Annotated in this window: 92 protein-coding genes, 6 rRNA genes and 14 pseudogenes (2 of these 112 only partly in view); 75 read left to right on the forward strand and 37 right to left on the reverse strand. The window is 62.4% G+C overall.

The window, feature by feature from the left end; genetic code table 11:
• The 3 genes in view from LDP01_RS18740 to LDP01_RS18750 are tightly spaced (at most 54 nt apart) and all read left to right on the forward strand, a layout consistent with a single transcriptional unit that may run on beyond the window.
• On the forward strand, positions 1–799 hold the 3' portion of the coding sequence (locus LDP01_RS18740) for a carbohydrate kinase family protein (RefSeq protein ID WP_224094544.1). Its footprint begins 143 nt before the window's first position; the window shows 799 of its 942 coding nt (coding positions 144–942); its start codon lies beyond the left edge, outside the window; it ends in the stop codon at positions 797–799.
• A gap of 54 nt (positions 800–853) precedes the next feature.
• A complete protein-coding gene (locus tag LDP01_RS18745; protein WP_224094546.1) occupies positions 854–1,354 on the forward strand; it encodes a YbhB/YbcL family Raf kinase inhibitor-like protein in 501 nt (166 codons plus the stop codon).
• 41 nt (positions 1,355–1,395) lie between these two features.
• On the forward strand, positions 1,396–2,205 hold the full coding sequence (locus tag LDP01_RS18750) for an HAD family hydrolase (RefSeq protein WP_224095161.1): 810 nt from the start codon (positions 1,396–1,398) through the stop codon (positions 2,203–2,205).
• A gap of 5 nt (positions 2,206–2,210) precedes the next feature.
• Here the strand turns inward: LDP01_RS18750 and LDP01_RS18755 are convergent, their stop codons facing one another.
• Both LDP01_RS18755 and LDP01_RS18760 read right to left on the reverse strand, forming a co-directional pair.
• Positions 2,211–3,068 carry a methyltransferase family protein gene (locus tag LDP01_RS18755; RefSeq protein ID WP_224094548.1) on the reverse strand — a complete coding sequence of 286 codons (858 nt, stop codon included), beginning with the start codon at positions 3,066–3,068 and terminating at the stop codon, positions 2,211–2,213.
• A 59-nt stretch (positions 3,069–3,127) separates the two neighbouring features.
• Positions 3,128–3,988 (reverse strand): SDR family oxidoreductase, encoded by an 861-nt coding sequence (locus LDP01_RS18760; protein WP_224094549.1) that lies wholly within the window; start codon positions 3,986–3,988, stop codon positions 3,128–3,130.
• A gap of 132 nt (positions 3,989–4,120) precedes the next feature.
• On the opposite strand from LDP01_RS18760, the gene LDP01_RS18765 reads away from it, so the two are divergent.
• Both LDP01_RS18765 and LDP01_RS18770 read left to right on the forward strand, forming a co-directional pair.
• A complete protein-coding gene (locus LDP01_RS18765; RefSeq protein WP_224094550.1) occupies positions 4,121–4,390 on the forward strand; it encodes a hypothetical protein in 270 nt (89 codons plus the stop codon).
• Between the two features lie 13 nt (positions 4,391–4,403).
• A complete protein-coding gene (locus tag LDP01_RS18770) occupies positions 4,404–5,201 on the forward strand; it encodes a glycerophosphodiester phosphodiesterase family protein (protein WP_224094551.1) in 798 nt (265 codons plus the stop codon).
• 57 nt (positions 5,202–5,258) lie between these two features.
• On the opposite strand, the gene LDP01_RS18775 is transcribed toward LDP01_RS18770, so the two are convergent.
• Positions 5,259–7,097 carry a glycoside hydrolase family 2 protein gene (locus tag LDP01_RS18775; RefSeq protein ID WP_224095162.1) on the reverse strand — a complete coding sequence of 613 codons (1,839 nt, stop codon included), beginning with the start codon at positions 7,095–7,097 and terminating at the stop codon, positions 5,259–5,261.
• Between the two features lie 140 nt (positions 7,098–7,237).
• Here LDP01_RS18775 and LDP01_RS18780 point away from each other — a divergent pair, with 140 nt between their 5' ends.
• Positions 7,238–8,200: a D-2-hydroxyacid dehydrogenase family protein gene (locus tag LDP01_RS18780; protein ID WP_224094552.1), complete on the forward strand. Its 963-nt coding sequence runs from the start codon at positions 7,238–7,240 to the stop codon at positions 8,198–8,200.
• A 54-nt stretch (positions 8,201–8,254) separates the two neighbouring features.
• Positions 8,255–9,397 (forward strand): glycerate kinase, encoded by a 1,143-nt coding sequence (locus LDP01_RS18785; protein ID WP_224094553.1) that lies wholly within the window; start codon positions 8,255–8,257, stop codon positions 9,395–9,397.
• A 21-nt stretch (positions 9,398–9,418) separates the two neighbouring features.
• Here LDP01_RS18785 and LDP01_RS18790 read toward each other — a convergent pair whose 3' ends face one another.
• A complete protein-coding gene (locus LDP01_RS18790) occupies positions 9,419–9,676 on the reverse strand; it encodes a DUF2630 family protein (protein WP_224094554.1) in 258 nt (85 codons plus the stop codon).
• Between the two features lie 95 nt (positions 9,677–9,771).
• On the opposite strand from LDP01_RS18790, the gene LDP01_RS18795 reads away from it, so the two are divergent.
• The 4 genes and pseudogenes from LDP01_RS18795 to LDP01_RS18810 all read left to right on the forward strand — a co-directional run.
• Entirely contained in the window at positions 9,772–10,215 is a 444-nt protein-coding gene (locus LDP01_RS18795; protein WP_224094555.1) for a YdeI/OmpD-associated family protein, read from the forward strand.
• 22 nt (positions 10,216–10,237) lie between these two features.
• Positions 10,238–11,734, forward strand: coding sequence for a MocR-like pyridoxine biosynthesis transcription factor PdxR (gene pdxR, locus LDP01_RS18800; RefSeq protein ID WP_224094556.1), 1,497 nt, complete (start codon positions 10,238–10,240; stop codon positions 11,732–11,734).
• Between the two features lie 111 nt (positions 11,735–11,845).
• A complete protein-coding gene (locus LDP01_RS18805; protein WP_224094557.1) occupies positions 11,846–12,931 on the forward strand; it encodes a sugar phosphate isomerase/epimerase family protein in 1,086 nt (361 codons plus the stop codon).
• Positions 12,928–14,181, forward strand: a pseudogene (locus tag LDP01_RS18810) (MFS transporter); the annotation flags it as partial. The gene LDP01_RS18805 and the pseudogene LDP01_RS18810, both read left to right, overlap by 4 nt.
• Before the next feature lie 123 nt (positions 14,182–14,304).
• Here LDP01_RS18810 and LDP01_RS18815 read toward each other — a convergent pair.
• On the reverse strand, positions 14,305–14,856 hold the full coding sequence (locus tag LDP01_RS18815) for a dihydrofolate reductase family protein (protein ID WP_224095163.1): 552 nt from the start codon (positions 14,854–14,856) through the stop codon (positions 14,305–14,307).
• Positions 14,857–14,931: 75 nt separating this feature from the next.
• Positions 14,932–15,498 carry a type 1 glutamine amidotransferase domain-containing protein gene (locus LDP01_RS18820; RefSeq protein ID WP_224094558.1) on the reverse strand — a complete coding sequence of 189 codons (567 nt, stop codon included), beginning with the start codon at positions 15,496–15,498 and terminating at the stop codon, positions 14,932–14,934.
• Between the two features lie 191 nt (positions 15,499–15,689).
• On the opposite strand from LDP01_RS18820, the gene LDP01_RS18825 reads away from it, so the two are divergent.
• A complete protein-coding gene (locus LDP01_RS18825; protein WP_224094559.1) occupies positions 15,690–16,181 on the forward strand; it encodes a DUF2975 domain-containing protein in 492 nt (163 codons plus the stop codon).
• Complete coding sequence (locus LDP01_RS18830) at positions 16,181–16,465, forward strand: helix-turn-helix domain-containing protein (RefSeq protein ID WP_224094560.1); 285 nt, start codon at positions 16,181–16,183, stop codon at positions 16,463–16,465. The genes LDP01_RS18825 and LDP01_RS18830 overlap by 1 nt, the downstream gene beginning before the upstream one ends.
• A gap of 25 nt (positions 16,466–16,490) precedes the next feature.
• Here LDP01_RS18830 and LDP01_RS18835 read toward each other — a convergent pair whose 3' ends face one another.
• Entirely contained in the window at positions 16,491–17,846 is a 1,356-nt protein-coding gene (locus tag LDP01_RS18835; RefSeq protein WP_224094561.1) for a uracil-xanthine permease family protein, read from the reverse strand.
• 259 nt (positions 17,847–18,105) lie between these two features.
• Between LDP01_RS18835 and LDP01_RS18840 the strand changes: the two genes are divergently transcribed.
• Positions 18,106–18,711: a malonic semialdehyde reductase gene (locus LDP01_RS18840; protein ID WP_224094562.1), complete on the forward strand. Its 606-nt coding sequence runs from the start codon at positions 18,106–18,108 to the stop codon at positions 18,709–18,711.
• A 181-nt stretch (positions 18,712–18,892) separates the two neighbouring features.
• Positions 18,893–19,411: a 2'-5' RNA ligase family protein gene (locus LDP01_RS18845; protein ID WP_224094564.1), complete on the forward strand. Its 519-nt coding sequence runs from the start codon at positions 18,893–18,895 to the stop codon at positions 19,409–19,411.
• A 16-nt stretch (positions 19,412–19,427) separates the two neighbouring features.
• Here the strand turns inward: LDP01_RS18845 and pgm are convergent, their stop codons facing one another.
• Positions 19,428–21,089 (reverse strand): phosphoglucomutase (alpha-D-glucose-1,6-bisphosphate-dependent), encoded by a 1,662-nt coding sequence (gene pgm, locus LDP01_RS18850; protein ID WP_224094566.1) that lies wholly within the window; start codon positions 21,087–21,089, stop codon positions 19,428–19,430.
• 277 nt (positions 21,090–21,366) lie between these two features.
• Between pgm and LDP01_RS18855 the strand changes: the two genes are divergently transcribed.
• Positions 21,367–22,065 (forward strand): DUF4190 domain-containing protein, encoded by a 699-nt coding sequence (locus tag LDP01_RS18855; RefSeq protein WP_224094567.1) that lies wholly within the window; start codon positions 21,367–21,369, stop codon positions 22,063–22,065.
• A gap of 139 nt (positions 22,066–22,204) precedes the next feature.
• Here LDP01_RS18855 and LDP01_RS18860 read toward each other — a convergent pair.
• From LDP01_RS18860 to LDP01_RS18870, 3 genes and pseudogenes are all read right to left on the reverse strand, one after another.
• Positions 22,205–23,705, reverse strand: a pseudogene (locus tag LDP01_RS18860) (peptide MFS transporter).
• Between the two features lie 63 nt (positions 23,706–23,768).
• A pseudogene (locus LDP01_RS18865) lies at positions 23,769–25,200 on the reverse strand (amidase).
• On the reverse strand, positions 25,193–25,936 hold the full coding sequence (locus tag LDP01_RS18870) for a Type 1 glutamine amidotransferase-like domain-containing protein (protein ID WP_224094569.1): 744 nt from the start codon (positions 25,934–25,936) through the stop codon (positions 25,193–25,195). Before LDP01_RS18870 ends, LDP01_RS18865 begins: the two are co-directional and overlap by 8 nt.
• 141 nt (positions 25,937–26,077) lie before the next feature.
• On the opposite strand from LDP01_RS18870, the gene LDP01_RS18875 reads away from it, so the two are divergent.
• From LDP01_RS18875 to LDP01_RS18885, 3 genes and pseudogenes are all read left to right on the forward strand, one after another.
• Positions 26,078–26,404, forward strand: a complete 327-nt coding sequence (locus tag LDP01_RS18875; RefSeq protein ID WP_224094571.1) for a rhodanese-like domain-containing protein — start codon at positions 26,078–26,080, stop codon at positions 26,402–26,404.
• A gap of 45 nt (positions 26,405–26,449) precedes the next feature.
• A pseudogene (gene pheA / locus LDP01_RS18880) lies at positions 26,450–27,380 on the forward strand (prephenate dehydratase).
• A 119-nt stretch (positions 27,381–27,499) separates the two neighbouring features.
• A complete protein-coding gene (locus tag LDP01_RS18885) occupies positions 27,500–27,730 on the forward strand; it encodes a hypothetical protein (RefSeq protein ID WP_216924263.1) in 231 nt (76 codons plus the stop codon).
• On the opposite strand, the gene LDP01_RS18890 is transcribed toward LDP01_RS18885, so the two are convergent.
• On the reverse strand, positions 27,727–28,788 hold the full coding sequence (locus LDP01_RS18890; RefSeq protein WP_224094573.1) for a diacylglycerol/lipid kinase family protein: 1,062 nt from the start codon (positions 28,786–28,788) through the stop codon (positions 27,727–27,729). The genes LDP01_RS18885 and LDP01_RS18890 overlap by 4 nt on opposite strands.
• 55 nt (positions 28,789–28,843) lie before the next feature.
• Here LDP01_RS18890 and serS point away from each other — a divergent pair, with 55 nt between their 5' ends.
• Positions 28,844–30,124 (forward strand): serine--tRNA ligase, encoded by a 1,281-nt coding sequence (gene serS / locus LDP01_RS18895; protein ID WP_224094574.1) that lies wholly within the window; start codon positions 28,844–28,846, stop codon positions 30,122–30,124.
• A gap of 108 nt (positions 30,125–30,232) precedes the next feature.
• Positions 30,233–31,078, forward strand: coding sequence for an HAD family hydrolase (locus LDP01_RS18900; RefSeq protein WP_224094575.1), 846 nt, complete (start codon positions 30,233–30,235; stop codon positions 31,076–31,078).
• Positions 31,079–31,111: 33 nt separating this feature from the next.
• Here LDP01_RS18900 and LDP01_RS18905 read toward each other — a convergent pair whose 3' ends face one another.
• Entirely contained in the window at positions 31,112–31,561 is a 450-nt protein-coding gene (locus tag LDP01_RS18905) for an SRPBCC family protein (RefSeq protein WP_224094576.1), read from the reverse strand.
• 145 nt (positions 31,562–31,706) lie between these two features.
• Positions 31,707–32,228 (reverse strand): annotated as a pseudogene (locus tag LDP01_RS18910) (GAF and ANTAR domain-containing protein); the annotation flags it as partial.
• A gap of 259 nt (positions 32,229–32,487) precedes the next feature.
• Here LDP01_RS18910 and LDP01_RS18915 point away from each other — a divergent pair.
• Entirely contained in the window at positions 32,488–33,258 is a 771-nt protein-coding gene (locus tag LDP01_RS18915; RefSeq protein ID WP_224094577.1) for a sigma-70 family RNA polymerase sigma factor, read from the forward strand.
• A gap of 40 nt (positions 33,259–33,298) precedes the next feature.
• On the opposite strand, the gene LDP01_RS18920 is transcribed toward LDP01_RS18915, so the two are convergent.
• Positions 33,299–34,249, reverse strand: a complete 951-nt coding sequence (locus tag LDP01_RS18920) for a glycosyltransferase family 9 protein (RefSeq protein WP_224094578.1) — start codon at positions 34,247–34,249, stop codon at positions 33,299–33,301.
• A 108-nt stretch (positions 34,250–34,357) separates the two neighbouring features.
• Here LDP01_RS18920 and LDP01_RS18925 point away from each other — a divergent pair, with 108 nt between their 5' ends.
• The 7 genes and pseudogenes from LDP01_RS18925 (at position 34,358) to LDP01_RS18955 (ending at position 41,304) form a co-directional block, all read left to right on the forward strand.
• Positions 34,358–34,945, forward strand: a complete 588-nt coding sequence (locus LDP01_RS18925; RefSeq protein ID WP_224094579.1) for a D-glycero-alpha-D-manno-heptose-1,7-bisphosphate 7-phosphatase — start codon at positions 34,358–34,360, stop codon at positions 34,943–34,945.
• Complete coding sequence (locus LDP01_RS18930; RefSeq protein WP_224094580.1) at positions 34,942–36,030, forward strand: glycosyltransferase family 9 protein; 1,089 nt, start codon at positions 34,942–34,944, stop codon at positions 36,028–36,030. Before LDP01_RS18925 ends, LDP01_RS18930 begins: the two co-directional genes overlap by 4 nt.
• Positions 36,027–37,148, forward strand: coding sequence for a glycosyltransferase (locus tag LDP01_RS18935; protein WP_224094582.1), 1,122 nt, complete (start codon positions 36,027–36,029; stop codon positions 37,146–37,148). Before LDP01_RS18930 ends, LDP01_RS18935 begins: the two co-directional genes overlap by 4 nt.
• A complete protein-coding gene (locus LDP01_RS18940; protein WP_224094584.1) occupies positions 37,145–38,413 on the forward strand; it encodes a glycosyltransferase in 1,269 nt (422 codons plus the stop codon). Before LDP01_RS18935 ends, LDP01_RS18940 begins: the two co-directional genes overlap by 4 nt.
• Positions 38,410–39,129: a D-sedoheptulose-7-phosphate isomerase gene (locus LDP01_RS18945; protein ID WP_527249104.1), complete on the forward strand. Its 720-nt coding sequence runs from the start codon at positions 38,410–38,412 to the stop codon at positions 39,127–39,129. Before LDP01_RS18940 ends, LDP01_RS18945 begins: the two co-directional genes overlap by 4 nt.
• Positions 39,126–40,569 (forward strand): annotated as a pseudogene (locus LDP01_RS18950) (PfkB family carbohydrate kinase). The gene LDP01_RS18945 and the pseudogene LDP01_RS18950 overlap by 4 nt, the downstream one beginning before the upstream one ends.
• Before the next feature lie 39 nt (positions 40,570–40,608).
• On the forward strand, positions 40,609–41,304 hold the full coding sequence (locus LDP01_RS18955) for an SDR family oxidoreductase (RefSeq protein ID WP_223947500.1): 696 nt from the start codon (positions 40,609–40,611) through the stop codon (positions 41,302–41,304).
• Here LDP01_RS18955 and LDP01_RS18960 read toward each other — a convergent pair.
• Positions 41,270–42,358: a glycosyltransferase family 9 protein gene (locus LDP01_RS18960; protein WP_346658946.1), complete on the reverse strand. Its 1,089-nt coding sequence runs from the start codon at positions 42,356–42,358 to the stop codon at positions 41,270–41,272. The genes LDP01_RS18955 and LDP01_RS18960 overlap by 35 nt on opposite strands.
• Before the next feature lie 193 nt (positions 42,359–42,551).
• Here LDP01_RS18960 and rfaE2 point away from each other — a divergent pair, with 193 nt between their 5' ends.
• Complete coding sequence (gene rfaE2, locus LDP01_RS18965; RefSeq protein ID WP_224094586.1) at positions 42,552–44,129, forward strand: D-glycero-beta-D-manno-heptose 1-phosphate adenylyltransferase; 1,578 nt, start codon at positions 42,552–42,554, stop codon at positions 44,127–44,129.
• A gap of 33 nt (positions 44,130–44,162) precedes the next feature.
• Positions 44,163–45,197, forward strand: a complete 1,035-nt coding sequence (locus tag LDP01_RS18970; RefSeq protein WP_224094588.1) for an NAD-dependent epimerase/dehydratase family protein — start codon at positions 44,163–44,165, stop codon at positions 45,195–45,197.
• An 18-nt stretch (positions 45,198–45,215) separates the two neighbouring features.
• On the opposite strand, the gene LDP01_RS18975 is transcribed toward LDP01_RS18970, so the two are convergent.
• Positions 45,216–46,298, reverse strand: a complete 1,083-nt coding sequence (locus LDP01_RS18975; protein WP_224094590.1) for an FUSC family protein — start codon at positions 46,296–46,298, stop codon at positions 45,216–45,218.
• Positions 46,299–46,460: 162 nt separating this feature from the next.
• On the opposite strand from LDP01_RS18975, the gene LDP01_RS18980 reads away from it, so the two are divergent.
• The 4 genes from LDP01_RS18980 (at position 46,461) to LDP01_RS18995 (ending at position 50,029) form a co-directional block, all read left to right on the forward strand.
• On the forward strand, positions 46,461–47,492 hold the full coding sequence (locus LDP01_RS18980) for a hypothetical protein (protein ID WP_224094592.1): 1,032 nt from the start codon (positions 46,461–46,463) through the stop codon (positions 47,490–47,492).
• Positions 47,489–47,920 carry a phage holin family protein gene (locus tag LDP01_RS18985; protein ID WP_224094594.1) on the forward strand — a complete coding sequence of 144 codons (432 nt, stop codon included), beginning with the start codon at positions 47,489–47,491 and terminating at the stop codon, positions 47,918–47,920. The genes LDP01_RS18980 and LDP01_RS18985 overlap by 4 nt, the downstream gene beginning before the upstream one ends.
• Positions 47,917–48,492 (forward strand): DUF3618 domain-containing protein, encoded by a 576-nt coding sequence (locus tag LDP01_RS18990; RefSeq protein ID WP_224094596.1) that lies wholly within the window; start codon positions 47,917–47,919, stop codon positions 48,490–48,492. Before LDP01_RS18985 ends, LDP01_RS18990 begins: the two co-directional genes overlap by 4 nt.
• Positions 48,493–49,624: 1,132 nt before the next feature.
• Positions 49,625–50,029: a hypothetical protein gene (locus LDP01_RS18995; protein ID WP_224094598.1), complete on the forward strand. Its 405-nt coding sequence runs from the start codon at positions 49,625–49,627 to the stop codon at positions 50,027–50,029.
• 4 nt (positions 50,030–50,033) lie between these two features.
• Here LDP01_RS18995 and LDP01_RS19000 read toward each other — a convergent pair whose 3' ends face one another.
• The 5 genes from LDP01_RS19000 to LDP01_RS19020 form a co-directional block, all read right to left on the reverse strand.
• A complete protein-coding gene (locus tag LDP01_RS19000) occupies positions 50,034–50,633 on the reverse strand; it encodes a hypothetical protein (protein ID WP_224094599.1) in 600 nt (199 codons plus the stop codon).
• A 51-nt stretch (positions 50,634–50,684) separates the two neighbouring features.
• Positions 50,685–51,278 (reverse strand): RDD family protein, encoded by a 594-nt coding sequence (locus tag LDP01_RS19005; RefSeq protein ID WP_224094600.1) that lies wholly within the window; start codon positions 51,276–51,278, stop codon positions 50,685–50,687.
• A gap of 3 nt (positions 51,279–51,281) precedes the next feature.
• Positions 51,282–52,058 (reverse strand): hypothetical protein, encoded by a 777-nt coding sequence (locus tag LDP01_RS19010; RefSeq protein ID WP_224094601.1) that lies wholly within the window; start codon positions 52,056–52,058, stop codon positions 51,282–51,284.
• Entirely contained in the window at positions 52,055–53,035 is a 981-nt protein-coding gene (locus LDP01_RS19015; protein WP_224094602.1) for a hypothetical protein, read from the reverse strand. The genes LDP01_RS19010 and LDP01_RS19015 overlap by 4 nt, the downstream gene beginning before the upstream one ends.
• 218 nt (positions 53,036–53,253) lie before the next feature.
• Complete coding sequence (locus tag LDP01_RS19020; RefSeq protein WP_144663396.1) at positions 53,254–53,742, reverse strand: inorganic diphosphatase; 489 nt, start codon at positions 53,740–53,742, stop codon at positions 53,254–53,256.
• Positions 53,743–53,890: 148 nt separating this feature from the next.
• Here LDP01_RS19020 and dacB point away from each other — a divergent pair, with 148 nt between their 5' ends.
• The 19 genes and pseudogenes from dacB (at position 53,891) to rrf (LDP01_RS19115) (ending at position 76,443) form a co-directional block, all read left to right on the forward strand.
• Positions 53,891–55,339, forward strand: a complete 1,449-nt coding sequence (dacB, locus tag LDP01_RS19025; protein WP_224095167.1) for a D-alanyl-D-alanine carboxypeptidase/D-alanyl-D-alanine endopeptidase — start codon at positions 53,891–53,893, stop codon at positions 55,337–55,339.
• Between the two features lie 87 nt (positions 55,340–55,426).
• Positions 55,427–56,548 carry an Rv3626c family coenzyme F420 biosynthesis-associated protein gene (locus tag LDP01_RS19030; protein ID WP_224094603.1) on the forward strand — a complete coding sequence of 374 codons (1,122 nt, stop codon included), beginning with the start codon at positions 55,427–55,429 and terminating at the stop codon, positions 56,546–56,548.
• A gap of 92 nt (positions 56,549–56,640) precedes the next feature.
• Positions 56,641–57,711, forward strand: a complete 1,071-nt coding sequence (gene tilS, locus LDP01_RS19035) for a tRNA lysidine(34) synthetase TilS (protein ID WP_224095169.1) — start codon at positions 56,641–56,643, stop codon at positions 57,709–57,711.
• Between the two features lie 31 nt (positions 57,712–57,742).
• Positions 57,743–58,294, forward strand: a complete 552-nt coding sequence (gene hpt, locus LDP01_RS19040; RefSeq protein ID WP_216924216.1) for a hypoxanthine phosphoribosyltransferase — start codon at positions 57,743–57,745, stop codon at positions 58,292–58,294.
• A gap of 48 nt (positions 58,295–58,342) precedes the next feature.
• A complete protein-coding gene (locus tag LDP01_RS19045; RefSeq protein WP_224094604.1) occupies positions 58,343–59,395 on the forward strand; it encodes a LacI family DNA-binding transcriptional regulator in 1,053 nt (350 codons plus the stop codon).
• A 166-nt stretch (positions 59,396–59,561) separates the two neighbouring features.
• On the forward strand, positions 59,562–61,631 hold the full coding sequence (gene ftsH / locus LDP01_RS19050) for an ATP-dependent zinc metalloprotease FtsH (RefSeq protein ID WP_224094605.1): 2,070 nt from the start codon (positions 59,562–59,564) through the stop codon (positions 61,629–61,631).
• Between the two features lie 10 nt (positions 61,632–61,641).
• Entirely contained in the window at positions 61,642–62,274 is a 633-nt protein-coding gene (gene folE / locus LDP01_RS19055; RefSeq protein WP_224094607.1) for a GTP cyclohydrolase I FolE, read from the forward strand.
• A gap of 7 nt (positions 62,275–62,281) precedes the next feature.
• The gene (gene folP / locus LDP01_RS19060) at positions 62,282–63,187 is read left to right on the forward strand and encodes a dihydropteroate synthase (RefSeq protein ID WP_224094609.1); all 906 of its coding nucleotides are present in this window, start codon (positions 62,282–62,284) and stop codon (positions 63,185–63,187) included.
• A gap of 12 nt (positions 63,188–63,199) precedes the next feature.
• A complete protein-coding gene (folB, locus tag LDP01_RS19065) occupies positions 63,200–63,559 on the forward strand; it encodes a dihydroneopterin aldolase (protein WP_224094611.1) in 360 nt (119 codons plus the stop codon).
• Positions 63,556–64,095, forward strand: coding sequence for a 2-amino-4-hydroxy-6-hydroxymethyldihydropteridine diphosphokinase (folK, locus tag LDP01_RS19070; protein WP_224094613.1), 540 nt, complete (start codon positions 63,556–63,558; stop codon positions 64,093–64,095). Before folB ends, folK begins: the two co-directional genes overlap by 4 nt.
• A 2-nt stretch (positions 64,096–64,097) precedes the next feature.
• The gene (locus LDP01_RS19075) at positions 64,098–64,619 is read left to right on the forward strand and encodes a DUF3180 domain-containing protein (RefSeq protein ID WP_224094615.1); all 522 of its coding nucleotides are present in this window, start codon (positions 64,098–64,100) and stop codon (positions 64,617–64,619) included.
• Positions 64,600–65,112 (forward strand): PH domain-containing protein, encoded by a 513-nt coding sequence (locus tag LDP01_RS19080; RefSeq protein WP_224094617.1) that lies wholly within the window; start codon positions 64,600–64,602, stop codon positions 65,110–65,112. The genes LDP01_RS19075 and LDP01_RS19080 overlap by 20 nt, the downstream gene beginning before the upstream one ends.
• Positions 65,109–66,635 (forward strand): PH domain-containing protein, encoded by a 1,527-nt coding sequence (locus tag LDP01_RS19085; RefSeq protein ID WP_224094618.1) that lies wholly within the window; start codon positions 65,109–65,111, stop codon positions 66,633–66,635. Before LDP01_RS19080 ends, LDP01_RS19085 begins: the two co-directional genes overlap by 4 nt.
• Positions 66,628–67,503 (forward strand): annotated as a pseudogene (locus LDP01_RS19090) (Rossmann-like and DUF2520 domain-containing protein); the annotation flags it as partial. The gene LDP01_RS19085 and the pseudogene LDP01_RS19090, both read left to right, overlap by 8 nt.
• A 39-nt stretch (positions 67,504–67,542) precedes the next feature.
• Entirely contained in the window at positions 67,543–68,445 is a 903-nt protein-coding gene (panC, locus tag LDP01_RS19095; protein WP_224095171.1) for a pantoate--beta-alanine ligase, read from the forward strand.
• A gap of 116 nt (positions 68,446–68,561) precedes the next feature.
• Positions 68,562–70,047: pseudogene (locus LDP01_RS19100) on the forward strand (MDR family MFS transporter).
• Positions 70,048–70,962: 915 nt separating this feature from the next.
• Positions 70,963–72,485 (forward strand): 16S ribosomal RNA (locus LDP01_RS19105).
• Positions 72,486–73,021: 536 nt separating this feature from the next.
• Positions 73,022–76,177, forward strand: a 23S ribosomal RNA gene (locus LDP01_RS19110).
• A 149-nt stretch (positions 76,178–76,326) separates the two neighbouring features.
• A 5S ribosomal RNA gene (rrf, locus tag LDP01_RS19115) occupies positions 76,327–76,443 on the forward strand.
• The 16S, 23S and 5S rRNA genes sit together here, the layout of an rRNA operon.
• A gap of 460 nt (positions 76,444–76,903) precedes the next feature.
• Here the strand turns inward: rrf (LDP01_RS19115) and LDP01_RS19120 are convergent.
• Together LDP01_RS19120 and LDP01_RS19125 are read right to left on the reverse strand one after the other, a co-directional pair.
• Positions 76,904–77,371: pseudogene (locus LDP01_RS19120) on the reverse strand (HNH endonuclease); the annotation flags it as partial.
• A gap of 123 nt (positions 77,372–77,494) precedes the next feature.
• Positions 77,495–78,089 (reverse strand): annotated as a pseudogene (locus LDP01_RS19125) (HhH-GPD-type base excision DNA repair protein).
• Positions 78,090–78,584: 495 nt separating this feature from the next.
• Between LDP01_RS19125 and LDP01_RS19130 the strand changes: the two are divergent.
• The 3 genes from LDP01_RS19130 to rrf (LDP01_RS19140) all read left to right on the forward strand — a co-directional run bounded on the left by LDP01_RS19130 (position 78,585) and on the right by rrf (LDP01_RS19140) (position 84,066).
• Positions 78,585–80,109: ribosomal RNA gene (locus tag LDP01_RS19130) — 16S ribosomal RNA — on the forward strand.
• Between the two features lie 536 nt (positions 80,110–80,645).
• Positions 80,646–83,802: ribosomal RNA gene (locus tag LDP01_RS19135) — 23S ribosomal RNA — on the forward strand.
• 147 nt (positions 83,803–83,949) lie between these two features.
• A 5S ribosomal RNA gene (rrf, locus tag LDP01_RS19140) occupies positions 83,950–84,066 on the forward strand.
• Between the two features lie 101 nt (positions 84,067–84,167).
• Here rrf (LDP01_RS19140) and LDP01_RS19145 read toward each other — a convergent pair.
• From LDP01_RS19145 to LDP01_RS19155, 3 genes are all read right to left on the reverse strand, one after another.
• The gene (locus LDP01_RS19145; RefSeq protein ID WP_224094620.1) at positions 84,168–85,001 is read right to left on the reverse strand and encodes an alpha/beta fold hydrolase; all 834 of its coding nucleotides are present in this window, start codon (positions 84,999–85,001) and stop codon (positions 84,168–84,170) included.
• Between the two features lie 62 nt (positions 85,002–85,063).
• Positions 85,064–85,918 (reverse strand): alpha/beta fold hydrolase, encoded by an 855-nt coding sequence (locus tag LDP01_RS19150; protein WP_224094621.1) that lies wholly within the window; start codon positions 85,916–85,918, stop codon positions 85,064–85,066.
• Complete coding sequence (locus LDP01_RS19155; protein WP_224094622.1) at positions 85,915–86,817, reverse strand: alpha/beta fold hydrolase; 903 nt, start codon at positions 86,815–86,817, stop codon at positions 85,915–85,917. The genes LDP01_RS19150 and LDP01_RS19155 overlap by 4 nt, the downstream gene beginning before the upstream one ends.
• Before the next feature lie 57 nt (positions 86,818–86,874).
• Between LDP01_RS19155 and lysS the strand changes: the two are divergent.
• The 7 genes and pseudogenes from lysS (at position 86,875) to LDP01_RS19190 (ending at position 95,666) form a co-directional block, all read left to right on the forward strand.
• Positions 86,875–88,405 (forward strand): annotated as a pseudogene (gene lysS / locus LDP01_RS19160) (lysine--tRNA ligase).
• Positions 88,406–88,407: 2 nt separating this feature from the next.
• Positions 88,408–88,581 (forward strand): hypothetical protein, encoded by a 174-nt coding sequence (locus LDP01_RS19165; RefSeq protein WP_216922753.1) that lies wholly within the window; start codon positions 88,408–88,410, stop codon positions 88,579–88,581.
• Between the two features lie 129 nt (positions 88,582–88,710).
• The gene (locus LDP01_RS19170) at positions 88,711–89,037 is read left to right on the forward strand and encodes a histone-like nucleoid-structuring protein Lsr2 (RefSeq protein ID WP_223947524.1); all 327 of its coding nucleotides are present in this window, start codon (positions 88,711–88,713) and stop codon (positions 89,035–89,037) included.
• 515 nt (positions 89,038–89,552) lie between these two features.
• Positions 89,553–92,045, forward strand: a complete 2,493-nt coding sequence (locus LDP01_RS19175; protein ID WP_224094623.1) for an ATP-dependent Clp protease ATP-binding subunit — start codon at positions 89,553–89,555, stop codon at positions 92,043–92,045.
• A 155-nt stretch (positions 92,046–92,200) separates the two neighbouring features.
• The gene (locus LDP01_RS19180) at positions 92,201–93,001 is read left to right on the forward strand and encodes a glycosyltransferase (RefSeq protein ID WP_224094624.1); all 801 of its coding nucleotides are present in this window, start codon (positions 92,201–92,203) and stop codon (positions 92,999–93,001) included.
• A 28-nt stretch (positions 93,002–93,029) separates the two neighbouring features.
• On the forward strand, positions 93,030–93,437 hold the full coding sequence (locus tag LDP01_RS19185; protein WP_224094625.1) for a glycosyltransferase: 408 nt from the start codon (positions 93,030–93,032) through the stop codon (positions 93,435–93,437).
• 120 nt (positions 93,438–93,557) lie between these two features.
• Positions 93,558–95,666: a S9 family peptidase gene (locus tag LDP01_RS19190; protein WP_224094626.1), complete on the forward strand. Its 2,109-nt coding sequence runs from the start codon at positions 93,558–93,560 to the stop codon at positions 95,664–95,666.
• A gap of 23 nt (positions 95,667–95,689) precedes the next feature.
• Here the strand turns inward: LDP01_RS19190 and LDP01_RS19195 are convergent, their stop codons facing one another.
• Complete coding sequence (locus tag LDP01_RS19195) at positions 95,690–96,928, reverse strand: Fic family protein (protein ID WP_224094627.1); 1,239 nt, start codon at positions 96,926–96,928, stop codon at positions 95,690–95,692.
• A 181-nt stretch (positions 96,929–97,109) separates the two neighbouring features.
• On the opposite strand from LDP01_RS19195, the gene LDP01_RS19200 reads away from it, so the two are divergent.
• From LDP01_RS19200 to LDP01_RS19235, 8 genes are all read left to right on the forward strand, one after another.
• On the forward strand, positions 97,110–97,619 hold the full coding sequence (locus LDP01_RS19200) for an amino-acid N-acetyltransferase (RefSeq protein WP_223947527.1): 510 nt from the start codon (positions 97,110–97,112) through the stop codon (positions 97,617–97,619).
• A gap of 147 nt (positions 97,620–97,766) precedes the next feature.
• On the forward strand, positions 97,767–99,242 hold the full coding sequence (locus tag LDP01_RS19205; protein ID WP_224094628.1) for an FAD-binding oxidoreductase: 1,476 nt from the start codon (positions 97,767–97,769) through the stop codon (positions 99,240–99,242).
• A 382-nt stretch (positions 99,243–99,624) separates the two neighbouring features.
• A complete protein-coding gene (gene dhaK / locus LDP01_RS19210) occupies positions 99,625–100,626 on the forward strand; it encodes a dihydroxyacetone kinase subunit DhaK (RefSeq protein WP_224094629.1) in 1,002 nt (333 codons plus the stop codon).
• A gap of 2 nt (positions 100,627–100,628) precedes the next feature.
• A complete protein-coding gene (gene dhaL, locus LDP01_RS19215) occupies positions 100,629–101,291 on the forward strand; it encodes a dihydroxyacetone kinase subunit DhaL (RefSeq protein ID WP_224094630.1) in 663 nt (220 codons plus the stop codon).
• Positions 101,288–101,977, forward strand: a complete 690-nt coding sequence (gene dhaM / locus LDP01_RS19220) for a dihydroxyacetone kinase phosphoryl donor subunit DhaM (RefSeq protein ID WP_224094632.1) — start codon at positions 101,288–101,290, stop codon at positions 101,975–101,977. Before dhaL ends, dhaM begins: the two co-directional genes overlap by 4 nt.
• Positions 101,978–102,065: 88 nt before the next feature.
• Positions 102,066–102,242 carry a CsbD family protein gene (locus tag LDP01_RS19225; protein ID WP_224094634.1) on the forward strand — a complete coding sequence of 59 codons (177 nt, stop codon included), beginning with the start codon at positions 102,066–102,068 and terminating at the stop codon, positions 102,240–102,242.
• 92 nt (positions 102,243–102,334) lie between these two features.
• Positions 102,335–102,595: a DUF4235 domain-containing protein gene (locus tag LDP01_RS19230; protein ID WP_224094636.1), complete on the forward strand. Its 261-nt coding sequence runs from the start codon at positions 102,335–102,337 to the stop codon at positions 102,593–102,595.
• A gap of 4 nt (positions 102,596–102,599) precedes the next feature.
• Positions 102,600–102,959: a VOC family protein gene (locus tag LDP01_RS19235; RefSeq protein ID WP_224094638.1), complete on the forward strand. Its 360-nt coding sequence runs from the start codon at positions 102,600–102,602 to the stop codon at positions 102,957–102,959.
• A gap of 15 nt (positions 102,960–102,974) precedes the next feature.
• Here the strand turns inward: LDP01_RS19235 and LDP01_RS19240 are convergent, their stop codons facing one another.
• Entirely contained in the window at positions 102,975–103,487 is a 513-nt protein-coding gene (locus tag LDP01_RS19240) for a VOC family protein (RefSeq protein ID WP_224094640.1), read from the reverse strand.
• 73 nt (positions 103,488–103,560) lie between these two features.
• On the opposite strand from LDP01_RS19240, the pseudogene LDP01_RS19245 reads away from it, so the two are divergent.
• Positions 103,561–104,345 (forward strand): annotated as a pseudogene (locus LDP01_RS19245) (helix-turn-helix transcriptional regulator).
• On the opposite strand, the gene LDP01_RS19250 reads toward LDP01_RS19245, so the two are convergent.
• The 4 genes and pseudogenes from LDP01_RS19250 to LDP01_RS19265 all read right to left on the reverse strand — a co-directional run bounded on the left by LDP01_RS19250 (position 104,342) and on the right by LDP01_RS19265 (position 109,004).
• On the reverse strand, positions 104,342–105,139 hold the full coding sequence (locus tag LDP01_RS19250; protein ID WP_224094642.1) for an SDR family NAD(P)-dependent oxidoreductase: 798 nt from the start codon (positions 105,137–105,139) through the stop codon (positions 104,342–104,344). The pseudogene LDP01_RS19245 and the gene LDP01_RS19250 sit on opposite strands and share 4 nt — an antisense overlap.
• A gap of 118 nt (positions 105,140–105,257) precedes the next feature.
• A pseudogene (locus LDP01_RS19255) lies at positions 105,258–106,611 on the reverse strand (dicarboxylate/amino acid:cation symporter).
• An 806-nt stretch (positions 106,612–107,417) separates the two neighbouring features.
• Positions 107,418–107,903: a hypothetical protein gene (locus LDP01_RS19260; protein ID WP_224094645.1), complete on the reverse strand. Its 486-nt coding sequence runs from the start codon at positions 107,901–107,903 to the stop codon at positions 107,418–107,420.
• A gap of 114 nt (positions 107,904–108,017) precedes the next feature.
• Positions 108,018–109,004 carry an iron-sulfur binding domain-containing protein gene (locus LDP01_RS19265; RefSeq protein WP_527249105.1) on the reverse strand — a complete coding sequence of 329 codons (987 nt, stop codon included), beginning with the start codon at positions 109,002–109,004 and terminating at the stop codon, positions 108,018–108,020.
• A 179-nt stretch (positions 109,005–109,183) separates the two neighbouring features.
• Between LDP01_RS19265 and LDP01_RS19270 the strand changes: the two genes are divergently transcribed.
• Positions 109,184–109,903: a hypothetical protein gene (locus LDP01_RS19270; RefSeq protein WP_224094647.1), complete on the forward strand. Its 720-nt coding sequence runs from the start codon at positions 109,184–109,186 to the stop codon at positions 109,901–109,903.
• Between the two features lie 48 nt (positions 109,904–109,951).
• Here the strand turns inward: LDP01_RS19270 and disA are convergent, their stop codons facing one another.
• The 4 genes and pseudogenes from disA to LDP01_RS19290 all read right to left on the reverse strand — a co-directional run bounded on the left by disA (position 109,952) and on the right by LDP01_RS19290 (position 114,580).
• Positions 109,952–111,028, reverse strand: coding sequence for a DNA integrity scanning diadenylate cyclase DisA (disA, locus tag LDP01_RS19275; protein ID WP_216922711.1), 1,077 nt, complete (start codon positions 111,026–111,028; stop codon positions 109,952–109,954).
• Between the two features lie 264 nt (positions 111,029–111,292).
• Positions 111,293–111,760: a Pr6Pr family membrane protein gene (locus LDP01_RS19280; protein ID WP_263433805.1), complete on the reverse strand. Its 468-nt coding sequence runs from the start codon at positions 111,758–111,760 to the stop codon at positions 111,293–111,295.
• Between the two features lie 210 nt (positions 111,761–111,970).
• Positions 111,971–113,345: pseudogene (gene radA / locus LDP01_RS19285) on the reverse strand (DNA repair protein RadA).
• A gap of 107 nt (positions 113,346–113,452) precedes the next feature.
• Entirely contained in the window at positions 113,453–114,580 is a 1,128-nt protein-coding gene (locus tag LDP01_RS19290; protein ID WP_224095090.1) for an FUSC family protein, read from the reverse strand.
• Positions 114,581–114,816: 236 nt separating this feature from the next.
• Here LDP01_RS19290 and pstS point away from each other — a divergent pair, with 236 nt between their 5' ends.
• Positions 114,817–114,988: the 5' end (the start) of a phosphate ABC transporter substrate-binding protein PstS gene (gene pstS / locus LDP01_RS19295; RefSeq protein WP_224094649.1), read on the forward strand. The gene runs 950 nt beyond the window's last position; the window shows 172 of its 1,122 coding nt (coding positions 1–172); its start codon is at positions 114,817–114,819; its stop codon lies beyond the right edge, outside the window.

A 114,988-nucleotide genomic window follows, 5' to 3' on the forward strand; every position in this document is an offset into this window, starting at 1 on the left:
CCAGGACGCGTACGGCGATTCCGTTGCGGCGCACCTGCGGTCCAGTTCCGTGATGGTCCCCCTTCCGCCCGACGGCAAACCCACGAGCATAGCCACGGCAGTGATCGACGACGACGGCGCCGCCACCTACACCTTCGATCTCACCTGGGATTTGCCGGGCCTCGGCGAGCGGTTGCCGCTCATGCTGCAGGGAGCCACCTTGCTGCATACGGGTTCAATAGCCACGGCCTTGGAGCCCGGTGCCGCGGACGTGCTTGCCGCCGTCGAGCATGCCCACCCGAGCAGCACCATCAGCTTCGATCCCAACTGCCGCCCCAGCATCATTACCGATCGCGATTACGCGCGGAGGCAGGCCGAACGCTTTGTGGTGCTCTCCGACGTCGTGAAGGCTTCCGACGAAGATCTTGAATGGCTCTATCCGGGCGTTGATCCGCTGGAATCGGCGCGCCGCTGGTTGTCGCTGGGAGGTACGGAAGGACCCGCGCTGGTGGTGGTGACGCGGGGTGCGCGTGGTCCGTGGGGAATCACGGCCATCGGCGAGACCCAGGTCCCGGCGCCTAACGTGACGGTGGTGGATACGGTTGGTGCCGGCGATTCGTTCATGGCGGGGCTGCTGTCAGCAATAGTGGACCGCGGGCTGGACGGTGCGCAAAACCGTGGGGCACTCAGAGCCATGCCGGCTGAAACCCTCGCCGCCATCATGGATCATGCGACCCGTGCCGCCGCGGTCACGGTGTCCCGCGCCGGCGCCAATCCGCCCACACGGGCTGAGCTCAACCACCGGGCTGTTGCCAGCTAAAACTGTTGCCGGCCAGAACATTTGCCGGTGTAGTCCGGTTAAGAGGAGGTGCGAATGCAAGACCATGAATTGCAGGTCACCAGCGAGTCGTTCAGCGACGGTGAAACCCTGGGTCCCGATCAGCGGAGCGGAATTCTTGGTGCGGGTGGCAAGGACATCTCTCCACAGCTGAGCTGGAGCGGAGCTCCGGAGGGCACAAGGAGTTTCGCTGTCACAATGTGGGATCCCGATGCTCCCGGTCCTGGGGGCTACTGGCATTGGGCTGTGCTCAATATTCCCCCCGAGGTATCAAGTCTTCCCGCAGGTTCCGGTAGCCAGGACGGTCACGCGCTGCCTGGCGGTGCCTTCCAGTTAAAGAACGACGGCGGCCGCACCGGCTATCTCGGGGCGGCTCCACCGAAGGGGCATGGACCGCATCGTTACGTAGTGGCTGTACATGCGCTGGACGTGGAGGACCTGGGCATCGAAAAGGATTCCGAGGCGCGCATACTTGCCTCAGTCCTTCCTGCGCATACGTTGGCGCGCGGAACCATCACTGGCATGTTCGAGCGTTAGCTGCGGCATTTGGGTTCTCAACAGCCACGTAGACTGACATGATGCGCCTCGTAGCAAGTGATATTGACGGCACCATCCTCGGTCATGACGGCAAGATCAGTGATCGGACCGTCAAGGCATTCAAAGCATGCCGGGACGCCGGGGTGGAGCTTGTGTTCGTCACGGGCCGCCCCCCGCGGTGGTTGTACCCGCTCCAGGAACAACTGGGGCACAGCGGTATCGTGATCTGCTCCAACGGCGCGGTGGTCTGGGATCTGGAAACCGAAAAGCCCATTTCTTCCTGCACATTGGATATCACCTCCATTTTTGAAGCGCGACGCATCATCAAGTCCCTCCGGCCGGATGCTTTGTTCGCCGTGGAAACGCTGACTGGTTTCCAACTGGAGCCGGGCTTCCTCGAGAACGAAACAAGCGAGCTGCTTGCGGAGTTCACCCCCGCACCGCTGGACCAGACGCTGACGGCGGATGACGCCGTCGTGAAGTTCCTCGCCATAACCCGCAAAGGCACCCCGGACGAATTCCTTGCCGAAGTTCAGCCTGCCGTGGCCCATCTGGTCAGCACGACGCACTCGGCACCGCGCACCGCAATGCTCGAGATGTCAGTGCCCGGCATCAACAAGGCCGTCACCCTCGCGAAGTACGCCGAGTCTCTGGGGATCGACGCCGCCGACGTCGTTGCATTCGGGGATATGCCCAACGACATCGAAATGCTCCGCTGGGCCGGTCACGGCTACGCAATGGCCAGCGGCCACCCGGAAGCGATCCTCGCTGCGGGGCAGCAGGCGCCCCACTTCGACGACGACGGAGTGGCGCAGATCCTCGAGGCGAAACTAACGGAGCAAACGGTCTAGCTACTTCAAACACGAGGGATCCAGCACCGCACCGACTCGCGGTATCTGATGAACTCTGCACCAAACCGCTCTTCGAGATCGGCTTCCTCCAGCGGCCGGACGGCATAGTTCCACAGCAGTGAGCCGAGAACGGCGTAGGCGACTACCAGCCAGGACCCGAGGATGAGGCCAACCGCGGCACCTTGGGTAATGCCCGCAACAGCCATGGGATTGCGAATCCAGCGATACGGTCCGGCGATGACCAAGCGGTTGGGCATGGCTGAGGGCAACGGGGTGCCAGCTCCGAGCCAGGACATGGTCAGGGCGGAGGCCACGCCGAGCGCACTTGCGAACGTCAGAAGCAGCGCTCCGACGGGCGCGGCCATCTGCGGAAATGGCAGGGACACTTCCCATCGCTCTTCGAGGAACGTCAGGGCCAAGGGGATCACAGCCAGGAAAAATCCCCAGAAGAGGATCATTTGGCCGATCGTTGCTCCCACGTTTGTTGTGGTGCGACGGCCAGCGGCTGAACGGAAAGCGAAGGGCCCTTGGATGATCCAAGCCGTGGGAATCCCGCCCAGGAAGAGGATGCTGAGGGCGGCCAGGGAACAAGCGGCAGCGGCAATCATGATCAGAACGCCCGATCCTGCTTCAGTTGTCACCGTGGCGTAGACACCGAGGGCAATGGCGACGATTCCCGTCCAAGCAGTGGCCACCGCTGCGGCGGCCTTCAATCCAATTGCCGCAAGGGCGGAGGCGATGACGAAAAGTGGAATGTCAAAGGCCGCGACAACGACGGGATCGAGGCTACCGAGGGTTGCTTCCCGCACCTCGGGCGACAGGAAGACGGCGATCCACCACGAAAGACCGGCGGCTGCCTGCACGGCAAAATAGCTTCGGCACAACAGCTGCAAGCCCGCTCTTCTACCCTGGAGTGGCTGCGTCACGGGTGGCGTACACCCTGACCTGCCAGCACGGCGCGGTAGCCCTCAACGTAAGTGGGGAAGGCGAACTCGAAGCCAGTTCCGCGCAGCCTCTGGTTGGAGCAGCGCTTGTCCCCGGGCCCGCCGTGTTGGTCTTCCGACGCCATTGGTGGTTCCGGGTTTCCCATTTCCAAAGCAAGAAACCGCATGACGTCACCCATCTCGGCCGCGTGGTCGTCCACGCCTACGTAGACCGGATCCGGGTCCCGGTCCATCGTGGTGAGGTGCACGATCATGGCCGCGGCGTCGTCCCTGTGAACACGGTTGGTGTGCCGGGGGCTCGCCGGAATCACGGCTTGCCCTGAGCGGACTTGTTCGATCAGTCGAGTCCGCCCGGGACCGTAAATGCCGCCGAGCCGAAGGACGATGGGTTGAGTTTCCGTTTCCCGGCTGCGGGCAAGGAGCATATTTTCGGCCTCCACCAGGACTTTGCCACTGAAGCGCGTGGGCTCGGTGGGTGTGGTCTCGTCCACCACCGCTCCGTCGGAGTCCTTATAGACGGCTGTGGAGGAGACGAACAAGATGCGTTCCGGTTCAACAGAATCACGATCCAAGGCGTCCAGAATATTTCGGAGGCCGTCTATGTACGCGGCCCGGTATGCTTCCTCGGTGGAAGAATCGGCGGCGATTGCGACCACAACGATGTTCACATCTCCGGGGATGACCGGGACTCCGTGTGCGAGGTCCGCGCGCATGCCTCGTATCCCCGCCGGGAGCTTTTCCGGGGAACGGCGAAGCCCGATCACGTCATGGCCCAGCTCTGCGAAACGCAGTCCTGCTTCGGTTCCAAGGTCGCCGCACCCGGCAATCAATACAGTCATGCCACTAGTTTGGCAGCCCTGATGCTCCGCAAAGCTGTCACCAACTTCCCAGTCTCCATACAACCCGCGTTCAACTTGCGCCCGTAGGCTCTCAGCCACAGACACGTTTTGCTTGTTGGATGTAGGGGAATCATGGCCAAGCGTAGGATCAACGATTTCAACACCGCTCCGTTGCGGCGGATCGAACCGGACCACCACTGGAGGTCACTCCGCCAAGGCGACCGCGTCAGCGTCACGCTGACGCCCGGGTACGAATCGGCCGGCATCGTGGACGCCGTTACCGGCGACGCAACAGCAGTTTGGGTGGAGCTCGACGGCGGTCGCGGCCGTACGCTGGTGCACGTCAGCGATGGGGTGGCCGTGGTCCCACTGGAGAAGGTCACGGTCACCGGGGAAGCGTAGGCGCCTATGCGCAATGGGCTACGCTTCGGGTGTGACGCTGCCATATTTCCTCCGCAAGGATGGCACTGTGGGCCCGGTGGCCTTTGCCCACCGGGGATTCTCCCTGCATGGGATGGAGAACTCCTTGACTGCGTTTAGAGCCGCGGTTGAGCTGGGCACTTTGCACCTTGAAACCGACGTACACACCACTTCAGACGGCGTCCTGCTCGTTTTCCACGATTCTTCCCTGGACCGGGTCACGGATTCATCCGGGCGGATCGCCGAATTAACGGCAGACGAGGTAGCCAAGGCCCGCATCGGCGGAGTGGAACCTGTGCCGACTTTTGACGAGCTCGTAACTGCTTTTCCCGATGCCCGCCTGAACCTGGACGTGAAGGACTGGAATTCCGTTAAATCGATGGCCGAAGCTATCGAGAAGCACGGCATCCATGACCGGGTGTTGGTAACGAGCTTCTCCGACAGGCGTCGACGTGCAGTGCTGAAACTCCTCAGCCAGCGGACCGCTTCTTCGGCTGGAAGCACCCTGACGGCGCTTTTCGTACTTCTTGGATCCGTGCTGCCGGCGGGCCTGGCCCGCAAGGTGCTCACCGGCGTCGACGCTTTCCAGGTGCCGGTCCGGTACGGCCGGTTTCCGGTGGTAACTGCCGGTTTTGTTCGTCGCGCGCACCGCGTGGGCGTGCAGGTTCACGTCTGGACCATCAACGATTCCGCCGAGATGGAACGACTTCTGGACCTTGGCGTTGACGGAATAGTGTCCGACCGGCTGGACCTGCTGAAGGACGTCATGGTGCGCCGGGGGCAGTGGGTTTAGGGCGACGCTTCGCGTCGAAGTGGCACTTGATGACAGTCCCAGGCTGCAACATTGTCATCAAATGCCATCTCGGCGGGCTTCGATGGCTGCCTTACGGACCTGGCTGGCCCGGATCCGCTCGAGATCGAACTTGGCTCCGCGATCGAAAGTGAAGATGCCATTCTTTTCCTGGAAGACATCCGTCAGCTGCGTATAGCAGTAACCAAACATGTCCGGGTTATCCAGGAGCACGCCACATAGTCCGTCGAAACGGGCGTAGAACTCCTCCTCGCTGCTGACGCGCTGGCCGTAACCCCACGACGTCGAAACATCCGTTCCGAGGCCCGCTTCTGGCGCTGCTTGGCGAGCCTCCGTTTCATTCCACCAAATGCCGCCGAATTCGGACACGAAGTACGGCTGGCCAGCGTAAGGCACGGAGTATTCCTCACCCTGCGGATTCCGGTTTACAAACGGCTTCCCGTCCGAAAGGCCCTGCTGCTCAATCCGGAGCCGCTCCGGATTCTGCTCATAGCAGTGGGAATCGTAAATGTCGGTTTCGCGGATGCGGTGGGAGTATCCGGATGCGTCGATGACAGGCCGTGTGGGGTCGGCCAATTTCGTGGCAAGGAACATGGCCTGCGTGACGTCATCCAATACCGTGAGCCGATCGTGCAGGATCTGGTGCGTTTCGTTGAGCGGGCACCATCCGATGATCGAGGGATGGTTGAAGTCGCGTTGAAGCACCTCAAGCCACTGGGCTACGAAACTCGCTGTTGGCTTCTGGTTCTGGCCAATGGTTCCTCCTCCGGAAACGCCCCAGTCGCCGAACTCGCCCCAGACCAGGTAACCGAGCCGGTCTGCGTGGTAGAGGAAGCGCTCTTCGAACACTTTCTGGTGGAGTCGTGCACCGTTGAATCCTGCCGCCATGGACAACTCGATGTCCTTGACCAACGCAGCGTCATCCGGCGAGGTCATGAGCGACTCCGGCCAATATCCCTGGTCCAGCACCAATCGCTGGAACACGGACTTGCCATTTAGACGAACCACTTTGCCGTCAAGGGCAACTGAACGAACGGCCGCGTAGCTGCTGACGCGGTCAACGACTGTTCCGGCAGCATCCCGGACTGTCACCTCAAGGTCGTAAAGGAAGGGGTCCTCAATGCACCAAGGGCGCAGGGATCCAGCGGGAATGCCCAGGCGCAATGTTGGCGTGAGATCCAAGTCGGCTCTGGCCGTAGATTCCACATTTGTACCGCCCTCATCGCTGAGGACAGCAGTCACCGTGTGCCCTGCGCGGTTCTGGCTGATCGGAACCTCAATCGTGATGCTGGAACCGGCCAGGTTCGGAGTCATACGGAGGCGTTTGATGTGGACCTCCGGGACAGCTTCCATCCACACCGTCTGCCAGATTCCCGTGGTGCGGGTGTACTGGCAATGAGTGTTGTTGTACCAGGTTGCCTGCTTGCCCCGTGCCTGCATTTCGTGCCGCGAGTCACGTGCACGGACAACGATGACCGCTTCCGTGCCGGGCTCGGCCACTCCACCAAGATCGGCGGTGAAGGGGGTGAAACCACCCCTGTGGCGGGCCACTTCAATGCCGTTTACCCAGACAGTCGCGTCGTGGTCCACGGCGCCGAAGTGCAGGAGGACGTTCTGGCCGGCCCACTCCTGGGGGATGGTCACCGTACGCCGGTACCAAACAGCTTCCATGAAATCCACGTGCTCAATTCCGGAAAGGACCGATTCCGGGGCAAACGGCACCAGGATCTCACTGGTGAGCTCGCGCCTGGCGAGCCCACGCTCCAAACCCGAGTCGCCGGCGTCGATCTCAAAACCCCAGGTTCCGTTGAGGTTCATCCAGTTCTCGCGGACAAGCTGGGGACGGGGATGCTCGGGCTTGGGAAGGGCTTGCATCATCTTGGGCTCTGTCAACGCATCTCCTTCGGAAGGGGAAGGGTTCAATTTCCAGTCAAGCGCATCACCGGAAAATGCGCACCCACCCGCCGGTGCACGTGAGATGGTGTTTCTACCACCAGCCGCCGCGCGAGGAGAATGACGTGACGAGTTACCGCTTGGCCATCATTGATGACTATCAGCAGGTTGCCAGTGACTACGCCCCTTGGGATTCGCTGCTCGACGACGGCGTGAAGGTCAGCGTTTTCAGCGCACCTTTTGTTTCCGAAGAGCAGGCTGTGGCAGCTTTGGCGCCGTTCGACATGATTGTGGCGATGCGCGAACGGACGCGTTTCCCGCGCCGGGTGCTCGAGTCATTGACCAACCTGAAACTGCTCGTGACCACAGGCATGGCCAATGCTGCGATCGACCTTGAGGCAGCGTCGGAGCGTGGCATCCTGGTGTGCGGAACGGGCGGTTCACCGGCAGCGGCACCGGAGATGACATGGGCGTTGCTGCTCGCTTTTGCCCGCAACCTGGTTGTGGAGGAAAACTCGCTGAGGGCAGGCGACTGGCAGACCGCCGTCGGGTTTGAACTCGAAGGAAAGACGCTGGGAATCGTCGGCCTCGGCAAGATCGGGAAGCGGATTGCAGGCTACGCGAGAGCCTTTGGCATGGATGTTTTGGCGTGGAGCCAGAACCTGACGGCGGAGGCGGCCGAGGCTGCCGGTGCCCGAAGGGTGGGCAAAGAGGAGCTGTTCCGGGAGTCCGACGTCGTCACCTTGCATCTGCGTTTGTCTGAGCGGACGGAAGGCATTGTTGGCGAGGAGGAATTGCGGCTGCTTGGACCTGAGGGCGTTCTGGTCAACACCGCACGGGGGCCGCTGGTGGACGAGGCAGCGCTGATCCGGGCGCTGGAAGAGGGCTGGATTCGTGGCGCTGCCATGGATGTCTTTGACGAGGAGCCCCTGCCCGCCGGACATGCCTTGCTTCATTCGTCGCGAACTGTGCTCTCGCCGCACATCGGATATGTGACGCACGAGAGCTACCGGCAGTTTTATGGCGGTGCATTCGAGGACGTCAAGGGGTGGCTCGAGGGTTCCCCCGTTCGCGCGCTGAACGAGTGACGCAATCTTCGTAACCGGCAACCGCTTTCCGGGCAAAGCTGGCAAGATGGACCCATGCGTATCCTCATCGCCCCGGATAAGTTCAAGGGATCCCTCACCGCCGCGGAAGCCGCATCAGCCATGGCCGAGGGCGCACTGCGCGTCTATCCGGACGCCGTAACCACCCAATTTCCCGTAGCTGACGGTGGTGAAGGCACACTCGATGCCGCTATCGCCGCCGGTTACGATGAGCGGAACCACGCCGTTGTGGGTCCAATTCTCAAGCCGGTCGGAGCTTCCTGGGCCATCCGCAAAGATTCTTTCGGCGGAGCCACAGCCGTCATCGAAACCGCCCAGGCTTCCGGCCTTGCCTTCATGGAGCCCACCCCCGAGAATTCTTTGCGGGCCCACAGCTACGGCTGCGGACAGCTCATCGCTGCGGCGCTCGACGCCGGGGCCACCGAGATTGTGCTGGGACTTGGCGGTTCGGCAATGTCCGACGCCGGTAGTGGCGCCTTGCGTGCGCTGGGGCTTAAGCCCTTGGACGCTGCCGGGAATGTGGTGCCTCTTGGCGGAGGTTCGCTCGCCGACGTCGTTGCCCTGGATGTCTCCGGACTGGACCCGCGGCTTTCACAAGCAAAGTTCCGGATCGCCGTCGACGTCCAAAACCCGCTGTTCGGGCCGGAAGGTGCCGCTCATGTTTTCGGCCCCCAGAAGGGAGCCGACGAAGATGCTGTTGAAAGGCTCGACGCCGGCCTCCGTAATTGGGCATCGCTCCTTCGGGAAGCCACGGGCCGGGACGTCAACGTTCCGGGAGCCGGAGCGGCCGGCGGGTTCCCGGCGTCGTTCCTTGCCTTTACGGACTCGGCGCTTGAAGGCGGCTTCGCGCTGGTGGCCGGGCTGACCGGCTTGGCTTCGCACCTTAGCGAGGCGGACCTGGTGATTACGGGCGAGGGTTCCATGGATGAGCAGTCGCTCACCGGCAAGGCCCCAATCGCCTTGGCCGACGCCGCAAGCGTCCACGGAATACCCGTGGTGGCTGTGGCAGGCCGAATCACGGTGACGCCGGAGGATCTCGCCAAACACGGGATAGTGGCTGCGGCCCAGTTGTTGGACGTCGCACAGCGCAAGGATGGCGTTCCGGATGTCGCAGATGCCGTTGCCAACGCGGCCAAGTACGTTGCGTGGGCTACCAGCCAGGTGCTTGAGGGGGCGTAGCTCCTTTGTCGTCGGGCGGGACTACTGCCTGTAGCCTTCGACTTCGCTGATGGGACGCGGTTCGGCGTCGTCGGGATTCTCACCAGCACGCTTCTTGGCCCGGCGCTGGCGGAGCAGGTCCCAGCACTGGTCGAGTTGAGCCTCAAGCTGGGCCAGGCGGGCGCGGCTGCCGTCGCCGTCCACGTCGTCCTCAGTTCCCCCGCCCACCGCTGCATCACGCAGCCGGTGCTCCTCTTCCACGAGTGACTGAATCCGTTCCAGAAGATCCTGCTCGTCCATGGTTCGCGCTCCTCGGTTCACTTGGTAGTTGCTTATACCGAACGTAGCCCGGCTGGCGGGGTGCGTCTACGGGTGGCCGACGGCATACTTGGGACATGAAATTCACCACGACCATCGTCGGCGATGGCAACAAGGCCGGCATTGAGGTTCCCGAGGACGTAGTTAGTGCGCTTGATGCCGGCAAACGGCCCCCAGTGGTTGTGACCATCAACGGCCAGAGCTATCGCAGCAGCATCGCGGTGATGGGTGGGAAATACATGGTGGGTGTCAGTTCCGCGAACAGGGACCTGACCGGCGCGTCCGCTGGCGACACCGTGGACGTGGACCTGGAAGTGGACACGCAGCCACGTGTGATCGAGGTTCCGGACGATCTTGCTGCGGCCCTTGAGGCTGAGCCCGAGGCCAAGGCCTTCTATGGAACGCTGAACTACAGTGCCCAACGCCGGTACGTGGAACCAATTGGAGACGCCAAGACGGAGGAGACCCGGGCTCGGCGGATCGCGAAGGTTGTTGCGGACTTGAAGGCCGGGAAGAAGTGAAATCAGCTTTGCGGTCCGCGGGATGAAGAGCGCCGGCGGCCGTCTCCTTGCCGGACTCGAGCTCCACCGCGACGCGGCCCAGCCCCTGCATCGGCAACTCTACGGGCAATTGCGCACCCAGATCCTGACAGGATCGCTGCCAAGCGGAACCCGCCTGCCCTCCACCCGCACGCTGGTGGCTGAACTGGGAGTTTCCAGGATCACGGTGGTCTCGGCGTTCGAGCAACTCACCGCCGAGGGCTTCCTGCGCTCGCGCGCGGGTGACGGCACGTACGTCGACACCTTATGGAGTGACCACGCTCCGCGGCAGCCGTTGTCCCGGCCACCGCTCTCCGAACGCGGAGCGGCCACCTCTTCACGTGGCGCCGGTCTGTCCGGGGAGGCGCCGCACACCTGGGCACCCACCGAATCGGAATCATTCGTCGCCAGCCAGGTAGCGGCCTCGGCCTTCCCCGCGGCTACATGGAAGCGCCTCCTGGGGCGCCATGCCGGCAGCACAGAGCAGTTCATGAACGGGTACGGCGATCCGCATGGCCACCGTCCCTTGCGGGAAGCGATCGCGGACTACGTCAACGATGTCAGGGGTCTGGGGTGCACGCCGGAACAGGTCATCGTCACCTCTGGTGCCCAGCAGGCGTTCAATGTGCTCGCGGCGCTCCTCCTGGACGCCGGCGACACCGTCGTCGTCGAGGACCCAGGCCATATTTCCGGACGGCTCGCCTTCCAGTCCCAAGGCTGCCCGGTCCAGGGCGTCCCCATTGACGCGGAGGGGGCGGTCCTTCCGGACGAGTTCGACGGCGGGTCCCCGGCTCGTCTTGCCTGCCTGACTCCAGCGCGGCAGCATCCGCTCGGCACAGCAATGAGTCCCGCACGGCGGGCGGAGTGGATCGTCTGGGCGGAACGATACCGAAGCTGGATCGTGGAGGATGACTGCGACAGCGAACTTCGCTACCGCGGTAAGGCTCTTCCGACGCTGTTCGGACTGGATCTGAGCAGGCAGGTCATCACTGTGGGCTCGTTCAGCAAGGTACTCGCGCCATCCATCCGGCTCGGTTACTGCGTGTTGCCGGAGGATCTGGTAGAGCCGTTCGCGTCCGTATCATCCATCATTGGCCGGCCGCCCGCGACGGTCCTCCAGGCGGCCCTTACGGACTTCCTCTCAGAAGGGCATTTGCATGCGCATCTGCGCCGGACCCGGCGTCTGTATGCGGCTCGCCAGGACGCCCTGCTCGAAGCGATCGATCAGCGATTAAGCCACCGGATCCAAGCAGAACGCGTGGATGCGGGCCTTCACGTCATGGGCTGGCTTCGGGAACCTTCGGACGATATCGAGGTGGCTCGAGGGCTCGCAGCGGGTGGCGTGTACACCTACCCCCTCGGCGAATACCGGGTAACCCGGCGCCTGCCACCGGCGCTGCTGATCGGGTTCGCGGGGACCGCTGAAGATCATATGGCTGAGGCGGTGGGCAGGATGGCCGCAGCGTGGGATCGATGGGAGAAGCTCGGCGCAACGCCCTGAATGGACTTAACGGCAGTGTCCATAATGGATCTTTTTCGGCGTCCATTACCCACGTACAAATGGTGTGTGACAATCCCCACCGCCCCTCGCACGCCCCCCAAGGAGCCAACCATGCCCCCTGCCGACACTCGATTTCAGGCGCTCCTGAAACCTCGCCTCAATGAAGAGGAGATCGACTCCCTGCCGCGACTGACCGACGAGCTCGCCCGAACCCTGATCGACCGAATCGACGGTGCCCGACTGTTCGGCCATGCGTACGCTCTCCTGGGCAACCTGACTTATGGAAACTTTTCGCCCGACGACGTGCTCGATTTCGCGCATCGCCATGGCCTGGCTGGTGTGTGTATACACGTCCTCGATGGCGAGGAGCGGAGCCTGGGCCGGATGAGCGATGACCGGTTGCGCCAGTTTGCGGACCGCGCCCGCAGCCTGCGTCTCAGTACCCACCTGGAGATCAGCACCACCGCGCGAGCGGACGTCGAGGAAGCAGTCCGCATTGCCGGGATCCTCGGCGTCGAGAATATCCGCGTCTACTCGCGTTTCGAAGGCGCACTTTCCGATGTCCTGACCCGGATAGAGGAGGACCTGCGTTGGCTCGCTGAGCTGGCTGACGAGTACGGCCTGCATTTCTCCTTTGAGCAGCACGAGGAGCTGCGATCTACCGAAATTGCCGGGCTGTTGCGCCGCATTTCGCACCCGCGACTTCACGCAATGTTCGATTTCGGGAACATGATCAACGCCTGTGAGAGGCCGATGGACGCCCTGTCAACCCTCGCACCGCACATTCTTCAGGCACACTTGAAGGGTGTTCACATTCTCCCCGAGGGGGACGGGTATGGCCACCGTGGTGTGCTCCAGGGAAGTCCGGACGACGACCTGCCCGGCGCGCGGATGCTCTTCGAGCTCTTGATGCTTGGCGAAGACGAGCCGCAGGTCATCGCCCTGGCTTTGGAGCAGGAGAACCTGTACTACGCGCCTGCATTCCGGCACGCGGGTGAGGGAGAGGACCCCTTCATCCCATATCGCGATTTCAGTACCACCGGAATCCCTGCCGGGTGGACCAAGGAGGAACTGCTCGCTGCCGAACCCGGCTGGGCCGATGACCAGGTGAAGTATGTGAAAGGCCTGCTCGCCTCATTGCGCGATATTGCTGTGTCGCAGCTGGAATCAAACAAGTCCTTGGAAGGTGCACGATGAGCGCAATAGCCCCCGGGAAGACCACGAAAAGCACCGACTGGAGCAAGTGGGTCCGCTTTGCCTTGCTCGTCATGGCCGGCGGCACGATCTATAAGCTCTCCAACCTCAAGGACGCGTTCTACGTTCCCATGCAGGAAGCCATGGGCCTCAGCCATACTGAGATCGGGACGCTGCTGAGCGTTAATTCGATCGTCGCAACAGCCCTTTTCGTCGTGGGCGGGTACCTCGCTGACCGCTTCTCCACGCGAGTCCTCATCCCCCTCGGACTCGTTGGCTGCGGGGCGCTGGGTCTGTTCCTCAGCACCTTCCCCGGATTCAGCACGCTCCTGGTGGTCTTCGCGCTGCTCGCCGTGTGTTCCGACTGCCTGGTCTGGCCGGCGCTGCTGAAGAGCATCCGCCAGCTCGGTGGTTCCAAAGAACAGGGACGGCTCTTCGGCCTGCTCGAGGGCGGGCGCGGCGTGGTGGACACTGCAGTGGCCTTCTCCGCCCTGGGAATCTTCGTTTGGCTCGGTTCCGGGATTGGTGGCTTCCGCGCCGCCATCGCCTTCTACGCAATCCTTGACATCGCCGTCGGTGTGCTTCTGTTCCTGCTGCTTCGCAACCAGACAAGTGAGAATCCAGCGCCCAGGAAACAAAAGGCGGGTCTCGCTGAAATCTGGCGCGCGGCGAAGCTGCCCCAGCTCTGGTGGGTGAGCTTCACCGTGTTCATGGTGTACGTCGTCTACTGCGGACTCACGTATTTCATCCCGTATCTGACCTACGTCTACGGACTTCCCGTCGCGCTGGTCGGTGCTTACGGCATCATCAACCAGTACGGCCTGAAGATCCTCGGCGGCCCGATCGGCGGCGTCCTGGCGGACAAGGTGTTCAAGGGTGCCAGCCGGTACATCCGCTTGGCGTTCCTGAGCCTGATCCCGGTGGTAGGGGTCCTGCTGCTCCTTCCGGCAGATCCGGGGAGCCAGATTCCGGCGATGATCGTCACCCTGCTTTTCTCACTCATCATCTTCACCATGCGCGGCGTGTTCTGGGCCCCGATGGATGAGGTTGGAATCCCCGAGGAGACCAGCGGCACCGCCTTCGGGATCGCATGCCTCGTGGGTTATGCGCCGGGGATGTTCGCTTTCATCGTCTACGGCTCCATCCTGGATGCCAACCCTGGAGCCGCCGGTTACCACATCGTGTTCATCGTCCTTGCGGCGCTTGCCGTCGCGGGGGCGATCGTCTCCAGCGGACTCGTGCGGGCCGCGCGGGCCCCGGCGTGCCGCCGTCGAGGTCCCTTCACTTTCCGAGACGCAAACAATTTCCTAAACACACACGACGACGGAACCCCCGCCTGCCGCGGGGGTTCCGTCGTCTCGTTACGACAGCAGCAGTCAATCCCTTCGCAGGCAGTACGTGCTCACAACGTTGCCCTTGCTCGTGGCGTACTGGTCCTCGAGGACGAGCCTGTTCAGGGGGTCGCCGTCCTCGAAAAGCCGCCGTCCGCTGCCTGCCACCACGGGGTGTGTCATGAGCGTCAGCTCGTCCAGGATCCCCGCGAACAGCAGTTGGCGTACCACGGAGATGCTGCCGCAGACTGCGATCTCTCCGCCGTCACGCCCTTTCAGGTCAGTGATGAACTGCTCCAGCGGCCCATCGATGAGGTGCGAGTTTTCCCATTCGAGAGGCTCGGAGAGAGTGCGGGATGCGACGAACTTCTCCACGGGGTTGATGAAGGCGGCAAAGTCTTCGTCCTGCGACGCATTCGGCCAATATCCGGCCCACTCCTGGTAGCTGACGCGGCCCAGAACCACCGTATCCACGGTGTTGATCATCTTGGTCAGGCCCTTGCCCAGCTCGTCGTCGAAGCTGTCGAACTGGAACTTGAACGGGTCCTGAACTACGCCATCCACGGAGTGGAACAGTCCGGCGGTAACTTTTCGCATACGTGCCTCCAAAGGGTTGTCAGGCATCACGCTATGTTGTGACGTCGTGCTTGGGAAGCCCTCGGGAGTGTGGCGCTAAGCGGTTTGGCCAGCGTGCTGGCCCTCGGAGATTTCCTCTACTACCTTGCTGTTGAACGCCGGGAGGTCGTCCGGGTTCCGGCTGGTGACAAGGCCTTGGTCCACGACGACTTCTTCATCGGTCCAGTTGGCGCCTGCGTTCTTCAGGTCGGTTTGTAGCGTGTGGTACGAGGTGACGTTGCGGCCCTTGACCACGCCCGCATCGATCAGGATCCACGGTCCGTGGCAGATGGAGGCCACTGGCTTGTGCTGCTCGAAGAAAGCCCGCGTGAAGTTCTGGGCATCCTTGTCCACGCGGAGGTGATCGGCGTTTACCACGCCGCCGGGGAGTACCAGGGCGTCAAAGTCCGATGCGTTGGCATCGGCTACTGCGAGATCGACGTCGAAGGTGTCACCCTTTTCCACGCCGTTGAATCCCTGCAGCTTTCCCTTTGAAAGTGCCACGAGCGTTGGCTGGCCGCCCGCGTCCTTCACGGCTTGCCAGGGGCTGGTGAGTTCAACCTGCTCCACGCCGTCCGTCAACAGAAATGCGACCTTCTTGCCTGTGATGGTGTGTTCTGACATTGTTCCTCCTCCATTGCGCGGCGGATTGCTTTTGAGCGCGGGCCGCCGCTGTGAGAGTTGTTTGTCTGACCTGTTCAAGCCTAGGGAAGGTCATTTTACTAAGCAAGCTGAGTATTAATTTTGCCGCTGGAGCGATTGATTGATGATCGAATATCGATAGAATCATATTGTTGATCGATAAAGGAGGCTCGATGGGAAAGCTGGCAATCCTTGCACTGCGGGTTGTGATCGCGATGGTTTTGGCGGGCTCACTTTTCGTTCAAGTGTGGATGGTGCCCTTGTTCTCGGCCGACCTCGTTGAGGCTGGCGCCCCCGACGGTCCACGGATCGCGCTGTTGGTGATCGTGGTCCTGGGGATTCTCTGTGTGCAGGTTGTTGCCGTCTGCGTGTGGCGTCTGCTCACGATGGTGCGCCGCGGAACGGTCTTTTCCCATGCAGCCTTCCGGTTCGTGGACGTCATCTTCGGGGCTGTTTCCGTTGCTGCTGTGTTGATGTTCGGCATCGCGGTGATCTTGGCTCCGGGCGATATTGCCCCCGGGATTGTGCTGTTGATTTGCGGTGCTGCGCTGATGATTGGCGGTGTGGCACTTCTCGTGCTGGTGCTGCGGGCGCTGCTTGCCCAGGCCGTTGACCGCGACGTCGAAGCTGCCCGCTTGCGCTCCGAGCTCGACGAGGTGATCTGATGCCCATCATCGTGGACATCGACGTCATGCTGGCCAAGCGGAAGATGCCCGTGGGCGTGCTTGCGGAGAAGGTTGGGATTACGCCGGCCAATCTCGCTGTGCTGAAGAACGGGCGGGCAAAGGCGGTGCGGTTTACCACCTTGGAAGCACTCTGCGAAGTGCTTGAATGCCAGCCGGGGGACTTGTTGCGGTGGGAGGCTGGGGTTGCGGAGGGGCGCGGTCAGGTGGAGTTGGAAGACGACGCCGGAAGCGCCCGCCTTGTGGGGGATGGCCCGACGGCCTAGCGTGGCAAACCTGTTACGCGAACCTCTACTTCCCCTTCTTCCCCGTCCTCTTAGCCGCCGCATTCATAGCCGATTTCACCGCAGGCGGCAGGCCCGCCGTCTCCATTTCCGGTTCAGCCACGGTCCCGCGCCAACGGGCCAGGCCCTTCATGCCGTGGTAAATCACCAGCGCCGCAGCAGACCCCAAAGCGATGCCCGTGAACTTCAGCTCGCCAATAGTCCACGTGTAATCCGCAATACCGATAATCAGGGCAACAGCGGCCGTCGTCAGGTTGATCGGATTGGAGAAGTTGACCTTGTTCTGGACCCAGATCTTCACGCCGAGCACGCCGATCATGCCGTACAGCATGGTCGCGGCGCCGCCGAGTACGCCGGGTGGGACGGTCGCGATCAGTTCGCCGAATTTCGGAGAGAAGCTCAGCAGGATGGCGAAGATACCCGCCACCCAGTAGGCCGCCGTCGAGTAGACCTTGGTCGCGGCCATGACGCCAATGTTCTCCGCGTAAGTCGTCGTACCGGAACCGCCGCCCAGGCCGGCAAGTACGGTCGCGGCGCCGTCAGCCATCAGCGCGCGGCCGGAGACGCCGTCGAGGTTTTGACCGGTCATCGCGGCCACCGACTTTACGTGGCCCACGTTCTCCGCCACCAGCACCAGCACCACCGGCACGAACAAGCCCACAACGCCGATGTGGAACTCGGGCGTCTGGAACAGGGGCAGGCCCACCCACGCGGCCGCGTCCATCTTTTCGTAGCTGACCTCGCCGCGCATCATCGCCACGAGATAACCCACGACCACGCCCACCAGGATGCTTAGGCGCCCCAGGATTCCGCGGAAGAGGACGCTGACCAGGATGATCGTTACCAGGGTTACCAGCGCGGTGACCGGCGCGGCGTCGAAGTTGTTCTTCGCTGCAGGCGCGAGGTTCAGGCCGATGAGCGCCACAATCGCACCGGTGACGATCGGCGGCATGAGCCGGTTGATCCATTCGGCACCAAACTTCTGGACGATCGCCCCAATAAGCGCCAGCACGACGCCGGCAAGCACCACGCCGCCCAGCGCGCCACTAACGCCGTACTGCTGCTGCGACGCCAGGATCGGTGCGATGAACGCGAAGCTCGAACCCAGGTAGCTGGGCACGCGGCCCTTGGTGATGATGAGGAAAAGCAGCGTGCCGAGGCCTGAGAAGAGCAAGGTGGTGGCGGGCGGCATGCCGGTAATGATCGGGACCAGGAACGTCGCGCCGAACATCGCCACTACGTGCTGCATGCCGATGCCAATGGTGAGGGGCCAGGCAAGCCGCTCATCGGGGGAGACTACGTGGCCGGGCCGGATGGACTTCCCGTTGCCGTGGAGCTTCCATTTGGTGCCGAGCATGCTCATGGCGGGGCCTTCCTCAGAAGAGTATTTGGGATTCGGTGCAACATTACCGCCATTGTGGGGCCCGCTCTACGTGCCTCGCGCGCTAAATGGGGCGCAAAACGGGCCTCGCAACGCAATGAATGAGACACGCGGAGTCATGCACTGTGCGCAACGTCACGGGCCGTCATGGGAAGAGGACAAGGGAACTTGAAGTTGCAACCATGGAAAGCAGAAGTGCCCAGCCGTCCCCCAAGGCAAGGGCCCAGCGAAAGGTTCACGAATGACGATCGCCCACGAAGAAGCAGTCATTGACGCCGCAGCAGTCGACGCCATTTTTGCCGAAGCCCGTACCGCGAACAGCTTTGCCGGTGAGGTCACCGACGAGCAGGCCCGCGCCATCTACGAGCTCACCAAGTTTGGCCCCACCGCCTTCAACTCCCAGCCCCTCCGCGTGACCTACGTCCGCTCGGACGAGGCCCGCGCCAAACTGGTTGACGCGCTCTCCAAGGGCAACCAGGCCAAGACCGCATCGGCTCCGCTGGTCGCCATCCTGTCCTACGACACCGATTGGCAGGGTCAGTGGGACAAGTTCCTCCCCGCCTACGGCGCCCCCAAGGCCATGTACGACGCCGACCCCGCATTCGCGGCAACCACTGGCAACAACAACGCCCACCTGCAGGCTGGCTACTTCATTCTCGCCGTGCGCTCGCTCGGTTTTGCGGCCGGCCCGATGACCGGCGCTGATTTCGCTGCCATTGACGCAGAGTTCTTCCCCGCCGGCGACCAGAAGAGCTTCCTGGTGGTCAACATCGGCCAGCCCGGCCCGGACGCCTGGGGCGAAGCAAAGCCGAAGTTCGCCTACGAAGAGGTTGTTCGCACCGTTTAGTCTTTCCTGTTGTTCCGCCGATGCTCTCGCAGGCCATGATGTGCGAGAGCATCGGCGTTTAATGGCCACGATGTGAGCGAGGCTCCCGGGGGTTTGGATGTTCTCTCACTTCCTGCGGCTTTTTCGGCATCCCTCTCGCAGATCCCGTCAGTTCTGACCCGCTGAGTGGCAAACTATGCCTATGCGGAACCTCATCTGGGTGGCATTTACGGAGCCCGTGCGGCCAGGGCTGGTATTTCCGCGCAGCGACTGGCCGCTTCACATCACGTTGTTAAGGTTCGACGTCGGAACTGACGTGAGTGCCGACGTCGCCAATGTCCTCGCTGACTTGGCCGAAGCACCCGTCCAGGGAGCGCTCGGAACGCCACTGATCATTGGCGAGGAAGCGGGCTTCGGCCACATGGGGTCGATTCCCGTGAGCTTGGTGGAACAAAATCCGCTGCTCCAGGGCCTGCACGAGGAACTTTTCGACGCCGTGGTCAGCGTGGGCGGGCGCATCGCTACGCCGAACTACGTCCTCGAACGCTACCGGCCTCACATCTCGCATCACGACGGCAAGCGCCCAAAGCCGGGAGACGTCGTCGTGCTTGACCAGGTGGCACTGGTGGACATGGCGCCGGAAGGCAACCACACCATCCGACGCATCCTCAGGCTCTGGACGCAGGACGCCGCAGAAGCTGAGGACTCGCAAACCGCCTAAGGACGCGAATCAGAGGCTACGCAATTACCCCATCCACCAAAGCCTTGGCTTCCTCCTGCACCTTGGCCAGGTGATCTGCGCCCTTGAAGGACTCGGCGTAGATCTTGTAGACGTCCTCGGTGCCGGAGGGGCGGGCCGCAAACCATGCGTTCTCGGTAACAACCTTCAGGCCGCCGATTGAAGCTCCATTGCCGGGAGCTTCCGTGAGCTTGGCGGTGATGTCTTCGCCGGCAAGGGAAGTAGCGGTGACGTCCGCGGCGGAGAGCTTACCCAGCTTGGCCTTTTGCTCGCGAGTGGCAGCGGCATCGATTCGGGCGTAGACCGGTGCGCCGAACTGGTCCGTGAGTCCCTTGTACAGCTGCGACGGGGATTTCCCCGTGACGGCCGTGATTTCCGAGGCCAGCAGGGCCAGGAGGATGCCGTCTTTGTCCGTGGTCCACACACTGCCGTCGCGCTTGTTAAAGGAGGCGCCGGCCGATTCCTCGCCACCGAACGCGCCCTCGCCGGAGAGCAGGCCCGGCACGAACCACTTGAAGCCGACGGGAACTTCAACCAGCTTGCGGCCGAGCCCTGCAGCTACGCGGTCGATGATCGAGGACGAAACCAGCGTCTTGCCGACCACGGATTCGGGATTCCAGCCGCTGCGGTTGCGATACAAGTAATCGATGGCGACGGCGAGGTAGTGGTTCGGGTTCATGAGTCCACCGTCCGGCGTGACGATGCCGTGGCGGTCGGCGTCGGCGTCGTTACCCGTGGCGACGTCGTAGGCGGCGGTACCATCCGCACCCAGTGACATGCGCTTGATGAGTGAGGCCATCGCGGAAGGCGAGGAGCAGTCCATGCGGATCTTCTCGTCCCAGTCCAGGGTCATGAAAGCCCACTGCGGGTCGACGGTGGGGTTCACGACCGTCAGGTTGAGCTGGTGGCGTTCACCGATCTCGCCCCAGTAGTCAACGGACGCACCGCCCATGGGATCGGCGCCGATGCGGACACCGGCGTTGCGGATGGCGTCAAGGTCCAGGACGGATGGGAGATCATCAACATAGCTGCTGAGGAAGTCGAACTTTCCGGTGGTTTCTGCGTTCAAAGCATCGTTCAACGGAATGCGCTTGACGCCGCGGAGGCCGTTCTCAAGGAGCTGGTTGGCGCGCTCGGCGATCCATCCTGTGGCGTCGGTGTCGGCCGGTCCGCCGTGCGGGGGGTTGTACTTGAAACCACCGTCGCCGGGCGGGTTGTGGCTGGGGGTGACCACGATGCCGTCAGCCTGGGGTGTGCCCGGCGCGGCTTCGCGGTTGTACTTGAGGATCGCGTGGCTCAGCGCCGGCGTCGGGGTGTAACCGTGGCGGGCGTCCACCAGGACGGTCACGCCGTTGGCGGCCAGTACCTCCAGTGCGGAGTTCTGCGCGGGTTCGCTCAGGGCGTGGGTGTCGCGCCCGATGAATAGCGGCCCGGTGATGCCCTGGCGGCCACGGTATTCAACGATTGCCTGCGTGATCGCGAGGATGTGCGGCTCGTTAAACGACGACTTCAAGCTGGATCCGCGGTGGCCCGACGTTCCAAACGCTACGCGTTGCGCGGGATCGCCCAAATCAGGGGTGACGTCGAAGTACGCGTCCAGCAGGGCTGTGATGTCAACAAGGTCCTGGGGAAGGGCAACTGTGCCCGCTCGGCTAGCCATGTCGTCCAGCATGCCAGACCACCGCGCCCCCTGACAGGAAATGTCCCGCGATCCGGCCCCTGTGACGCAGAATGGCGGCGATGTGGCGCCGTATGAGCCAAAGATTTACCTCGCGTTTACGAGCGGCGGCTTTAGTGGGAGGATTCCGCCCCGTCGCCCGTTCCGACACCCCGGGACGCATGCCCCGAGACTGGGCGGAACCGGAAAGCGGGTCGCCTTATGCGGCGCACGTGGCGGCGGTAGGGTGGGAAACAAGGACTTAGCGAGGGGGATTCCCATGTCAGATCAACCATCCAAGGGCAACGAGGACAAACCGGCGGGCTACGAACCGCCGCAGTACATCCCGCCGGCCGAATTCAGCGCGCCGGAGCAGACCTCACAGACGCAGCCGCTTCCGCCGTACGATCAGGGCGCCTACACGCAGAACGCCCAGGGCCAGGACGACTTCTACACGCAGCCGCTGCCGCCCACAAGCCAGGGTGGCGCCAGCCAGAGCCCCGCCAGCCAGAGCGGCGCCAATCAGGGCGCAGCCAGCCAGGGCTCGTACACGCCCGGTGATTACAGCCAGCCGGGCCCATCGCCGTATGGCCAGCCCCCCAGCCCCTATAACCAGAGCCAATACAACCAAGGCCAATACAACCAGAGCCAGTACAACCAGAGCCCGTACCAGCAGCAGCCCTATGGCCAGCAGAACCCTTACGGCCAGCCCGCGTATTACGCCATGCCCACGCAGCCCAAGGGCCTGAGCATCGCGAGCATGTGCTGCGGCATTGCCACGTTTGTTGGTTTTGGGTTCTTCATCCTGCCGCAGATCGCAGCCGTGATCCTTGGCCACCTTGCCCTCAACCGCGAACCGGCGGGCAAGGGCATGGCGATTGCCGGCCTGATCATGGGTTACGTCGGCGTGGCGATCACGGTGGTCGTCTTGATCTTCTTCTTTGCCGCGATCGGGGCTTCAAGCAGGTACAACTACTAGCAGGTATAACTACTAGGCAGCAGCTGCCGCTACCAAGCAAACGCGTACGACGGCGACCCTTACGTCAGGTGGGATTCCCACCGAACGTAAGGGTCGCCGTCGTTGTTAAGCGCAAACTGGATCGGTCACCCGCCGCCAGCTACCGCACGCCGCCCATCAGCTTCTTGATAGCCGGGGATCCAGCAGCGAGTGCCATAGCCAACACCACAGCCACGCCGCCAATGCCCAGGAAGTACGGGAGTTCGTCGTCGGGGTTGTAGAGGCCGGCAAGGATGCCTGCCAGGGTGGTGCCCAGGGAGACGGACAGGAAGAACAGCGCCACCATTTGGGTGTGGAAGGCCTGCGGGGCGAGCTTGGTGCTCACGGACAGGCCAATGGGGGAGAGGAAGAGTTCAGCCAGGGTAAAGAGGAAAAGGATTCCCACAAGCGCCAGCAGCGGGGTCTTGCCGTCGCCAGCCAGCGGGATGAAGCAGAGGAAGGCCAGCCCCATGATGAGCAGGCCTGCCGAGAATTTCAGCGGGGAACTTGGCTGTTTGGTGCCCAACTTGGTCCACAGGGCAGCCATGACGCCGGCGAAGATGATGATGAACACCGGGTTGATGGACTGGACCCAGGGCCGCCGGCATTTCCCAGCCGAAGAGGTTGCGATCCAGTTTCTCTTCGGAGTACACGGCAATGAAGGTGAACTGCTGCTGGAACAGGGCCCAGAAGGCGGCCGATGCGATGTACAGCGGAATGAACGCCAGCACGCGTTTGCGCTCCAGGCCTGTGACTTTTGCGCTGCGGAAGATCAGGAAAAAGTAGATCACTGAGGCACCGATGGCAGCGTAAGCCATGCTGCGTGCCAGGTTGTCGGCGTTAACCGTGCCCGTGCCGAGTAGTACTCCTATGATCACGAGGATGCCTAGGAAAATCAGCCCATACCGTGTGCGGTCAGCAGCCGGGAGCGGGTTGGGAACGCGGTGGGCTTCCTCGGGGAGCTTGCTGCGGCCCAGCGAGTAGATGACAAGCCCGATCGCCATGCCCACGGCTGCTGCGCCGAAGCCCCAGTGGAAGCCGTTGCTCTCCTGGAGCCAGCCTGTGACCAGGGGGCCGATGAGTCCGCCGATGTTGATGCCCATGTAGAAGATGGAGAAGCCGGCGTCGCGGCGTTCGTCCTTCTCGCCGTACAGGCTGCCAACCAGCGCGGTGGCATTGGCTTTCAGGCCGCCGGATCCGATGCCCACCAGCACAAGGCCGGCTACCAGTCCGGGAATACCGGGCAGGAGAGCCAGCGCGATGTGGCCCGCCATGATCATGAGGGCCGAGCCGAAGAGGACCTTTTCGGAACCGAAGATACGGTCTGCGAGCCATGCGCCCAGGATGGTGGACAGGTAGACGCCACCACCATAAGCGCCAACCAAGCCAGCGGCGAGGCCCTTGTCGATCGACAACCCGCCCTGCTCGGCGCTGAAGTACATGTAGTAAAGCAGGATGCCCTGCATGCCGTAGAAGGAGAATCGCTCCCACATCTCCACGGAGAAGAGGCTGGCCAGCATCTTTGGGTGGCCGAAGAATGACGTATCGCCCGATGGTTTTTGGGGCGTAGCCGTGGTTAGAGGTGTGCTCATTTCCTCAATGCTGGCATTGACTGCGGGCATTGTCACATCGATGGATGCCCATGGCAACCACTTTCCATATGGTAGACACCCGCCCAAACCCGCTTACTGAAAGGCCTCCAAAACCGCCGCGAGCTGAAGAAGCTGCAGCTCAGATCCAGGTTTACCGATCACCTGGATGCCCATCGGAAGGCCACTGGTTGTCACATGGACGGGGATGCTGATCGCCGGCAATCCACACACATTGACCATGGAGGACCAAGGCGCGTACTCGCATTGTCTTCTGTAGTCCTCGTCTGCGTCGCCCGCCCATTCGCTGGGCCAGGGCTCACTGCTGTGGCCGCCGCCCGTGAACCAGCCGATCGGGCGTGGTGTCTGAGCCAGCGTGGGCATGAGGATGACGTCCCACTGCGCATATTGTGCGATCGTGTCGTGCTCGAACTGCCGCAGGAAAACGAGGGCCTCATTGACCTTCAACGCGCTGCGCTGCTGCGCACGACGACGGAACGTTCGGGTGAGCGGGGTCAGGAGCCCCTCGCGCTGGGGTGCTATCCGGGCACTCCCGACGCCGGCAGTCCAGGCTGCGGTGAACGCCTCCGGGTAGCGGTTGTCGTAGCGGATCTCCGCTTCCGCGACGCGGTGGCCGGCCTCTTCAAGCAGCTTGATTCCCCGCGCAAGGCCGTCCAATGCTTCCTGTTCCACTTCGAAAGGGAAGACTCCGGCCCACGGGCTATCCAGGCTCACGCCCACTTTCAGTGCCGTTGGCGCCTGGCCAACGTTGGCGAGATAACCGCCGTCGGGCGCTTGTTCGCGGGGGACCAGCGCGTCCATCAGCAGGGCAGCGTCCGCCGCCGTACGTGCCAGCGGTCCGGCGACCACCAATTTAGCTGCGTCACCCGCGCTCGCTCCGGATGGCACCATGCCGCGCCCCGGCTTGAGCCCCACCAGGCCACAGGCGCCTGCCGGAATGCGAATGGAACCGCCGCCGTCCGTCCCGGGCGCGAAAGGAACCATGCCAGCCGCCACGGCCCGCTGCGCTTCCGCCCGAAGACCCTCCGGAGCTTCGGCTTAAGGAGTGGGGATTGCGCGACGGCGGTGCGATGCGGTTTTCGCTGTACGCGGTGAGTCCGAACTCCGGAACCTGCGTTTTGCCCAGCGAGATGGCGCCTTGGCCCTTCAGGGTGGCTGCGAGGGCGCCATCCTCAGGTGCGGGTTTGTGCTCCAAGGCGGCGCTGCCGTGGGTGGTGGGAACGCCGGCTACGTCCGTGAGGTCTTTGAAGGCGAGTGGCATGCCGTGCAGGAGGGGCAACTCGGAAAGGCGGTGTGCGCGGGAGAGTTGCGCGTGCAGGGTGTCCGCCGTGCCGGCGTCGGCCAACGCTTGCTCTGCGGTAATGGTAATGAAGGCGCCCAAGTGCCTGTTGCGGGCCTCGATGACGGACAGGAAATGGCCGGTGGCGTCCCTTGCCGACAGCTCGCCGGTCGCGAGGGCATCCCGAAGCGCCGCAGCGTTAAGGGCCTGCAGGGAAAGATCAACCAAGGAAACGAGACTCCAACCGTTCCTCCACAGCGATGGCGTCCACGCTCTCGCCAGCACCTGCAGTGACCCGGAAAGCGGCCTTGTTCTTGACTTCGGACACTACCTCCACGAGCTCGGTGCCCTGGTAAACCAGCCCCACGCCGTCGTCCGTGCAATGCGCCTCTCCCAGCGTGCCGTTGGCCACGAGCTTGTGGATGGCAGGAGCGCGGCGGGGTTCGGAGTCATAGTGGACGCCGTTGGCGTAGGGAAGGAAGCCAAGCGCATTCGTAACCGGCTGCAATTCAGGGCCGAAGGAATCCGTCACGCCGCTCTTGAACCAACAGATGGAACCCGCGGAAACCCCGGCCAGGACCACGCCGCTTTCCCAAGCCTTCCGCAAAATTCCATCCAGGCCGTGTGCCCGCCACACGGCAAGCAGGTTGACCACCGAACCACCGTGGACCCACACCACGTCCTGCTCCAGAAGATGCGCTTCAGGGTCCTCAATATTGGGCATGGTGAAGAGGTTGAGATGAGCGAAATCAAACCCGGCAATACGGGCCGCCTGATCCATCTCTGCCGCCCACCAGCGTTGGTCACCTGATGCAGTACCGATGTGGGTCACGCGGGGTGCGCGCCCACTTACCCCGGACAACTCCACGGCGTAGTGCATGAGGTGGTCGAACTCGATGCGGGTCCGGCTGCCAGGCTTGTAACCGCCGGATGTTGCGAGGATGGTGGGTTGGCCAGCCGCCATGGTCCTGCTCCTAACAGCCGATTCAAGGGAGTCTCTGCGTCCCAGTCTTAGTGCCGCAACCGCGGGGCGCAAGCGACGTCCCGCTTCGCGGCTGCTGCGACTAGGCTGGATGATGATCTGAATCGATGGGAAGGGACCGCCATGAGCGACTTCGAAACCGTGCCTGTGGGCGATATTCCGGCTGATGCCAGCATCCTGGACGTTCGCGAGGACTATGAATGGGTTGCCGGACACGTTGAGGGCGCACGGCATATCCCTATGGACCAACTGCCGGCCCGCTTGGATGAACTTGATCCCGATGACGACCTCTTCGTCATCTGCCGTACCGGTGGCCGTTCCTTCCGCGTAGTCCAGTGGCTGGTGGGCCAGGGCTACTCTGCCGTGAACGTGGCCGGTGGGATGGACATGTGGTTCGAAGCCGGCCGGCCAATGGTGTCGGACAACGGTCTCAAGCCAGTGGTTCTCTAACCTTCGGCAGCCCGACCCGCGCATATAACCAGCAAGGAATATTCAATGTCAGCACCGACCTATACGTTTCTGGGCCCTGAGGGAACGTTCACGGAGACCGCCCTCATGCAGGTCCCTGGCGCCGCTGATGCCTCCCGCATTCCTTGCACCAACGTAAACACGGCCCTCGAGCGGGTTCGCAATGGTGAGGCGGACGCCGCCATGGTTCCCATCGAAAACTCGGTGGAGGGTGGCGTGACTGCGACCCTGGATGCCATTGCCACCGGCCCCGAACTCCGGATCATCCGCGAGGCCCTGGTGCCTATTACGTTCGTGCTGGTGGCGAGGGCCCGGCGTCGTGCTTGCCAATATAAAGCGCATCTCCACACACGGCCACGCATGGGCCCAATGCCGCCTCTGGGTGGAGGAAAATATTCCGAACGCGGATTACGTCCCCGGTTCCTCTACCGCGGCAGCGGCCATGGGTCTCCTGGAAGGAGACGCCCATTACGACGCCGCCATTTGCGCACCGTTGATTGCGGGCGAGCAACCTGGGCTCAACGTTCTGGCCGAAAACATCGGCGACAACCCGGATGCAGTCACCCGCTTTATCCTGGTGAGCCGTCCGGGTCCCTTGCCCGAACGCACGGGTGCGGACAAGACAACGGTTGTTGTCCCGCTGCCGGAGGACCACCCCGGTGCCCTCATGGAAATCCTTGACCAGTTCGCTTCGCGGGGGGTCAACCTGAGCCGGATCGAATCACGCCCCACCGGCCAGTACCTTGGCCACTATTTCTTCAGCATCGATGCCGACGGTCATGCGTCGGATTCCCGTGTTGCTGATGCCTTGGCGGGTCTCCACAGAATCAGCCCGGCAACCCGTTTCCTTGGCTCATATGCGCGCGCCGACAAGCAGGCTGCGGTGGTTGCCCCACATACTTCGGACGCTGCCTTCGCCTCCGCTCATGCGTGGGTTCAATCGATTCTCAAGGGCTAGGCTGCGCTGGGTCCGGCGCTAAATTATTGAATCTTCAACCCCTTTCGCGTTGATGCAACTGTGCGTATGCTTGCCTGATCCATAAACGATGGATGAATGCCCAAAAGAAGGGAGCGGTCATGTCTGTCCACCGGGATGACAAAGACGGCCAAGGCATGATCGTCAATCCCAAGCCTTCCGGCGAGAACAAGGACGACTGGGACGGCGACGAAGCTGACCGCGCGGATCGACTCCGTTTTGAAGAAGAACAAGCGATGATCCGTGAGCAGGCCGAGGCCCGGGCCGCGGCGAAGGCGGCGGCCGAAGCAGCCGCAGCAAATGCGGCCCAACCCGAAAAGGGTGCAGTCTAGAGGGTTTGAGCTTTCGGTACCCGCACCAATAGCGAACCCGGCTGGACCTGGACGGTGACCTCCGTGGCCTCGCCCGCGGGGTCGCCGTCGAGTTGAGTCGCCATGGGTTCCTGGCTGCGGATGGTGACCTTGCCGGAGCGATAGAAATTCATCACCGGCAAATTCCGTTTGTGCTTGAACAGGATCTTCGCGTACATCGCGATCCATCCGAACGCGCTGCGCGGGCTCATGACGACGATGTCCAGCATGCCGTCGTCGATCATGGCTTCCGGAATGAAATCGATGCCGCCAGGAATCAGGCCGCAATTGGCGAAAAGCACACTCCGGATTTTCCGGGCCTGTTCCGGCTGGTCATCCATGGTGATGGTGACACGCTTGCGGCGACCGGGCAGATGCCGGACTCCGGCCTCTGTATAGGCCAGCCAACCCACGGTCTTCTTCAGGTCTTCCTTGGTATCGCCCACAACCTCGGCATCCAGGCCCATACCGGCGATCACAAGGAACGTGTGGGTGGACGATTCTCCCGTAATGCCGTTGTCTATGGCCATGCTTGCGGTATCAATAAAGCGCTGGTGCCCAAAGAGGGCGATCTGGATGCAGTCGGCGATGTCGGTGACGTCCAGTTCGACGTTGCGGGCCAGGAGGTTGCCGGTGCCCAGCGGAATGAGGCCCATCGCCACGCCCTTATGCGCCAGCGACTCAGCCACCACACGCACTGTACCGTCGCCGCCGCACGCAAGAACGACGTCGGCCCCGTACTCCAGCGCTTGGCGCGACTGCCCGTAACCAGGGTCCTCCACAGTGGTTTCAAAGAACTTCGGGCTGTCCCAACCGGCGAGGTCGCAGGCATCGATAATCGCTTGGCGGGCCTCGAGAGACTTGTTTTTCACCGGGTTGAGAATCACCGCAACCTTCTGGTGCCCTGGCTCCGGCTTGTGGGTGTCCTCCCGAACCGCGCTCCTGATGTGACGGGCTCTCAACCGGCGCACACCCCACCAACTGGAGACGGCAAAGGCCACGCCCCCAGCGAGAATCACGTACAGGATCCAGTCGCTCATGGTGCTCCAACACTATCGTCCTGGGCGTGCACCGCAGATTCGATACTCTTGTGTGGTGATCGACGTAAAAGACCTCAGCGAAAATCCGGACAAGTTCCGTGCCAGCCAGCGCGCCCGTGGCGCCGACGAGTCTGTTGTGGACGCGATCATCTCCGCAGACTCCGATCGCCGTGCCGCGCTGATCCGCCATGAAACCCTCCGCGCCGAGCAGAACGCCTTCGGCAAGAAGGTTGCCCAGGCAAAGGGCGAGGAAAAGCAGGCCCTGCTGGCCGAGGTCAAGGAACTGGCCAACTCGGTGAAGGCCGCTTCCGCTGAAGCTGCTGCTGCCCAGGCCAAGCAGGAGGAACTGCTCCGCGCCATCCCCAACCTGATCGTCGATGGCGTTCCCGAGGGCGGCGAGGACGACTACGTTGTGGTCAAAACGGTGGGCACGCCGCGCGAATTCACGGATTTCGAGCCGAAGGACCACTTGGAAATCGGCGAACTGATCGGCGCGATCGACATGGAACGCGGCGCCAAGGTCTCGGGCGCGCGCTTCTACTTCCTGCGTGGCGTGGGTGCCCGCTTGGAAATGGCGCTGCTGCAGATGGCCATGGACCAGGCGATCGAGGCTGGCTTCGTCCCGATGATTACCCCCACCTTGGTGCGTCCGGAGACCATGCAGGGTACCGGATTCGATGTAAAGCACGACGCCGAGATCTACCGTCTCGCTGAAGACGACCTTTACCTTGTGGGAACCTCGGAGGTGGCCCTCGCCGGCTACCACGCGGACGAGATCCTGGACCTCTCTTCCGGTCCCATCCGCTACGCCGGCCAAAGCTCCTGCTACCGCCGCGAGGCCGGTTCGCACGGCAAGGACACCCGCGGCATCATCCGCGTACACCAGTTCAACAAAGTGGAGATGTTCATCTACACCACGGTTGAAGAAGCAGCCGCGGAACACGAACGCCTGCTCGCATGGGAAGAGGAAATGCTGGCCAAGTGCGAGCTTCCCTACCGGGTGATCGACACAGCTGCGGGCGACCTCGGCATGTCCGCGGCCCGCAAGTTCGATTGCGAAGCCTGGGTTCCCACCCAAAATGCCTACCGTGAGCTCACCTCCACCTCCAACTGCACCACGTTCCAGGCCCGCCGCCTCAACATCCGCGAACGCGTGATCAACGAGGAAGGCGTCGCCAAGGGCACCCGTGCCGTGGCCACCCTGAACGGCACCCTGGCCACCACCCGCTGGATCGTGGCCCTGTTGGAGCACCACCAGAACCCGGACGGCTCGGTCAACGTTCCCAAGGCCCTGCAGAAGTACCTTGGCGGGCTTGAGGTTTTGCCGGTCCTGTAGGTTTCGGCGCGGAATTGATGGGGCGGCCCGGAGTGTTCACGCGGCGTTAATCCCTTGCTGTGTCCTCGGTCCTAGTGCGGTGTCAGAGGTGTCTGCTCTACTGGAACCATGACTATTTTGACTGACACTCCAGTTGCTGGCATCGATGACCAGCCAAATGACAACAACAAACTCATGATCGCATTGGACGTTGACGGTACGCTCGTGGACCACGATGGCCACATGTCCCCAGAGGTTAGGGCGGCCGCACAGGCGGTGGTCGCGAGCGGGCATGACGTCATGATCGCCACCGGCCGGTCGCTGAATGCCACCTTGCCCATCATCGGGCAAATCGGCTTGGAACGTGGCTACGCGGTGTGCTGCAACGGCGGCGTTACTCTCCGGCTGGATCCCACCCTTGAGACCGGCTATGAGATCATCCACAAGGCAACGTTCGATCCCGCTCCGGCGCTGAAGGCCCTGCGCGAACGCCTGCCCAACGCGAAGTACGCGCTGGAGGATGAAGATGGGAACTTCCTCTCCACGGAGCGTTTCCAGGATGCCAGCTTTGGCGTCGAGGCAATCGGCGTGGACTTCCAGACCATGTTGGAGGCCACGGCGGTACGCGTGGTGGTCTTCAGCAGCGACAACACTTCTGACGACTTCAATCACGCCATCCGCCACATCGGCCTTTCCGGCGTGACGTACTCGGTTGGCTGGACTGCGTGGCTGGACATTGCCGCGGAGGGCGTGACCAAGGCCAGTGCGCTTGAGGCCCTGCGCAAGAGGATCGGCACGGAACAGGCCAACACGGTGGCGGTGGGCGATGGCCGCAACGACATCGAGATGCTCACATGGGCCGGCAGGGGAGTGGCCATGGGCCAGGCTCCCGAGGAAGTGATCGCCGTTGCGGATGAGGTCACCGCGTCAGTATTCGACGACGGCGCCGCCCTGGTTCTGCGCAGCCTGCTGTAGCAGCCGCACGGCTAAGCCCGGAGGCGGCGCGGGCTAGTCCACCCGCCCCCGCCAGGCACCGGTTTCGTGGCCGCGGTCCTCGATGAATTCCTTGAATTTGTCCAGGTCCGCGGCCACCTGCATTTCGTCGGCGGAGAGCGCTGCGCCGGCCTTCTCCACGAATCCTTCGGGCTCCCATTCCAGTGTCACGTTGACGCCGCAGTGCTGGGGTCCGAGGTTGTCGAAGCGGACTGTGCCGGCGTTGCGCGGTGCGTCGATGCTCTCCCACGCAATGACGGTGTCCGGAACTTGTTGGGTGATGCGGGCATCGTATTCGCGCCGGACTCCGCCGACCTTGGTTGAGAAGTGCAGCGTTGAATCGTTGATCTGGCGGACATTCTCCACGCCGCTCATGAACTCGGGAAACTTTTCGAACTGGGTCCACTGGTTGTAGGCGACCGAAACCGGTACCTCTACCTCGATGGCCTTCGTGACGGTTTGCATCAGTGACACCTCGCTGTGGATTGTTGTGGTTTTGGTGGGGGGTTAAGTGAAATGGGTTTGAACAGGGGCCGCCGCCGGCTGAGTCGACAATTGCCTGTGCAAGGTCCCGGAGCTTGACGTTCCGGTTACTGGAGGCCTTTTTGATGAGCTCAACCGCTTCAGCTTGGCTGCACCTGTTTTGGGCGATGATGATGCCTGTGGCTACGTCGATGACTGTCCGGGATGCCATGGCGGCACGAAGGTTGGCGGCGGTTTGGCTGTGCTGCGCAATGAGCACTGCCAGTTGCAGGCCCTTGGATGCCTGCTGAACGTAATCGGTGGCGCGTTGAACGGCGGCCTGGTCGAAGCCGCTGGGGCGTTCGGAGTAGAGGTTCAAGCCTGCCCGTGCGGTGTCATCCGTGAGCGGGAAAGGAACGGCGAGGACAGAATGAACACCGTTCGCCAGGGCTAGCTCGTTGTACTCAGGCCAGGTGTTGTCTTTTTCGAAGTCCGGAACATGCACCAGTGTGCCTTCCCTGCAGCAATGGACACATGGGCCGTCGGCGTACTGGTACTGGAGTTCGTCGAGCATCTGCGCCCGTTCGCTGCTGCTTGCCACTGTGGCCGCGGCCCGATGCCGAAGCAGTGTGATGCCACAAAATACTTCGTTGTCAGGCTTGGTGAACATGGCCGCTGAGTGGCGTGCCAGCTCGGCCAGGAAGGCCTCCACGTCCGGTGTATCCAGAAGCAGGTCCTGGATTTCCGCTGCTACAAGATGCGGTTCGGTGAGTTGTTGGTTTTCCACGTGGATCTCCGATCCCTGGAGGAGGCTACCCTTCGAGCGTAGTCCTGAATACCCGTTGAAAGCTAATAGTAAGTGTGCTTCTCTTTTTAAGGAGTCTTGCCGTGGGCTCACTCACTTCAGCAGGTCTAAGGATTGAAGCCACATGCGACAAACCCGACCACACGACGTCCAAATCCGGCCTCCTGCGCCGGAAAGTACCATCCGTCAAAGCTTCCAGGACGGTTTGGTTTTGGACCATCTCAATCTCGCAAAATCAATTGCCGCCCGGTATTCCGCCCACACGCACGATCTCGACGACGTCCGGCAGGTTGCGTACATGGGCTTGATCAAAGCGGCGCGGGGATTTGACGAAAGCAAAGGCGTCAGCTTCCCCGCCTACGCCGCCCCGACCATCGCCGGTGAGGTCAAGAGGTATCTCCGCGATCACTGCTGGGTAGTGCGGCCACCGAGGCCCATCCAGGATGTGCGGCGCCAAGTGCTCGCCCGGACCGAGGAACTGACGCAAAGCCTGCAGAGGACTCCGACGCCCGAAGAAGTGGCGGCGGACCTACGCCTGGAACCTTGCCAAGTCAGGGAAGCCTTGATGGCCGGCACCAGCAAGCGGCCGGATTCCCTGGACGCCCCCGCTGCGGAGGGCCGCGACGGACTGCAAGCATGCGTTTCCGCTTTCGGATCTCCGACGGAGCGGCTGGAGGACGTGCTCGCCCTTCGAAACGCAATCCGGGGCCTGAGCGCGGAGGACAGGCACCTCCTCTATCGCCGCTACTACCGCGAGGAAACCCAGTCCACCATCGCGGAGGCACTGGGCATGTCCCAAATGCAGGTCTCGCGGCGGCTTTCCAAGATCCTGGTGTCCCTGCAGACACAGCTCCTGGACGAGGAAGCACGCCTCCAGGACGGAACGGCGCCTTAACAAGCGAAAGCAACAGCCGAAACCACCAAGAGCCCAGGAGTCAGCAGCCCAACCCTCCCACCGCATCCAACACGTCACGGACGGTCACGGCAAGGAGCGCAGGATCGGGATCGGCGGCGAAAACGTCACCGCGGCGAAGTTCGACGGCGGTAAGCACCACGTGCGGTCCCGGCGGCGGACCCCATTCTTCAGGGGGAGCGGGGCCGAACAGGACCACGGAGGGCCGGGCATACGCGGACGCCAGGTGTGCGGCGCCGGTGTCCGCCGAAACGACGAGCCGGGCATCCGCAATGGTCGCCGCGAACTCTGCGAGGCCCTGCCGCCCGGCCAGCACGCCGCCGTCGAGGTTTGCTCCGTTGAGTTTTGCCAAGGCGGCGGTCTCCACTGCCCGCCCGCGCTCGGACGTGCCCCCGGTCAGCACGACGTCGTGCCCTGCCCGGGAGAGCTCGACGGCCACTTCGGCGAACCGCTCTATGGGCCAGAGCCTGCTGCCATACGCGGCGCCCACATGGATGACCGTGGCGCCAGGCCGGGGCGAGGGAATGCTCGGCCTGTTGAGCCGGTAATCCAAGGGATCGGCGTCGATGCCGTGCCAGTTCAGGAGGCGGGTCCAGCGCTCGCGTTCAGGGATGCCGGTTGTCCATTCAGGTCCGTCGAGCCCGGGAGCTTGGTACGCGAGCACCCGCCTTGCCCGAAGTTCATTGATGCGCTGCCGGCTTTCGGGTCCGTTTCCGTGCAGGTTAACGGCGATGTCGACGGCGCCCGGGGCGATGTTCAGTGGATCATCAAGGCCCGGCGTGGGGAGGTGGTCGATGCCGCCCACCAGTTCCAAGGCCTCCGCAATCCAGGCCGGTGCGGCGTACAAAATGCGGTGCTCGGGGAATGCCCGGCGCAGGCCGCGAAGCGCCGGAACGGCAACAAGCAGGTCCCCTAGTTTCAAGGCGCGCAAGGCCAGCAGCAGGGGTTGTCCGTTCATTTCGGCTGTGTCCATGGTGGCCTCCCGCTAGGAGTCTAGCGGCCAATGCAGGTGCTGGCTCCGCAGGGAAACTTCTCGTTGTCACGCTGTTTAGTGTCGGGAGAACTGGGGAACGTTGCGGGTATGGGAGGAACTGGAACGTTGAAAGCGGTCCTGTTTGACCGCGATGGAACGCTCGTCGTTGACGTGCCCTATAACGGCAACCCGCAACTGGTGCGGCCCATGGATTCTGCCCGTTCGGCTCTTGAGCAGGTACGGCGGGCGGGACTGGCGACAGGGGTGCTGAGCAACCAGTCGGGTGTTGCCCGTGGCCTGCTGACGTTGAATCAGGTCCACGCCGTGAACCGGCGCGTTGAGGAGCTTCTGGGCCCGTTCGATGTGTGGGAAATCTGCCCGCACGGCCCGGCCGATGGCTGTACCTGCCGTAAGCCTGCGCCGGGAATGATTCTCGCCGCATGCAGCACGTTGGGGCTGCACCCGTCCCAGGTGGCCTTCGTTGGGGACATCGGTGCCGACGTCGAAGCAGCGACGGCAGCCGGCTCGCGGTCCGTATTGGTGCCCACACACGTCACGCGGCCCGAGGAAATTGAGGCGGCGGGGGTGGTCGCGGAGAACCTGTTGGCCGCCGTCGGGCTGTTGCTGGATGCCGCGACAGGCACGACAGGAGGGGAATTCCAGAAACCCGACGCCAGGCAGGATTCACCCGTATGAGCCGCGTCCTGGTAGCCCGACTGGACAGCATGGGCGATGTGCTCCTCGCTGGACCCGCCCTGCGTGCCGTGGCGAATGGAAGCCGGCCGGACGGTAGCAGACGCAACGACGTCGTCTTGCTCTGCGGCCCCGAGGGCGCCGGCGCGGCGGAGATGCTGCCCGGAGTCACCCAGGTCCACACGTGGCCGTGCCCATGGATCGTCAATCCCGCGCCGGCCGTGACGCCTGAGCTGACCAATGGCCTGATCGAGTTCGTTCGCAGCTCCAGGATTGAGGAAGCCGTGATCCTCACGTCCTTCCATCAGTCCCCGCTTCCGTTGGCACTGTTGCTGCGGCTGGCAGGCGTCAAGCGCATCACGGGCGCCTCCACTGACTACGCCGGCTCCTTGCTGGACGTCCGGTTGAAACCCGGGGAAGACTTCGCCGAGGACCAGCCCGAAGTTGTGCGGGCGCTGGGGATTGCGCAGGCAGCTGGCTTCCAGCTTCCCCGGGGCGACGACGGCAAGCTCCACATCAACCCGCTGGACGAACCCGGGGAGCTGGTGGACGAACTCACCCAAAATGGCCCGTACATCGTGGTCCACCCGGGCGCGGCTGCTCCGGCGAGGGCGTGGCCTGCACTCCACCACGCTGCCACCGTGGAACTCCTTGAAGCGTATGGGCACCGGGTGGTGGTCACGGGAGGGCCGGGCGAAACATCGCTGACGGCAACCGTGGCAGGACCCTCGGCACACAATCTCGGCGGCACCACAGACTTGCGCACACTGGCAGCGGTACTCGCGGGCGCCGCCGTCGTGGTCACCGGCAACACGGGTCCCGCCCACTTGGCGGCAGCTGTCGGAACTCCGGTGGTGTGCCTGTTTTCCCCTGTGGTTCCTGCGATCCGCTGGGCGCCGTACGGCGTTCCGATGGAACTGCTCGGCGACCAGGAAGCAGCATGCAGGAACACGCGGGCACGCATCTGCCCCGTACCCGGGCACCCGTGCCTTAGCTCAGTTACCCCGGAACAAGTCCTTGAGGCGGTGGAACGGCTGTTGGGGGGAGTGTCCTCGCTCAGCACCCGAAGAAAGGTGTGGAAACCATGAGGATCCTGGTCTGGCATGTCCACGGAGGATGGATGGAGGCCTTCGTCAGGGGGCGGCACGAATACCTCCTTCCCGTAGAGCCCGACGGCGGTGCGTGGGGTTTGGGGCGGGGCGGCAGGGAGTGGCCGCTCGCCGCGCAGGAGATTGACCTGGACACCGTTGATCCGGATAGCGTGGACGTGGTGGTCCTGCAACGTCCGGAGGAGATCGCCGCGGTTGCCCGGAAGCTGGGTCGAAGGCCCGGAGTGGACCTGCCTGCCGTCTACGTTGAACACAACACGCCCAAAGGCGACGTCCCGTTCACTCTCCATCCACTGGCCGATCAGCACGGTATCCCCGTGGTTCATGTGACGCACTTCAATCAGCTCTTCTGGGACACCGGATCCACGCCAACAGTGGTCATCGAGCACGGCATCCCCGATCCCGGCCGGCTTTACACCGGTGAACGCGAAGAGATGGGGGTGGTGGTCAACGAACCCGTCCGTCGCGGCCGGTTGACGGGCACGGACCTCCTCCCGGGCTTCGCCGGAGTAGGGCCGTTGAGGGTTTTCGGAATGGGGACGGAAGCCCTGCCCGAAGCGCTGAACCTGAAGGGGTTCGGCCTGAGCGAGGAGCGCCTGCGGATTTCCGGGGACGTACCCGCGCCCCGGCTGCATCAGGAACTCGCCCGCTGCCGGCTCTACCTGCATCCCCTCCGTTGGACATCCCTCGGGTTGGCCTTGCTCGAAGCCATGCACCTGGGAATGCCGGTCCTGGCACTGGCGACCACTGAGGCGACCCGGGCTATCCCGCCGGGAGCAGGTCTTGTTTCGAACAACGTGGACGAACTCCAACGGTTTGCGCGGTGCCTGCTGGACGAGCCCGGTGACGCCTATGCGATGGGGATGGTGGCCCGGGCCGCAGCCTTGGAACGCTATGGGCTCGGGAAATTCCATCAGGCCTGGGACGAACTCCTGGCGGATCTCCCCACGGCCCGCCCTTCGCTTGCCGATACCGGCCTTCCTGAAAAGCAGATCCCCGAAAAGCAGGTCCCGAATAAACAGCTCCCCGACACGGAACGCCGCCCGCAACCCGGTTCGGAGTCCGTCAGCCATGACACAGAGAGGACGCACCCATGAAAATCTCCATGGTTTCCGAACACGCCAGTCCATTGGCCGCCTTGGGAGGTGTGGACGCCGGGGGGCAAAACGTCCATGTGGCGGCCCTTTCATCAAGTCTTGCCAGCCGTGGCCATCAAGTCACCGTGTACACGCGGCGGGATGACCCGGATCTTCCTGCAAAGGTGCAGGTTGCGCCGGGACTCACCGTGGTCAACGTTGACGCCTGCCCGGCCCGCCACATCCCCAAGGACGAACTGCTTCCTTTCATGGGTGAGCTCGCCGACGGCATCTGCCGGGACTGGGCCGGCTCGGTCCCGGACGTTGTCCACGCGCACTTCTGGATGTCCGGGCTGGCCGCGATCCAGGCTTCCAGGCGGGCCGGTGCCGCCGAGCCCATTGCCGTGGTCCAGACCTTCCACGCACTGGGTTCGGTCAAGCGCAGGCACCAAGGTTCAGCGGACACCAGCCCACCCGCGCGTGCATGGCTGGAACCGTGGGTAGGGCGCACGGCGGACTGGGTGATCGCCACCTGCCCTGACGAGGTCTTTGAGCTCAAGGCGCTGGGCATTGGCAGGTCGAGGATTTCCATCGCACCATGCGGGGTGGACCTCAACCTTTTCCCGGGCACTGGAGAACCAGAGAATAAGTCCCGCACGCACCGCATCCTCAGTGTCGGCCGCCTGGTTCCCAGGAAGGGCGTGGATCTGGTGATCCAGGCACTGCCCCTCCTTGCTGAAGCCGGTTTCGACGACGTCGAGCTCCTCATCGTCGGAGGCTCCGGCGACGCCCTGAACCTGGAAGAGGATCCGGAAGCCCAGAGGCTTCGCGCCTTGACCAAGGAACTTGGCGTGGAGGACAAGGTCACCATGCGGGGACAGGTACCGCGCGACGCCATGCCCGGAATCTTCCGCAGCGCAGACGCCGTGGTCTGCACGCCGTGGTACGAACCGTTCGGCATCGTTCCCCTCGAAGCCATGGCCTGCGGAGTGCCCGTAGTGGCCGCGGCCGTCGGCGGACTCCGGGAGACCGTCGTCGACCAGAAAACCGGACTGCACGTACCGCCGCGGGACCCGGAAGCAATCGCCGACGCCGTGGGGCGGCTCCTCGCCGACCCCGCCTTGCGTGCCGACATGGGCCGGGCCGGAAACCGCCGCGCCCGCTCGCGCTACTCCTGGGACCGCATCGCCGCGGACACCGAGAAAGCGTACCGGTCCGTCTTGGCCGCGGGGTTGTCCCGGCAAGCCGGAGAAGGCCTGGAACCACTGGAAGGAACAGCGCTGTGACTACAGAATCGACAGTTCCCAAGAGAATCACGCGGAACACGCGGCCCGTCCCGGATACCGTGCCCGCAGGCTGGAGCGGGTCTACAAGCTCAACAAACACCCGTGAACCACAGATCGCCTCAGAGGTCGCCGCACACCTGGACAACGTACTGCCAGCGCTCGAGTCCCTGCGCTCGCAGGCCGCCCGCCTTTCCGAATGGGGAACCGAGCTCGCCCACCGGCTTCTGTCCGGACAACGGCTGCTGGCCGCCGGCAATGGGGGATCAGCGGCCGAAGCCCAGCATCTCACCGCAGAACTCGTAGGCAGGTTCGACGCCGAACGCGCACCCTTCTCCGCAATTTCCCTGCACGCCGAAACCTCCGCCCTCACGGCACTGTCCAACGACTACGGCTACGAGGAAGTCTTCGCCCGCCAGGTAAGGGCACACGGCCGGGCAGGGGACGTCCTTATCCTGCTCTCCACGAGCGGGCGCAGCCCCAACCTCCTGTCCGCCGTCCGGGCAGCAGGAGAACGCGGCATCACCACGTGGGCCCTGACCGGCGCCGGGCCCAACCCCCTGGCCGACGCCTGCGACCAAGCCATCACAGTGGACGCCATCGCAGCCAACGCCCAGGAAGGCCACCTCATTGCCGTCCACGCTGTATGCCGCGCCTTCGATGCGGAGGTCGCGAGGAGGACGGGGCCCCGCCAGGCCGGGGACGGAGCCCAGCCATGAAAGTGACAATCGTAGGTGACGTCCTCCTGGACGTGGACATCAACGGCACCGCCACCCGGCTCAGCCCCGACGCGCCCGTACCCGTTGTGGACGTTGCCCATATCCGGCGTCGGGCAGGTGGCGCGGGCCTCGTGGCTACCCTGCTTGCACGCGACGGTCACGACGTCGCCCTGGTCACCGCGGTGTCCGACGACGACGGCGCCAGCCACCTCAGGCGCGCCCTGGCCGGTGTCACCATACTCACCGGAGCCCCGCTCGCCCCAACGCCCACCAAGACCCGCGTGCGTATTGGGACCCATCCCGTGGTCCGGTTCGATGAAGGATGCGCGCCTGCCCCTTCCCCGTCATGCACCGCGGAGATGCTCGCTGCCATTGCCTCCGCGGAAGCGGTTATCGTAGCCGACTACGGCCGCGGAATCACTGCAAACCCCGACATCCGCACTGCGCTCGCCGACTCCGCCCGCCACGTCCCGGTGGTGTGGGATCCGCACCCTGCCGGTTCGGAGCCGGTGCCGGGTACCGCCGTCGTGACGCCCAACCTCGCAGAGGCGCGGGCCAAGGCGGGCGGGCGGCATCCGTCCAAGAGCACTGCGGAGGACGCAGGGAATCATTTGCTGGATCGCTGGGGCAGCCGTGCCGTCCTGGTCACGACCGGCGAAGAGGGCGCGGTTTTGGTGGAAGGTGCGGGGGCCGGGCAGGATCATCCCCGCCCCAAAGACAATCGTGGACGATCCTTGCGGAGCCGGAGACCGCCTGGCGGGGAGCCTTGCCGTGTATTTGGGCCTGGGACTCGCGCTGCCTGCTGCTGCGGCCAGGGCTGTCGAGGATGCCTCCGCGTTCCTCGCGAAGGGCGGAGCATCCTCCCTGGCCATGGGTACGAGTACGCCCGACGCAGTAAATGGCAGCCAGCCTGGCAAGGCAAAGGGGAGTCCCGTCGTCGAGCTTTTTGGCCGCTTTCCGGGCGTGGAACCGGGAATCCAAGGCCTGGAACCGGGAATCCAACTCGCGCGGACAATCCGGGCGGGTGGCGGGACGGTCGTGGCGACCGGCGGCTGCTTCGACCTCCTCCATGCCGGTCACGCACGCACGCTGGCCGCGGCCCGGGACATGGGGGATTGCCTCATCGTTTGCCTGAATTCCGATGAGTCCGTCCGGCGTCTGAAGGGCCCGCACCGGCCGATCGTCAGCATGGAGGACCGGGCAGAGCTCTTGCTCGCGTTGTCCTGCGTTGATGCCGTGGTGGTCTTCGACGAGGACACCCCCGAAGCTTGCCTGAGCCAACTCAGGCCCGATATTTGGGTCAAAGGCGGAGATTACGAACCCCATGAATTGCCGGAAGCCAGCCTCGTGGCTGCGTGGGGAGGGCGTTGCGTAACGGTGCCCTTCCATCCGGCCCGCTCCACCAGCGGCCTGGCTGAAGCACTCGCCAAAGTCAGCTGAACGCAACTCATCCAAGAATCGACCACCGAAAGGAACCGTATGAACACGCAAACTCCCGGCCGCGTCATCGTCACCGGAGGCGGCTCCGGCCTCGGCGCTGCAATCGTCGATGCCATCCGCGACGCCGGAGGCACTCCGTTCGTCTTCGACCGCAACATCAGCAACGTATCCGGCGCGAAAGCCCTTGAAGTCGACGTCTCCAACCGTGAATCAGTTGAAGCGGCCGTGAAGGAGGCAGCCGAAAGCCTCGGCGGCCTGGATGGGGTGGTGACGGCCGCGGGCATCGACCGCTGTGGCAAACTGGCGGACGTTCCCGCAGCCGAGTGGGAAAAGGTGATTGGAGTGAATCTCCTGGGCACCGTTTCCGTGGTCCGTGCGGCGTTGCCCTACTTGAAGGAATCCCGGGGCCGGGCGATCACCATCGCATCAACCCTCGGCTTGCGTGCACTGCCGGACGCCACGGCGTACTGCGCCTCCAAGTTCGGCGTCATCGGATTCAGCCGGGCATTGGCCGCCGAAACCGGGGGAGTCATTGGTGTCACCACCATCATCCCGGGCGGCATGAAGACACACTTCTTTGACGACCGCGACGAACAATACAAGCCGCAGGACGACTCCAAACTCAACGATCCCGCGAATGTGGCGCAAGCCGTGGTGTTCGCGTTGTCGCAGCCGTTTGGCAGCGAGGTCCGCGAGCTCCTTATTTGCCCCGCAGAAGAAGGCTCGTGGCCATAAGGTCATGCACGTCCTGAACAACGTCGGCCACGGCGATACCCCTGATCAGGGTGTCGTCGTGGCCGCAGTGCTGTGCAGACCAGCCCACCTGGGTCACATCGGCCCCACACACCGGGCACTCGGTCACCCACGACATGTTGACGCGGTGCAGGCTCCGGCCCCGGGGCCCTGCGTTGAAGACGTTGCCTACCCAGAAGATCCCCACGGTTGGTGTTCCAAGGGCTTGCGCTAAATGCCGGGGACCGCTGTCGCTGGCAAGCATTACGGTGGCCGCGTCCAGGAGCGCGGCGAGTTCGCCGATCTCCAGTTCGCCGGCAACTGAGCGCACGGCATCTTTGTCATGGACTGTCAGTTGCCTTGCCGCGAGTTCTGCCACTTCCTGGGCCAGCGCCTTTTCGGAGCGGTCACCCACCACCAACACCTGCGCGCCTTCCTGGGCTATGGTCGCGGCAGCTTCAGCAAAGTCCGACGCCGGCCATCGCCGCCGCGGATCGGTGGCACCCGGGTGGAGCACCAGGAGGGGACCCCGTTGCGGGTTGAGCAGGCTTTTCACGCCTTGCTGGTGTTCGGGCAGGGGGCGTAAGGGTGGAGAAATGATGGTTGGCACCCCCGCCAAGCCCGCTACCTCAAGCCATCGATCAGGCTCGTTTTGGTAGTAGATGTAATCGAGATTCCGTTCCAGGGGCTCGGCGTCCTTTGTTCGGGTGCCCACCGTGTGCCGCGCCCCCAGACGGAGCAGGAAAGGGTTGGAGTACCGGCCACCGCCATGCATTTGCAGCGCCAGGTCGAACTTGCGGGCGCGCATGGCTGAGCAGAATTCTTCCTGGGCAAGTCTGTCGTCGGTGTCGTCGTTTTGATCGCCGTCTTTGTGGTGGCGGTCGCGGACGCCTTTGGCGAACGGGAGAATTTCCACCTCGTCAATGGGCCCATCCGTCCCGGCCGCCAAAGCCGCATGGATCGGCGTGCCCAGGAGCGTGATCGCGGCTTCAGGATAGGCCGCTTTCAGGGCATAGAGCGCCGGGTATGCGTAAATCACATCGCCCAGGGCCGCCACCCCTCAAGACCGCAATCCTTTCCACATCAGGGAACTTTTCCAGCACCGGGCCAACGCCCAAATTCGGTTGAACGGCCATCTGGACTTCCCTTCGTCAAAGGTGCTGGAAAACTACCGGACCCGGCGTGTGAACCGCGGGCTGCGGGGTACCTGAGGGGAGCAGGAACATGCCGCCTCTACCGGAAGGTACCCAATGGCACGCCTATCCAATCAAGAAGGTTTGGCCGAATGGCTGCCGCGCCGCCTGGCCGAAGAACGGCCCGTTGTGACAGTTGTCGGCGACGCAATCCTGGACGGTTGGTGGGATGGGCTGATTGAACGCTTTTGCCGCGAAGCTCCCGCCCCAGTGGTCCAGGTCAAGCGCCGCGACTTCGCCCCCGGAGGAGCGGCCAATACTGCCATGAACCTGGCGGCCCTTGGTGCGGACGTCAGGTTTGTCTCGTTGATCGGCCAGGATGCTGCGGGTCAGGAACTCCTTGGGAGACTCGCTGCTGCCGGCATCGACATATCCGGCGTGGTGCAGCAGCCCGGCATGGTCACCACCACCAAGTTCCGGATAAGCAGTGCCGGCCAAGTGATGCTTCGCCTGGACGACGCAGCCACCGACGTTCCCCCGGAGGGCCTCCAGGAGTTGGCGGCCGCCATCCCGGGAGCGCTCGCTGGTTCCAACGCCGTAGTGCTGTGCGATTACGAGGCCGGCGCTTTGGAGGGGCCGGTCCGCGACGCTCTGATGGATGCCCTTGGACCCACCCCTAGTCCTCAGACTGGTTCCCACCCTGACTTCAGCCACAGGCAAGGCCCCCTGCTGGTGGTCGATGCCCATCATCCTGCCCGGTGGGCCGAACTCAAGCCAGACCTTGCCACCCCGAACGCCCAGGAAGCTGCCGGGCTGCTCGGAACAGAGTTCCCCGGTGGCGCTGCACGTTGCCCCTTCGTGGAGGCCCACGCAGACCAGCTCCTTCGCGCCTCAGGCGCGGGCGCCGTCGTCGTGACTTTGGACCGTGATGGGACGCTGACGCTACGTTCCAGCGATCCGGAAGCAAGCGGAGACGATATGAACGGATCCCGCGCCACCCACCGAACCTGGGCCAGGCCCGAAGCCGAGAAGCAGGCCTCAGGTGCGGGCGACACGTTCGTTGCCGCGCTGACCTTGGCCCGGGCGGCCGGGCTGCCCCTGACTACCAGCGTTGACCTTGCCCAGGCCGCGGCTGACGTGGTGGTCCACCGGCCGGGCACCTCCGTCTGCACCACCGAGGAACTTGCCCGCCACCTGGGCGGGTTCGCCGATACTGCGTTGACTGCCGATGAATTGGCCAGGCAGGTGGAAGCGCACCGCAGGGAGGGCCGGAGGATCGTTCTGACCAATGGGTGCTTCGATGTCCTGCATCGCGGCCACACCCGCTATCTGAACCAAGCCAAGCAGCTGGGCGATGTCCTGGTGGTGGCCCTCAACAGCGATTCCTCGGTGCGGCAGCTGAAGGGACAGGACCGGCCCGTGAATCCGGAGGCGGACCGTGCCGCCGTGATCGCCGCGCTTAGCTGCGTGGATCACGTCACTGTTTTCGACACCCCGACTCCCATCCCGCTCATCGAGATGCTGCAGCCCGATGTGTACGCCAAAGGCGGTGACTACACGCCGGAAATGCTGGCCGAGACCGCGGCCGTGGAACGCTATGGCGGCACGGTGACGATTTTGGATTACGTTCCCGAACACTCTACGACGGCGGTGCTGGAGCGTATCCGGTCCACGGGGGAGAATCCCCATGCATGACGGGGAATTGCAGGAGGGGGAAGGGAGAGTCTCATGCGCATAGTCATCACGGGAGCCACGGGCAACGCAGGTACGGCATTGCTGAAGCGGTTGCAGGCTGCGCGTTCGGAAGAGGGCGCGGATCTTGACCTCGTCGGGATAGCGCGACGCGAACCTGACAAGAATGCGGCCCCTTACAACGCAATGGAGTGGCACACGCTTGACGTCGGCGACTATAAGGACCGGGAAGCACTGGAGAACGCGTTCACAGGTGCCGACGCCGTGGTCCATTTGGCCTGGCAGATCCAGCCAAACCACAATCGCGAACTTCTGCGCCGGACCAACGTGGCGGGAACGGCGCACGTACTTGGCGCCGCCCGCCAGGCCGCCGTGAAGCACGTCGTCTGTGCCTCGTCCGTTGGTGCCTATTCACCAGCCCCCAAGGATCAACGGACCAAGGAAAACTGGCCGGCAGGCGGTATCAGGCGATCCCATTACAGCGTGGACAAGGCAGCGCAAGAGCGGCTTCTGGATGGCTTTGCCAAGGAAAATCCGGACATCGTAGTGGCTCGGCTCCGCCCGGCACTGATCTTCAGCGCTGAGGCGGGCAGTGAAGTGGGCCGCTACTTCCTGGGGAGCGTCCTCCCACGGCTCATTCCCCGCAAGCCATGGTTGCCCATTCTCCCCATTCCCAATGAGCTGATTTTTCAGGCCGTTCACGCCGACGATGTCGCCGATGCCTACTGGCGTGTGCTGGAACGTCGGGCAGAAGGCGCATTCAACATCGCCGCGGAGCCCGTGCTGGATCCCAACGCCCTCGCCTGGATCCTCAACGCACGACGGCAGTTGCCCCTACCGCTCCCGGTGCTGCGCGCCGTCGTCGAGGTCAGTTGGCGATTGCGCTTGCAGGTAACCGACGGCGGCTGGGTGGACATGGCGGCCGGCGCACCCATCATGGACACAAGCCGTGCGCACAGTCTCCTTGGGTGGATGCCGCACCGCTCATCGTTGGAGGCGCTGACGGAAGTGCTGGAGGGCCTCGGTGCCGGCAAGGGGCGGAAGGCCTCGCCACCGTTGACGCCACGCTGATTCCTGACGTTTGTGGCCCTAATCGGCAGGGGATACCACCGTGATGATCCTGCGCAAACTCATGGCCACCGACGCCGCAGCATTCACCGAAGCCTGGCCAGCTGCAGCTTCCGTGACCGCATCCCCGAGCGCGGATACGCTCTCCTTCGCCTCTGCCAGATGGCTCTTCAATTCCCCGGCATCGCCGCCCCGCCACTGATCAATCACCCGCGATACGGCCTCCAGCGCCTCGGACAGGTTGGTCAGGACGCTGTCCGGGATGACGGTTCCCGCGTCCTCCTCCCAGATCACGCTGGCCAGGACGTCGGTGATGTCCTGGACATGGAAGGTCAGCCGTTCCACTATCCGCAAACCAGCCAAGTCACTTGGTAGCCGGCCAGCACGACGCCGGGACCTGGGGTTCGCTTTTGCACTCAGTTCCGCTTCATGAACGGCAGTACGCACGGCTGCGGCCGTTGTTGAGAGTTCGCCGCTGCGGCTCGCCCAGGCTTCGTGGTTGGGCGGCCAGGATTCCTCCATCGCGCGCGCCATGTCCTTCAACTGTTGGGACAAAGCCCGTTGATGTCCGGCCAGGGCGGGGTCGATTCCTTCAAGATGCAGCGGCGGAAACACCAGCCAGTTCACAGCGAAGCCAACGGCAACGCCCATGGCCATCTGCAGGACGTAGGCAAAGGAGAAGCCCTCCGCATTGGAATCCCCGAGGACGAGTACGAATAAAGCAGCCATGGGAACCCATTCGGAGGCGGTGCCCAGCCGGGGGAGCCCGCCGATGATCACGCCCAGTCCCACCACCACGGCAACGGCCAACGCAGTGGGCGCTGCCACCGTGGTCACCGCAAAAGCCATGCCTATACCCAAGGCCAAGCCCATGAGGCTCTGCAGGCCATGCCTGGCGGAGTCTGCCACCGTGGGATGCATGCTCACGAGGGCGCCGAGCGGTGCGTAGTAGGGGTAGGAGGCAGCAGGACCCGGCATGAAGGGTGCGAGATACCAGGCGACTCCTGCCGCCGCAGCAGTTTTGGCCGCAAACAGGAGTCGGTGACGGGTCACAGTTTTTCGGAGCGCGGGAATCAGCCGCCGCCTGGTGGGCTTGTGGCTCATTGATCCAAGGTAGGCGGGTCATACGCTCCGTGTCGAGCTGGGATTTCGATTCACTATGGGGCGATTGAATCCACCGCAAGCGGGTACACACCCATTGATAGTAACGATACTTACTATCCCGGCTGCTGTCCGCAGCCTGCCAACTGTGGAAAGAGAGCGACAATGACTGAGAGCCAATCGCCGCAGGACGGAAGCTTCGCGGCGCCACGGACTGGGGTCCCCGCCGGGACCGAGCCTTACACGGGAAGTTACCTGGACTCACCGGTCGAAACCGACACCACCGGCATGGAAACAGATGCCGGCGCCGGAACTACCGGTTACGGGAGCACTACCACGGGATCCGGAACGACGTCCGGCACGGGAAGCGTCGAATCGGCCAAGCACGAAGCCGCCGAAGTGGCCGGCACAGCCCGCGATGCTGCTGGCGGTGTGGTTGAAACAGCCAAGGCCGAAGCCGGAAACGTGGCGCAAGAGGTCAAAATGAACGCCCGGCAATTGCTGACGCAGACCAAGGGCGAGTTGACCGATCAGGCCGCTACCCAGCAACAGAGGGTCGCCGAGGGCTTGCGGTCCATCTCCGACGAGCTATCCACCATGGCCAATGCCAGCCAGGACGGCGGAGTCGCCACGGACCTGGTCCAGCAAGCGGCCCAGCGCTCCTCCTCGATTGCCCACTGGTTGGAAAACCGGGATCCGGGTTCACTCCTGGATGAGGTAAAGAGCTTTGCCCGGCGTAAGCCCGGCACGTTCCTGCTGCTGGCTGCCGGTGCCGGCGTCCTCGCCGGACGTTTGGGCCGGGGAATGGCGGACAACTCGCCCATGACGGGAACGGGCACCTCGGATACCACCACCCGGACCCCGCGCGCCCAGTACTACCCAACCCAGGGTGGCGCTGTGTCACCTCCGGCAGTTGATCTGCCTGGGCCCCAGACGACAACCGCTGGATACGGAACGACGGGTGCCGGGTATGGAACGACAGCTGCTGGAACGGGTGCTGGATACGGAACGACAGCTGCTGGAACGGGAGCTGGAACCGACACGGGATACGGCGCGGGCACCACGGGTGGCCTTGAAGGATCAACCATGCCCTACCCGGAAACTGATGCCGGTGGCGTGAAGGCCCAAGGAGATCCGCTCGCACGTCCCGATGATCCCAGCGATCCCGATGATCCCGTCTATGGAGGTCCCCGATGAGTAGTCCTGCCGACCTTCCTCCCACCGAAGCCCATCTCAAAGCCGAATCCGTACCCCTCGGCGAGTTGCTGAGCGACCTGACACGCGACGTCTCCACGTTGATGCGGCAGGAAGTTGAGCTGGCCAAGGTAGAGCTCAAGGAATCGGCCACCAAGGCCGGAAAGGGCGCAGGGATGATGGCCGGAGCCGCTTGGGCCGGGCATCTGACTGTGCTGTTCCTTTCCCTGGCTCTTTGGTGGGCCTTGGGTCAGCTCATAGGCCTGGGGTGGTCCGCCATTGTTGTGGCGGTCATTTGGGGCATAGTCGCCGCGGTGCTGGCCTCGATGGGGCGAAAGGAATTGAACGCCATCAAGGGCATGCCGCGCACCACCGAGACAGTCCAGGAAATACCTCCAACCTTCAAACCGAATACTGAGGAGACACGATGACGCAGAATCCCGACGCCCTGCGCGCCGACATCGAACAAACTCGCAGGCGGCTCAGTACCAACGTTGACGCCGTAGCTGACAAGGTCACACCCTCGCACATCGTCAACCGGAGGGTAGACAGGATCAAGACGGCCGTGTTTGGCGCCCGCGACGATGTTCAGGACAGGGCGGGCCATGTTGCCCATCAGGCCCAGGACGCTGTTTCCGGTGTTGTCTCCGACATTGGCGACGCACCGCAGGTGATCACACGAAAAGCCCAAGGCAACCCCATTGCTGCCGGCTTGATCGCCTTCGGCGCAGGTCTGCTGGTTTCGGCCCTCATCCCACCGTCGGACAAGGAACGCGAGGCTGCGCAGGCAGTCAAGGAAGCAGCTCAGCCACTGACCGAGGAACTGGGCCACGCCGCACAGGAGATGGCCGAACACCTCAAGGAGCCGGCACAGGACGCTGTCCAGAACGTCAAAGACAGCGCCACGGAAGCAGCTGCCAACGTCAAGGACGAGGGCCAGGCGGCTGCTGCAGATGTGCAGGACCGCGCCGCGATGGCCAAGGACAACCTCGGCAACCAGTAATCGCGTTACCCACCCAACTGAGTCGCAGCAGATGCCGTTTTGAGGGCTCAAAAGGGCATTAGCTGCGACTCAGTTGGGTTCGCGTTGCTGCGCGCCGTGGGACCGCGAAAGTATGCGGGGTTGGCTCGCCAGGGCTCTGGAGGGCTTTGGCCTTCCGGATAGATCATTGGACTGTCCGTCTCGGTGAACGCCGACCCAACTATGAGCAACCCTCTTAGGCCACGCTCCACCCTAGAGAAGCGATAGCCTCCAGCCAGACACCTCGTCCTGGGGTAACCAGCCCGCGCATATTAGTCTGACAACGCCGTCGTCAACGACACGCCGCCCCTCCCGAGGCCGAGACCCGGACCAAAAGGAAGCGACCCCGGAAACCAAACCGGGATCGCTTCCCCACGCCCCTTGACAAAAACGAGCTACATATTAGTTGGGTTAGTGTGTGCGTCAGGGGACCATTCTTACCGTGCCGCCGATGGTTAGCACAGCTGATCCGGCGCGACCCCCGATGAGGACCCTGAAGGAAAGCTGATCTCCATAGGTAACTGTTTCATAGTTCCTGACGTTGCTAGTGCTCTGGCCGGCAAGCATTCTTGACATCTGATAGCTCTAATTTGCATTGTTGTAAAAGCAGTTATTCCTGATCTGGAACGCGTCGTTTGTATCTGAGAACCGATAATTGCCCATCCTGCAGCTGATGTTCTAATTAATGGTCGGACCGTACACGAGCGGCGGTGTAACGGCCCCTCGCGGCTCTATCAATTGCGTATCACCTAATGTGGACTTGACCTGACGGGCGGCATTCTCCGAGAGGGGCGCATCGAACTCGATCCTCAGAGTTGAGTCGGCGGCCGCATTGGTGTCATTGAAGATGACGACCTGTGAGACCGTAGTGTCGTCCGCCGAGGCGCTGGGCACGACTCCTAGAAGCAGCAGGAGCACTGCTGCGACCAATCCAAAGAATGACTGCTTGAACTTAGTGCTTTGATAGCGCATATTTCCGCCAAACTAAGTGATTATCACCGATGTCACTCGAATCACCCGACGTAGTAGGTAACACCGCGCGGATGTAATCTAATGACAGAACACCCCGTTACGGCAGAAGTGTTCACAAGGGAGTGGCGCCAGGAGGCTTTTTATGACGGTCAAGATTATCGAAATTATTAATCACGTCTTGCGGGACGTTGTCTCCAGCGGGTTTGAGCCGCCCCGCATTCATGACGTGGATTGGTACGACAACCCGCGGGTGCTTTCAGTCATGATTTACAGCGCCCGTGATTCCACAGGACGAGGCATTTCAGTCTTGGGCGAACTTTCGCGCGCTGGTCAGCTTGCGTCGGTGGCCGATCAGATTCAGGAGTGGGTCATTGAAGAGAATAGAGCGACTTGCAGCAACTGGCCCCAGTGCCCTCAACACCCAAATAACCACCCCCTAACGCCCCGCGTGGTCAGTGATCAGGGTGTCTGGACCTGCCCGGCATCGAATAGGCCGGTCGCCGCAATCGGTGAGCTGTTTACAGGCAGCACTAAGCCGGGGCTGTAGTCAGTTACCGCACTTCGAGGATCATCTGCAGCAGACGGGCCGCGGCGGGTCGGGCAGCGTGTTCCTCCACCCACTGCGCACGGGCAAGTGCCTTGCTGACAGCCTGCGTCGTGATGCCGAGTTCCTGGGCAACAGCCTTTTGCTGGCCGCGGACACCGGGAGTGAGGAGGTCCAGCACCCGCCACTCCGCCGCGCTTCGGTGCTGCACGATGTGTCCGAGGAGGCGCAGTACTGCTTCGGCTTCTGCCGCCAAAGCTGTGAAGGGACCATCAACGGCAACAGGGACACGTTCCTTCCCGTTGCGGAGGCGGTCAACAGCCCGCCGGGCATAGACAAGACCGTGCCCGGAAGCGTCCTTGACAAGGTTGGGAAGGGGCTCGTTGATGGGCCCCACTCCGATTCCTACATACCATTGGCCGGTCCGGAGGGCGATCAGTGCTGTGTCAACAGCTTGGTGGCCGGACTCGACGATGCCTTGCACCTCATCCTCAACCGAACGGTCGAAGTCGAGCCGTGCCGGAATATGCCGCAGGTCCTTGAGGAGCCCTGGCACGAGATCGCCGTCGCGGCGGCTGTCGCGTTGGTTGATGGTCAGAGTGAACATAGTGGATCACATGCTACCGGCTGGTAGCCGCTCTGCAAGGGCTTGTTTTCCTTAAAATTTTTCTGTCGAGGATGCCCGCTCTGCGGCCGCCACTTTGGGGTCCGGGACCGGCTGCCGGCCCTCCGCCACACCGGATCGGCGATCAAGAGCAGCAAACTTCGGATCCCACGTATCGTCCGAGCTCCCGCTGAACGCCGCAAGAATCAGCATCACCACGAAGAACGGGAAGAAGGACCAGCAGATAGCGCGCCACCCGCCCAACCAGGCACCCGCCGTCGTGCCGTCCTTGATACGTACCGAGCGCATGCCCGCGGCAGCATCGCCGACGCTGCCGGCAGTACCCCAGATCATGCCGTAAACGAACAAACCAACGAACCAGAGAACAACGTAGAGCGTCAACCAGAAGCCGTCGTTGAAGGCCAGAAGTGAGCCACTGTTCATCATGGCATTGCGTGCAACCGCCACTATTGCAGCCAGGATGCCATAGCCTGCAAGGAACACGATCGCGTCAAGGACGCGACCCCAGAAGTGGGCCCCTCCGGATGCTTTCACGAAGTAGGCGCCGGTCCCGGGATGGCGGCGTACGGGGCGGCCGTTGAGGGCATCAACCAAGCCAGTAGCGGTCTGGGACTTCGAATTGCTCATGCGTCAGGCCAGCCCAGCCAGCCCGCCGAGGACGCGGGCAAGCGTCGGCGCGGATGTCTCTTTCAGCTCAAGGGAGACAGATTCGCCTTCCACCCGCGGAGTAAGCACGTGCACGCTGCTGGGGCCGGTGTAGACGGTGACAGTTGGAAAGTCGTTCGTATCAGAATTGAAGACCACCACGTTGCTGGCCGCCTGCGTATCGGCCAGGGCCGTTGCGGCATATTCTTCGAACCCGGCCTCAGAGTAAACAGTGGGATCGGTGTCGCGGTTGGCCGCTGTGTTCGGGTCAACGAATTCAGCCAGGCGCGGAGCCAACTGGTCCCGGGTGACAACAGTGAAGCCGTGCAGCCCGCCTTCATCCACTTCTTCCAGCAGCACGCCGTCGTCGTGGATGTAGCCGTAGAGCCAGCGCTTGCCGGTGGAAACGTTGCGTTCCACTGAGACCACGCTGCTGCCACTGCGACGCAGTGTCAGGGCGCCTGTGATTTCCTCCGTGGCGTGCAGCCGGGTGGGTTCGGTCTCGCCTTCAAAGATCACAGGGTAGACGAGTTCCTTGGCGAGCAGCCCACGCAAAGCCACGGCGCACATCAGCTCCTTGCTGGCATCCTGCGAAGTGAGCCACGGAAGGGCCACGATTTGCTCGTGCTGGACGCCGTCCAAGGCAACAACCTCTTCATCTGTCAGCGTCGGCAACGCCTTGCCGGTGGCGCTGGCCGAGGCCAGGACTTTCGCTGCGGCCTGTACGTCCCGCTCGGTCCAATTCATGGTGCTGGTGGTCATCCGAATATCCCTCCGACAAAGTTTCCGACTGACTTGGCGGCATTACCGACCCCGTCTGCCACCTTACTGCCTACATCCTTGGCGAAATTGCCTACTTCCCGGGCGCCGTCGGCGATATAACTGCCAGGGTTCCGGGCGAAGTTGCTGATGGAATCCCAGTTGTCCGCCACCAGGTTCCCCAGCGCCCAGGCGCCGGCAACGATGCCCGCCCCGATCACGATTGGCGCGCCAATGGGCCCCAGCAAAGCTGCGCCACCGGCCGTCATGAGCATGATGCTGCCCACCCCGCCCACTACGGACAGGCCGCCGGCTACCCGGTCTCCGGTACCGCGCCAGCCGTCGTGCTCCGGACTGATCATGTCGCTGATACCGCCAACAATGTTCAGCGGGGCCGCCAGGGCCCCGGCGACGCGCAGGCCTTTCGAGAACTTGCTGGCATCCTGGAACGCCTGGCTGTAGGGAATGTTGGCCTTCAGGTCCGTGATGACATCAGTGACCTTCTCGCCGCTGCGCAAAGCACTCAAAGCATCCCGCAGCACCGTACCGCCAGCCCGCCAATTGGTGAGTACCTCGCGGGTCTTGACCCATTCGGCATGTCCGAGCTTCCCGTACTTGTAGGCGGTCCAGAGCTGCGCGCCCAGTTCCTTGACGCCCGTTGCGGTGTCGTAGACATCCGTCAGGACGCCCACCGACGTACCCGAACCGTCATTGTGGCTGGCAAATTCCTGCTGGTTGGCGTGCTTCTTGAGCTGGCTCGCATTGTCCCTGAGCATGTTGGCGGCCTTCACCAGGCTCTGCCTGTGCTGGCTGTTCCAATCGCTCTTGAAGACCGTGGCGTCGCGGCCCTGCCACGCCGTTGCGGAGTTGATGGCGTTGGATAACTGCGCGCTCTGCAGATTGATGGCATCGGCAGCCTTGCCCATGACGCCGGCCAGACTGCGAAGCTGCGCAATGTCCGCGCCGTAGAACCCAGCCATGTGGTACCCCCTGTTACATGCGTCGTAAAGTCTCGTCCCAGCCTAGGCGGACCCCGAAGATGCCGCGATGGGGAGCAGTGCCCATCAAAGCAACGCGGGGTCACTTAGGGCCCATGTTTTAGCCAATAATGGGCCGTATCTGACCCCGCGTTGCTTAAAGCACGACGGCGGCTGGTGCCGTTCACAGGGAACAGCACCAGCCGCCGTCGTAAGTGTTGCTAGTGGCCTTCGGCCGAGAAGCGCTTGATGGAGGCTTCCAGCTCGGCTTCGGCAGCGGCGCGGTCGCCCCAGCCTTCAGCCTTGACCCACTTGCCGGGCTCCAGGTCCTTGTAACGGGTAAAGAAGTGCTCGATTTCCTTGATCAGGAATTCGCTGACGTCGCTCACTTCCTGGATGTGGTCGAAGCGTGCATCCACCGGGACGCAGAGGACCTTGGCGTCTCCGCCGCCGTCGTCAGTCATGTTGAAAACACCGATGGGGCGGGACTCAACGATGACGCCGGGGTGGAGGTCGAAGTCCTGCAGGAGCACCAGTGCGTCCAGGGGGTCGCCGTCTTCGCCCAGCGTGTTCTCGAAGAAACCGTAGTGCGTGGGGTACTGCATGGAGGTGAAGAGGACGCGGTCCAGGCGGACGCGGCCGGTTTCGTGGTCAACTTCGTACTTGACGCGCGATCCCTTGGGGATCTCGATGGTCACGTCGTGCTTCATGGCGTGCTCCTTGACGGGTGTGGGTGGGGCGCGGCAGGCGAAAGTGCAGCCAGCGCCGCCGACTACTATTGAGGATATAGCGAGAGGCCCGGGTTTCTTGAACCGGCGGCGACATTTTCAGGACTGACAGGACCAAGCAACTTCCATGATGGGCGTTAAAAACGGGGGTGCCCGGAAGTGGGTGTCCACGGCGTGGGGGCGCTTGAAGTGGCCGATGCTGTTGACGTTGGTCCTGCTCTGCCTGGGGGCGATCGTGGTGGCCGGCATGGTGCCGGGACTCCTCACCGCACCCAAGCCGTCACCCTCCGCGCCATCATGGCAGCAGGAGCCGGACCGGCTGTCCGAGGCCAATGGCGTGCTTCCTTTGGACCCCGATGCCCCCGTGCCCGTCCCGGCTGAGCTTTCGCGCCTTGTGAATGACGCCCTGAAACCCGTCGGCGCCGGCAGCATTACGGGCATTGTCATGGACGCCTCCACAGGCACGGTCCTGTTCGACCGCGATGCCAACGCCAACCGAATCCCGGCGTCGAACATGAAGCTTTTGACCGCCGTCGCTGCCTTGAAGGCGCTCCGTCCCGAATCACGCTTTACCACCCGTGTGCTGGCCGGTAGTGAACCCTCGACCGTTGTGCTGACGGGGGGAGGGGACGTGCTGCTCGGCGGAGGCGCCTCGGATCCAGAGGCCGTGATGGGCCGGGCGGGACTTGCAACCCTGGCCTCCGATACTGCCGCTTCCTTGGCTACCGCCGGGGTCAAAGGGCCTGTGACCGTGCAGGTTGATGATTCGCTGTTCAGCGGCGCGCCCCTCAATCCTGCGTGGAGCCTGGACGACGTCGCGGCTGGCGAAACCGCCCCCTTGTTTTCCCTCGCCCTGAACTCCGGGCGCTACTCACCAACAGTCACCACCGGGCCGCGCCCCCAGGATTCGGCCGTCACCACCGCCCAGGCTTTCGCCGAACAATTGGTGGCTGCCGGCGTCCAGGTGAGTCCCGGCGTCGAACGTGGCAAGGGCGTCCCGGCCAAAGTGTTGGCTGCAGCTGAGTCCGCCACTGTGGGCGAGCAGGTGGACCTCATGCTGGAGACCTCGGACAACTTCCTGGCAGAGGCGCTTGGGCGGATGACCGCCATTGCGTCCGGACAGGAAGCAACGTACGACGGCGCCACTTCAGCCGTGCGCCAACGGCTGGGGGAGTTGGGAATCGCCACTGATCCCAAGCAGTTGCAGTTGGCCGATGTTTCCGGCCTTGCCTTGGAGAACCAGGTGTCTGCCCGCCAGTTTGCCGAGGTAGTCCGGGCCATTACCAGCGGACCGGACCTGAGCCTTCGGACCGCCCTGGACGGATTCCCGGTCGCGGGCCTGACGGGCACCCTGGATGACAGGTACGTGGATCCGAGCACAGCCCAGGGTGCGGGCCTTGTCCGCGCCAAAACGGGGACGCTGAACACTGTCATCGCGCTGAGCGGGTACGTGGTGGACGCTGATGGGCGCCTTTTGGTGTTCTCGTTCATCGGCAATGGGCTGGAACCGGGTGCGGCTGGAAACAAGGAGGCGATGGACCGTTCGGCATCGGTGCTCGCCTCGTGCGGCTGCCGCTAACCCCGCTGGGGAACAGTAAAATCCCGCCGCTCCGCGCGGAGCGAACTTAAGGGCCCTTTGTCAGGGTCATGTGGTGTGATGGACCGTATGGTGTCATCTGCCCGAGATTCGTCAGCAGGGGCCCCGTCCCTGATCAATTGGGACCTGGCCGCCTCGACGGCTGCCCGGCTTACCCCGCCCGGCCCGGCACTGAGCGCTGGGGAAATCGGCAAGGCGGTGGAGAACCTGCGCTTCAATGCCGATATCTCCGTGCCACATGTCCATGACATCACGGGGCTTGAAGCGGCCCGGGACCTGCGGGATTCGCACGTTCTCGTTGTGGACCGCGCCTCATGGTCCAAGGCCAACACCCAGAGCTTCTCCGTCATGCTCCAGCCTGTTCTGGCGAAAATGCTGGAGTCCCGCAACAGCCTGTCCCTGACACCAGCTGCCGCTGCGGCCAGCGGCGCCATCACCGGTAGCCAACTCGGCGCCATCCTTGCTTTCCTGTCCAGTAAAGTCCTGGGCCAATATGATCCGTTCGCGGCCTTGGCCCCCGAAGCCCACGTCCCTTCGGGCGGGCGGCTACTCCTTGTTGCGCCCAACATCATCTCCGTTGAACGCGAACTCAACGTGCACCCGGACGACTTCAGGCTCTGGGTATGCCTTCACGAGCAAACGCACCGGGTCCAGTTCGCGGCAGCACCGTGGCTGCGGGACCACATGCTCGGCGAAATCGAAAAGCTCAGCGGTCACCTTCTGGGCAACATGGATTCCCTGGTTGAGCGGGCAGCCGCCGTAGCCAAGTCCCTGAAGGACCGCGCTGCATCCGGGAACGTGCCAAGCCGGGGCGCAATTCTGGACCTGCTGCAGGATCCAGAGGAGAAGGCTTCCCTGTCCCACATCACTGCCGTCATGAGCCTCCTCGAAGGCCATGCCAACGTGGTGATGGATGCCGTGGACTCCAGCATCGTCCCGTCCGTTAAGACGATTCGCCAGCGCTTCAATGATCGCGGCAAGGACCGAGGCATCATCGAGAAGTTCATCCGGAACCTCCTCGGTCTCGACGCCAAGATGCGCCAGTACACAGACGGCGCAAAGTTCGTGCGCGAAGTTGTTGAGGTGGGCGGCATGGAAGGCTTCAACCGGGTGTGGAACTCGGCCGAAAACCTCCCCACCGAGGAAGAGATCCACAATTCCAGGATGTGGCTCGAGCGGATGGGGCTTTGAGCAGTTCCCCAAGCGCTGCATCCGTTTCCCCAGGCAAGGGCCGACGCCGGCCGGGCCGTTTGGCGCCCGTCGTCGGCAAGGCACGGAAGCAGGTGCAGAACGCCCTGGCCGCTGCGGGATACCCGCAACGTGTGCTCGTAGCCTGCAGCGGAGGGCCGGATTCACTTGCGCTCGCCGCGGTGGCTGGATACTTCGCCCGGCGCGGCCATGTGGACGGGCATCCCCTTTCCGTGGCCGGCGTGGTTGTCGACCACCAGCTCCAGGCTGGCTCGGCAGACGTAGCTTCCCGAACGGCAGCTGTCTTGAGGGAACTGGGCCTCTCACCTGTGGAAGTGCGCACGGTTGAGGTTGCGTCCACCGGCTTCGGACCCGAAGCTGCGGCCCGCGATGCCCGGCACGCGGCACTCGAAGCCGCAGCAGATGATCTTGGTTGCGATCGAATCCTCCTCGGCCACACCTTGGATGACCAAGCCGAACAGGTGCTCCTTGGCCTGGCCCGTGGCTCGGGTACCCGTTCTTTGGCGGGCATGAGGCCGGTCCGGGGACGCCTGCTCCGGCCCTTCCTGGGCCTGCGGCGCGAAGAGACCCTGGAAATCTGCGAGGTCGAGGAACTGCAGCCGTGGCATGATCCGAGCAACAGTGACTCTGCCTTCGCGCGCTCGCGAACACGGGTGGAGGTCATGCCGGTCCTCGAAGAAAAACTGGGGCCCGGCGTTGCTGAATCCTTGGCGCGGACAGCCGCAATCCTGCAGCACGACGCCGATTTCCTGGAGGATCTTGCAAACGAGACGTATCTCTCGCTCGTGCAGCGAACCGACGACGGCGCGTGGCTGCCAGAGGATGCCGTACGCGGACTTCCCGCAGCGCTGAGGTTCCGGGTCATCGCGAAGGCGGCTGCCGACGTCGGGGGCCAACAACCCGGGTACGGACGGCTCCAAGCCGCGGAAGCGCTGCTTCGCCGCAAAGGTTCTGCCGGCCCTGTGGAACTTCCTGGCCACGTGAGTGTTTACCGCCTGTCCCTCAGTGATTTGGAGCAGGAACGGGCTGGTGGTTCCGTTGCCTCGGCTGCTGCCGGGACGGGTGATTCGGCCACCGGCGGTCCCCGGGAGGCCGCACGCTGTGGGAAGCTAGTATTCCGGCATCAGAAATCGCCCCAACAGTAGCCGAACCCGAGCATCAAAACAGGAGCCATTGGTGGATTCAAACGACGTCCAGGCAGATCTCAAGCACGTTCTTTACACCAAAGAGCAAATCCAAACGCGCATCGCTGAACTGGCGGCGCAGATCGACAAGGACTACGAAGGCCGCGAACTGCTGATCGTCGGTGTCCTCAAGGGTGCCGTGATGGTCATGGCGGACCTGGCCCGTGCCTTGCACAGCCACGTCAGCATGGACTGGATGGCCGTTTCTTCCTACGGCTCCGGCACCCAGTCCTCCGGTGTTGTACGGATCCTCAAGGACCTCGATACCGACCTCATGGGCAAGGACGTGCTGATCGTGGAGGACATCATCGACTCCGGCCTGACACTGTCATGGCTCAAGTCCAACCTTGAATCCCGCGGTACGGCCAGCGTTGAGATCTGCACCGCTTTCCGTAAGCCGACCGCCGCCAAGGTGGAGATCGACGTCAAATACGTCGGCTACGACATCCCCAACGAATTCGTTGTGGGCTATGGCCTGGACTACGCCGAGAAGTACCGCAACCTGGACTTCGTGGGCACCCTGGCCCCGCACGTTTACGAGTAACCACCCTTACTTACGCCCTTCACCGGACCATAAGGACGTGGGAACCCGTTGACGAACAAAAGCATTGGCATCAAGGACGTAGCAGTTGCCGCCGGCGTGTCTGTCACCACTGTTTCCCACGTCCTGAATGACGTCGCTTACGCTCGCATCAGCGTGGAAACACGGGAAAAGGTCAAAGCCACGGCGGAACGTCTCGGCTACGGCCCAAACCGGCTGGCCCAGGCCCTGCGCACGCAACGGACCGGGATGCTGGGTCTCGTCAGTGAGGAAATCGCCACCACGCCACACGCAGGGCGGATTATCCTGGGTGCGGATGAGGCCGCCAGGGCGCGGGGCTACAACCTGATGATCATCAACACCTCAGGTGCAGCAAGTGACGAGTCCAGGCAGGCCGATGTCGAAGCCCTCCTGGAGCGGCGCGTGGATGGCATCCTGTACGCCACCATGTACCACCGCGAGGTCACCTTGCCGGAAAACCTGAGTTCGATTCCAGCGGTGCTCGTGGACTCCGAGAGCTTGGCCGGGAGCGTCGCTTCGGTAGTCCCCGATGAAGAGGGCGGGGCCAGGGTAGCCGTGCAAAGCCTGCTAGATGCCGGCCACCGCCGGATCGGTTTCCTGAACAACACCGACGACGTCCCGGCTACGCGTGACCGATTGCGTGGCTTCCGGAACGCCTTGGACGAAGCAGGGCTCGACGGCGCTGCCGCACCGGTGGAGTCCGAACTCTCGGAGGTGCTGGGCGGCTATGTTGCCGCCTTGCGGATGTTCAAGCGGAAGGACCGGCCCACGGGCTTGTTCTGCTACAACGACCGCATGGCCATGGGCGCCTACCGTGCAGCGGCTGAGTTGGGAATCAGCATTCCCAACGAACTGTCCGTGGTGGGTTTCGACGATCAGGAACTCATCGCGGCCAACCTCTACCCTGGCCTGACAACAGTGGCATTGCCCCACTACGAGATGGGCGCCTGGGCCACCGAACGGCTGATCGATGCCATCGAGGGCAAGGCAGACCTCGCCGTCCTGGCAGCGAAACCGACGATTCTGGAGTGTCCCCTCGTGACCCGGGAATCCATTACGAATCCCCAGCCAGGGCTGTCCTAGCGCGACGTAGGCGAGTATCCTGTGTACGCCCAGAGGGAACTTTTGAGCATTCCAGTGCGTGAATAACTGGGAACGGTGTATAGCTAGAAACTGAAGCAGCACCATTCGCGCGCAGAAGTTGCGCCTCGCAGCACTACCAGGAGGGACGGGGCGAAACCCCGATCAGATGAAAGCTAAGAGTTTCTTCAAGGGCCCGGGCATCTGGATTGTTGTCGTCGTCGGCTTGCTCCTGGTGGCATTCGCAACGCTGGCTCCGGGCGGTTCCACACGTATTGACACCAAGGACGGCCTGGAACTCCTCGCGCAAAGCGGCAAGGTGGAGCAGGCCAAGATTTTCGACGCCGAGAACCGCGTTGACTTGGTACTGAAAGACAACCTGAATATTGATGGCCAGGACAAAGGCAAGAACGTCCAGTTCTTCTACGTCACGGACCGTGGCCCGGACGTCGTCAAGGCTGTCACCAGCGCCAACCCCGACAAGGGCTTCACTGACCAGCCGATCGAGAACAACTGGTTCTCCGGACTGTTCTCCTTGCTCATCCCCGTGCTGTTGCTTGGTGTGCTGTTCTGGTTCCTGCTCTCCCGGATGCAGGGTGGCGGCTCCAAGGTGATGCAGTTCGGCAAGTCCAAGGCCAAGCTGGTCAACAAGGACATGCCGCAGGTGACCTTCTCCGACGTCGCAGGTGCTGACGAAGCCGTGGAAGAGCTCCAGGAAATCAAGGAATTCCTCCAGGAACCGGCAAAGTTCCAGGCCGTTGGCGCCAAGATCCCCAAGGGTGTGCTGCTGTACGGCCCTCCAGGCACTGGTAAGACGCTGCTGGCCCGCGCCGTTGCGGGCGAGGCAGGCGTTCCCTTCTTCTCCATCTCCGGCTCGGACTTCGTTGAAATGTTCGTGGGCGTTGGCGCTTCGCGTGTCCGCGACCTTTTCGAACAAGCCAAGGCGAGTTCCCCCGCCATCATCTTCGTGGACGAAATCGACGCCGTAGGCCGCCATCGTGGCGCAGGCATCGGTGGCGGCAACGATGAACGCGAACAGACTTTGAACCAACTCCTGGTGGAGATGGACGGCTTCGACGTCAAGACGAACGTCATCCTCATCGCAGCTACCAACCGTCCGGACGTGCTGGACCCCGCGCTCCTTCGCCCGGGCCGTTTCGACCGCCAGATCACCGTTGAGGCCCCGGATATGGTGGGCCGCGAGCAGATCCTGAACGTCCACGCCAAGGGCAAGCCGATGGCCCAGGGCATCGACCTCCGGGCTGTTGCCAAGAAGACCCCGGGGTACACCGGCGCCGACCTGGCCAACGTCCTCAACGAGGCCGCCTTGCTGACGGCGCGTTCAAACGCCAACCTGATTGATGACCGCGCACTGGACGAGGCAATCGACCGCGTCATGGCAGGCCCGCAGAAGCGCAGCCGTGTCATGAAGGAACTCGAACGCAAGATCACCGCGTACCACGAAGGTGGCCACGCGCTGGTTGCGGCCGCCTTGCGGAACTCAGCTCCGGTCACCAAGATCACCATCCTTCCCCGTGGCCGCGCCCTTGGGTACACCATGGTGATTCCCGAGGACGACAAGTACTCGGTTACCCGCAACGAGTTGCTGGACCAGATGGCCTACGCCATGGGTGGCCGTGTTGCTGAGGAAATCGTGTTCCATGACCCCTCCACCGGCGCGTCCAACGACATCGAGAAGGCCACGTCAACGGCCCGGAAGATGGTCACGCAGTACGGCATGAGCGAACGGGTTGGCGCAGTGAAGCTCGGCCAGGGCGGCGGCGAGCCGTTCCTTGGCCGCGACGCCGCGCAGGAGCGTAACTTCTCGGACCAGATCGCCTACGTTGTGGACGAGGAAGTGCGTCGCCTGATCGACCAGGCGCACGACGAGGCTTACGCCATCCTCACCGAGAACCGCGATGTCCTCGATCGGCTGGCACTGGAACTGCTTGAGCGCGAAACCCTCAACCAGGCCGAAATCGCCGAGATCTTCCACGACATCCGCAAGCGTGATTTCCGTGAGATCTGGCTGTCCAAGGAGTCCCGTCCTGTCCAGTCGATTCCGCCCGTAGAGTCGCGCGCCGAGAAAGCCGAGCGTGAGGCCCAGGAAGAGGCCAAGAAGGCCCGTCTGGACGAGCCGCTGGATGCCGTAGCCCCGCACTCCCAGGGCGTCAGCAGCCAGGAGTCATTCCAGTCACCGGGACCCGACGGCGGCAACGACTCTCCGCTTCACGGCTAAGCTTTCTGCTGTGACTCATTTCGACGACGACGACCTCGCCGCCGCCCACGGCTCAGCCACGGACGGCAAGCGGGGCAATAAAGTGGACCGCCCGCGCATTGAAGCAGCAGTACGTGAAATCCTGCTCGCCATTGGTGAAGACCCTGACCGCGGCGGCCTGCAGGACACGCCCAAGCGGGTTGCCAAGGCGTATGCGGAGGTCTTCGCGGGCCTTCACCAGCACCCGGCGGATGTCCTCTCAACCACGTTTGACCTCGACCATGAAGAGCTTGTCCTCGTGAAGGATATTCCCTTCTATTCGACGTGCGAACACCATCTGGTCCCGTTCCACGGTGTGGCCCATGTTGGTTATATTCCGTCACATGACGGCAAGGTGACAGGTCTGAGCAAGCTGGCCCGCTTGGTGGATATCTATGCGCGCCGGCCGCAGGTGCAGGAACGGCTCACCACGCAGATCGTCGAGGCACTGGTAAAGCACCTCAACCCCCGCGGGGCGATTGTCGTCGTCGAATGCGAACACATGTGCATGTCCATGCGCGGCATCCGCAAGCCCGGCGCCAAGACCGTCACCAGTGCGGTGCGCGGTCAGCTCCATGACCCGGCCACCCGCGCCGAGGCCATGAGCCTCATCATCGGAAGGTAAGCAATATATGGATTCCCTCGCTGCAGCACCCGGAACCGGCCCGGCCACAAGCCCCCTGCCGATTCTCCGCAAGCCGCGGCCTGCGGCCAGGTTCGAGGACCTGCCAACGGACCGCACGCTCGTCATGGGAATTCTCAATGTCACCCCGGATTCCTTTAGCGACGGCGGTACCCACCGTACGCCGGACACCGCAATCGCACTTGGCCTGCGTATGTTCTACGCCGGCGCGGACATCATCGACGTCGGTGGCGAGTCCACCCGCTCCGGCGCTGAACCCGTTTCCCCCGAAGAAGAGCAGCGCCGGGTCCTCCCCGTGATCCAGGCGCTGGTCAAGGCTGGCGCACTGGTGAGCATCGACACGATGCACACGTCAACGGCGGCTGCTGCGGTGGAAGCCGGCGCCGCGATCATCAACGACGTCTCAGGTTTGACCATCGAGCCGGACATGCCCGAACTCGTGGCGCGCACCAAGGTTCCGTATATCCTCACGCATCGTCGTGGCGATGCCCGCACCATGGACAGCCTCACCGAGTACAACGACGTCACGGAAGACGTCGTGGCCGAGCTCAGCGGTGTTCGCGACAAACTCTATGCAGCGGGCGTTGCTCCCGGGCAGATCATCGTTGATCCCGGGATTGGCTTCTCCAAGAACGAGGACCAGAACTGGGAAATCCTCAAGAACCTGGACAAGCTCTTCACGCTCGGCCACAAGGTCATGGTGGCTGCGTCGCGCAAGCGGTTCCTCGGCTCGCTCCTCACTGTTGCCGGCAAGTCTGCCGCACCGCTGGAGCGGGATGCCGCCACGGCAGCCATCACTGCCCTGAGCGCCGCGAAGGGCGCCTGGGCTGTCCGCGTCCACGACGTCGGTCCCAGCCTTGACGCCGTCAAGGTTGCCGCTCGAATCGCCCGCTGACCGGAGGCCCTTGTGGACAGGATCACGCTGACCGGTGTCACCGCCGTCGGCCATCACGGAGTGTTCGATTTCGAGCGCCGGGACGGCCAGCCGTTCGTCGTGGACGCCGTCCTTCATACTGACTTCAGCAAGGCTGCGGAGACGGATGACCTCCAGTACACCGCGCACTACGGCGAGGTGGCTGAGCTCATCACCTCGCACATTGAGGGCGAGCCGCTGAACCTGATTGAGGGTCTGGCCGTGAGGATCGCCGAAGGCATCCTCGCCAATTACAACGTGGCGGCGGTCGATGTCACCGTCCACAAGCCGAAGGCGCCCATCGAGGTTCCGTTTGGCGATGTCACCGTGAGTGTCCACAGGGAGCGGTCATGAACTCTGGATACACCAAAGCGATCCTGGCGCTCGGCAGCAACCTTGGTGAGCGGAACGACACCCTGTCCACAGCCGTCGCCGATCTCGTGGACCCACCGGAAGTAAGGCTCCTTGGAGTGTCGCCGGTGGTCCAGACCAAGGCGGTCGGCGGCCCGGAAGGCCAACCGGATTTCCTGAACATGGTCATGGCAGTCGAAACAACTCTCAGTCCCCTGGAGCTGCTGCAGCACTGCCACGACGTCGAGCAGAAGCACCACCGCACCCGTGAAGTGCGTTGGGGCCCGCGGACGCTGGATGTGGACATCATCGTTTTCGGTGATGTGGTCAGCGACGACCCCGTCCTGACCCTGCCTCATCCGAGGGCGGCCGAACGGGCCTTTGTCCTGTACCCGTGGTCGCTGCTGGAGCCGAACGCCCAACTGAACGGGCACAGCGTGGCAGAGTTGGCGGCCGCAGCTGATGACATGCCCGGCATCCGTCGCTTCGACGGCTACGGCGACGTCGCCGGTGTTCCTGCGACGGGAGCGGTGGAGTAGCAGTGAAGCCCATGCGCCCCGCGGTCCTGGTCATCATCGCCATCATCGCTGCCGCCATCGGTTGGCTGGCTACGGCGGCAACGAACCGCTTCAGCATGCCCACTCCCGTGCTTCCGGTCTCCGCACTGGTCACCATGGGCGTCATCGCTGTGCTCACTCTGATCATGGGAATCCGGGTGCTGCGGTGGCGCAACGGCAAGAAGAAGAACCTGCTCAACCCGATCCTGGCTGCCAGGACACTGATTCTTGCCCAGGCCTGCGCATATGCAGGGACGCTCCTTCTGGGCTGGCATGCTGGCATCTCCTTTGACCTTCTGCGAATCGGAACCTTGCGCAGTGGTGAAGGCATCCTGTGGAACGCCGTCCTGATGGGCGGTGGTGGCGTGGTGATGGTCGTCGTCGGCCTGCTGGTGGAGAGGTTCTGCCGGATCCCACCCGAAGACCTCGAAGGTGGCACTCCTGGACCGGAAACCCGCCGCGGGGAAGCAAAAGGCGAAGGCGAGTATGCATACCGAGGCGATTGACCCTCCCGGCGTCCAGTGGCTGCGGGTCTCCCCGAAGTACGTCACGGTCCGCTTGGTGGAGTGGGCCATCGGAAACCTGGTGATGGTGGCCATCCTCAGCCTTCCCCTCGTGTTTGTGCAGCTGGGGTGGTGGCGTTGGCCTCCGCTGTGGCTCGCCATCACGGTACCTGCGGTGATGCTCGTCCTGGCGTTGTGGCGGCTCGTGCTGATTCCGCGCCAGGTCCGCGCAATCGGCTATGCGGAGCGCGATGACGATCTCCTCATCCGCCGCGGCATCTTTTTCCAGCGCACCATGGTGGTCCCGTATGGGCGCATGCAGTACGTGGATGTGTCTGTCGGTCCGGTGGAACGTGGACTGGGACTCTGTACTTTGAAGCTCCACACGGCGTCCGCCGGTACCAGCGCATACCTGCCCGGGCTTCCTGCCGGGGAAGGCGCACGGCTGCGTGAACAGCTCTCGGCACGTGGAGAAGCCAGGCTGGCCGGGCTGTGAGCCCGGACGGTAGCGCCACCGTAGGCCTCCCGGCTAAAGCCGACGACGGCGATTGGCGGCGCGTGCATCCAGCATCGCCGTTCGTGCGTGGCTGGGTGGCGCTTGCCGCCGTTGGATACTTTTTCGGTCGCGACGCCTTTGAACGGATACTGCAGGGGCGTGACATCCTCGATCCCAACCTCAATGGAAGGGTGCCCTGGCTGCTGGCCGGCGGGGGCATTGTGCTTCTCCTGACCGTGGGTGGATTCATCCTGAGTTGGTACTTCACGCGTTATCAGGTGGCCGGGGGCTATGTCCGGGTCAACACCGGTTTCGTGTTCAAGCAGCAGCGGCAGGCGCGGTTGGACCGTGTCCAGGCGATCGACATCGTGCAACCGCTCTTGGCGAGGATTTTTGGCCTCGCTGAACTCAAGTTTGAAGTCGCCGACGCCGGCGAGTCGGCCGTGCGGCTCGCTTACCTTCCGCTGGCCCAGGCCAAACAGCTGCGCGCCACTATCCTTGCCCGTGCCGCCGGAGTGGTGAGTGGACCGGAGACTCCACAGGAAATCCCAGAAGCGCCCGAGCACGTTGTCTTGTCCGTGCCACCTTCCCGGCTTATTGGCTCGCTCCTGCTCAGCGAGCAAACCGTGGGTATCCTGCTCGGTGCCGTGGCATCCATAGCCATCTCCGTGTATACCGAAAACAGCGCCATCTTCCTGGCGCTGATCCCGGCCGTGCTGGGCATTGGTGCTGCTTATTGGAGCTCATTCAACAAGGGCTACAACTTCACCGCAGCGATCTCCCCTGATGGGATCCGGCTGCGCTACGGGCTCCTGGACACCCAAGCCCAGACCTTGCCCCCGGGCCGGATCCAGGCGCTGAAAGTCACCCAGCCGCCCATCTGGAGGATCTTCGGCTGGTATCGGATGCAAGTCAACGTGGCCGGCTACGGCGGCGCTGCTGGCAATGAGAATGCTGCCCGGACCACGTTGCTACCGGTGGGCATGAAGCCGGACGTCATGCGGATGCTGTCCCTCGTGCTGCCGGACCCGGGTGTTGAGGATCCGGAACGGGTTTTCACGTCCGGGCTGGAGGGGTTGGCCGGGCTTACCTCCGGGGATGCTTTCGTTACCACTCCGCGCCGCGCCCGGCTTCTGGCCCCGCTGGGATGGCGGCGCAACGGGTTCCTGGCCACGCGAACGGCACTGTTGATTCGATCCGGCCGATGGTGGCGTACTTTGGTCCTGGTTCCCCATCAGCGCACTCAGTCCATGGCCCTGCAGCAAGGTCCGCTGGCGCGGCGTTTCGGTGTCGCGGACCTTGTCCTCCACACCACGGCGGGACCTGTGGTGCCACGCCTCTATCAGGCCGACGTGGAGGTGGCCGTGCAGTTATTCGACCAGCAGGCTGCCCGTGCCCGCGAGGCGAGAAAGCGGCAGACCAGCGAGCAATGGCTTGCGGAGGTAAGCGGCCAGGTTCCACCCCAACCACCAACACAATCTCTACCCCACGCACCAACTCAGGAGGACCCCCAGCATGGTTAGGCCAGGAAGACTCGGAGTCGGCATCATCGGCGCCGGCAAGGTGGGTGCCGTCCTTGGTGCCGCTTTGCGCGCGGCCGAGCACGCCGTCGTCGGGGTTTCTGCGGTATCCGAAGCGAGCCGCGAGCGGGCAGAGACGCTGCTTCCGGGAGTCCCGATCCTTGGGATCCAGGACATCGTGGAGCGCTCGGAACTGGTGCTCCTTGCCGTTCCTGACGATGCCCTCGGCGAACTTGTTGCTGGACTCGCGAAGCTCGGTGCGTGGCAACCGGGCCAACTGGTGGCCCACACGTCCGGCCGCTTCGGCGTCGGGATCCTGCAGCCGATCCGCACGGCCGGTGCAATTCCGCTGGCACTGCATCCTGCCATGACTTTCACCGGTATGAGCCTTGACCTGACCCGCCTGATGGATTGCACGTTCGGAATCACCGCCGACGCCGCTATGCTGCCAATTGCCCAGGCACTGGTTGTGGAGATGGGCGCCGAGCCGGTAGCGATTGCCGAAGCAGACCGCACCCTGTACCACGCGGCCCTCGCGCACAGTTCCAACCACATGGTGACGCTTGTTGCGCAGGCGTCGCAGTTGCTGCGGGAAATTGGCGTCGAATCACCGGAGTCCATGCTGGGGCCATTGCTGCGGGCCACACTCGAGAACGCTCTTGCGAGCGGGGAATCCGCATTGACCGGCCCCGTCGCGCGCGGCGACGTAGGCACCGTTGCTGCGCACGCCCAGGCGCTGAAAGAATACGACGGCGGAGCGGGCGGCGACGTGCTCGCGGCCTACCAGGCCATGGCCCGGGCGACGGCCCGGCGTGCCGGAAACCGCGGACTGCTGCGTCCTGAACAATTGACTGACATTGGCGAGGCCCTTGGGAACAGAGCCCACCGCGCCGGAAGGAATCTGAAAAGCATGGCCATCAAACTCGTGACCACCACGGCCGAACTGCGTACTGAAAGCGCACGGCTCCTGGCTTCAAAACGAGGAACTTCCCAGGGCCTGGTGCCGACCATGGGGGCCCTGCACTCAGGCCATGCCGCGTTGGCGAGGACCGCCGTGGCAGAGAACGACGTCGTGGTGGCCACCATTTTCGTAAACCCCCTCCAGTTCGGCGACGCCGTGGACCTCGACCGCTATCCCCGCACGCTTGAGGCCGATATGGCCATCCTTGATGCCGAAGGAGTGGACCTTGTCTTCGCGCCCGCCGTGGACGAGGTGTACCCCGGCGGGCAGCCGCTGGTCCGTGTCACGGCCGGTCCGCTGGGCGGGAAATGGGAAGGCGCCTCACGCCCGGGACACTTCGACGGTGCCCTGACCGTGGTAGCCAAGTTGCTGCACTACGGACTTCCAGGCGGGGCAGCTGCGGACGGTTCCATCCCCGTCTACCGTGCCTACTTTGGCCAGAAGGACGCCCAGCAACTTGCCCTCGTGAAGCGGATGGTCGTGGATCTGAACTTCCCAGTGGAGATCGTGCCCGTGCCAACCGTCCGTGATGACGACGGGCTGGCGCTTTCAAGCCGGAACCGCTTCCTCTCGGTCGAAGAACGCGGGGCAGCGCTGGTGCTCTCGCGGGCTCTGCGCCTCATCGAGTCCCGCGCGAACGCACATGAACCGCTGGACCTGGATTCCGCCGTCGCGCTTGTCCAGTCCCAGCCACTGGTGGAACTGGACTATTTCGACGTCGTGGATCCCGCCACCCTTGAGCCGCTGGCGGAGAACTGCAAGGAAACTCCGTTCCGCGGCGAAGGGCTGGCAATCATTGCCGCCAAGGTAGGTCCGGTGCGGTTGATAGACAACGTTCCGCTTAATTCCTGAGGTTGAATACCCAACGTTTGGATTTTCTGCTGACGGGAATCCCTTGGGCGTCTAGACTGTTCCTGTCTTTACCGGCACCGATCGCCGGACTCCAAGCCCAAACCTGAGGAATCCTCATGTCTACCGACGTCACGTCCGACGCCAACAGCGAGCCCGGTTCCGGCGCGTCCGCAAGTGCGCCCTCCACAGAGGAAGTACTCGCCCAGGCTCCTGTATCCGGGAAGATGTCCCGTGAATCCGTCACGGTCATTGTCACGTTGTTGGTTGCCACTTTTGTGGTGATCCTCAACGAAACCATCATGAACGTGGCGCTCCAGCGGCTGATGACCGATCTCAAGGTTGACGCGCCCACGGTCCAGTGGCTCGCCACCGGGTTCATGCTGACCATGGCGGTCGTCATTCCCACTACCGGGTTCATCCTGCAGCGATTGACCACCCGGGGCTCGTTCATGCTGGCGATGGGACTCTTCAGCGGTGGAACTCTGCTCGCCGCCCTGGCGCCCGGGTTTCCCGTGCTGCTCCTTGCGCGAATCGTCCAGGGCCGGCGGCACGGCGATCATGCTGCCCTTGCTGATGACCACAATCCTCACCCTTGTCCCGATGTCCCGGCGCGGAGCCGTCATGGGCAACGTCAGCATCGCCATCTCGGTCGCTCCCGCAATGGGCCCCACCGTTTCAGGCATCATCCTGGATCACTTTTCGTGGCGCTTCATGTTTGTGTTCGTCCTCCCTGTAGCACTGGCTGCCTTGGCGATTGGTGCCAAGTACCTCACCAACGTGGGGGAGCGCGGGAAGACTGGTTTGGACTTCACTTCGGTGGTCCTCACGGTGCCTGCCTTCGGTGGCCTTGTCTATGGCCTCAGCCAGATTGGTGGAGCAAACGCCGGGGTGGTCCCGGTCGTCGCACTCGTAGTGGGACTCGTGTGCCTGGCGCTGTTCGTCTTCCGCCAGCTCAAACTGCAGAAGTCAGACTCGCCACTACTGGATCTCCGGGCCTTCAACTTCCGAATGTTCACAGTGTCCACGCTGCTGATGGTCGTGGCGATGATGGCCCTGTTCGGTGGAGTTATCCTGCTCCCGCTCTACCTGCAGAACACGCTGCACCTCCAACCGATGGAAACCGGCCTTGCCCTCCTGCCCGGCGGTTTGGCCATGGGTCTGTTGGGGCCCGTGATCGGGCGGATCTTCGACAAAGTGGGTCCGCTGCCCCTGACCGTATCCGGTTCAGTCCTCATGGTCCTGACCCTCTGGCAGTTCTCGCGGCTCGATCAGGCCAGCGCCCTCGGATGGGTCATTGCGCTGCACGTAACGTTGAGCCTCGGCCTGGCACTCCTCTTCACGCCGGCCTTCACCACTGGCCTGAACCCGCTGCCTCCGCACCTGTACTCCCACGGATCGGCCATCATGAGCACGGCCCAGCAAGTGGCCGGTGCCGCTGGCACTGCACTGCTCGTGTCCATCTTCGCCGTGGTGTCCGCATCGTCCGGCCTGGTAGCCGGCATGCAAGCCGCCTTCCTGGCGGCAACCATCATTGCCGGAGCTGCAGTGGTGCTCGGTTCGATGATGCGCAAGACCGAAGGCGCAGGCCACGGCGGCCACTGACCCTTGACCGGGCATTGACCCTTAACCGGGCACGGCCGGGCAGTTTGGGTGCGGGCCGTTGGGGTGCGGGCCGTTGGGGGGTTCGGCTGTTTGTCGGTTCATCCGCTGCGCGCTCGCTCGTGCCCCGCTCGGACGCGCGCCGCCTTCTTCGGATGTTCTCTCAGATAATCGGTGTTTTCGAGCGTCGTTCTCTCACGTCCTGACGTGTTTGGCATGTCGTTCTCTCACATCCTGACGTGTTTGACGTGTCGTTCTCTCACTTCCTGACGTGTTTGGGCCGGTTGCTCTTGAGTTCGTCGCCTGTCGGCTTTGCCGATATCGGCCGCTGATGAGGCCCGACGGCGGATCCTTGATGCCGCTTCAAAGAGCGGCTATTGCCGCGGCTTCTTTGTGTGACGGGCTTCACGAACAACGGTTTTGCGGTTATTGAGGTGTTTCGGGGCCGTTTCCCCAGTGTTTACGGGGTTTTGGGCGGCGTCTGGGCGGATTTGTTCGGACGGTATGGCACGTGTAAAGTTATCTGAGTCGCCGCCGCTGATGCGGAAATAATGGTGACGAAATCCCCTTCAAATTACCGGTTTCCGGTGGTGCTTTTTGTGCCTCTGATCTGGCCTGGGGGCCTGAGTGCGGTTTGCTTCATGCGACCGAATCGGGTAAGTTTGAAAAGTTGCTCCGGAGCGATCCTGTGGCCCTGTTGGGGTTGTGGGTGGTGCCGGTAAGTGTCTGTTGTTTGAGAACTCAATAGTGTGCCAAGTTTGTTGATGCCGATTGTTTTTTTGATTGGTTGAAATTATGGCCAGGCTGCTGCGCACCCCCGTGTGTGGTGGTTTGGTTTTCAGCTGGTTTCGAATTTTGTGCAGCCGTGTTCGCCGTTATTTCCGGTGGGTGTGGTTGTGTCTGTTTGATTTTTTGTTTTCAACGGAGAGTTTGATCCTGGCTCAGGATGAACGCTGGCGGCGTGCTTAACACATGCAAGTCGAACGATGATCCCTGGCTTGCTGGGGGGATTAGTGGCGAACGGGTGAGTAACACGTGAGTAACCTGCCCTTGACTCTGGGATAAGCCTGGGAAACTGGGTCTAATACCGGATATGACCATCTGGCGCATGTCATGGTGGTGGAAAGCTTTTGTGGTTTTGGATGGACTCGCGGCCTATCAGCTTGTTGGTGGGGTAATGGCCTACCAAGGCGACGACGGGTAGCCGGCCTGAGAGGGTGACCGGCCACACTGGGACTGAGACACGGCCCAGACTCCTACGGGAGGCAGCAGTGGGGAATATTGCACAATGGGCGAAAGCCTGATGCAGCGACGCCGCGTGAGGGATGACGGCCTTCGGGTTGTAAACCTCTTTCAGTAGGGAAGAAGCGAAAGTGACGGTACCTGCAGAAGAAGCGCCGGCTAACTACGTGCCAGCAGCCGCGGTAATACGTAGGGCGCAAGCGTTATCCGGAATTATTGGGCGTAAAGAGCTCGTAGGCGGTTTGTCGCGTCTGCTGTGAAAGACCGGGGCTCAACTCCGGTTCTGCAGTGGGTACGGGCAGACTAGAGTGCAGTAGGGGAGACTGGAATTCCTGGTGTAGCGGTGAAATGCGCAGATATCAGGAGGAACACCGATGGCGAAGGCAGGTCTCTGGGCTGTAACTGACGCTGAGGAGCGAAAGCATGGGGAGCGAACAGGATTAGATACCCTGGTAGTCCATGCCGTAAACGTTGGGCACTAGGTGTGGGGGACATTCCACGTTTTCCGCGCCGTAGCTAACGCATTAAGTGCCCCGCCTGGGGAGTACGGCCGCAAGGCTAAAACTCAAAGGAATTGACGGGGGCCCGCACAAGCGGCGGAGCATGCGGATTAATTCGATGCAACGCGAAGAACCTTACCAAGGCTTGACATGAACCGGAAAGACCTGGAAACAGGTGCCCCGCTTGCGGTCGGTTTACAGGTGGTGCATGGTTGTCGTCAGCTCGTGTCGTGAGATGTTGGGTTAAGTCCCGCAACGAGCGCAACCCTCGTTCTATGTTGCCAGCGCGTTATGGCGGGGACTCATAGGAGACTGCCGGGGTCAACTCGGAGGAAGGTGGGGACGACGTCAAATCATCATGCCCCTTATGTCTTGGGCTTCACGCATGCTACAATGGCCGGTACAAAGGGTTGCGATACTGTGAGGTGGAGCTAATCCCAAAAAGCCGGTCTCAGTTCGGATTGGGGTCTGCAACTCGACCCCATGAAGTCGGAGTCGCTAGTAATCGCAGATCAGCAACGCTGCGGTGAATACGTTCCCGGGCCTTGTACACACCGCCCGTCAAGTCACGAAAGTTGGTAACACCCGAAGCCGGTGGCCTAACCCTTGTGGGGGGAGCCGTCGAAGGTGGGACCGGCGATTGGGACTAAGTCGTAACAAGGTAGCCGTACCGGAAGGTGCGGCTGGATCACCTCCTTTCTAAGGAGCTGCTAACAACCGTGTCTGGTTCCCGTGCATGCGGGGGCTGGTGGTTGTCAGTGTTGCCCATTGCGCAGGCGTATGTTCTGCGGTGGGTGCTCATGGGTGGAATATCAACGAATCAAACGTTTGTTTGGCATGGCCTGACCGGTTGTGTCCTGGTGTTAGTACGGCAGTGCGTGCCCCCTTTGGGGGTGTGTGGTGTTGGGAACGTGCCGGGGCGTGGTTTGTGTGGGTTGTGTTTGGCGCACTGTTGGGTCCTGAGGCAACAGGACCTTTTTGCAGCAATGCAGGGGGACACAGTTCTGGTGTTTCTTTTGTTCCTGCTTCCGGTTCGTACCGGCATCCTGTGTGGGTGTTGGGGGTCTGGTTGACGGGGTTGTTGTTTGAGAACTACATAGTGGACGCGAGCATCTAGAACACGCATGGTGCCGGCTCTTCGGGGTTGGTGGGTGTGTGTTCTTACAGCAATTTCTTATGAATGAACCTGGCCCTTTGTGGTCGTGGTTCTCTCGAGTAAGTTTTTGATCTTGTGTGGTCAAGTTTTTAAGGGCACACGGTGGATGCCTTGGCATTAGGAGCCGAAGAAGGACGTAGGAATCTGCGATAAGCCTGGGGGAGTTGATAACCGAGCGTTGATCCCAGGATGTCCGAATGGGGAAACCCCGCACAACGCTGCAAGGTGATTGTGTGACCCGCATCTGAACACATAGGGTGCGTGGGGGGAACGCGGGGAAGTGAAACATCTCAGTACCCGCAGGAAGAGAAAACAAGAGTGATTCCGTTAGTAGTGGCGAGCGAACGCGGATCAGGCTAAACCGTTTCCATGTGTGATAGCCGGCGGGCGTTGCATGGGCGGGGTTGTGGGACTTTCCGTACTGGTTCTGCCGGACCGGTGGGGTGTGTAGTGCAGGCATAGGTGAACGGTCTTGAAAGGCCGGCCAGAGAGGGTGTGAGCCCCGTAACCGTAATGTTGTGTACCGCCTGGAGAGGATCCCAAGTAGCACGGGGCCCGAGAAATCCCGTGCGAATCTGTCAGGACCACCTGATAAGCCTAAATACTTCCTAATGACCGATAGCGGACCAGTACCGTGAGGGAAAGGTGAAAAGTACCCCGGGAGGGGAGTGAAACAGTACCTGAAACCGTGTGCTTACAATCCGTCGGAGCAGTCGTGAGTAATCACAAGTAACTGTGACGGCGTGCCTTTTGAAGAATGAGCCTGCGAGTTAGTGTTACGTCGCGAGGTTAACCCGTGTGGGGTAGCCGTAGCGAAAGCGAGTCTGAACAGGGCGAGTGTAGTGGCGTGATCTAGACCCGAAGCGGAGTGATCTACCCATGGCCAGGTTGAAGCGACGGTAAGACGTCGTGGAGGACCGAACCCACTTCAGTTGAAAATGGAGGGGATGAGCTGTGGGTAGGGGTGAAAGGCCAATCAAACTCCGTGATAGCTGGTTCTCCCCGAAATGCATTTAGGTGCAGCGTTGCGTGTTTCTTGCCGGAGGTAGAGCTACTGGATGGCCGATGGGCCCTACAAGGTTACTGACGTCAGCCAAACTCCGAATGCCGGTAAGTGAGAGCGCAGCAGTGAGACTGTGGGGGATAAGCTTCATAGTCGAGAGGGAAACAGCCCAGACCACCAACTAAGGCCCCTAAGCGTGTGCTAAGTGGGAAAGGATGTGGAGTTGCGAAGACAACCAGGAGGTTGGCTTAGAAGCAGCCATCCTTGAAAGAGTGCGTAATAGCTCACTGGTCAAGTGATTCCGCGCCGACAATGTAGCGGGGCTCAAGTACACCGCCGAAGTTGTGGATTTCACACAGTACCCTAGCCTTCGTGGTTCAGGGGTGTGGAGTGGTAGGGGAGCGTCGTGTGGGCAGTGAAGTCGCGGTGGAAACCAGCGGTGGAGCCTACACGAGTGAGAATGCAGGCATGAGTAGCGAAAGACGGGTGAGAAACCCGTCCGCCGAATGATCAAGGGTTCCAGGGTCAAGCTAATCTGCCCTGGGTAAGTCGGGACCTAAGGCGAGGCCGACAGGCGTAGTCGATGGACAACGGGTTGATATTCCCGTACCGGCGAAAAACCGCCCATGCCAAGCGGGGGATACTAACCGCCCGGAGCCTGCCCGCCCGCCCTTGTGGTGTGTGGGTTTTGGCCGAGCGCGGGACCTGATCCCGGGAGGTAAGCGTATTAACAGGTGTGACGCAGGAAGGTAGCCGGGCCGGGCGATGGTTGCCCCGGTCCAAGGATGTAGGGTCAGGGATAGGCAAATCCGTTCCTGTGTGTTTCGAGCACGATCCTGAGATCTGATGGGACTCCCGTTCGGGGGGATCCGGTGATCCTATGCTGCCTAGAAAAGCATCGACGCGAGGTTTTAGCCGCCCGTACCCCAAACCGACACAGGTGATCAGGTAGAGAATACCAAGGCGATCGAGAGAATTATGGTTAAGGAACTCGGCAAAATGCCCCCGTAACTTCGGGAGAAGGGGGGCCTGCCCCGTGATGGAGACTTGCTCTCCGTGAGCGGGTGTGGGCCGCAGAGACCAGGGGGAAGCGACTGTTTACTAAAAACACAGGTCCGTGCGAAGTCGCAAGACGATGTATACGGACTGACTCCTGCCCGGTGCTGGAAGGTTAAGAGGACCGGTTAGCCCCTTGCGGGCGAAGCTGAGAATTTAAGCCCCAGTAAACGGCGGTGGTAACTATAACCATCCTAAGGTAGCGAAATTCCTTGTCGGGTAAGTTCCGACCTGCACGAATGGAGTAACGACTTCCCCGCTGTCTCAACCATAAACTCGGCGAAATTGCAGTACGAGTAAAGATGCTCGTTACGCGCAGCAGGACGGAAAGACCCCGAGACCTTTACTATAGTTTGGTATTGGTGTTCGGAGTGGCTTGTGTAGGATAGGTGGGAGACGTTGAAGCCCGGACGCCAGTTCGGGTGGAGTCATCGTTGAAATACCACTCTGGTCACTTTGGACATCTAACTTCGGCCCGTGATCCGGGTCAGGGACAGTGCCTGATGGGTAGTTTAACTGGGGCGGTTGCCTCCTAAAAAGTAACGGAGGCGCCCAAAGGTTCCCTCAGCCTGGTTGGCAATCAGGTGTCGAGTGTAAGTGCACAAGGGAGCTTGACTGTGAGAGAGACATCTCAAGCAGGGACGAAAGTCGGGACTAGTGATCCGGCGGTACATTGTGGAATGGCCGTCGCTCAACGGATAAAAGGTACCTCGGGGATAACAGGCTGATCTTGCCCAAGAGTCCATATCGACGGCATGGTTTGGCACCTCGATGTCGGCTCGTCGCATCCTGGGGCTGGAGTAGGTCCCAAGGGTTGGGCTGTTCGCCCATTAAAGCGGTACGCGAGCTGGGTTTAGAACGTCGTGAGACAGTTCGGTCCCTATCCGCTGCGCGCGCAGGAAATTTGAGAAGGGCTGTCCTTAGTACGAGAGGACCGGGACGGACGAACCTCTGGTGTGTCAGTTGTACTGCCAAGTGCACCGCTGATTAGCTACGTTCGGATGGGATAACCGCTGAAAGCATCTAAGCGGGAAGCTCGCTTCAAGATGAGATTTCCATACACAATACGTGTGAGAGGCCCCCAGCCAGACCACTGGGTTGATAGGCCGGATGTGGAAGCGAGGACCAAAGACTCGTGAAGCTGACCGGTACTAATAGGCCAACAACTTACACCACACACAACACACTGCACGCGTCCACTATGTGGTTCCCGAACAACAACCGTTCCAGGAACCAACAACTAAATACACAACACCACAGTTGTAACCACACACAGTCTTCCCACCCCACACCACAAAACCGGTGCGCGGGACGGGTAACAAGGTTACGGCGGTCATAGCGTGGGGGAAACGCCCGGTCCCATTCCGAACCCGGAAGCTAAGACCCACAGCGCCGATGGTACTGCACCCGGGAGGGTGTGGGAGAGTAGGACACCGCCGGACAAACATTAACGGGAAGCCCCGACCACCACGGTCGGGGCTTCCCCACTTTAACCACACCTAACAACCGAACCAGGCGCCTGCCATCCCTGAACCCAAGACAAAGGCCTCCATCATCATGGAGGCCCTTCACTCGTTAACTGCCCCCAAATCATCGTAGTAGGAGCCCTCGGTAACACCACCCCAACCCAACGCCGCCCGCCCATTGCCGCACGCTCATAGGCGGACCTCACGCGGGAGTCCTCCGTGATATTTAGGAATGGACGACGAGCCCGGTGCCGCCGATGCCGAAACTGACGTTCGACCGTCCAGCACTTCATGTCGCAGCGGCCGCATTCGCCGGCAGTGGTGGGGCTTTGGATTGGTAGGTGTGGCCGGTGGGGGTGCTGATTTCGAGGTGATGTCGGCTGCCGGGGATTGTTTTTGCGTTGCGGCCGGGGTTTTCTTTGGTGTGGTTGCAGGCTTCGCAGAGCCCGGCGCCGTTTTCCAGGCTGGTGGGTCCGCCGTTGTGCCAGGGGATGGTGGCCCGCCATTCGTTCAGTTGTCCGGTTTCCAGGGCGGCCATGGTTCGGGGCATCTCGGACACGAGGGCGTTGGCGAGTCCGAGGAGGCGGGAACCGCGGTTGGGTGATTCCCGCCGGGCGAGGGCGATCTGCGCGCCGACCCCCTGACCGAGATCCGGGTTGGGGGCCCCGGTGGCGGTTTGTTCGCGGCGCTGGGCCAGGTCAAACGCTACCGCTGTCCGCGCCTGCAACGCCGCGATCGCTGATTTCGCGTCTTCCAGGCCCCGAATCTGATCGATCAACTCGTTGCTGTCCGCGCTGACCCGGAAAGAGCCCAGCACGGCCAGCAGCTCCTGAACCCCAGAGCCACCAGGCACAGGCACGCCCGAAACCTCAGTAGCCTCAGCCCGCTCCAGAACGCCGTCCATGGAAACTACTCTTCCAGCACGACCAATGTCACATCAGACCTACATGCGCCTATGTGGATAAAGCTGGAAAGTGCGGAAAGCCATGAGGGACCATGCGTCAGGTGCCCGTCGACGCGGGAGTGATTAGCCGCCCGTTGCCTTGGAAGCCTTTGCAGCCGCCTTGGCCGCTTGTTTGCTGGCGCGAACTTTGACCAAAGAGTCGGGGTCCACGATGTCGGCAACAGAGAGGTATGAGCCCTCTTCGCCGTAGTGCCCCGCTGCTTCCCGCCATCCATTGGCTTGAAGGGCCGCATTGCTTACCAAGCAGGGCCAGGAAGATTTTCGCTTTCTGCTCTCCGAATCCAGGCAAGGCCTTAAGCCGGCGCAGTACCTCAGCGCCGTCGGGATTGCCGCTGGTCCAGATTGCCGCAGCGTCTCCGTTCCAATCCTGCTGTACCGTTTCGGCCAGGGCTTGGACTCTGCCAGCCATGGAGCCTGGAAAACGATGCACGGCAGGGCGTTCCTTGAATACCTCCACGAAGCCTGCGGGGTCGTAGTCTGCGATCGTGCCAGGATCCAGTGACCCAAGGCGCGCACGGATCTTCTCTGGACCGGCAAATGCCGACTCCATGGTCACCTGTTGATCGAGCAACATTCCGGTCAGCAATGCGAAGGCATCGTCACTCAATAGCTGGTCGGCGGCGGCATCTCCTGTGATGTGCAGTTCCATGCGTCCCATCCTCCCACTAGTGCACACGGTCGTCATCGGAAGTGTTCACGTTAGCCAGGCTCATTGACGCGTGCGGGGTAGTGCTCGACGGCGGTGCTGGCGCGGGTTTTTGGGGGTGTGTTTTGGTGTGTTGGGGTGGATTTGCGTTGGGGGTGTGGGGCGTGTATTGTTTTCTGAGTCGCCGGGTGCGAAACGGAAAGCCGGAAGGTGTGTACGGTTCGGTAGGCGGCCAAAAATAACTCTTCTTTTCCAATGGCCCTGTTGGGTGTGCTGCTTTTGTGGTGCGCTGTCCGGGGTGATGTTTTGGAGGGTCTGTTGTTTGAGAACTCAATAGTGTGCCAAGTTTGTTGATGCCGATTGTTTTTTTGATTGGTTGAAATTATGGCCAGGCTGCTGCGCACCCCCGTGTGTGGTGGTTTGGTTTTCAGCTGGTTTCGAATTTTGTGCAGCCGTGTTCGCCGTTATTTCCGGTGGGTGTGGTTGTGTCTGTTTGATTTTTTGTTTTCAACGGAGAGTTTGATCCTGGCTCAGGATGAACGCTGGCGGCGTGCTTAACACATGCAAGTCGAACGATGATCCCTGGCTTGCTGGGGGGATTAGTGGCGAACGGGTGAGTAACACGTGAGTAACCTGCCCTTGACTCTGGGATAAGCCTGGGAAACTGGGTCTAATACCGGATATGACCATCTGGCGCATGTCATGGTGGTGGAAAGCTTTTGTGGTTTTGGATGGACTCGCGGCCTATCAGCTTGTTGGTGGGGTAATGGCCTACCAAGGCGACGACGGGTAGCCGGCCTGAGAGGGTGACCGGCCACACTGGGACTGAGACACGGCCCAGACTCCTACGGGAGGCAGCAGTGGGGAATATTGCACAATGGGCGAAAGCCTGATGCAGCGACGCCGCGTGAGGGATGACGGCCTTCGGGTTGTAAACCTCTTTCAGTAGGGAAGAAGCGAAAGTGACGGTACCTGCAGAAGAAGCGCCGGCTAACTACGTGCCAGCAGCCGCGGTAATACGTAGGGCGCAAGCGTTATCCGGAATTATTGGGCGTAAAGAGCTCGTAGGCGGTTTGTCGCGTCTGCTGTGAAAGACCGGGGCTCAACTCCGGTTCTGCAGTGGGTACGGGCAGACTAGAGTGCAGTAGGGGAGACTGGAATTCCTGGTGTAGCGGTGAAATGCGCAGATATCAGGAGGAACACCGATGGCGAAGGCAGGTCTCTGGGCTGTAACTGACGCTGAGGAGCGAAAGCATGGGGAGCGAACAGGATTAGATACCCTGGTAGTCCATGCCGTAAACGTTGGGCACTAGGTGTGGGGGACATTCCACGTTTTCCGCGCCGTAGCTAACGCATTAAGTGCCCCGCCTGGGGAGTACGGCCGCAAGGCTAAAACTCAAAGGAATTGACGGGGGGCCCCGCACAAGCGGCGGAGCATGCGGATTAATTCGATGCAACGCGAAGAACCTTACCAAGGCTTGACATGAACCGGAAAGACCTGGAAACAGGTGCCCCGCTTGCGGTCGGTTTACAGGTGGTGCATGGTTGTCGTCAGCTCGTGTCGTGAGATGTTGGGTTAAGTCCCGCAACGAGCGCAACCCTCGTTCTATGTTGCCAGCGCGTTATGGCGGGGACTCATAGGAGACTGCCGGGGTCAACTCGGAGGAAGGTGGGGACGACGTCAAATCATCATGCCCCTTATGTCTTGGGCTTCACGCATGCTACAATGGCCGGTACAAAGGGTTGCGATACTGTGAGGTGGAGCTAATCCCAAAAAGCCGGTCTCAGTTCGGATTGGGGTCTGCAACTCGACCCCATGAAGTCGGAGTCGCTAGTAATCGCAGATCAGCAACGCTGCGGTGAATACGTTCCCGGGCCTTGTACACACCGCCCGTCAAGTCACGAAAGTTGGTAACACCCGAAGCCGGTGGCCTAACCCTTGTGGGGGGAGCCGTCGAAGGTGGGACCGGCGATTGGGACTAAGTCGTAACAAGGTAGCCGTACCGGAAGGTGCGGCTGGATCACCTCCTTTCTAAGGAGCTGCTAACAACCGTGTCTGGTTCCCGTGCATGCGGGGGCTGGTGGTTGTCAGTGTTGCCCATTGCGCAGGCGTATGTTCTGCGGTGGGTGCTCATGGGTGGAATATCAACGAATCAAACGTTTGTTTGGCATGGCCTGACCGGTTGTGTCCTGGTGTTAGTACGGCAGTGCGTGCCCCCTTTGGGGGTGTGTGGTGTTGGGAACGTGCCGGGGCGTGGTTTGTGTGGGTTGTGTTTGGCGCACTGTTGGGTCCTGAGGCAACAGGACCTTTTTGCAGCAATGCAGGGGGACACAGTTCTGGTGTTTCTTTTGTTCCTGCTTCCGGTTCGTACCGGCATCCTGTGTGGGTGTTGGGGGTCTGGTTGACGGGGTTGTTGTTTGAGAACTACATAGTGGACGCGAGCATCTAGAACACGCATGGTGCCGGCTCTTCGGGGTTGGTGGGTGTGTGTTCTTACAGCAATTTCTTATGAATGAACCTGGCCCTTTGTGGTCGTGGTTCTCTCGAGTAAGTTTTTGATCTTGTGTGGTCAAGTTTTTAAGGGCACACGGTGGATGCCTTGGCATTAGGAGCCGAAGAAGGACGTAGGAATCTGCGATAAGCCTGGGGGAGTTGATAACCGAGCGTTGATCCCAGGATGTCCGAATGGGGAAACCCCGCACAACGCTGCAAGGTGATTGTGTGACCCGCATCTGAACACATAGGGTGCGTGGGGGGAACGCGGGGAAGTGAAACATCTCAGTACCCGCAGGAAGAGAAAACAAGAGTGATTCCGTTAGTAGTGGCGAGCGAACGCGGATCAGGCTAAACCGTTTCCATGTGTGATAGCCGGCGGGCGTTGCATGGGCGGGGTTGTGGGACTTTCCGTACTGGTTCTGCCGGACCGGTGGGGTGTGTAGTGCAGGCATAGGTGAACGGTCTTGAAAGGCCGGCCAGAGAGGGTGTGAGCCCCGTAACCGTAATGTTGTGTACCGCCTGGAGAGGATCCCAAGTAGCACGGGGCCCGAGAAATCCCGTGCGAATCTGTCAGGACCACCTGATAAGCCTAAATACTTCCTAATGACCGATAGCGGACCAGTACCGTGAGGGAAAGGTGAAAAGTACCCCGGGAGGGGAGTGAAACAGTACCTGAAACCGTGTGCTTACAATCCGTCGGAGCAGTCGTGAGTAATCACAAGTAACTGTGACGGCGTGCCTTTTGAAGAATGAGCCTGCGAGTTAGTGTTACGTCGCGAGGTTAACCCGTGTGGGGTAGCCGTAGCGAAAGCGAGTCTGAACAGGGCGAGTGTAGTGGCGTGATCTAGACCCGAAGCGGAGTGATCTACCCATGGCCAGGTTGAAGCGACGGTAAGACGTCGTGGAGGACCGAACCCACTTCAGTTGAAAATGGAGGGGATGAGCTGTGGGTAGGGGTGAAAGGCCAATCAAACTCCGTGATAGCTGGTTCTCCCCGAAATGCATTTAGGTGCAGCGTTGCGTGTTTCTTGCCGGAGGTAGAGCTACTGGATGGCCGATGGGCCCTACAAGGTTACTGACGTCAGCCAAACTCCGAATGCCGGTAAGTGAGAGCGCAGCAGTGAGACTGTGGGGGATAAGCTTCATAGTCGAGAGGGAAACAGCCCAGACCACCAACTAAGGCCCCTAAGCGTGTGCTAAGTGGGAAAGGATGTGGAGTTGCGAAGACAACCAGGAGGTTGGCTTAGAAGCAGCCATCCTTGAAAGAGTGCGTAATAGCTCACTGGTCAAGTGATTCCGCGCCGACAATGTAGCGGGGCTCAAGTACACCGCCGAAGTTGTGGATTTCACACGGTACCCTAGCCTTCGTGGTTCAGGGGTGTGGAGTGGTAGGGGAGCGTCGTGTGGGCAGTGAAGTCGCGGTGGAAACCAGCGGTGGAGCCTACACGAGTGAGAATGCAGGCATGAGTAGCGAAAGACGGGTGAGAAACCCGTCCGCCGAATGATCAAGGGTTCCAGGGTCAAGCTAATCTGCCCTGGGTAAGTCGGGACCTAAGGCGAGGCCGACAGGCGTAGTCGATGGACAACGGGTTGATATTCCCGTACCGGCGAAAAACCGCCCATGCCAAGCGGGGGATACTAACCGCCCGGAGCCTGCCCGCCCGCCCTTGTGGTGTGTGGGTTTTGGCCGAGCGCGGGACCTGATCCCGGGAGGTAAGCGTATTAACAGGTGTGACGCAGGAAGGTAGCCGGGCCGGGCGATGGTTGCCCCGGTCCAAGGATGTAGGGTCAGGGATAGGCAAATCCGTTCCTGTGTGTTTCGAGCACGATCCTGAGATCTGATGGGACTCCCGTTCGGGGGGATCCGGTGATCCTATGCTGCCTAGAAAAGCATCGACGCGAGGTTTTAGCCGCCCGTACCCCAAACCGACACAGGTGATCAGGTAGAGAATACCAAGGCGATCGAGAGAATTATGGTTAAGGAACTCGGCAAAATGCCCCCGTAACTTCGGGAGAAGGGGGGGCCTGCCCCGTGATGGAGACTTGCTCTCCGTGAGCGGGTGTGGGCCGCAGAGACCAGGGGGAAGCGACTGTTTACTAAAAACACAGGTCCGTGCGAAGTCGCAAGACGATGTATACGGACTGACTCCTGCCCGGTGCTGGAAGGTTAAGAGGACCGGTTAGCCCCTTGCGGGCGAAGCTGAGAATTTAAGCCCCAGTAAACGGCGGTGGTAACTATAACCATCCTAAGGTAGCGAAATTCCTTGTCGGGTAAGTTCCGACCTGCACGAATGGAGTAACGACTTCCCCGCTGTCTCAACCATAAACTCGGCGAAATTGCAGTACGAGTAAAGATGCTCGTTACGCGCAGCAGGACGGAAAGACCCCGAGACCTTTACTATAGTTTGGTATTGGTGTTCGGAGTGGCTTGTGTAGGATAGGTGGGAGACGTTGAAGCCCGGACGCCAGTTCGGGTGGAGTCATCGTTGAAATACCACTCTGGTCACTTTGGACATCTAACTTCGGCCCGTGATCCGGGTCAGGGACAGTGCCTGATGGGTAGTTTAACTGGGGCGGTTGCCTCCTAAAAAGTAACGGAGGCGCCCAAAGGTTCCCTCAGCCTGGTTGGCAATCAGGTGTCGAGTGTAAGTGCACAAGGGAGCTTGACTGTGAGAGAGACATCTCAAGCAGGGACGAAAGTCGGGACTAGTGATCCGGCGGTACATTGTGGAATGGCCGTCGCTCAACGGATAAAAGGTACCTCGGGGATAACAGGCTGATCTTGCCCAAGAGTCCATATCGACGGCATGGTTTGGCACCTCGATGTCGGCTCGTCGCATCCTGGGGCTGGAGTAGGTCCCAAGGGTTGGGCTGTTCGCCCATTAAAGCGGTACGCGAGCTGGGTTTAGAACGTCGTGAGACAGTTCGGTCCCTATCCGCTGCGCGCGCAGGAAATTTGAGAAGGGCTGTCCTTAGTACGAGAGGACCGGGACGGACGAACCTCTGGTGTGTCAGTTGTACTGCCAAGTGCACCGCTGATTAGCTACGTTCGGATGGGATAACCGCTGAAAGCATCTAAGCGGGAAGCTCGCTTCAAGATGAGATTTCCATACACAATACGTGTGAGAGGCCCCCAGCCAGACCACTGGGTTGATAGGCCGGATGTGGAAGCGAGGACCAAAGACTCGTGAAGCTGACCGGTACTAATAGGCCAACAACTTACACCACACACAACACACTGCACGCGTCCACTATGTGGTTCCCGAACAACAACCGTTCCAGGAACCAACAACTAAATACACAACACCACAGTTGTAACCACACAGTCTTCCCACCCCACACCACAAAACAGGTGCGCGGGACGGGTAACAAGGTTACGGCGGTCATAGCGTGGGGGAAACGCCCGGTCCCATTCCGAACCCGGAAGCTAAGACCCACAGCGCCGATGGTACTGCACCCGGGAGGGTGTGGGAGAGTAGGACACCGCCGGACACACATTAACGGGAAGCCCCGACCACCACGGTCGGGGCTTCCCCACTTTAACCACACAATTCACAGCCAGCGTGGGAACGCCCCCGCGGATGTGAAACTCCCTAGCCCGAGAAGAACCCAGACAATTCTGCGATCAGCTTGTCGGGCGCTTTGTTGGGGCCATCGTGCCCGAACCCGGGGAGGATGGTGTAGCTCGAGCCGGATAGGACGTCGTGGATCTGGCCGCACGCCACCCCGAAGTATGCGGGGCTTTTCTCGCCCACCACGATCAGCGTTTCAAGGGGCAGCTCCAGGAACGGCTCGGCGGGCATGTCCGCGGCTATCACAGCCTTGATTTCGCGGACTCCGCACGTCATCAGTTCCCGCATCTGCTTGCCCATGGGTGTTCCGGCGGTCAGCTTGGTGGCGAGCGTCAACATCGAGAGGGGCATGCGCGCGAAGGCCCCACCGGTCTCTACTCCCTTGATGAGTACGGCGAGGCCACGATCGTAGTCTCCTGCCGCCGTCGCGCGTTCATATTCCGGCGTCCAGTCGGCTTTGACGCTGTGGTTGACCGAGACGGCGGGATCGTAAACGGCGAGTCGCTCAACCGGTAAGGTGCGTGCCGCATGTAGTGCGACGGCGCCGCCGAAGCTGTGCCCGAATACGTCCGTGCTGGATGTGTGTTTCATGACTGAGTCAAGATCGCGGATGTCGGCTTCGAGCGTATAGTCCTCCGGCTGCGGAGAGGATTCACCGCGTCCACGGCGGTTAAAGGTATGGACGGGCCGGCCAAGGGACTCGCTCAGTTTCTGCGCGAAACGTGTGTAGTCGGTGGCCGTGACCATTGAGGCAGGCACCACCACGATACCGGAGCCTGCAGCTGCCAGGTCACCGCCCGTAGTCAGTACCTCGAGGTGTCCGCCGTCCTTTGTGGTGATGATCTCGCGCGTCATGTCTTGAGCCTAACCGAGCCACCTGAACGCAGGCAGCATGCCGGACGCTATGTGGATAACAATCAGCTTCTGAAGTAGTCCGAGATGTCCATCACGAGTTCGTTCACAGCGGCTGGAACGGAACCGTGGAAGCCCTTTGGCGATATCTCGAGGGTGCTTCCGGGAACAGCGGCGTGCAAACGCGCTGCGGTCACTTTGTAGTACTGCGGGCTCTTCTTGCCCACCATGAAGTGGGTGTTGGGAGGTAGGGCGGAGAAGTCACGCGGAGTTTCCGTGGCGTCGAAGGCAGCTTTGAGTTCGCCGACGCCGGATGGCATGAGTTCACGGAACATCTTGTTGACTTTGGTTCGCGAAACCACGGCCATGAGGCCCACGAGCAGGGGTTCAGGGACCCGGGCCAGAGCACTTCCGGGATGCATTCCCCGCCTCATGCGGGCCAGTGCAAGGTTGATATTGCCCTTGTTCACGGAGTCTTCGAAACCGGCCATCCAATCCGTATCCATGCTTCCGTCGATGTTCACGGCGGCGTCGTAAACGGCGAGCCTGTCCGGTTGGTGGTGCGTGCCGGCAAACGCCTGCGCAGCGTTGAGGGCCACCGACCCGCCCAGGCTGTGGCCGAGGATGTTCCTTGCATCGGTAGCATCCATGATGGTGCGCACGTCCGCAATTTCCGTGACCATGGAGTAGCTGTGTGGTTGATCGCTGGAGTTGCCGCGGCCCCTGCGATCGTAGACGTCCACGGCCCACTCATCGCCGAGGCCTTTCGCGAGGGCGATGGAAAAGGGCCGATAGATCAGGGCTGTGAGGAATGCGCCGCCGATCAGGACCACGCGGCGCTCCCCGGGTGCGTCTTCCGCGCCGTAGGTGTACAAGGCCAGCTTGCCGCCGTCGTGCGTTTTGATGGTGCGTTCCCTCACCGGCTTATCCTGGGACGCGCTGGCATCGGGGCGGTGCCTCCTGAAAGGAAGCGGGCGATTCGGGCTGCAAGCCTCCTGCCGGGGCGCAGGGGACCTTCATGGAACTGCAGGGGGACAACAGCGAAATCGATGGCTGGAACCGCTCCGGCAAGGGTGCGGCCGGTTTCTGCGAAGTAGGACGGACTCCAGCCGCCGCTAAGCATGAGTGTTGGAGTCTCGAGCGAGGTGAAATCGTGAAGATGCGCGTCGGCGTCGAGGACCGCGCGCATTTCGGCGACGGCGGTGGGCAACAGGGAGCGCATCTCCGAACCCAGCCGGGTCTGGGCTGAGAGGATGCTCAGCATCCGTAATGCCCCCATGGGCAGGTATGAGATGGGGCCGGCGGTTCCCAAACCCTGCACCAGATGGGCCCACGCGTGGTCCAGTTGGCCTGCGGTAACTGCGGCTTCCAATTCCGGACGCCACCGGCCATGGAGATTTCCTGATAACGAGACGGCAGCATCGTAGGTGACCAAGCGGCTGATCTCCGTGCTGCGAGCAGCCTGAAGGGCTACGAAACCGCCATAACTGTGCGCCACGACATCCTTTGAACCGGTACTGCGCATCACCGCCCGGAGGTCTGAGATCTCGGTGCCGGCGGAGTAGCCCGGCGGTTGTGGCGCCGAACGTCCGCGGCCCCGGCGGTTATAGCAATGGACAGGCCGTCCCAGCATGGTGCCCAAGGTCCGCGCGAAGGGCCAGTACAGGGAATCGGTCACCAAAGTCCCATGGACCACGACGATGCCGGACGGTTCCGCAGGTGCGTGCGAACCGGGAATCGAGGCTTCCGACGCCGGCCGGAAGGTGTGCACCTCAAGCTGCCCGCCGCCGTCGTCCGTTTCAACTGTCCACGTCTCCACAGCCCGAGTCTATGTCCCGGAAATAGAGGCCCGTAATCACCGGTAAACTTAAGGACTGTGACTTCCGCAAACACCCCAGCCCTGAACACCTCCGCAGAGCCCATCGATGCCAGCGAGCAGATGCGTATCCGGATGGACAAGCGCGCCAAGCTGATCGAACGTGGCACAGAGGCCTATCCTGTGGGCGTTGAGCGGACGCATTCGTTGAGCGAGATCCGCGAAAAGTATGCGCATCTGGAAGCCGACGAAACCACTGGTGACATCGTAGGCGTCACCGGCCGCGTCGTGTTCGTACGAAACACCGGCAAGCTCTGCTTTGCCACCCTCCAGGAAGGTGGCGTTGACGGCAAGGGCGTTCGTCTCCAGGCGATGCTGAGCCTGGCCAATGTGGGCGAGGAAGGGCTGGCCGATTGGAAAGCCCTGGTTGACCTTGGCGACCACGTGTTCATCAAGGGTGAAGTCATTTCCTCCCGCCGTGGTGAACTCTCCGTCATGGCCGATTCCTGGTCCATGGCCTCCAAGGCCCCTGCGCCCGCTCCCGGTCCTGCACGCCGAGCTTAACGAAGAAACCCGTGTTCGCCAGCGCTACGTGGACCTCATCGTCCGCGATGAAGCGCGCGAGATGGTCTACAAGCGTGCTGCCATCACGAGGTCTGTCCGCGACACCCTTGACCGCCACGGCTACGTCGAGGTGGAGACTCCCATCCTGCAGCTGGTCCACGGTGGTGCAACGGCCCGTCCGTTCGAGACGCACATGAACGCGTTCGATCAGAAGATGACCCTGCGCATCGCCACGGAACTCTTCCTCAAGCGCGCGGTAGTGGGTGGCATCGACCGTGTCTACGACATGGGCCGCGTGTTCCGCAACGAAGGCGTGGACTCCACGCACAGCCCCGAATTCACCACCCTTGAGTGCTACGAAGCCTGGGCTGACCAGTTCGTCATGGCCGAGCGCATGAAGGAAATCATCCTGAACGTCGCGGACGTGGTTGGCACCCGCACGATCCAGACGGATGCAGGCGAGATCAACCTCGACGGCGAATGGGCCTGGGTTGCGGTGTACCCGGGGCTTTCTGAAGCGGTTGGCGTTGAAGTCACTCCCGACACCACGGTGGATGAACTGCTGGCCATTGCTGCCAGGCACGAGATCAAGGTGGACCCGCAATGGGACGCGGAGAAGATCGTGGTTGAGCTCTTTGGCGAGATTGTGGAACCCACACTGCTGAACCCGACGTTCGTTTACAACTACCCTCCGTCCGCCCAACCGCTTGCGCGTCCGCATCGCGAAGACGGCCGGCTCATCGAGGCATGGGACCTGATTATCGGGGGCATGGAGCGTGGCACGGCCTTCTCCGAACTCATTGATCCCGTTATCCAGCGCGAACGGCTTACGGAGCAGTCACGCCGTTCTGCTGCCGGCGACGTAGAGGCCATGCAACTGGACGAAGACTTCCTTCGCGCCCTTGAATACGGTGCCCCACCCATGGGTGGTATCGGGCTCGGCATCGATCGCCTCGTCATGTTGTTCACTGGCGCAGGTATCCGCGAAACCATTCTGTTCCCTTTGCTGAAGCCTGAAGGACACTGATCATGGAATACATCGCAGTCCTGGCGCCATCGATCGTTGTTGGGTTGATCTTCTGGTTTGCCATGAAGTCGATCTTCAATGCGGACAAATCCGAGCGGCAGGCGGAAGCCCGGGCCCAAGCCGAGGCCAATTTGCGGAATTCCGGCCCTGAGGGTGAAGGCCCGGCAGCTAAATAGCCTGCAAATTGGGTGGCCTTAGCAGGAAACCCAAAAGTGCCTTTGACGTGCGTGCTTGGCGTGAACGATAATCAGGAATAGGAACCCTCAAATTTCTGATTATCCAACCCTCCAAAAGAGAGGCTACTCATGGCACAGAAAGTTAAAATCATCCTCGTCGATGACCTGGATGAAGGGTCAGCGGACGAAACTGTCCGTTTCGGGCTGGACGGCGTTAGCTACGAGATGGACTTGTCCACGGCTAACGCAGAATCTCTGCGCAAAGCACTGGAGCCCTACGTAGCCAAGGCCAGGAAGACCTCTTCGGGCCGTGCAACACGTGGCCGTGCGACTGCAACCCGAAACCAGGATTCGGCACAGATCCGTCAATGGGCTCGTGACAACGGTTACACCGTAAACAGCCGCGGACGTATTCAGGCTGAAATTCAGGAAGCGTACCAGAAGGCCAATTCCTGATTCACCCGCCTTCAATGCCCCGGCAGCTTCTGCCGGGGCATTGGCTTTTTAAGCCCATAGTTTGTTGTCAGGCCTTCCGGGGGGTGCCTGAACCGGGCCTTGGAATATTCCGTGAATCGTTCCGGGGCCCACGGTTGGCATTATGCGACCTTTTGGAACCGGTCAAAACGACTGGTCAAAGCCGCCTCGTCAAAGTGACAGGTCAAAGCGCCCTGCTCAAAACGACTGGTCAAAGCGCCCTGCTCAAAACGACTGGTCAAAGCGCCCTCGCCAATGCGCCTCGTCAGCGGGCGGCAGGCGTTCTCCGGCCAACCGCTGTCCTGGATGGCTGACCACGTCCTCCCCGAGGCCGGCACGGGCGTGGGACAGGCGTTCCGCCGGGCAGGCCTCGGTGCCGCGAAGGGGGTGCCGGGTTTATTCCACTGGGCGTCATGTTTCCCCTGTGGCGAACACGCTCCAAAAGTCGGGCTTCGGCACGTAGCATCAAAGTACGTCGTAGCTAGGAGTGTGGCGAAATGTTTGAGAGATTTACGGACCGTGCCCGTCGCGTGGTTGTCCTTGCCCAAGAAGAGGCACGGATGCTCAACCACAATTACATTGGTACCGAGCACATCCTCTTGGGTCTGATCCACGAGGGTGAAGGCGTTGCCGCAAAGGCGCTTGAATCCCTGAGCATTTCGCTCGATGGCGTCCGCGAACAGGTGCAGGAGATCATCGGCCAGGGCCAGCAGGCTCCGTCCGGGCACATCCCCTTCACCCCGCGCGCCAAGAAGGTGCTTGAGCTTTCGCTCCGCGAAGCACTGCAGCTCGGCCACAATTACATTGGTACCGAGCACATCCTGCTCGGCCTCATCCGCGAGGGCGAAGGCGTTGCTGCCCAGGTACTGGTCAAGCTTGGGGCGGACCTCAACAGGGTCCGCCAGCAGGTCATCCAGCTGCTTTCCGGCTACCAGGGCAAGGAAACCGCGGGTTCGGGTTCCAGCCAGGGCCAGCCGGAGGGAACCCCGGCAGGTTCGGTGGTTCTGGACCAGTTCGGACGCAACCTCACCCAGGCTGCCCGCGAGAACAAGCTCGATCCCGTGATCGGCCGCGAGCAGGAGATGGAACGCGTCATGCAGGTCCTCTCCCGCCGCACCAAGAACAACCCAGTGCTGATCGGTGAGCCCGGCGTCGGTAAGACGGCCGTCGTCGAGGGCCTTGCCCAGGCGATTGTCCGCGGCGACGTCCCGGAGACCATCAAGGACAAGCAGCTGTACACGCTGGACCTTGGTTCACTGGTTGCCGGCTCCCGTTACCGTGGTGACTTCGAAGAGCGCCTGAAGAAGGTCCTCAAGGAGATCCGCACGCGCGGCGACATCATCCTCTTCATTGACGAGATCCACACCCTCGTTGGTGCCGGTGCTGCTGAAGGCGCCATCGATGCTGCATCCATCCTGAAGCCGATGCTTGCCCGTGGTGAACTCCAGACAATTGGTGCCACCACGCTGGATGAGTACCGCAAGCACATTGAGAAGGACGCTGCCCTTGAGCGCCGCTTCCAGCCGATCCAGGTCAAGGAGCCTTCCGTCGCTCACGCGATCGAGATCCTCAAGGGCCTGCGGGACCGCTATGAGGCACACCACCGCGTAACGATTACCGACGGCGCCCTCGCCTCAGCCGCGCAGCTGGCCGAACGCTACATCTCGGACCGCTTCCTGCCGGACAAGGCGATCGACCTCATCGATGAAGCCGGTGCACGCCTGCGTATCCGCCGCATGACCGCTCCGCCGGAGCTCAAGGCCATGGACGAGCGCATTGCCGACGTCAAGATGGAGAAGGAATCCGCCATCGACGCCCAGGACTTTGAGGGTGCCGCTTCGCTGCGCGACAAAGAGCAGAAGCTCATTGCCGAACGTGCTGAGAAGGAACGCAACTGGAAGTCCGGCGGCATGGATGACATCTCCGAGGTTGATGAAGACCTGATCGCCGAGGTCCTCGCGAACTCCACCGGCATTCCCGTCTTCAAGCTCACCGAGGAAGAGTCTTCGCGCCTCCTCAAGATGGAAGACGAACTGCACAAGCGCGTCGTCGGCCAGGACGAGGCCATCAAGGCCCTGTCTCAGGCTATCCGCCGCACACGTGCAGGCCTGAAGGACCCCAAGCGTCCCGGTGGCTCGTTCATCTTCGCCGGGCCTACGGGTGTCGGCAAGACCGAGCTCGCCAAGGCCCTTGCCGAGTTCCTGTTCGGTGAAGAGGATGCCCTCATCACGCTGGACATGTCCGAGTACTCCGAGAAGCACACGGTTTCGCGTCTCTTCGGTGCACCTCCGGGCTATGTCGGCTACGAAGAAGGCGGCCAGCTGACCGAGAAGGTTCGTCGCCGTCCATTCTCCGTGGTCCTGTTCGACGAAGTTGAGAAGGCCCACGCGGACCTCTTCAACTCGCTCCTGCAGATCCTGGAAGATGGCCGATTGACCGACTCCCAGGGCCGCGTGGTGGACTTCAAGAACACCGTGATCATCATGACCACCAACCTGGGTACCCGCGATATCTCAAAGAGCGTCGCTACGGGCTTCCAGTCCGGCACGGATACCCAGACTGGCTACAACCGGATGCGCGCCCGGGTCACGGAGGAGCTCAAGCAGCACTTCCGCCCCGAGTTCCTCAACCGTGTTGACGACGTCGTGGTGTTCCCGCAGCTCACCCAGGACGAGATCATCGAGATCGTGGACATGTTCGTTACCCGGCTGGAGCGCCGCCTTAAGGACAAGGACATGGGCATCGAGCTCACCACGGCAGCAAAGGTTCTTCTGGCCACCCGTGGCTACGATCCCGCAATGGGTGCCCGGCCGCTGCGCCGCACTATCCAGCGCGAGATCGAGGACCAGCTCTCCGAGAAGATCCTCTTCGGCGAATTGCACTCCGGTGACATCGTTGTGGTGGATGTGGACGGCGAAGGTGACGACGCCAAGTTCACGTTTGCAGGCAACGCCAAGCCGCGGATCCCGGAAATCGCTCCTACCGCATAAGGCGTACGGAACGTAAGCCAACTGCCCCGTCCATTCCGAAAGGAGTGGGCGGGGCATTTGTGTTGGCGCCCCGAGTGCGTTGGTCCCCGGAGTTTTGGGTGCCGGTGTGCCCTTAGGGTGGCTATGGAGAGTCAAGAACTGCAATGGAGGGGTGCATGCGAGTATTGATGATTAGTCCGGGGACGCGCGGAGATGTCGCCCCCATGGCAGGGCTCGGCAGTCGTCTGCAAAAGCTGGGCTACGAGGTGTCCATCGCTGCCAACCCCGCGTACGCGCACCTCGTGGTCAGGTCCGGGTGTGAGTATCGTCCTCTTCCCGGCGACCTTGCCAGGATCATCAAGCGTGCTACACCGGGTGGAGCAAAGTCGTCCGGCGGCATGCTCACCACCTGGCGGGAGCTGAGCGAGTACATGGATCAAGCGGCCACCGGGACCCTGGCTGCGGTTGAGGCGGGTGCGGACGTCATCCTGGCTAATTCCGTGGCGCCATATGCCTACGACGTCGCTGAAGCGGTTGGAATTCCAGCGGTGGGCGCGCATCTGCAGCCGGTGGAACCCAGCGCAGACTACCCTCCTGTGCTGCTGGGGTCCGCCCGGAACCTGGGCGGGCTGGGCAACCGGATTATTGGCGAGCGGGTCCTGGCCGGACCTGCCCCCTATGATGCCCCGAGTGCAAGGCTTCGCCACGAGTTGGGGCCTGCCGAAGCTGTCACGCCAAGCTGCCGAGCGACGTCGAGCCAGGGCGAGCAGCACGGTCCTCCATGGGATCAGCCCCACAGTTCTACCGCGACCGGCGGACTGGCGCGCTGGGTTGGTCATGGCGGGGTACTGGTGGCCGGCGCCCGAGCCGGAATGGAGTCCGTCCGCGGAACTGGAGGACTTTCTGTCCGCAGGGCCACCGCCGGTGTTCGTCGGGTTTGGAAGCAGCGCTGCGCTGGAGGCCGGTTTCGTTCTTGAGGCCATTAGGCGGGCAGGCGTCAGGGCGGTGCTGCAGGGTGCGGGGGACCTCTTGGACGATGATGCGATCGGCATCGGTGCGGTCCCGCACGAATGGTTGTTTCCGAGGATGGCGGCAGTCGCGCACCATGCGGGCTCCGGCACCACCGCTGCCGGCCTCCGCGCTGGTGTCCCCACGGTCTGCGTCCCGGTGTATACGGACCAACCGCTGTGGGCTGCCCGGGTTGCTGCCCTCGGCGCAGGGCCCCGGCCGGTTCCCTACAAGGGGCTCACCGTTGAGCGATTGGCGTACGCCATGCGGGAAGCTGTCAGCACCCCGTCCTACGCAGCCCGGGCAAAAATCCTCGCAGCGCGGATCGGGAACGAAGACGGGACCTCCGCCGTGCTGCAGACGCTCCGCAACCTCCCAACTGGGTCGCAGTTAAGCGCGTTATGAGCCCCCATAACGCGCTTAAATGCGACCCAGTTGGGAGCGGCGGGCGAATATCTGAAAGTAGTGTTTCACTAAGAGTGAACTACCCTGTGATCCGCGACACAATGCGTGTTGAATCGGAGCATGGATTCGACTGACACCCCAAGCCCAGGCACGGCGCCTGAAACTCCATTCCACGACATCGATCACTACCTCTCCATCCCCCGGGTCAGTGGTCTCACGCTCAGCCCGGACGGCAAGCGCCTGGTCACCACCGTTTCAACCCTCAATGGCAAAGGCACTGAGTTCGTCACCGCATTATGGGAGATAGACCCCACCGGTCAGGGCCATGCCCGTCGGATCACCCGGAGTGCCAAGGGTGAGGCCGGTGCCGCCTTCGCCGCGAACGGCGACCTCTACTTCACGTCCTCCCGCCCCGACCCCGAGAGCGCAGATCCCGACGCCGATCCGGTGAACGCATTGTGGTTGCTCCCCGCCGATGGCGGCGAGGCCCGGGTTGTGCACTCGCGCGCCGGCGGGATCAGTTCCGTCATGGCCGCAAAGAATGCGGATGCCATATTCGTCAACGCCGAGGTTTTGGCAGGCTCCAGCAATGAGGAGAACGACGAGGAGCGCCGCAAGGCCCGCAAAGACAACAAAGTGTCCGCCATCCTGCACAGTGGCTACCCGATCCGCTATTGGGACGCCGACCTGGGTCCTGCCGAACCGCGTTTGTTCGCCGTGGAGCCGGGCGAGGCGAAGGAGCACGGCAAGCCAACAACCATTGACGCGCCAACGCCGCTCAAACTGAGGAACCTGACGCCCGGCGTCGGAGGCTCGCTGCGGGAAGCCAAAACTGTGGTGAGTCCGGACGGCAAGACTATTTACACGAGCCTCACGAAAGCCCTCGCCAAGGCCAACAGCCGTGAGGTGCTGGCCGCCGTCGACGTCGCCACAGGAACCGTCAAGGTGCTTCTGGACCGCGAGGGAATGAGCTACTTCCCTGGTCCCGTCAGCCAGGACAACCGCACGCTGGTAGTGGAGAGTGAGAGTGACACCACGCCCACGCAGGCGCCGCAGGTCAAGCTGCACCTGCTGGACGTATCAGGCAGCGAAACGACTGACCTGGAGCCGCTCGCGCACCAATGGGACCGCTGGGCAACTGCCTTGGCGTGGCTCCCGCAAGGCGATGCCATCCTGGTGAAAGCGGACGACGACGGCGCGTCGCCGCTTTTCCGGATCGACGTCGCCGACGGGCGGGTCACACGGGTGACGAAAGACGCTGCAGCGTATTCCGACGTCGTGGTTTCGCCGGACGGAACCACAGCCTACGCGCTGCGGAGTTCCTACGGGTTTCCCCCTGAAGCTGTACGGATCGACCTCGCTTCCGGAGAAGTGGTGAGGTTGCAGGCACCCGCGGAACGGCCAAGGTACAAGGGGCGCCTCGAACGCGTGGAAACGACGGCGGAGGATGGCTCCCGCGTGCCAGCGTACCTGGCGCTCCCTGAAGGGGCTTCCGATGATAACCCGGCTCCCCTCCTGCTGTGGATCCACGGTGGACCGCTGGGCTCATGGAACGCCTGGACCTGGCGTTGGAATCCCTGGCTGCTGGTCGCAAAGGGCTACGCCGTGCTGCTGCCTGACCCTGCGCTGTCCACGGGTTATGGCCAGGAATTCATCCAGCGCGGCTGGGGCGAATGGGGCAAGAAGCCCTTCTCGGACCTCATGGCCATCACCGACGCCGTAGTTGAGCGGGCGGACATCGACGGGTCAAGGACTGCGGCGATGGGCGGGTCCTTCGGAGGCTACATGGCAAACTGGGTTGCCGGCCAGACCGACCGTTTCAAGGCCATCGTGACCCACGCGAGTTTGTGGGCCCTGGACCAGTTCGGCCCCACCACCGACGCCGCACAATACTGGCTGAAGGAAATGACGGTGGAGATGGCGATGGAGAACTCGCCACACCTCAACGTGCGCAACATCAAGACGCCAATGCTCGTGATCCACGGAGACAAGGATTATCGCGTCCCGATCGGCGAGGGCTTGCGGCTTTGGTACGAACTGCTGTCCTCGTCGCAGTTGCCCTCGGACGACAACGGCCAGAGCCCGCACCGGTTCCTCTACTTCCCCGACGAAAACCACTGGGTACTGCAGCCGCAGCACGCGAAGGTTTGGTACGGAGTCGTGGAGCACTTCCTGGCAAAGCAGGTGCTGGGCGAGGACGTGGCGCTGCCGGAGGAGTTGGGGATCTAGAGACCGGAACGGGCGGCGGCGGATCAGCCTGCGGACATACGGCTAATTCCGGCGGCGTAGGCGTCGAGGACTTCGAATATCCCGCGGTGCTGCCACACGCGGTTGCGGCCGCGGCCTGACGCTTCCGTCAGTACGCCGCGGTCCGTCAGGGCATCGAGTGCGCGCAACGCCGCCATCTCGCCAAGTCCGAGCTCGGTCACAAGGTACTTCGTGTTCACTGCAGGCTGGCCGATCAGTGCGGGCAACACCCGCCAGGCCGCCGCGTCCGCGCGCAGTCCCGTCATCTTCGCGCGGGACTCCTCGAGTTGTGCGACAAGGTCGTCGACCAGCCGCGACCCCGTAGTTGCGGCGATCCGGCTCGCCATGGCGAACTCGCGGACGATCAGGCCGGCATCGCCCTCCCGAAATGCGCCCAGTGCTGCGAAGTAGCGTGCGGTATCCACCAGGAGGCCCGCGGAGATCGGCACGGCGGTTGAGTCCACCAGGCCCTTGTTACGGAGAACCGACTGCGCCAGTGCGCGCCCTGTGCGGCCGTTCCCGTCCGGGAAGGGGTGGATCGTTTCGAACTGGGCATGGCTGATCGCCACTTGGACGAGTATGGAGACATCATGGCGATCGATGAACTTAACCAGGTCCGTGATCGCGCCGGGAATGCGGTCGTGGTGCGGAGCGACGAACTCGGCCACCCGTGGCCCTGCCTGACCCGGGCCGATCCATACCTGCTCGTCCCGGAAACGGCCGGCGCCGGCAGGATCGAAGCCGCGCTGGTGGAGCATCAGTGCCTTGTGCATTGCGAGGATGGACTCCTCGCTGATGTCGTCGGCCAGTTGGAGGGCCGCCTCCATGGCTCGAACGTTGCCGATGACGGTGAGGGCGTTGGATTTGCCGCCCTCGTCGATCTCGGCAAGAGCGAGCTGCTTGGCGGACGTCGTCAACTGTTCTATCTGCGAGCTGGAGGCAGACTCCGTGCGCAGCAGGATCGCCGTCATTGGCCCGAGCGCGGGATTCTCTCTACCAAGGAGCCGCTGCGCGTGCTTGTCGAACCCGACCAGCTGTCGAGTGGCGTCCTCGATATCGGCGGAATCTTCGCTGGAGATGATGGGAGTCCAGTCGGCTATCGGCGCCGTGACGGCAGCCTGGTAAGGACCGGTTTGGCGCTCCACCTCCGCGCGGGAGTACATCTCCGGCGCTCGCGGCTTCCAGTCGAAGGTCTCGAAGGAGACCGGATCGACCGGAATACCAACGCGCGGATGTGTTGCCATGCACCCAGCTTACCAACACTTATCAAACTAAGTGTTGGTAAGGGCTTCCAGTCCACCAGATAGGCCTCCTGAAGCGTGGCCACGACAGCCCTTTGCCAACAGATGGACCCATAAATGTTGGTAACCCCCTCCTTCTCGGTCACGAATCCGCGGCCAGGTCCCACGTGGCTAGGATGGGGGAGTGAATTCGACCTTTAGCCTTCGTCCTGCCCGCACCAGTGATGTGGCGGCGATTAAGAGGCTGGTCGCGCCCTTGGCGGAGCAGCGGATTTTGATGGCCAAGGAAACCGTGGCGTACTACGAGAGCCTCCAGGAATTCCGGATTGCCGAATCCCAGGATGGCGACGTGATTGGCTGCGGCGCCCTGCACGTTATGTGGGAAGACCTGGCCGAGATTCGTACCCTCGCGGCTGCGGACGCGTGGCGGGGGCGCGGTGTGGGGCATGTGCTGGTGGAGGATCTCCTTGAAAAGGCCAAGGAGCTTGGCGTTAGCCGCGTCTTCTGCCTGACGTTTGAGGTGGACTTCTTCAAGCGCCATGGCTTCGAGGTCATGGAGGACCAGTCGGCCGTGGATCCGCAGGTGTACTCGGAGCTGCTGCGCTCGCATGACGAAGGCGTGGCGGAATTCCTGGATCTGGCCCGCGTAAAGCCCAACACCCTGGGCAATACACGCATGATCAAGCACCTCTGAGAACCCACAACAAGACCCGACTGGTGCGGGGTTCAACCCTGCCCGGATTATGCGTGATTTAAACCCCTTCTCTTATCTAAAGTTGATGGATAAACTGATCGAGGCTTGCTGGGGAGCTTCCGCCATTCGGTCAATCGAGAGAAGATCATGCAGTCCCACGCGTCCTTTTCAGGTAATGCAAGCATTTCAGAACTCCAACTCAGCGTGCGCGGTCCCGTGTTCACGCCTGCCGATCCCGGCTTCCAATCCGAGGTAGCGGCCTTCAATCTCTCCACTGAACACAAGCCGGATCTTGCCTTCGGCGCCCTCGACGCAGAGGACGTTTCGGCGGCTATCAGATGGGCTGCGGAACGGGGAATGCCCGTAGCCGTCCAGTCCACCGGGCATGGTGCAACAAACGCGATAGAAGGCGGGATGCTCATCAGTACCCGCCGCATGCTGGAACTCAGCATCGACCCCCTTGAGAAGACTGCCAGGGTGGGTGCCGGTGTTCGATGGAAGGCTGTGGTTGAGCTTGCTGCAACCTTCGGTTTGATGGGCCTCTGTGGTTCAACCACTGACGTCGGCGTGGTGGGATACACCTTGGGCGGTGGCCTGCCCATCCTGGGCCGTAAGTACGGCTTCGCCTCGGATCATGTCATCGCTTTCGAGCTGGTCACATCGGATGGCACCCAGCTACGGGTTACCAAGGACGAGAATCCTGAGCTGTTCTTCCTCCTGCGAGGCGGCAAGGGCAACCTGGGCATTGTGACGGCCATGGAATTCCACCTCTTCCCAGCCGCCGATCTCTACGCAGGCGGTGTGTACTTCGACGGCGGGCACGCCCCGGAAGTCCTGGAGGCGTTTAGGGAGTGGGTGCCATCGCTGCCGGCGGAGGCATCGGCGTCATTGGCGTTTTTGCGTCTCCCGGAGATGGAAATGATTCCGGAGCCGTTGAGGGGAAAGTTTGTGATCCACCTCCGCTACGCCTACCAGGGTGACCTGGCTGCTGCGGCGGAGCTGCTGGAGCCCATGCGCCGAAGCGCGCCGTTCATGATGGACGCCACCGGCCCTTTGGAAGCAAGCCAGTTCGACACAGTCCACCAGGATCCGGACCAGCCAGTCCCCGTTCGCGAGCGTGGCTTCCTGCTTGACCGTTTGGACGAGGAGGCGTCCGAGGCAATTCTGCGGCACTTCGGTCCGGGCGTTGAGAGTCCGGTGTTGCTGGCCGAACTACGACTGCTGGGCGGCGCCCTTGCCAAGAGCTCGGAGGGCGAGGATATTGTGGGCGGCCGTGACGCGGCGTTCAGCTTCTACATGGTTGCCATTGCCGCGCCTCCTGTTGTCGGGGTGCTGCCGGCAGTTTTCGATGCCGTGCACGCAGACCTTCGTCCGGCTGCCAATGCAGGCACATTTGTAAACCTCCATGGGCACTTTGTGGATGCCGAGGACAGGGAGCGGGCATGGGGTCCCAGCGCACGGGAGCGGCTGAAGAAGGCGAAGGCGGAACTGGATCCGAAGAACATGTTCAGCTTTGGGCACGTAGTCGGGCTTCCCGTCGCGGAGCAGCCGGTGGTTATGGATCAGGCCGTGCTGCTCGACGACGTCGTCACGGCCGGCGGCGACGCCGTACTGAACAGTTGAGGGGGCGGACCGTGCAAGATCGTGTCACGTTTCCGGACTTTTCAGCTTTCCAGATAGACATCCCCCACGGCTCCTGGCCGAATGAATCCTTCTGGCCGGGGACAGCCCATTCCAACCCGGACCTGTACTCGGCATTTTGGCTCGATTTCCACGCCCGGGGCGAGGCGGAGATCAGTCCTCCATCCACCAGCGCGGAGCCTGGGCATCACCCGGATCAAGCATGACATTCCGGCAGGGACGGGCCTTTGGTGCCGTCCCTGCCTGTCTTTTAATGGGTGTCGGCTAACAGGTGTGGGCGTCCTCGCGCCGCCGAGGCCTACCGTGTGCCCGGGCGCCGGTAGTAGGGTCAGAGCACCAGCCACAGCACGCCCAGGAGCATCCCATGAAAAAGCTCATCAATGATCCACGCGCCGTGGTGGACGAGTCCGTCGAGGGGTTCGGCATGGCCCATGCCGACATCGTGGACGTCCATCCCGAGCCCAAGTACGTCATCCGGAAAGGTGCACCTGTTGCGGGCAAGGTTGCCCTAGTATCCGGCGGGGGCAGCGGCCATGAGCCGCTGCACGCTGGTTTCGTGGGCCTCGGCATGCTCGACGCCGCGGTGCCCGGTGCCGTCTTTACCTCGCCCACGCCCGACCAGATCATACCGGCGACCGTCGCCGTGGACTCGGGTGCCGGCGTCGTGCATATCGTCAAGAACTACACCGGGGACGTCCTGAACTTTGAGACTGCCGCAGAGATGGCACAGGTAGAGGGCGTGCACGTGCGTTCGGTGCTGGTCAACGACGACGTCGCCGTGGAGGACTCGCTGTATACGGCGGGCCGCCGTGGAGTGGGCGGGACGGTCCTCGTGGAGAAGATTGCCGGTGCCGCCGCTGAACGCGGAGACGGTCTTGAAGCCGTCGCCGCCATCGCGGAGCGGGTCGCTGCCAACGTGAGGACCATGGGAGTGGCGCTTTCCGGCTGCACGGTTCCGCACGCGGGTACGCCGAGCTTCGAGCTGGCGGAGGACGAGATCGAGATCGGCATCGGTATCCATGGCGAGCCTGGACGCCACAGGATCGCCATGGAAAGCGCCGACGCGATCACCGACCGTCTCTTGGAACCCGTGCTTGAGGATCTCGCCATCTCGTCCGGGGACAGGGTGCTGCTGTTCGTCAACGGCATGGGCGGCACGCCGCAGAGCGAGCTCTACATCGTCTACCGAAGGGCCGCCCAGGTGCTCGCGGAGCGCGGGGCATCCGTGGAACGCTCACTCGTGGGGAACTACGTGACTTCACTTGAAATGCAGGGGTGCTCGGTGTCCGTGCTGCGCCTCGACGACGAACTGGTGCAGTTGTGGGATGCTCCCGTCCACACCGCTGCCCTCCGTTGGGGAGCGTGAGCATGGGCCTGGGCGTTGATTGGGCAGTGGACTGGCTGAAGCTTTCGGCGAAGGCTATGGCAGAACACCGAACGGAATTGATTGAACTGGACCGCGCAATCGGCGACTCCGACCATGGCGAGAACATGGACCGTGGATTCCAGGCCGTCCTGCAGAAGCTGGATGAGACGCCGCCGGAAACTGCGGGAGCTGCCCTCAAAGCGGCGGCGATGGCCTTGATGTCCAAGGTGGGCGGAGCTGCGGGGCCTCTGTATGGGACGGCATATCTGCGGGCGGCCACATCGCTCGGCGATTCCACTAACATCGACGCCGATGCTTTGGCTTCCGCGCTCGCGGCTGCCCGCGACGGAGTGGTGGCGCGCGGCAAAGCCGAAACAGGGGACAAGACCATGGTTGACGCGTGGACGCCCGCAGTTGAGGCAGCCAAGAACGCGGCGTCCGATGGCGGCGATGTACTCGCCGTCCTGCAGGCTGCTGCCGAGGCGGCCGAAGTGGGGGCCGTGGCCACTGATCCGTTGGTGGCCCGCAAGGGCCGCGCAAGTTACCTCGGGGAGCGGAGCGCGGGGCATCGTGATCCAGGAGCGGCCTCAACGGCGTTGCTATTGCGCGCCGCGGCAGCAGCAGCGGCCGGCTCCGCAGGAAACACGGGAACCGACGCCGTATGACGGTTGGGATTGTGGTTGTCTCCCACAGCAGCAAGATCGCTGAGGGCGCTGTGGAACTCGCCGCCCAGATGGCGCCCGACGTCGAACTCGTCGCCGCCGGGGGCACCGACGACGAACGCATTGGCACCAGCCTCGAGAAGGTGCTTGCCGCCGTCGAGCAGTCACTGGTTGATGCCGGAGGAGAGGGCGTGGTGGTGCTGACGGATCTGGGCTCGGCAGTAATGACAGCTGAGTCTGCGATCGAGTTCGCCAGCGACCCCGACGCTATCCTGCTCGCCGACGCGCCTTTGGTTGAAGGGCTTGTGGCCGCGGCAGTCGCGGCGCAGGGCGGGGCGGGCGCTGAAGACGTGCGTAAGGCTGCCGAAGCGGTGGGATTCCGGGCTTCTGCCGGCACGGAAGCGCCGGACAGTCTTTCAGAGTCCCGGGAACCGGATGCTGCAGGCGACTTCGAGCTCATTAATCCCATGGGCATCCACGCGCGGCCTGCGGCCAAGATAGCCGGTGGACTGTCCGGCCTTGACGCCGAGGTGACAATCAACGACGTCGACGGAACGTCCATGATGGCGCTCATGGCGCTCGCCGCCGGCCAGGGTGCAACCCTGCGAGTGGAGGCCCGTGGCAAGGACGCCGCAAAGGCAGTTCAGTATGTTGGGCGGTTGGTGGGCGAAGGTTTCGGGGAGATCTGACCCGCCTTCGTCAGGAGCAAATATTGCTAAGTACACTGATTAGTGATGTTGTAGAGGTACAGGTTCACTACAAGGAAGAGGTGCGGGCATGGGTGCTGACGACAAGATGGAGAACGCTGGCGAGAAGATCGCAGGCAAGGCCAAGGAAGCCGCCGGAAAGCTCACTGACAACGAGCGCCTGGAAGCCGAAGGCAAGGGCGAGCAGGTCAAGAGCGACCTCAAAGGTGCCGGCGAAAAGGTAAAGGACGCTTTCAAGCACGACTAGGAATTCGGGCAGGGCCGTTGCGGTTGCAGCGGCCCTGCCTTCCTTTGTGTTTGGCAGGGCAAACCCCGCACGATCAGATGGAGGATTCTTTCGTGAATTTGCTGGTGAAATTGTTCGGCCTGGCAGTCAGCCTTGGAGCTGGAGTGCTGGCAAACAAGACACTTGAAGGACTCTGGGAGAAAAAGACAGGCAAACCTGCCCCCAAGGACGGAACCAATCTGAACGATTCCTTGCCGGGAGTGCTCATGTTCGCTGTGGTTTCCGCGGGCGTTGGCGCCGTAGTTCACGTTCTTACCCAAAGGGGCACCAAGAGTGCGCTGGCCCGAATGAAGAAAACGGCAGACGAGGTTTAGCAAAATGGCAATAGCCCGATACCCGAGTGTTGTTATCGATTGTCCGGATGCGCCCGCCCTTGCCGCCTTTTACGGCGAACTGCTGGGCTGGGAGGTCAAAGGCGAAACTGATTGGTTTGAGATCCGTCCCAGCGATGGGAACAACTGCATTGCTTTCCAACAGGTCCAGTCGTATCACGCACCGGAATGGCCGGGGCAAACGGTACCCCAGCAGATGCACCTTGATCTGATGGTGGAAGATCTGGACAAGGGTGAGGAAGTGGCTCTTTCGTTGGGGGCAAGCAAGGCGGAGCACCAGCCAGGGACCACCTTCAGGGTGTTCCTTGACCCGGCCGGACATCCGTTCTGCCTGTGCGTCTCCTAACCTGCCTGTGCCTCTCTAACCCTGCTGGGCCGCCCACTCCTCGACTCGACGGTTGCTCTCCTCTTCGGAGAGATCTTCCACTCGCGTCATGATGGACCAGCGGACTCCGAACGGATCGCGGATGCTGGCATATCGGTCCCCTGAAACGAACGTGGTCAGTGGTTCGCGGATGAGGGCGCCGGCTTGTTCCGCCCGTTGCACGAGTGCGTCTGCGTCCGGGCAGTAAAAGCCCAGGGAATAGCAGTCATCATCGCCGTCGGGCGCCGGGACCAAGTGGTATTCCGGGTTGGGTTCCCCTAGTTGAAGGTGGCCGTTTCCGAGGTCGAGTTCGGCATGGACCACAACGCCGCCCATCTCCGTGACGCCAACAACACGTGCGCCGAAAACGTCCGTATAGAACGTGATCGCATCTTTGGCATTGGGTACGGCAAGGAACGGCGTGAGGCTGGTCAGCCCGTTGGGGACTCCGTGGGTGGTGTACTTTCCATGGGCGGCCATGGTTGGCTCAGTGCTTGTAGTATCTGTCATGAACTTGACGCTACGGGCCGGGCTGTCCCCGGCGCTTGGAGATTCGCGACAGACTTTGTTGGGGAGGAGGCTCGTGGACAGTTCCTTCAAGGGCATTCTGTACCCGGCACGGCTTCCCACTTTCAACCGTTTGGCGGCACCGGAGTCTGTTGCGGAGCTGGTCCAATGGTTCTGGATTCCTGAATGGGACATCGAGCCAGGCCGCATGTCCCGTCAACACCTGATCGCCTACCCCGCGTCCAATCTCGTTGTGCAGTTGGATGACGTGGTCTTCTCGGGTCCCACAACCCGGGCCGCTTACCGCGACTTAAATGGCCGCGGCTGGGCAGTTGGAGCGCTGATGCGGCCGGCCGCTGTTCCGGTGTTCACCGACGATCCGGGCAGCTTGCGCGATGCCGAGGTGGTGTTGCCGTTTGAGGACCTTCACCGTTCTGTCGTACGGGCCATGAACGCTCCCGACGGCGGTGCCCGCCGCGGGCTGGCAGTGGACGCCTTTGCGTCGTGGCTGGGTGCCCTGAACGACTTCCCTTCCGAAGAGGCCTTACTGGCGAACCGGATGATGGACATTATTGGGGCCGACCCGGACGTGACACGGATTGAGGACGTGGCGGCCCGGCTCGCTGTCTCGGGGCGGACGCTCCAGCGAATTGCCAGGAAATACATCGGACTCAGCCCGTCGGCGCTCATACGTCGACGTCGACTGCAGGATGCCGCGGAGAGGGCACGTCTGGACCCTTCCGCTGATCTTGCGGGCATCGCGGCCGAACTTGGCTATGCCGATCACGCACATTTGACGAACGACTTCCAGAAGTACTGGGGTTCACCCCGAGCACCTATCGGCGTGTGGTTGGCGGTTAGTCGTCGGCCGATCCCGGCTCGCTCAAATGCCGGTTGAACTCCGCCCCCGCGGCGTCCGGCATGACGTTGCTGCCGAGCCCCATGATGCGGGACTTCAAGGAGCCGCCCAGCACGTTTCCCTCACCTTTCATCATCGCTTTGAAGCCTTGCACGGCTACCTGCGCCGGATCGTCCTTCTCCTCGGCTCCTACCTTCGTGTCCAACAGCTCTGCCCGCTCAAAGAACGGTGTCTCAGTCGGCCCCGGCAGCAGGGTGGTGACCGTGACCCCTGTGTCCCGCAATTCGTTCCTCAGTGCCTGCCCAAAGGACTGCACGAAGGCTTTTGACGCGCCATAGACTGCCTGGAACGGAGCCGGCCCCCGCGCAATGACTGAGGAGGTGAACAATATTCTTCCTTGACCACGTTGCACCATGTCCACCGCGATCCATTTGGCGAGGGCGACCGTTGAGGTCACGTTCAGATCGATAATCCTGATTTCCTGCTCGAGGTCCGTTTCCACAAACGGCCCTCCTACGCCGATGCCGGCGTTGAGGGCAGCGGCGTCAAGCGATCTTCCCAGCGCTGCGACTGCGGTCCGCAGCTGCTCCACGCCCTGCCTGCTGGCGAGGTCGATCTGTTCCGCCGTCACGGCGCCGCCGAGATTTGCCAGGCGTTGGGCCGCCTCATGGATCCCGTCATTTTCGGCGACGATGATCGTGTCGAACCCATTGTTGAGGAACTGCCGCGCAAGCTCGTAGCCGATGCCGGTGGATGCACCTGTGACAAGTGCCAATTGCCTCTCTGTGGGGCTCATCGGTCATCCCTTTCGATTCGCTATGGGGCTTCCAGCGCGAAGCGCGCCCGGAGAAAGACTGTAACTGACAGGTTACTTAGTATTTTCGCATCCGGCGCGAATAGGACAAAGCTGCTGGCTACACCGAAGCGGGCACCGGTGGTTCCGTAACCTCTTTGGTGGGTTCCGGCGTCGTGGTTTCCCCGCGGAAGGCGGCCAGCATCGCCTCGCGATCGAATTGCCCCTCCCATTTGGACACCACAAACGTGGCAACGCAGTTGCCGAGCAGGTTGACCACGACGCGCATTGAGTCCATCAGCCTGTCGGCTCCGAGGAGCAATGCAACGCCCGCAACGGGGAAGATTCCCAAAGCGCCGGCGGTAGCGGAAAGGGCCAGGAAGGCCGAACCCGGAACGCCTGCCATCCCTTTGGAGGTCAACATCAGGATCCCGAGGGCGGCCAGCTGCTGGCCCAAATCGAGGTTATGCCCGAAGGGCCTGGGCAAGGAACAGCAGCGAGATCGAAAGGTAGAGGGCGGCGCCGTCGAGGTTGAAAGAGTAGCCCGTGGGAACCACCAAGCCCGTGGTTGCGCGGGAGCAGCCTGCGTTGGTCAGCTTGGTCATGATCCGCGGCAGCACTGATTCTGTGGATGCCGTGCCCAGCGCCAGCATGAACTCTTCGCGGGAGTACTTGATGAACTGCCACAGTGGAACGCGTGGATAAACCCACGCCACGATGAACAGCAATCCGATGAAGACCAGTGCCGAACCGTAGCACGCAGCCACCAGCAAGGCGTATGTGCTCAAAGAGCTGAGCCCGTACTGGCCGATGATGAATGCCATGGCCCCGAAGGCGCCTACAGGGGCAACCCGCATCACCCAGGACATGATCTTGAAGAAGAGTTCGAGGGTAGTCTCCATGAGGTCGATGACGGGCTTGCACTTCTCCCGTCCCACCACCACGATGGCCGCCCCGAAGAAGACCGCGAAACACAGGACCTGCAGCAACGTGTTGGATGCGAAGGCTCCAACCACGCTGCTGGGAATGATGCCCAGCAGGAACTGTCCTGCATCCTTTGGTGGCGCCGTGGTGGTCTTGGCGTTGACGGCTTCCGCTGACAGGGAGGTGGGATCGATGTTCAGGCCGGCTCCCGGCTGTACGATGTTGGCCACGAGCAGCCCGAACGCAAGGGCGAACAGTGTGGCGGCGGTGAAGTAGATGAGGGCTTTGACGCCCACCCGGCCAACGGACTTCACGTCGCCCACGGCCGAGATGCCGGTGACGATGACCAGGAATATCAGTGGCGCAATGATCATCTTGATGAGTTGGATAAAGCCATCGCCAAGGGGGCGAAGCGCGGACCCGGTGCCCGGCCAGAAGTAGCCAATGGCGACCCCCAGCACCACGGCCACCAGGATCTGGAAAAACAGGGATCTATAGAGTGGCTTCTTGGCCGCTGGGCTCACAGCCATAGCGGGTACGGGAGTCTTCATGGGGGCGCCTATCTGTGCGGGGCCATGCAGGGTCACGGCCGGGGATCACACATGACGCTATGAGGGGCGTGTTTCGGAAATGCTAATTTCAAAGCCTCTTTGTGTTTAATATCGGAATCAAGATTTCACGATACGAAAATGCCTACTGCAGTTGAAGGGGTTGGCAGCCTTCCGCGAGCACCTCCGGCGGCTTTGGAGCCGGCTTATGGAGCGCATCAAGAAACAACCTGTAGGAGACCACCCCCGCACTTGCGGACCCGCTGAAGCAGCAGCATCGGTAAACGTGCGTCATCCAAGGACCGGGCAGGAGGGCTCGAAGCCACGAGTCGCACTCGTTCAACGAGAGCGGGGCTTGGATTCCACTGTCCCTGCGATGGGCAGCAATGGACACAGTGACACATGTTCCTGCTGGCGCCGGGCCCGTGGCGAACCATCCCCATTCCACGGTCTCGACGACGATCGTCACATTGACGGTCTCGTCCTCAAATGATGGGGTGGGGCCCGTTCGATAGTGGCGTCGGCCCGCGGTGGTGTGAGCCGCGTTGCAAGGACCCACTGAGTGCCTCGCGAAGTTCGTTCAGTTCCGTGCCATGTTTGTGGCGGATCCTCGCGCTGAGGTCCGCGACCAGGTTTCCTTCTGCTGCGGCAGGCGCCGGGGCGCCGACGGTGCGGGTGGGTGCCGTGACAGAAAACGTGTCACGAATGGGCTGCTCAGACCGGTGCACGACACCCCCAGGACTTTGACCATCAGGCAGGTTAGACGAGGATACCCGTCCAAAAATCAAATCGCTAGAGGAACCGTTCGATTATCCCTGCCTTAGCCCCGCCCCATCGAGCACCAGATTGGCGGTGATGAACCTACCGCACTGCTCGCCAAACGGGTAGTCGGCCTTGGGCGTGAACGTCAGCGTCCGAACAGGCAATGCGGTCCCGGATGGGGACGTGCCGGACACGGTTGCCTCGATGGGGGATTCCGTCAGGTTGGGCAGGAAGAGGTTGCCGTGCAGGGTGCCGTCCGGGGAGGACGTTGCCGAGCATACGCCCTCGGGTGCGCAGCCCTGATCTACGGAAATGCTTCCGGGAAACAGCTCCAGGTCCGCTTCTGTGCAGGCGCCGTCTTGGCACGCCTTCATGCGAATGGACTTAACCTCGTGCACGTAGCTGGCCTGAATGGTCAGGGACACCACCGGCGCCATCGCGATGGCTGGGCACGGGGGTGGCGATTCCGGATAGCAACCCGGAATCAGCGAGGTCATCGCCGCGAGGGTCCAAGCCAATCCGATCTTGCCCATGATTCAGCGTAAGCCGGGCCCGGGTTCCTGCACCCGGATCCCAGGCAAAAGGCACCCGCATCGTTACGGCTCACACTGGCCCGTTGCCGAACCGACACCGCGCGTGATTGCCGCTTACGCTGGGAGCCGCAATCCGCCGTCGTGCATTTCCGCCAGGCCGTCGAGCAGCAGCCCGTCGAGTGCCCGTTCCAGCTGCTCGGGGGCTGAGTTGAGCCGGTGCAGTGCTGCCAGCGGAATCCCGACGCCGGAGGGCACGAACCCGAGGTCGGCGGGAGCCTGTTCAAACATTTCGCGCGGAACCGGGGCAGCAGCTTCGCGGAGGACGGCCATCACGGCGCCGCGGACTTGCCGGTCCGTGCCGTGCCAGGACTGGCCCTTGGGCGTGTACGACGGCGGTGGCTCACCTGCCGCGAGCCAGGCGCAGCTTGAGCGCACAGGACACTCGACGCACTTGGGGGTGCGCGCCGTGCACACCATCGCACCCAGTTCCATGACGGAGGCGTTCCACCGCACGGACAGGTGCCGGTCTTCGGGCAGCAAGGCGTCGGCAAGGCGCATCTCGGCTGCGGTGAGCGTCGGAGCGGGCAGGGCGAGACCGGAGATGAGGCGCGCATGGACGCGGCGGATGTTGGTGTCCACCACTGTTTCGCGGCGCCCGAAAGCAAAGGCGGCGACGGCGGCAGCTGTGTAACTGCCGACGCCCGGCAGGCTCAAGAGCTCGGGATAGGTGTCCGGGACGTCGCCTCCGTGCTCGTCCCGGATTGCGACGGCGGCCGCGTGCAGTCGCAGCGCCCGGCGCGGATAGCCCAGACGCCCCCAATGGCGCACGGCTTCCCCTGAAGGCTCGTCGGCAAGGTGGGCGGGAGTGGGCCAGCGTTCCATCCATTCCCGCCAGACCGGCAGCACGCGCACCACCGGCGTCTGCTGGAGCATGACTTCGCTGACCAGGATCCCCCAGGCGCTGCAGTCGGGCTCGCGCCACGGAAGGTCCCTTGCGGTCTCGCCGAACCACTGGTCCAGGGCGCGATGGAGGCCATCGAGGTGGTGGGCACCGGGGTCCGTACCGTGGTTCGTACTGTGGTCCGTACCGGGAAGTGCCATGCGTCAGATCTCCCGGACTGTTGAAGTTTAGGCTTGCGCGGAAGCGCTGGAATTCTGCCCCCTACTGTAGTGGAAACCGGAACGGCAATGCTCGTGCGGTGCACGTCACACAGGGCGGGTTTGGCGTCCGGCGGCGTGGTGGTGGTGGCCTGCGGAGTGGGCCCGCCTAGCCTAGAAACATGGCCAATCAGGGTAAGAACCAGTCGTCCGCGCGCACATCAGCGCCGGCGAAGGGTGCTGCCCGCAGTTCAGGTGGAACGGGCCGCCCTGGCACCCCGACGCCCAGGCGACGTCCAAGCCCGGCCGTCTACCGCCGTCGTCGGCAGTTTGTTTTCGGTGCTTTGCTGCTGGTGATCGCCCTCGTAGTGGCTGGCGTCGTGGCAATCACCGGCGCGCTCGCAAGTAAGTCCGAGCCGCAAGCTGTCAGCACACCGGAAGCGTCCCAGGTTCCCACTCAAGGGAATGCGCCCACAGCGGGCACTGCTTCCCCGTCCGCAAAGCCCACGCCTGTGTGCGACCTGAACCTGGTGACCGTCGCTGCGGCTACTGACAAGCCGGCCTACTCGGCTGAGGAGAAGCCGCTGCTCACCATGACCATCACCAATGGCGGGACGGCGCCTTGCGAGGTCAACGTTGGCACGTCGCAGATGGAGTACGTGGTGATGAGTGGCTCGGACAGGATCTTTTCCTCCAAGGATTGCCAGGCCGGAAGTGAAGACCTGGTCAAGACCATCCAGCCAGGCAAGAGCGAGACCGCCAATTTCCCCTGGCAACGCAACCGGACGCTGGAGGGCTGCGCTGCGATCGACGCCAAGCCCGGCGCGGGCGGCGCCTACTACACGTTCGAGGCCCGGCTGGGGAACAAGTCCAGCACCAAGGCAGTGTTTCAGCTGAACTAGCGGCCGGAGGAGAGTGGACGGAAAGCGTCCGACGGCGGCAATCGGCTTCTAGAGGAAACGGTCCAGCAAGCTTGCTTCGGCCATGCGGCTCAAACCCTCGCGGACCGTGCGTGCGCGTTGGTCGCCGATGCCGTCAACAGTCATGAGGTCATCGATGGTGGCTGCCATGAGGTTCTGCAAGCCGCCGAAGTAGTCCACCAGGCGATCGGCGACGGCCTTCGGCACGGACTTGAGGCCGGACAGTAGGCGGTAGCCGCGGGGCTGGACCACAGCGTCCAGCTGCTCAACGCCGCCCGCGAAGCCGATGATTCCGGCGATCCTGCTAAGGTCAATCAGCTCAGTGGGGCCGAGGTTGAGGAGCGCCTGGACGGCTTCTTCAATATCCTCGGGAGTGGCGTCGGGGTCTGCGTAGTCGCGGATGATGACATCGCTGCCCGGGCCGCGGCCCATGGTGAGCTCCTCCACCTGGAGGGACAGCAGGCGGCCGTCTTCGCCAAGTTCCAGAACGTACTGAGCGATTTCCTCGGAGATACGCCGGACCATTTCCTGGCGTTGCAGGGTGACGGCCACATCCCTGACCGTGACCAGCGCCTCGATTTCGAGGGCCGAGAGAGAACTGGTGACTTGGTCCAGCCTGGCGCTGTAACGCTCCAACGTTGCCAGGGCCTGGTTGGCCCGCGCGAGGACCTTCTCCGAGCCCTCCAGGACGTGCCGCAGGCCGTTCACGTACAGCGCGATGATCTGCATCGACTGGCTGACGGAAATAACGGGAACGCCGGTCTGGATGGCGACGCGCTCGGCTGTGCGGTGCCGGGTCCCGGATTCCTGGGTCTCGATGCTCGAGTCCGGAACGAGCTGCACAGCGGCACGGACGATGTTGCTGGCGTCCTTGTCGCAGATGATGGCGCCGTCCATCTTGGCGAGCTCACGCAGGCGCGTGGGCGAGAACTCGATGCCGATATCGAATCCGCCGGAACAGATGGAGTCGATGGTGCGGTCCGAGCCCAACACGATCAAGGCGCCGGTGCGTCCCCGAAGGATGCGCTCCAAGCCGTCCCGTAAGGGAGTTCCGGGTGCGACTCTGGCCAGAGTCGCCTTGAGCGACTCTTCCGGGCTCCGGGCCATAGGGTTTCCCTTCGAAGGTGCAAGCCATGGCTCACAGACAAGCTGAATCCGGCATCTGCGGGCGCTTCGAAAAATGCCCTGATGACGACTAGCACCATGATATGGCTTCCGGGCACCGTTAACCGCACCAGCAAGCCCCAAAGTGGGTCATTTCGTTATGTGCGGGGATGGCTCGAAGGTGCGTTTTCTTGCCTCACCGGCAAGGGCTGTTTGGGCCTATTGCGCGGTTGACGTGCTTCGATATAACAAATTGGTGTAGATATTCTAGTAATCCACCTGCCGCTTCAGCTTGTTCCCGAGCCACAGCATCGCCAGGCTCACCAGGAGGAATCCGACGGAGATCGCTGCGGCAAAAACCACCACCCCGCCCCAGCCACCTGCCCGGGCGGGATCGATGAACCAGTACGGGTACCAGTTGACGAACGCTCCACGGATGAGGCTATAGACCAGGTAGCCCACCGGGTAGAGCAGCCAGTACCAGATATGGCGGATAGTCAAGGTTGCCCGCGGTGGTTGGAACAGCCAGTCCACCACCATCACCACAGGGATCAGGTAGTGGACCACAAAGTTGACCCACGGAAGAAGGGAGCCAAGGTCCTCGCCGGCAAGCAAAGCGCCGAATACCAGTCCAACTACGGCCATGGCGATGGTCGCCGTGCCGCGGGTGGCGTCATCGATCTCACTGGGTCGTTTCCGGACCAGGACCCTGTATCCGCTGATGAGCAGCACCACGGCCGCGAAGATATTGGACAAGTTGGTGAAGTAGCTGAAGAAGTTCCAGACGTCGTACCCCATGCCTAAATGAACCGTCAGCTGCGTTCCCACTGCCACCAGGGTCAAAAGGCCAAAGAAAAAGCGTCCCCCAATAAGCACAGTTCTTTTGGTCATGGCCCAATCCTTGCCGAAACCGCAGCTCAGCGGGCTCCCGACACCCCGGCGGAATTACGTGATCAGCAGTTCCAGCGCTTCGGCCAGGTGGCCAACTTCCCGCACCGAGAAGCCGTCCGGGATGACGCCGGCGCCTGCCGGGCTGGCTGGAACGATCGCGTGCGTGAACCCTAGCCGGTGGGCTTCCTGGATGCGCTGGTTTATCCCGGGAACGGGACGTACTTCGCCAGCCAGGCCCCACTTCGCCGAACGCAATGAGCCGTTGGGGTAGTGCCTTGCGGGATTTGGCCGATGCGACGGCCAACGCAACTGCCAAGTCTGTGGCCGGCTCCGTGAGTTTCACTCCGCCCACGGTTGCCACATACGAATCGTCCTTATGGAGCATGCAGCCGGCACGCTGCTGAAGCACTGCGAGCAACATGGCAACCCTGGAGCTTTCCAGCCCGCTGGTGGCACGCCGGGGCTGCGAATTGGCGCTCTCGGCGAGGAGCGACTGGACCTCAGCGAGCAAGGGCCTGCGACCCTCCATGGTCACTGTGATGCAGGTTCCGGAGACGGGCTCCCGGGTCCGCGAAACGAACAACCCGCTGGGATCGGCCAACCCCTCGATGCCGGCCTCGTTAAGATCAAAGCAACCGACGTCGTCCGTGGCGCCATAGCGGTTTTTTACGGCCCGCAACAGCCGCAGGCGGGAGTGGCGCTCGCCTTCGAACTGGCATACGACATCCACAAGGTGTTCCAGCAAACGCGGCCCTGCGATGGTGCCTTCCTTGGTCACATGGCCAACCAGCAGCGTTGTCATGTTGCGTCGCTTGGCCGCAGAGATGATGGACGCCGCAACCTCGCGTACCTGCGAGACACCACCGGCGCTTCCTTCGACGTCGGCGCTGCTGAGCGTCTGCACAGAGTCCACGATCAGCAGCTTGGGCTCAAGCTTCTCCACTTGGCCCAATGCCTGCCCAAGGTCGGTCTCGGCGGACAGATACAACGTGTGCGCGACGGCGTCGATCCGCTCCGCCCGGAGCTTCACCTGTGCTGCGGATTCCTCGCCCGTAATGTAGAGGACATCCTGCCCGGTGCGGGCAAATTTCGCGGCGACGTCCAGCAGCAGTGTGGACTTCCCGACGCCGGGTTCCCCAGCCAGCAGGATGACGGCACCGGGAACGAGCCCTCCTCCAAGGACGCGGTCCAACTCGTCCACACCCGTGGGCAGGAATGCCGCCGTTGTCCCATCCACCTCAGCGATCCGGCGGGCCGGCTCCAAAACTGTTGCGGCCGCCGTCGTACGCGCAACAGTGGCGCCGTACTCCTCAACCGTTCCCCAAGCCTGGCACTCACCGCACCTGCCCACCCACTTGATGGCCGTCCAGCCGCATTCGGCGCATTTGTAGGCGGGTGTCTTGGATGCGCGGGAGGTCTTGGAAGCCATGGGTTCAAGGTTAGTCGCGGGGGCTGACAGTATTAGCCGCGAGATGGCATTTGATGCCAATGTTCGGCCGGCGGATTGTCATTAAATGCCGTCTCGGCGGGAGCGGCCTACAGAGCCGGCAGCACGTCCCGGGCCTCGTCGGGTTCCAAACCGCTCGCCTCCAAAAGGTCCACCATGAGCGGCCGGAACAGCATCACCACAGTTTCGCCCTCAAGCTTCTGAACGTCGAGCATTTTGGGGTGCAGGCGCGAGGCGATATCTGTTAGCTCGTTGCGTGCGTGACGTATATGGACGCGTCGGGTTCCCTCGCTCTGCTCCGCCAGGCCGATGGTCAGTTCATCGATTGCGGCGGCAGTTTCCTGCAGCACCTCGGAAATGCTTTCAATTGCTTCGTCGGACAGCGCAGCATGGTTGATTGCGCTGGTGAGCCTGCGGGCAAAAACGCGGCTGTTACGTAGCGCGAGGTCGATGTATTCCAGCGAGTGCTCCAGGCTGGCTAGCTCGTCGCGGTGCCTCCGGTGCGCCGGGGCGAGCGTTGCAACTTCGCCGGACGCCCGCAGGGTCTGCCGCATCCGATCCACCAGTGGCTGGCAATTACGGCCGCGAATCAGCGCGTGCCAGGCGATGGTGGAGTCACTTTCGACCATGGCCTTGGCGCACTCGCGCAGCACTTCGGCGAGTTCGTGCAGGATCTTCTGGACATCCTTTCGCGGCTCCCGGCGCGGGTCCTTCGGCACCAAAATGGTCACCAGCAGAGCGAACACCCCACCCACCACCGCATCCAGGCTTCGCGTGAACGGCCCGCCGGCCGGCGCAGGCAGCAGTACCACCAGCAGCGACTGGAGCCCCAGCTGGGTGGTGAAAATAGTCCCGCTGTCCAGGAACCTGGCCAGCAGGATAGAGAAAAGAAGCACGACGGCGGCCTGCAGGATCCCAGCGCCCAGCCAGTGGAGCAGCAGGTCACCCACCACGATGCCGAGCGTGCAGCCCAGACCGACCTCAATAACACGGCGCAAGCGCGGATCACGGGAGAAGCCGAGCGCAATCAGCGAAGAAGTGGCCGCGAACAAGGGCCCTTGGTGACCCAGGACGTATTCCGCAAAAGCATAGGCCCCCACGGCGCACACCGTCATTTGAATAGCCGGCGTCAGTGAGTTCCGGCTGCGGACCAATCCCGTCCGGACTCTGGCACGCAGGAACCTCTTGCTTGCAGAAAATCCCTTCGCGGCAGCCATGTCCTCCAGTCTATTTGCCGAACGGCCGCCAAAGACGGCAACCCAGCTCACACTCAAGGTGGCACGCGCCACATAACCCAATGGTCCGCCGTCGTTCACTTTGCGTTCACCTTCCACGTCAGATCCCGTTACCTGCGCTGCTTACCTTCAGTAAAGGCACAAAAGGTCCATAGCTCACGCACGCCGAAATCTCCGTTCGGCCCGCATCAGAGAATCCCTGGAAGGGGTACATCCAAGTGAAGGCAACTCGCTTCGGCCGCAACGCGGCAATCGCGGTCATCGCAGCTGGCGCTCTCGCGCTCACCGCTTGCGGTTCAGACAACGCAACGGGCACCGCCGCTGGCACGCCGTCGGCAGCATCGGGCACCAAGGTCACCGGCACCCTCACCGGCATCGGCGCATCCTCCA

The sequence above is a fragment of the Arthrobacter sp. StoSoilB13 genome (assembly GCF_019977255.1).
GTDB lineage: Bacteria > Actinomycetota > Actinomycetes > Actinomycetales > Micrococcaceae > Arthrobacter.

What these genes read in the sequence shown, in the direction of transcription:
- LDP01_RS19225 (WP_224094634.1), top strand. Translation starts at nt 102,066, where the DNA reads ATGGGTGCTGACGACAAGATGGAGAACGCTGGCGAGAAGATCGCAGGC.
- LDP01_RS18870 (WP_224094569.1), bottom strand. Translation starts at nt 25,936, where the DNA reads ATGGCGGCTGGCCAACCCACCATCCTCGCAACATCCGGCGGTTACAAG.
- LDP01_RS18855 (WP_224094567.1), top strand. Translation starts at nt 21,367, where the DNA reads ATGTCAGATCAACCATCCAAGGGCAACGAGGACAAACCGGCGGGCTAC.
- LDP01_RS19020 (WP_144663396.1), bottom strand. Translation starts at nt 53,742, where the DNA reads ATGAAGCACGACGTGACCATCGAGATCCCCAAGGGATCGCGCGTCAAG.
- dacB (WP_224095167.1), top strand. Translation starts at nt 53,891, where the DNA reads ATGGGCGTTAAAAACGGGGGTGCCCGGAAGTGGGTGTCCACGGCGTGG.
- LDP01_RS19265 (WP_527249105.1), bottom strand. Translation starts at nt 109,004, where the DNA reads ATGGCACTTCCCGGTACGGACCACAGTACGAACCACGGTACGGACCCC.
- LDP01_RS19005 (WP_224094600.1), bottom strand. Translation starts at nt 51,278, where the DNA reads ATGAGCAATTCGAAGTCCCAGACCGCTACTGGCTTGGTTGATGCCCTC.
- LDP01_RS19180 (WP_224094624.1), top strand. Translation starts at nt 92,201, where the DNA reads ATGCGAGTATTGATGATTAGTCCGGGGACGCGCGGAGATGTCGCCCCC.
- LDP01_RS18930 (WP_224094580.1), top strand. Translation starts at nt 34,942, where the DNA reads ATGAGCCGCGTCCTGGTAGCCCGACTGGACAGCATGGGCGATGTGCTC.
- LDP01_RS18935 (WP_224094582.1), top strand. Translation starts at nt 36,027, where the DNA reads ATGAGGATCCTGGTCTGGCATGTCCACGGAGGATGGATGGAGGCCTTC.
- LDP01_RS18915 (WP_224094577.1), top strand. Translation starts at nt 32,488, where the DNA reads ATGCGACAAACCCGACCACACGACGTCCAAATCCGGCCTCCTGCGCCG.
- panC (WP_224095171.1), top strand. Translation starts at nt 67,543, where the DNA reads ATGGCCATCAAACTCGTGACCACCACGGCCGAACTGCGTACTGAAAGC.
- LDP01_RS18995 (WP_224094598.1), top strand. Translation starts at nt 49,625, where the DNA reads ATGACGGTCAAGATTATCGAAATTATTAATCACGTCTTGCGGGACGTT.
- LDP01_RS18955 (WP_223947500.1), top strand. Translation starts at nt 40,609, where the DNA reads ATGAACACGCAAACTCCCGGCCGCGTCATCGTCACCGGAGGCGGCTCC.
- LDP01_RS19250 (WP_224094642.1), bottom strand. Translation starts at nt 105,139, where the DNA reads ATGAGCCCCACAGAGAGGCAATTGGCACTTGTCACAGGTGCATCCACC.
- folK (WP_224094613.1), top strand. Translation starts at nt 63,556, where the DNA reads ATGAACTCTGGATACACCAAAGCGATCCTGGCGCTCGGCAGCAACCTT.
- LDP01_RS19010 (WP_224094601.1), bottom strand. Translation starts at nt 52,058, where the DNA reads ATGACCACCAGCACCATGAATTGGACCGAGCGGGACGTACAGGCCGCA.
- LDP01_RS19235 (WP_224094638.1), top strand. Translation starts at nt 102,600, where the DNA reads ATGGCAATAGCCCGATACCCGAGTGTTGTTATCGATTGTCCGGATGCG.
- LDP01_RS18775 (WP_224095162.1), bottom strand. Translation starts at nt 7,097, where the DNA reads ATGATGCAAGCCCTTCCCAAGCCCGAGCATCCCCGTCCCCAGCTTGTC.
- LDP01_RS18845 (WP_224094564.1), top strand. Translation starts at nt 18,893, where the DNA reads ATGCGGAACCTCATCTGGGTGGCATTTACGGAGCCCGTGCGGCCAGGG.
- LDP01_RS19170 (WP_223947524.1), top strand. Translation starts at nt 88,711, where the DNA reads ATGGCACAGAAAGTTAAAATCATCCTCGTCGATGACCTGGATGAAGGG.
- LDP01_RS18885 (WP_216924263.1), top strand. Translation starts at nt 27,500, where the DNA reads ATGTCTGTCCACCGGGATGACAAAGACGGCCAAGGCATGATCGTCAAT.
- disA (WP_216922711.1), bottom strand. Translation starts at nt 111,028, where the DNA reads ATGGCCCGGAGCCCGGAAGAGTCGCTCAAGGCGACTCTGGCCAGAGTC.
- LDP01_RS19000 (WP_224094599.1), bottom strand. Translation starts at nt 50,633, where the DNA reads ATGTTCACTCTGACCATCAACCAACGCGACAGCCGCCGCGACGGCGAT.
- LDP01_RS18975 (WP_224094590.1), bottom strand. Translation starts at nt 46,298, where the DNA reads ATGAGCCACAAGCCCACCAGGCGGCGGCTGATTCCCGCGCTCCGAAAA.
- LDP01_RS19175 (WP_224094623.1), top strand. Translation starts at nt 89,553, where the DNA reads ATGTTTGAGAGATTTACGGACCGTGCCCGTCGCGTGGTTGTCCTTGCC.
- LDP01_RS18790 (WP_224094554.1), bottom strand. Translation starts at nt 9,676, where the DNA reads ATGGACGAGCAGGATCTTCTGGAACGGATTCAGTCACTCGTGGAAGAG.
- LDP01_RS19195 (WP_224094627.1), bottom strand. Translation starts at nt 96,928, where the DNA reads ATGGCAACACATCCGCGCGTTGGTATTCCGGTCGATCCGGTCTCCTTC.
- LDP01_RS18840 (WP_224094562.1), top strand. Translation starts at nt 18,106, where the DNA reads ATGACGATCGCCCACGAAGAAGCAGTCATTGACGCCGCAGCAGTCGAC.
- LDP01_RS18825 (WP_224094559.1), top strand. Translation starts at nt 15,690, where the DNA reads ATGGGAAAGCTGGCAATCCTTGCACTGCGGGTTGTGATCGCGATGGTT.
- dhaL (WP_224094630.1), top strand. Translation starts at nt 100,629, where the DNA reads ATGGGCCTGGGCGTTGATTGGGCAGTGGACTGGCTGAAGCTTTCGGCG.
- LDP01_RS18980 (WP_224094592.1), top strand. Translation starts at nt 46,461, where the DNA reads ATGACTGAGAGCCAATCGCCGCAGGACGGAAGCTTCGCGGCGCCACGG.
- LDP01_RS18745 (WP_224094546.1), top strand. Translation starts at nt 854, where the DNA reads ATGCAAGACCATGAATTGCAGGTCACCAGCGAGTCGTTCAGCGACGGT.
- LDP01_RS18925 (WP_224094579.1), top strand. Translation starts at nt 34,358, where the DNA reads ATGGGAGGAACTGGAACGTTGAAAGCGGTCCTGTTTGACCGCGATGGA.
- LDP01_RS18905 (WP_224094576.1), bottom strand. Translation starts at nt 31,561, where the DNA reads ATGCAAACCGTCACGAAGGCCATCGAGGTAGAGGTACCGGTTTCGGTC.
- LDP01_RS18900 (WP_224094575.1), top strand. Translation starts at nt 30,233, where the DNA reads ATGACTATTTTGACTGACACTCCAGTTGCTGGCATCGATGACCAGCCA.
- LDP01_RS18985 (WP_224094594.1), top strand. Translation starts at nt 47,489, where the DNA reads ATGAGTAGTCCTGCCGACCTTCCTCCCACCGAAGCCCATCTCAAAGCC.
- LDP01_RS18805 (WP_224094557.1), top strand. Translation starts at nt 11,846, where the DNA reads ATGCCCCCTGCCGACACTCGATTTCAGGCGCTCCTGAAACCTCGCCTC.
- LDP01_RS19165 (WP_216922753.1), top strand. Translation starts at nt 88,408, where the DNA reads ATGGAATACATCGCAGTCCTGGCGCCATCGATCGTTGTTGGGTTGATC.
- LDP01_RS19080 (WP_224094617.1), top strand. Translation starts at nt 64,600, where the DNA reads ATGCATACCGAGGCGATTGACCCTCCCGGCGTCCAGTGGCTGCGGGTC.
- LDP01_RS18760 (WP_224094549.1), bottom strand. Translation starts at nt 3,988, where the DNA reads ATGACTGTATTGATTGCCGGGTGCGGCGACCTTGGAACCGAAGCAGGA.
- LDP01_RS18835 (WP_224094561.1), bottom strand. Translation starts at nt 17,846, where the DNA reads ATGAGCATGCTCGGCACCAAATGGAAGCTCCACGGCAACGGGAAGTCC.
- dhaM (WP_224094632.1), top strand. Translation starts at nt 101,288, where the DNA reads ATGACGGTTGGGATTGTGGTTGTCTCCCACAGCAGCAAGATCGCTGAG.
- pdxR (WP_224094556.1), top strand. Translation starts at nt 10,238, where the DNA reads ATGAAGAGCGCCGGCGGCCGTCTCCTTGCCGGACTCGAGCTCCACCGC.
- dhaK (WP_224094629.1), top strand. Translation starts at nt 99,625, where the DNA reads ATGAAAAAGCTCATCAATGATCCACGCGCCGTGGTGGACGAGTCCGTC.
- LDP01_RS19015 (WP_224094602.1), bottom strand. Translation starts at nt 53,035, where the DNA reads ATGGCTGGGTTCTACGGCGCGGACATTGCGCAGCTTCGCAGTCTGGCC.
- LDP01_RS19190 (WP_224094626.1), top strand. Translation starts at nt 93,558, where the DNA reads ATGGATTCGACTGACACCCCAAGCCCAGGCACGGCGCCTGAAACTCCA.
- LDP01_RS18815 (WP_224095163.1), bottom strand. Translation starts at nt 14,856, where the DNA reads ATGCGAAAAGTTACCGCCGGACTGTTCCACTCCGTGGATGGCGTAGTT.
- LDP01_RS18940 (WP_224094584.1), top strand. Translation starts at nt 37,145, where the DNA reads ATGAAAATCTCCATGGTTTCCGAACACGCCAGTCCATTGGCCGCCTTG.
- LDP01_RS18785 (WP_224094553.1), top strand. Translation starts at nt 8,255, where the DNA reads ATGCGTATCCTCATCGCCCCGGATAAGTTCAAGGGATCCCTCACCGCC.
- ftsH (WP_224094605.1), top strand. Translation starts at nt 59,562, where the DNA reads ATGAAAGCTAAGAGTTTCTTCAAGGGCCCGGGCATCTGGATTGTTGTC.
- LDP01_RS19030 (WP_224094603.1), top strand. Translation starts at nt 55,427, where the DNA reads ATGGTGTCATCTGCCCGAGATTCGTCAGCAGGGGCCCCGTCCCTGATC.
- rfaE2 (WP_224094586.1), top strand. Translation starts at nt 42,552, where the DNA reads ATGGCACGCCTATCCAATCAAGAAGGTTTGGCCGAATGGCTGCCGCGC.
- LDP01_RS18765 (WP_224094550.1), top strand. Translation starts at nt 4,121, where the DNA reads ATGGCCAAGCGTAGGATCAACGATTTCAACACCGCTCCGTTGCGGCGG.
- folP (WP_224094609.1), top strand. Translation starts at nt 62,282, where the DNA reads ATGGATTCCCTCGCTGCAGCACCCGGAACCGGCCCGGCCACAAGCCCC.
- LDP01_RS18875 (WP_224094571.1), top strand. Translation starts at nt 26,078, where the DNA reads ATGAGCGACTTCGAAACCGTGCCTGTGGGCGATATTCCGGCTGATGCC.
- LDP01_RS18820 (WP_224094558.1), bottom strand. Translation starts at nt 15,498, where the DNA reads ATGTCAGAACACACCATCACAGGCAAGAAGGTCGCATTTCTGTTGACG.
- LDP01_RS18990 (WP_224094596.1), top strand. Translation starts at nt 47,917, where the DNA reads ATGACGCAGAATCCCGACGCCCTGCGCGCCGACATCGAACAAACTCGC.
- LDP01_RS18970 (WP_224094588.1), top strand. Translation starts at nt 44,163, where the DNA reads ATGCGCATAGTCATCACGGGAGCCACGGGCAACGCAGGTACGGCATTG.
- LDP01_RS18795 (WP_224094555.1), top strand. Translation starts at nt 9,772, where the DNA reads ATGAAATTCACCACGACCATCGTCGGCGATGGCAACAAGGCCGGCATT.
- LDP01_RS19145 (WP_224094620.1), bottom strand. Translation starts at nt 85,001, where the DNA reads ATGACGCGCGAGATCATCACCACAAAGGACGGCGGACACCTCGAGGTA.
- pgm (WP_224094566.1), bottom strand. Translation starts at nt 21,089, where the DNA reads ATGGCTAGCCGAGCGGGCACAGTTGCCCTTCCCCAGGACCTTGTTGAC.
- LDP01_RS18890 (WP_224094573.1), bottom strand. Translation starts at nt 28,788, where the DNA reads ATGAGCGACTGGATCCTGTACGTGATTCTCGCTGGGGGCGTGGCCTTT.
- LDP01_RS19240 (WP_224094640.1), bottom strand. Translation starts at nt 103,487, where the DNA reads ATGACAGATACTACAAGCACTGAGCCAACCATGGCCGCCCATGGAAAG.
- LDP01_RS18830 (WP_224094560.1), top strand. Translation starts at nt 16,181, where the DNA reads ATGCCCATCATCGTGGACATCGACGTCATGCTGGCCAAGCGGAAGATG.
- LDP01_RS18770 (WP_224094551.1), top strand. Translation starts at nt 4,404, where the DNA reads ATGGGCTACGCTTCGGGTGTGACGCTGCCATATTTCCTCCGCAAGGAT.
- LDP01_RS19290 (WP_224095090.1), bottom strand. Translation starts at nt 114,580, where the DNA reads ATGGCTGCCGCGAAGGGATTTTCTGCAAGCAAGAGGTTCCTGCGTGCC.
- LDP01_RS19270 (WP_224094647.1), top strand. Translation starts at nt 109,184, where the DNA reads ATGGCCAATCAGGGTAAGAACCAGTCGTCCGCGCGCACATCAGCGCCG.
- LDP01_RS19260 (WP_224094645.1), bottom strand. Translation starts at nt 107,903, where the DNA reads ATGGGCAAGATCGGATTGGCTTGGACCCTCGCGGCGATGACCTCGCTG.
- LDP01_RS18920 (WP_224094578.1), bottom strand. Translation starts at nt 34,249, where the DNA reads ATGGACACAGCCGAAATGAACGGACAACCCCTGCTGCTGGCCTTGCGC.
- LDP01_RS18750 (WP_224095161.1), top strand. Translation starts at nt 1,396, where the DNA reads ATGCGCCTCGTAGCAAGTGATATTGACGGCACCATCCTCGGTCATGAC.
- LDP01_RS19205 (WP_224094628.1), top strand. Translation starts at nt 97,767, where the DNA reads ATGCAGTCCCACGCGTCCTTTTCAGGTAATGCAAGCATTTCAGAACTC.